General features: G+C 63.0%; 114 protein-coding genes, 1 tRNA gene and 1 pseudogene (1 of these 116 only partly in view). 52 read left to right on the plus strand and 64 right to left on the minus strand.

The window, feature by feature from the left end; all coding sequences use genetic code 11:
* The 6 genes from B5M41_RS17610 to B5M41_RS17635 all read right to left on the minus strand — a co-directional run.
* Window positions 1–594: carbohydrate ABC transporter permease (locus tag B5M41_RS17610; protein WP_230640208.1), on the minus strand; the 594-nt coding region annotated here is incomplete at its 3' end.
* 11 nt (window positions 595–605) lie between these two features.
* Entirely contained in the window at window positions 606–1,472 is an 867-nt protein-coding gene (locus tag B5M41_RS17615) for a carbohydrate ABC transporter permease (RefSeq protein WP_134651423.1), read from the minus strand.
* Window positions 1,473–1,474: 2 nt separating this feature from the next.
* A complete protein-coding gene (locus B5M41_RS17620; protein WP_134651421.1) occupies window positions 1,475–2,545 on the minus strand; it encodes an ABC transporter ATP-binding protein in 1,071 nt (356 codons plus the stop codon).
* Between the two features lie 10 nt (window positions 2,546–2,555).
* A complete protein-coding gene (locus B5M41_RS17625) occupies window positions 2,556–3,638 on the minus strand; it encodes an ABC transporter ATP-binding protein (RefSeq protein ID WP_134651419.1) in 1,083 nt (360 codons plus the stop codon).
* Between the two features lie 52 nt (window positions 3,639–3,690).
* On the minus strand, window positions 3,691–5,193 hold the full coding sequence (gene glpD / locus B5M41_RS17630; RefSeq protein WP_134651417.1) for a glycerol-3-phosphate dehydrogenase: 1,503 nt from the start codon (window positions 5,191–5,193) through the stop codon (window positions 3,691–3,693).
* Window positions 5,194–5,305: 112 nt separating this feature from the next.
* Window positions 5,306–6,076, minus strand: coding sequence for a DeoR/GlpR family DNA-binding transcription regulator (locus B5M41_RS17635; RefSeq protein WP_134651415.1), 771 nt, complete (start codon window positions 6,074–6,076; stop codon window positions 5,306–5,308).
* A 137-nt stretch (window positions 6,077–6,213) separates the two neighbouring features.
* On the opposite strand from B5M41_RS17635, the gene B5M41_RS17640 reads away from it, so the two are divergent.
* Window positions 6,214–6,984, plus strand: coding sequence for an SDR family NAD(P)-dependent oxidoreductase (locus B5M41_RS17640; protein ID WP_134651413.1), 771 nt, complete (start codon window positions 6,214–6,216; stop codon window positions 6,982–6,984).
* A 12-nt stretch (window positions 6,985–6,996) separates the two neighbouring features.
* Here the strand turns inward: B5M41_RS17640 and acuI are convergent, their stop codons facing one another.
* Complete coding sequence (gene acuI / locus B5M41_RS17645) at window positions 6,997–7,992, minus strand: acrylyl-CoA reductase (NADPH) (RefSeq protein WP_134651411.1); 996 nt, start codon at window positions 7,990–7,992, stop codon at window positions 6,997–6,999.
* A gap of 101 nt (window positions 7,993–8,093) precedes the next feature.
* On the opposite strand from acuI, the gene B5M41_RS17650 reads away from it, so the two are divergent.
* The 6 genes from B5M41_RS17650 (at window position 8,094) to B5M41_RS17675 (ending at window position 15,205) form a co-directional block, all read left to right on the plus strand.
* A complete protein-coding gene (locus tag B5M41_RS17650; protein WP_134651409.1) occupies window positions 8,094–8,987 on the plus strand; it encodes a LysR family transcriptional regulator in 894 nt (297 codons plus the stop codon).
* 183 nt (window positions 8,988–9,170) lie between these two features.
* On the plus strand, window positions 9,171–9,650 hold the full coding sequence (locus B5M41_RS17655; protein WP_134651407.1) for a formate dehydrogenase subunit gamma: 480 nt from the start codon (window positions 9,171–9,173) through the stop codon (window positions 9,648–9,650).
* Window positions 9,647–11,203: a formate dehydrogenase beta subunit gene (locus tag B5M41_RS17660; RefSeq protein WP_134651405.1), complete on the plus strand. Its 1,557-nt coding sequence runs from the start codon at window positions 9,647–9,649 to the stop codon at window positions 11,201–11,203. Before B5M41_RS17655 ends, B5M41_RS17660 begins: the two co-directional genes overlap by 4 nt.
* Window positions 11,204–11,207: 4 nt before the next feature.
* The gene (gene fdhF, locus B5M41_RS17665; RefSeq protein WP_134651403.1) at window positions 11,208–14,087 is read left to right on the plus strand and encodes a formate dehydrogenase subunit alpha; all 2,880 of its coding nucleotides are present in this window, start codon (window positions 11,208–11,210) and stop codon (window positions 14,085–14,087) included.
* Window positions 14,088–14,095: 8 nt separating this feature from the next.
* Window positions 14,096–14,929, plus strand: a complete 834-nt coding sequence (gene fdhD / locus B5M41_RS17670) for a formate dehydrogenase accessory sulfurtransferase FdhD (protein WP_167719371.1) — start codon at window positions 14,096–14,098, stop codon at window positions 14,927–14,929.
* A 9-nt stretch (window positions 14,930–14,938) separates the two neighbouring features.
* Entirely contained in the window at window positions 14,939–15,205 is a 267-nt protein-coding gene (locus B5M41_RS17675; protein WP_134651399.1) for a formate dehydrogenase subunit delta, read from the plus strand.
* A gap of 49 nt (window positions 15,206–15,254) precedes the next feature.
* On the opposite strand, the gene B5M41_RS17680 is transcribed toward B5M41_RS17675, so the two are convergent.
* From B5M41_RS17680 to rocF, 4 genes are all read right to left on the minus strand, one after another.
* Window positions 15,255–17,021: a methyl-accepting chemotaxis protein gene (locus B5M41_RS17680; RefSeq protein WP_134651397.1), complete on the minus strand. Its 1,767-nt coding sequence runs from the start codon at window positions 17,019–17,021 to the stop codon at window positions 15,255–15,257.
* Window positions 17,022–17,401: 380 nt separating this feature from the next.
* Entirely contained in the window at window positions 17,402–17,878 is a 477-nt protein-coding gene (locus B5M41_RS17685) for a chemotaxis protein CheW (RefSeq protein ID WP_134651395.1), read from the minus strand.
* 134 nt (window positions 17,879–18,012) lie between these two features.
* Window positions 18,013–19,218, minus strand: coding sequence for an ornithine--oxo-acid transaminase (gene rocD / locus B5M41_RS17690; RefSeq protein ID WP_134651393.1), 1,206 nt, complete (start codon window positions 19,216–19,218; stop codon window positions 18,013–18,015).
* 15 nt (window positions 19,219–19,233) lie between these two features.
* Window positions 19,234–20,169 carry an arginase gene (gene rocF / locus B5M41_RS17695; RefSeq protein ID WP_134651391.1) on the minus strand — a complete coding sequence of 312 codons (936 nt, stop codon included), beginning with the start codon at window positions 20,167–20,169 and terminating at the stop codon, window positions 19,234–19,236.
* Window positions 20,170–20,304: 135 nt separating this feature from the next.
* Here rocF and B5M41_RS17700 point away from each other — a divergent pair, with 135 nt between their 5' ends.
* The gene (locus B5M41_RS17700; protein WP_134651389.1) at window positions 20,305–20,745 is read left to right on the plus strand and encodes an Lrp/AsnC family transcriptional regulator; all 441 of its coding nucleotides are present in this window, start codon (window positions 20,305–20,307) and stop codon (window positions 20,743–20,745) included.
* Window positions 20,746–20,754: 9 nt separating this feature from the next.
* Here the strand turns inward: B5M41_RS17700 and B5M41_RS17705 are convergent, their stop codons facing one another.
* The 3 genes from B5M41_RS17705 to B5M41_RS17715 all read right to left on the minus strand — a co-directional run bounded on the left by B5M41_RS17705 (window position 20,755) and on the right by B5M41_RS17715 (window position 27,470).
* Window positions 20,755–24,924, minus strand: a complete 4,170-nt coding sequence (locus B5M41_RS17705) for a translocation/assembly module TamB domain-containing protein (protein ID WP_134651387.1) — start codon at window positions 24,922–24,924, stop codon at window positions 20,755–20,757.
* Between the two features lie 103 nt (window positions 24,925–25,027).
* Window positions 25,028–26,950 carry an autotransporter assembly complex protein TamA gene (locus B5M41_RS17710; protein ID WP_134651385.1) on the minus strand — a complete coding sequence of 641 codons (1,923 nt, stop codon included), beginning with the start codon at window positions 26,948–26,950 and terminating at the stop codon, window positions 25,028–25,030.
* A gap of 256 nt (window positions 26,951–27,206) precedes the next feature.
* Window positions 27,207–27,470 carry a YMGG-like glycine zipper-containing protein gene (locus B5M41_RS17715; protein WP_064331830.1) on the minus strand — a complete coding sequence of 88 codons (264 nt, stop codon included), beginning with the start codon at window positions 27,468–27,470 and terminating at the stop codon, window positions 27,207–27,209.
* A gap of 466 nt (window positions 27,471–27,936) precedes the next feature.
* Between B5M41_RS17715 and hemA the strand changes: the two genes are divergently transcribed.
* On the plus strand, window positions 27,937–29,151 hold the full coding sequence (gene hemA / locus B5M41_RS17720; protein ID WP_134651383.1) for a 5-aminolevulinate synthase: 1,215 nt from the start codon (window positions 27,937–27,939) through the stop codon (window positions 29,149–29,151).
* Window positions 29,152–29,167: 16 nt separating this feature from the next.
* Here hemA and dxr read toward each other — a convergent pair whose 3' ends face one another.
* Entirely contained in the window at window positions 29,168–30,343 is a 1,176-nt protein-coding gene (dxr, locus tag B5M41_RS17725; RefSeq protein ID WP_134651381.1) for a 1-deoxy-D-xylulose-5-phosphate reductoisomerase, read from the minus strand.
* A gap of 190 nt (window positions 30,344–30,533) precedes the next feature.
* Between dxr and B5M41_RS17730 the strand changes: the two genes are divergently transcribed.
* Window positions 30,534–31,250 (plus strand): META domain-containing protein, encoded by a 717-nt coding sequence (locus B5M41_RS17730; RefSeq protein ID WP_134651379.1) that lies wholly within the window; start codon window positions 30,534–30,536, stop codon window positions 31,248–31,250.
* 20 nt (window positions 31,251–31,270) lie between these two features.
* Complete coding sequence (locus B5M41_RS17735) at window positions 31,271–31,654, plus strand: CAP-Gly domain protein (RefSeq protein WP_134651377.1); 384 nt, start codon at window positions 31,271–31,273, stop codon at window positions 31,652–31,654.
* 117 nt (window positions 31,655–31,771) lie between these two features.
* On the opposite strand, the gene B5M41_RS17740 is transcribed toward B5M41_RS17735, so the two are convergent.
* Complete coding sequence (locus B5M41_RS17740; protein ID WP_134651375.1) at window positions 31,772–33,007, minus strand: tyrosine-type recombinase/integrase; 1,236 nt, start codon at window positions 33,005–33,007, stop codon at window positions 31,772–31,774.
* Window positions 33,007–33,330 carry an Arc family DNA-binding protein gene (locus B5M41_RS17745; protein ID WP_134651373.1) on the minus strand — a complete coding sequence of 108 codons (324 nt, stop codon included), beginning with the start codon at window positions 33,328–33,330 and terminating at the stop codon, window positions 33,007–33,009. The genes B5M41_RS17740 and B5M41_RS17745 overlap by 1 nt, the downstream gene beginning before the upstream one ends.
* A 99-nt stretch (window positions 33,331–33,429) precedes the next feature.
* Here B5M41_RS17745 and B5M41_RS17750 point away from each other — a divergent pair, with 99 nt between their 5' ends.
* From B5M41_RS17750 to B5M41_RS17785, 8 genes are all read left to right on the plus strand, one after another.
* Window positions 33,430–33,624 (plus strand): hypothetical protein, encoded by a 195-nt coding sequence (locus tag B5M41_RS17750; protein ID WP_134651371.1) that lies wholly within the window; start codon window positions 33,430–33,432, stop codon window positions 33,622–33,624.
* Window positions 33,625–33,773: 149 nt separating this feature from the next.
* Window positions 33,774–34,022 carry a helix-turn-helix domain-containing protein gene (locus B5M41_RS17755; protein ID WP_134651369.1) on the plus strand — a complete coding sequence of 83 codons (249 nt, stop codon included), beginning with the start codon at window positions 33,774–33,776 and terminating at the stop codon, window positions 34,020–34,022.
* Window positions 34,019–34,645, plus strand: coding sequence for a hypothetical protein (locus B5M41_RS17760; RefSeq protein WP_134651367.1), 627 nt, complete (start codon window positions 34,019–34,021; stop codon window positions 34,643–34,645). The genes B5M41_RS17755 and B5M41_RS17760 overlap by 4 nt, the downstream gene beginning before the upstream one ends.
* A gap of 11 nt (window positions 34,646–34,656) precedes the next feature.
* Window positions 34,657–34,929 (plus strand): hypothetical protein, encoded by a 273-nt coding sequence (locus B5M41_RS17765; RefSeq protein WP_134651365.1) that lies wholly within the window; start codon window positions 34,657–34,659, stop codon window positions 34,927–34,929.
* 59 nt (window positions 34,930–34,988) lie between these two features.
* On the plus strand, window positions 34,989–37,631 hold the full coding sequence (locus B5M41_RS27040; protein WP_134651363.1) for an AAA family ATPase: 2,643 nt from the start codon (window positions 34,989–34,991) through the stop codon (window positions 37,629–37,631).
* 375 nt (window positions 37,632–38,006) lie between these two features.
* Complete coding sequence (locus B5M41_RS17775) at window positions 38,007–38,606, plus strand: HGGxSTG domain-containing protein (RefSeq protein ID WP_134651361.1); 600 nt, start codon at window positions 38,007–38,009, stop codon at window positions 38,604–38,606.
* Window positions 38,603–38,923, plus strand: a complete 321-nt coding sequence (locus B5M41_RS17780; protein ID WP_167719366.1) for a hypothetical protein — start codon at window positions 38,603–38,605, stop codon at window positions 38,921–38,923. Before B5M41_RS17775 ends, B5M41_RS17780 begins: the two co-directional genes overlap by 4 nt.
* A gap of 146 nt (window positions 38,924–39,069) precedes the next feature.
* Entirely contained in the window at window positions 39,070–39,426 is a 357-nt protein-coding gene (locus B5M41_RS17785) for a hypothetical protein (RefSeq protein ID WP_134651359.1), read from the plus strand.
* Window positions 39,427–39,503: 77 nt separating this feature from the next.
* On the opposite strand, the gene B5M41_RS17790 is transcribed toward B5M41_RS17785, so the two are convergent.
* The gene (locus B5M41_RS17790; protein WP_134651357.1) at window positions 39,504–40,178 is read right to left on the minus strand and encodes a recombinase family protein; all 675 of its coding nucleotides are present in this window, start codon (window positions 40,176–40,178) and stop codon (window positions 39,504–39,506) included.
* A gap of 586 nt (window positions 40,179–40,764) precedes the next feature.
* Between B5M41_RS17790 and B5M41_RS17795 the strand changes: the two genes are divergently transcribed.
* The 8 genes from B5M41_RS17795 (at window position 40,765) to B5M41_RS27155 (ending at window position 49,792) form a co-directional block, all read left to right on the plus strand.
* On the plus strand, window positions 40,765–41,208 hold the full coding sequence (locus B5M41_RS17795) for a hypothetical protein (RefSeq protein WP_134651355.1): 444 nt from the start codon (window positions 40,765–40,767) through the stop codon (window positions 41,206–41,208).
* Window positions 41,209–41,215: 7 nt separating this feature from the next.
* A complete protein-coding gene (locus tag B5M41_RS17800; protein WP_134651353.1) occupies window positions 41,216–41,653 on the plus strand; it encodes a hypothetical protein in 438 nt (145 codons plus the stop codon).
* Window positions 41,654–41,662: 9 nt separating this feature from the next.
* Window positions 41,663–43,000 carry a hypothetical protein gene (locus tag B5M41_RS17805; RefSeq protein WP_134651351.1) on the plus strand — a complete coding sequence of 446 codons (1,338 nt, stop codon included), beginning with the start codon at window positions 41,663–41,665 and terminating at the stop codon, window positions 42,998–43,000.
* Window positions 42,997–44,514, plus strand: a complete 1,518-nt coding sequence (locus B5M41_RS17810; protein ID WP_134651349.1) for a hypothetical protein — start codon at window positions 42,997–42,999, stop codon at window positions 44,512–44,514. Before B5M41_RS17805 ends, B5M41_RS17810 begins: the two co-directional genes overlap by 4 nt.
* Before the next feature lie 83 nt (window positions 44,515–44,597).
* Window positions 44,598–45,074, plus strand: a complete 477-nt coding sequence (locus tag B5M41_RS17815; protein ID WP_134651347.1) for a hypothetical protein — start codon at window positions 44,598–44,600, stop codon at window positions 45,072–45,074.
* A gap of 373 nt (window positions 45,075–45,447) precedes the next feature.
* On the plus strand, window positions 45,448–47,172 hold the full coding sequence (locus tag B5M41_RS17820) for a restriction endonuclease (RefSeq protein ID WP_134651345.1): 1,725 nt from the start codon (window positions 45,448–45,450) through the stop codon (window positions 47,170–47,172).
* A 644-nt stretch (window positions 47,173–47,816) separates the two neighbouring features.
* The gene (locus B5M41_RS17825) at window positions 47,817–49,133 is read left to right on the plus strand and encodes a phage tail protein (protein ID WP_134651343.1); all 1,317 of its coding nucleotides are present in this window, start codon (window positions 47,817–47,819) and stop codon (window positions 49,131–49,133) included.
* An 8-nt stretch (window positions 49,134–49,141) separates the two neighbouring features.
* On the plus strand, window positions 49,142–49,792 hold the full coding sequence (locus B5M41_RS27155) for a hypothetical protein (protein ID WP_230640210.1): 651 nt from the start codon (window positions 49,142–49,144) through the stop codon (window positions 49,790–49,792).
* Between the two features lie 81 nt (window positions 49,793–49,873).
* Here B5M41_RS27155 and tnpC read toward each other — a convergent pair whose 3' ends face one another.
* The 3 genes from tnpC to tnpA are packed head-to-tail and all read right to left on the minus strand — an operon-like array spanning window position 49,874 to window position 52,322.
* Window positions 49,874–51,508, minus strand: coding sequence for an IS66 family transposase (tnpC, locus tag B5M41_RS17835; RefSeq protein ID WP_134649424.1), 1,635 nt, complete (start codon window positions 51,506–51,508; stop codon window positions 49,874–49,876).
* A gap of 59 nt (window positions 51,509–51,567) precedes the next feature.
* Window positions 51,568–51,918 carry an IS66 family insertion sequence element accessory protein TnpB gene (tnpB, locus tag B5M41_RS17840; protein ID WP_018240900.1) on the minus strand — a complete coding sequence of 117 codons (351 nt, stop codon included), beginning with the start codon at window positions 51,916–51,918 and terminating at the stop codon, window positions 51,568–51,570.
* A complete protein-coding gene (tnpA, locus tag B5M41_RS17845) occupies window positions 51,915–52,322 on the minus strand; it encodes an IS66-like element accessory protein TnpA (protein WP_081870589.1) in 408 nt (135 codons plus the stop codon). The genes tnpB and tnpA overlap by 4 nt, the downstream gene beginning before the upstream one ends.
* Before the next feature lie 5 nt (window positions 52,323–52,327).
* On the opposite strand from tnpA, the gene B5M41_RS17850 reads away from it, so the two are divergent.
* Window positions 52,328–52,483 carry a hypothetical protein gene (locus B5M41_RS17850; protein ID WP_230640211.1) on the plus strand — a complete coding sequence of 52 codons (156 nt, stop codon included), beginning with the start codon at window positions 52,328–52,330 and terminating at the stop codon, window positions 52,481–52,483.
* Window positions 52,484–52,532: 49 nt separating this feature from the next.
* On the opposite strand, the gene B5M41_RS17855 is transcribed toward B5M41_RS17850, so the two are convergent.
* The 8 genes from B5M41_RS17855 to B5M41_RS17890 all read right to left on the minus strand — a co-directional run bounded on the left by B5M41_RS17855 (window position 52,533) and on the right by B5M41_RS17890 (window position 58,499).
* The gene (locus B5M41_RS17855; protein WP_134649423.1) at window positions 52,533–53,048 is read right to left on the minus strand and encodes a hypothetical protein; all 516 of its coding nucleotides are present in this window, start codon (window positions 53,046–53,048) and stop codon (window positions 52,533–52,535) included.
* Window positions 53,049–53,050: 2 nt separating this feature from the next.
* Window positions 53,051–53,380, minus strand: coding sequence for a tubulin polymerization-promoting family protein (locus B5M41_RS17860; RefSeq protein ID WP_134649422.1), 330 nt, complete (start codon window positions 53,378–53,380; stop codon window positions 53,051–53,053).
* The gene (locus B5M41_RS17865) at window positions 53,373–54,791 is read right to left on the minus strand and encodes a hypothetical protein (protein ID WP_134649421.1); all 1,419 of its coding nucleotides are present in this window, start codon (window positions 54,789–54,791) and stop codon (window positions 53,373–53,375) included. The genes B5M41_RS17860 and B5M41_RS17865 overlap by 8 nt, the downstream gene beginning before the upstream one ends.
* Before the next feature lie 213 nt (window positions 54,792–55,004).
* Entirely contained in the window at window positions 55,005–55,280 is a 276-nt protein-coding gene (locus B5M41_RS17870) for a DUF5334 family protein (RefSeq protein ID WP_134649420.1), read from the minus strand.
* A gap of 12 nt (window positions 55,281–55,292) precedes the next feature.
* On the minus strand, window positions 55,293–55,715 hold the full coding sequence (locus B5M41_RS17875) for a hypothetical protein (RefSeq protein WP_134649419.1): 423 nt from the start codon (window positions 55,713–55,715) through the stop codon (window positions 55,293–55,295).
* A 394-nt stretch (window positions 55,716–56,109) separates the two neighbouring features.
* Window positions 56,110–56,937 carry a DUF3800 domain-containing protein gene (locus tag B5M41_RS17880; protein WP_167719089.1) on the minus strand — a complete coding sequence of 276 codons (828 nt, stop codon included), beginning with the start codon at window positions 56,935–56,937 and terminating at the stop codon, window positions 56,110–56,112.
* Between the two features lie 237 nt (window positions 56,938–57,174).
* Window positions 57,175–57,251, minus strand: a tRNA-Arg gene (locus tag B5M41_RS17885).
* Between the two features lie 75 nt (window positions 57,252–57,326).
* Window positions 57,327–58,499, minus strand: coding sequence for a M20 aminoacylase family protein (locus B5M41_RS17890; protein WP_134649417.1), 1,173 nt, complete (start codon window positions 58,497–58,499; stop codon window positions 57,327–57,329).
* A 131-nt stretch (window positions 58,500–58,630) separates the two neighbouring features.
* Between B5M41_RS17890 and B5M41_RS17895 the strand changes: the two genes are divergently transcribed.
* Entirely contained in the window at window positions 58,631–59,746 is a 1,116-nt protein-coding gene (locus B5M41_RS17895; protein ID WP_134649416.1) for a D-alanyl-D-alanine carboxypeptidase family protein, read from the plus strand.
* A 30-nt stretch (window positions 59,747–59,776) separates the two neighbouring features.
* On the plus strand, window positions 59,777–60,949 hold the full coding sequence (locus tag B5M41_RS17900) for a CobW family GTP-binding protein (protein WP_134649415.1): 1,173 nt from the start codon (window positions 59,777–59,779) through the stop codon (window positions 60,947–60,949).
* Between the two features lie 127 nt (window positions 60,950–61,076).
* Here the strand turns inward: B5M41_RS17900 and B5M41_RS17905 are convergent, their stop codons facing one another.
* The 5 genes from B5M41_RS17905 to B5M41_RS17925 form a co-directional block, all read right to left on the minus strand.
* On the minus strand, window positions 61,077–61,325 hold the full coding sequence (locus B5M41_RS17905; protein WP_134649414.1) for a sulfurtransferase TusA family protein: 249 nt from the start codon (window positions 61,323–61,325) through the stop codon (window positions 61,077–61,079).
* Complete coding sequence (locus tag B5M41_RS17910; RefSeq protein ID WP_134649413.1) at window positions 61,322–62,797, minus strand: L,D-transpeptidase family protein; 1,476 nt, start codon at window positions 62,795–62,797, stop codon at window positions 61,322–61,324. The genes B5M41_RS17905 and B5M41_RS17910 overlap by 4 nt, the downstream gene beginning before the upstream one ends.
* Window positions 62,798–62,989: 192 nt before the next feature.
* Window positions 62,990–63,943, minus strand: coding sequence for an acetyl-CoA carboxylase carboxyltransferase subunit alpha (locus tag B5M41_RS17915; RefSeq protein WP_134649412.1), 954 nt, complete (start codon window positions 63,941–63,943; stop codon window positions 62,990–62,992).
* 78 nt (window positions 63,944–64,021) lie between these two features.
* A complete protein-coding gene (gene xerD / locus B5M41_RS17920) occupies window positions 64,022–64,969 on the minus strand; it encodes a site-specific tyrosine recombinase XerD (protein ID WP_134649411.1) in 948 nt (315 codons plus the stop codon).
* Entirely contained in the window at window positions 64,966–65,115 is a 150-nt protein-coding gene (locus B5M41_RS17925) for a hypothetical protein (protein WP_134649410.1), read from the minus strand. Before B5M41_RS17925 ends, xerD begins: the two co-directional genes overlap by 4 nt.
* Before the next feature lie 129 nt (window positions 65,116–65,244).
* On the opposite strand from B5M41_RS17925, the gene B5M41_RS17930 reads away from it, so the two are divergent.
* The 3 genes and pseudogenes from B5M41_RS17930 to B5M41_RS17940 all read left to right on the plus strand — a co-directional run.
* Window positions 65,245–65,823: a shikimate kinase gene (locus B5M41_RS17930; RefSeq protein ID WP_134649409.1), complete on the plus strand. Its 579-nt coding sequence runs from the start codon at window positions 65,245–65,247 to the stop codon at window positions 65,821–65,823.
* Window positions 65,824–65,833: 10 nt separating this feature from the next.
* A complete protein-coding gene (gene aroB / locus B5M41_RS17935) occupies window positions 65,834–66,961 on the plus strand; it encodes a 3-dehydroquinate synthase (RefSeq protein WP_134649408.1) in 1,128 nt (375 codons plus the stop codon).
* Between the two features lie 164 nt (window positions 66,962–67,125).
* A pseudogene (locus B5M41_RS17940) lies at window positions 67,126–67,842 on the plus strand (transporter associated domain-containing protein); the annotation flags it as partial.
* 1 nt (window position 67,843) lies between these two features.
* Here the strand turns inward: B5M41_RS17940 and B5M41_RS17945 are convergent.
* Window positions 67,844–68,122 (minus strand): BolA family protein, encoded by a 279-nt coding sequence (locus tag B5M41_RS17945; RefSeq protein WP_134649406.1) that lies wholly within the window; start codon window positions 68,120–68,122, stop codon window positions 67,844–67,846.
* Between the two features lie 113 nt (window positions 68,123–68,235).
* Here B5M41_RS17945 and B5M41_RS17950 point away from each other — a divergent pair, with 113 nt between their 5' ends.
* From B5M41_RS17950 to B5M41_RS17965, 4 genes are all read left to right on the plus strand, one after another.
* Window positions 68,236–68,868 carry a J domain-containing protein gene (locus B5M41_RS17950; protein WP_134649405.1) on the plus strand — a complete coding sequence of 211 codons (633 nt, stop codon included), beginning with the start codon at window positions 68,236–68,238 and terminating at the stop codon, window positions 68,866–68,868.
* A 116-nt stretch (window positions 68,869–68,984) separates the two neighbouring features.
* On the plus strand, window positions 68,985–69,983 hold the full coding sequence (gene cobS / locus B5M41_RS17955; RefSeq protein WP_134649404.1) for a cobaltochelatase subunit CobS: 999 nt from the start codon (window positions 68,985–68,987) through the stop codon (window positions 69,981–69,983).
* 16 nt (window positions 69,984–69,999) lie between these two features.
* Entirely contained in the window at window positions 70,000–71,898 is a 1,899-nt protein-coding gene (cobT, locus tag B5M41_RS17960; RefSeq protein ID WP_134649403.1) for a cobaltochelatase subunit CobT, read from the plus strand.
* Window positions 71,888–72,922, plus strand: a complete 1,035-nt coding sequence (locus B5M41_RS17965) for an esterase-like activity of phytase family protein (RefSeq protein ID WP_413713179.1) — start codon at window positions 71,888–71,890, stop codon at window positions 72,920–72,922. The genes cobT and B5M41_RS17965 overlap by 11 nt, the downstream gene beginning before the upstream one ends.
* Window positions 72,923–72,975: 53 nt before the next feature.
* Here the strand turns inward: B5M41_RS17965 and B5M41_RS17970 are convergent, their stop codons facing one another.
* Together B5M41_RS17970 and rpmB are read right to left on the minus strand one after the other, a co-directional pair.
* Window positions 72,976–73,614: a VUT family protein gene (locus B5M41_RS17970; protein WP_134649402.1), complete on the minus strand. Its 639-nt coding sequence runs from the start codon at window positions 73,612–73,614 to the stop codon at window positions 72,976–72,978.
* A 115-nt stretch (window positions 73,615–73,729) separates the two neighbouring features.
* The gene (rpmB, locus tag B5M41_RS17975; RefSeq protein WP_064331573.1) at window positions 73,730–74,020 is read right to left on the minus strand and encodes a 50S ribosomal protein L28; all 291 of its coding nucleotides are present in this window, start codon (window positions 74,018–74,020) and stop codon (window positions 73,730–73,732) included.
* A gap of 253 nt (window positions 74,021–74,273) precedes the next feature.
* Here rpmB and B5M41_RS17980 point away from each other — a divergent pair, with 253 nt between their 5' ends.
* Both B5M41_RS17980 and yddG read left to right on the plus strand, forming a co-directional pair.
* A complete protein-coding gene (locus tag B5M41_RS17980; RefSeq protein ID WP_134649401.1) occupies window positions 74,274–75,050 on the plus strand; it encodes a DUF3108 domain-containing protein in 777 nt (258 codons plus the stop codon).
* A gap of 46 nt (window positions 75,051–75,096) precedes the next feature.
* On the plus strand, window positions 75,097–75,978 hold the full coding sequence (gene yddG, locus B5M41_RS17985) for an aromatic amino acid exporter YddG (protein WP_134649400.1): 882 nt from the start codon (window positions 75,097–75,099) through the stop codon (window positions 75,976–75,978).
* A gap of 2 nt (window positions 75,979–75,980) precedes the next feature.
* Here yddG and gloB read toward each other — a convergent pair whose 3' ends face one another.
* Window positions 75,981–76,745 carry a hydroxyacylglutathione hydrolase gene (gloB, locus tag B5M41_RS17990; protein WP_134649399.1) on the minus strand — a complete coding sequence of 255 codons (765 nt, stop codon included), beginning with the start codon at window positions 76,743–76,745 and terminating at the stop codon, window positions 75,981–75,983.
* A gap of 104 nt (window positions 76,746–76,849) precedes the next feature.
* Here gloB and B5M41_RS17995 point away from each other — a divergent pair, with 104 nt between their 5' ends.
* Both B5M41_RS17995 and B5M41_RS18000 read left to right on the plus strand, forming a co-directional pair.
* Window positions 76,850–77,599 carry a class I SAM-dependent methyltransferase gene (locus B5M41_RS17995; RefSeq protein ID WP_134649398.1) on the plus strand — a complete coding sequence of 250 codons (750 nt, stop codon included), beginning with the start codon at window positions 76,850–76,852 and terminating at the stop codon, window positions 77,597–77,599.
* 64 nt (window positions 77,600–77,663) lie between these two features.
* Complete coding sequence (locus tag B5M41_RS18000; RefSeq protein WP_134649397.1) at window positions 77,664–78,593, plus strand: prephenate/arogenate dehydrogenase family protein; 930 nt, start codon at window positions 77,664–77,666, stop codon at window positions 78,591–78,593.
* On the opposite strand, the gene B5M41_RS18005 is transcribed toward B5M41_RS18000, so the two are convergent.
* Window positions 78,594–79,601, minus strand: a complete 1,008-nt coding sequence (locus B5M41_RS18005; RefSeq protein ID WP_134649396.1) for a DUF2125 domain-containing protein — start codon at window positions 79,599–79,601, stop codon at window positions 78,594–78,596.
* A gap of 85 nt (window positions 79,602–79,686) precedes the next feature.
* Here B5M41_RS18005 and B5M41_RS18010 point away from each other — a divergent pair, with 85 nt between their 5' ends.
* Window positions 79,687–80,238: a gamma-glutamylcyclotransferase gene (locus B5M41_RS18010; RefSeq protein ID WP_134649395.1), complete on the plus strand. Its 552-nt coding sequence runs from the start codon at window positions 79,687–79,689 to the stop codon at window positions 80,236–80,238.
* On the opposite strand, the gene B5M41_RS18015 is transcribed toward B5M41_RS18010, so the two are convergent.
* From B5M41_RS18015 to ftsE, 4 genes are all read right to left on the minus strand, one after another.
* Window positions 80,217–81,026 (minus strand): lysophospholipid acyltransferase family protein, encoded by an 810-nt coding sequence (locus tag B5M41_RS18015; RefSeq protein ID WP_134649394.1) that lies wholly within the window; start codon window positions 81,024–81,026, stop codon window positions 80,217–80,219. The genes B5M41_RS18010 and B5M41_RS18015 overlap by 22 nt on opposite strands.
* Before the next feature lie 74 nt (window positions 81,027–81,100).
* Window positions 81,101–81,802, minus strand: a complete 702-nt coding sequence (locus tag B5M41_RS18020) for a YdcF family protein (protein ID WP_370359055.1) — start codon at window positions 81,800–81,802, stop codon at window positions 81,101–81,103.
* Between the two features lie 70 nt (window positions 81,803–81,872).
* The gene (locus B5M41_RS18025) at window positions 81,873–82,868 is read right to left on the minus strand and encodes a cell division protein FtsX (RefSeq protein ID WP_370340536.1); all 996 of its coding nucleotides are present in this window, start codon (window positions 82,866–82,868) and stop codon (window positions 81,873–81,875) included.
* A gap of 13 nt (window positions 82,869–82,881) precedes the next feature.
* On the minus strand, window positions 82,882–83,541 hold the full coding sequence (gene ftsE, locus B5M41_RS18030; protein WP_134649392.1) for a cell division ATP-binding protein FtsE: 660 nt from the start codon (window positions 83,539–83,541) through the stop codon (window positions 82,882–82,884).
* A 183-nt stretch (window positions 83,542–83,724) separates the two neighbouring features.
* On the opposite strand from ftsE, the gene B5M41_RS18035 reads away from it, so the two are divergent.
* From B5M41_RS18035 to B5M41_RS18045, 3 genes are all read left to right on the plus strand, one after another.
* Entirely contained in the window at window positions 83,725–84,390 is a 666-nt protein-coding gene (locus tag B5M41_RS18035; RefSeq protein WP_134649391.1) for a hypothetical protein, read from the plus strand.
* A gap of 46 nt (window positions 84,391–84,436) precedes the next feature.
* Complete coding sequence (gene hpt / locus B5M41_RS18040; RefSeq protein WP_134649390.1) at window positions 84,437–84,991, plus strand: hypoxanthine phosphoribosyltransferase; 555 nt, start codon at window positions 84,437–84,439, stop codon at window positions 84,989–84,991.
* 94 nt (window positions 84,992–85,085) lie between these two features.
* Window positions 85,086–85,445: a response regulator gene (locus B5M41_RS18045; RefSeq protein ID WP_134649389.1), complete on the plus strand. Its 360-nt coding sequence runs from the start codon at window positions 85,086–85,088 to the stop codon at window positions 85,443–85,445.
* A 10-nt stretch (window positions 85,446–85,455) separates the two neighbouring features.
* Here the strand turns inward: B5M41_RS18045 and B5M41_RS18050 are convergent, their stop codons facing one another.
* From B5M41_RS18050 to argH, 4 genes are all read right to left on the minus strand, one after another.
* A complete protein-coding gene (locus tag B5M41_RS18050; protein ID WP_134649388.1) occupies window positions 85,456–88,068 on the minus strand; it encodes a TIGR02302 family protein in 2,613 nt (870 codons plus the stop codon).
* A 106-nt stretch (window positions 88,069–88,174) separates the two neighbouring features.
* Window positions 88,175–89,443 (minus strand): diaminopimelate decarboxylase, encoded by a 1,269-nt coding sequence (lysA, locus tag B5M41_RS18055; RefSeq protein WP_134649387.1) that lies wholly within the window; start codon window positions 89,441–89,443, stop codon window positions 88,175–88,177.
* Window positions 89,444–89,493: 50 nt separating this feature from the next.
* The gene (gene lptM, locus B5M41_RS18060) at window positions 89,494–89,676 is read right to left on the minus strand and encodes an LPS translocon maturation chaperone LptM (protein ID WP_134649386.1); all 183 of its coding nucleotides are present in this window, start codon (window positions 89,674–89,676) and stop codon (window positions 89,494–89,496) included.
* 102 nt (window positions 89,677–89,778) lie between these two features.
* Window positions 89,779–91,182: an argininosuccinate lyase gene (gene argH, locus B5M41_RS18065; protein ID WP_134649385.1), complete on the minus strand. Its 1,404-nt coding sequence runs from the start codon at window positions 91,180–91,182 to the stop codon at window positions 89,779–89,781.
* A 35-nt stretch (window positions 91,183–91,217) separates the two neighbouring features.
* Here argH and tlpA point away from each other — a divergent pair, with 35 nt between their 5' ends.
* A complete protein-coding gene (tlpA, locus tag B5M41_RS18070) occupies window positions 91,218–91,898 on the plus strand; it encodes a thiol:disulfide interchange protein TlpA (RefSeq protein ID WP_134649384.1) in 681 nt (226 codons plus the stop codon).
* 2 nt (window positions 91,899–91,900) lie between these two features.
* Here tlpA and B5M41_RS18075 read toward each other — a convergent pair whose 3' ends face one another.
* From B5M41_RS18075 to B5M41_RS18130, 12 genes are all read right to left on the minus strand, one after another.
* On the minus strand, window positions 91,901–92,923 hold the full coding sequence (locus tag B5M41_RS18075) for a sulfate/molybdate ABC transporter ATP-binding protein (RefSeq protein WP_134649383.1): 1,023 nt from the start codon (window positions 92,921–92,923) through the stop codon (window positions 91,901–91,903).
* Window positions 92,920–93,816 carry a sulfate ABC transporter permease subunit CysW gene (gene cysW, locus B5M41_RS18080; protein ID WP_134649382.1) on the minus strand — a complete coding sequence of 299 codons (897 nt, stop codon included), beginning with the start codon at window positions 93,814–93,816 and terminating at the stop codon, window positions 92,920–92,922. Before cysW ends, B5M41_RS18075 begins: the two co-directional genes overlap by 4 nt.
* Window positions 93,817–93,818: 2 nt before the next feature.
* Entirely contained in the window at window positions 93,819–94,646 is an 828-nt protein-coding gene (gene cysT, locus B5M41_RS18085) for a sulfate ABC transporter permease subunit CysT (RefSeq protein WP_134649381.1), read from the minus strand.
* Window positions 94,647–94,717: 71 nt separating this feature from the next.
* Complete coding sequence (locus tag B5M41_RS18090) at window positions 94,718–95,701, minus strand: sulfate ABC transporter substrate-binding protein (RefSeq protein WP_134649380.1); 984 nt, start codon at window positions 95,699–95,701, stop codon at window positions 94,718–94,720.
* Between the two features lie 158 nt (window positions 95,702–95,859).
* The gene (locus B5M41_RS18095; RefSeq protein WP_134649379.1) at window positions 95,860–97,200 is read right to left on the minus strand and encodes a sulfatase-like hydrolase/transferase; all 1,341 of its coding nucleotides are present in this window, start codon (window positions 97,198–97,200) and stop codon (window positions 95,860–95,862) included.
* A gap of 86 nt (window positions 97,201–97,286) precedes the next feature.
* On the minus strand, window positions 97,287–98,159 hold the full coding sequence (locus tag B5M41_RS18100) for a 3-hydroxybutyryl-CoA dehydrogenase (protein WP_134649378.1): 873 nt from the start codon (window positions 98,157–98,159) through the stop codon (window positions 97,287–97,289).
* 147 nt (window positions 98,160–98,306) lie between these two features.
* Complete coding sequence (locus tag B5M41_RS18105) at window positions 98,307–99,236, minus strand: electron transfer flavoprotein subunit alpha/FixB family protein (protein WP_134649377.1); 930 nt, start codon at window positions 99,234–99,236, stop codon at window positions 98,307–98,309.
* A 22-nt stretch (window positions 99,237–99,258) separates the two neighbouring features.
* Complete coding sequence (locus B5M41_RS18110; RefSeq protein WP_134649376.1) at window positions 99,259–100,005, minus strand: electron transfer flavoprotein subunit beta/FixA family protein; 747 nt, start codon at window positions 100,003–100,005, stop codon at window positions 99,259–99,261.
* 186 nt (window positions 100,006–100,191) lie between these two features.
* The gene (locus B5M41_RS18115) at window positions 100,192–100,977 is read right to left on the minus strand and encodes a rhomboid family intramembrane serine protease (protein ID WP_134649375.1); all 786 of its coding nucleotides are present in this window, start codon (window positions 100,975–100,977) and stop codon (window positions 100,192–100,194) included.
* Window positions 100,978–101,010: 33 nt separating this feature from the next.
* Complete coding sequence (locus B5M41_RS18120) at window positions 101,011–101,589, minus strand: cob(I)yrinic acid a,c-diamide adenosyltransferase (protein ID WP_134649374.1); 579 nt, start codon at window positions 101,587–101,589, stop codon at window positions 101,011–101,013.
* Complete coding sequence (locus tag B5M41_RS18125; RefSeq protein ID WP_134649373.1) at window positions 101,589–101,789, minus strand: twin transmembrane helix small protein; 201 nt, start codon at window positions 101,787–101,789, stop codon at window positions 101,589–101,591. Before B5M41_RS18125 ends, B5M41_RS18120 begins: the two co-directional genes overlap by 1 nt.
* A 99-nt stretch (window positions 101,790–101,888) precedes the next feature.
* Complete coding sequence (locus tag B5M41_RS18130) at window positions 101,889–102,737, minus strand: SDR family oxidoreductase (RefSeq protein WP_134649372.1); 849 nt, start codon at window positions 102,735–102,737, stop codon at window positions 101,889–101,891.
* Between the two features lie 192 nt (window positions 102,738–102,929).
* Here B5M41_RS18130 and B5M41_RS18135 point away from each other — a divergent pair, with 192 nt between their 5' ends.
* Window positions 102,930–103,874 (plus strand): YihY/virulence factor BrkB family protein, encoded by a 945-nt coding sequence (locus tag B5M41_RS18135; protein ID WP_134649371.1) that lies wholly within the window; start codon window positions 102,930–102,932, stop codon window positions 103,872–103,874.
* On the opposite strand, the gene gluQRS is transcribed toward B5M41_RS18135, so the two are convergent.
* Window positions 103,821–104,720: a tRNA glutamyl-Q(34) synthetase GluQRS gene (gene gluQRS, locus B5M41_RS18140; RefSeq protein ID WP_134649434.1), complete on the minus strand. Its 900-nt coding sequence runs from the start codon at window positions 104,718–104,720 to the stop codon at window positions 103,821–103,823. The genes B5M41_RS18135 and gluQRS overlap by 54 nt on opposite strands.
* A gap of 107 nt (window positions 104,721–104,827) precedes the next feature.
* Here gluQRS and B5M41_RS18145 point away from each other — a divergent pair, with 107 nt between their 5' ends.
* Window positions 104,828–105,478: a DNA-3-methyladenine glycosylase family protein gene (locus tag B5M41_RS18145; RefSeq protein WP_134649435.1), complete on the plus strand. Its 651-nt coding sequence runs from the start codon at window positions 104,828–104,830 to the stop codon at window positions 105,476–105,478.
* A gap of 104 nt (window positions 105,479–105,582) precedes the next feature.
* On the plus strand, window positions 105,583–106,140 hold the full coding sequence (locus tag B5M41_RS18150; RefSeq protein WP_134649370.1) for an HNH endonuclease: 558 nt from the start codon (window positions 105,583–105,585) through the stop codon (window positions 106,138–106,140).
* 13 nt (window positions 106,141–106,153) lie between these two features.
* Here the strand turns inward: B5M41_RS18150 and B5M41_RS18155 are convergent, their stop codons facing one another.
* The 3 genes from B5M41_RS18155 to B5M41_RS18165 all read right to left on the minus strand — a co-directional run bounded on the left by B5M41_RS18155 (window position 106,154) and on the right by B5M41_RS18165 (window position 108,386).
* Window positions 106,154–106,663, minus strand: coding sequence for a disulfide bond formation protein B (locus tag B5M41_RS18155; RefSeq protein ID WP_134649369.1), 510 nt, complete (start codon window positions 106,661–106,663; stop codon window positions 106,154–106,156).
* A 197-nt stretch (window positions 106,664–106,860) separates the two neighbouring features.
* On the minus strand, window positions 106,861–107,229 hold the full coding sequence (locus B5M41_RS18160; RefSeq protein ID WP_134649368.1) for a DUF1330 domain-containing protein: 369 nt from the start codon (window positions 107,227–107,229) through the stop codon (window positions 106,861–106,863).
* A 233-nt stretch (window positions 107,230–107,462) separates the two neighbouring features.
* Window positions 107,463–108,386, minus strand: coding sequence for an AraC family transcriptional regulator (locus tag B5M41_RS18165; protein ID WP_413713180.1), 924 nt, complete (start codon window positions 108,384–108,386; stop codon window positions 107,463–107,465).
* Window positions 108,387–108,966: 580 nt separating this feature from the next.
* Between B5M41_RS18165 and B5M41_RS18170 the strand changes: the two genes are divergently transcribed.
* Window positions 108,967–109,803, plus strand: coding sequence for an SDR family oxidoreductase (locus tag B5M41_RS18170; RefSeq protein ID WP_134649367.1), 837 nt, complete (start codon window positions 108,967–108,969; stop codon window positions 109,801–109,803).
* Window positions 109,804–109,945: 142 nt separating this feature from the next.
* Entirely contained in the window at window positions 109,946–110,671 is a 726-nt protein-coding gene (locus B5M41_RS18175) for an SDR family NAD(P)-dependent oxidoreductase (protein ID WP_134649366.1), read from the plus strand.
* Window positions 110,672–110,721: 50 nt separating this feature from the next.
* Here B5M41_RS18175 and B5M41_RS18180 read toward each other — a convergent pair whose 3' ends face one another.
* On the minus strand, window positions 110,722–111,297 hold the full coding sequence (locus B5M41_RS18180) for a TetR/AcrR family transcriptional regulator (RefSeq protein WP_134649365.1): 576 nt from the start codon (window positions 111,295–111,297) through the stop codon (window positions 110,722–110,724).
* A gap of 108 nt (window positions 111,298–111,405) precedes the next feature.
* On the opposite strand from B5M41_RS18180, the gene B5M41_RS18185 reads away from it, so the two are divergent.
* On the plus strand, window positions 111,406–111,792 hold the 5' portion of the coding sequence (locus B5M41_RS18185) for an NAD(P)H-dependent oxidoreductase (protein WP_134649364.1). It continues 204 nt past the right edge of the window; 387 of the gene's 591 nt are visible here — the first part of the coding sequence; it begins with the start codon at window positions 111,406–111,408; its stop codon lies beyond the right edge, outside the window.

The raw sequence follows: 111,792 nt of genomic DNA on the forward strand, positions 1-111,792 counted from the left end.
GAACGAATAGCCGTCGATATAGGCGGTCTCGTCGATCTCCTTGGGCACGCCCGACATGAAGCCTTCCAGGATCCACACCGCCAGCGGCACGTTGAACAGGCAATGCGCGATCGCCACCGCGATATGGGTGTCGATCAGGCCGAAGGCGGAATAGAGCTGGAAGAACGGCAGCGCAAACACCGCCGGCGGCGCCATGCGGTTGGTGAGCAGCCAGAAGAACAGGTGCTTGTCGCCCAAAAACCGGTAGCGAGAGAAGGCATAGGCCGCCGGCAGCGCCACCGAAACGGAGATCACCGTGTTGAGCACAACGTAGATGATCGAGTTGATATAACCCGAATACCACGCCGGATCGGTGAAGATCACCGCATAGTTCCTGAGCGTCGGGTTCGCCGGCCACAACGATACCGACGTCATGATCTCCGTGTTCGTCTTGAAGCTCATGTTCACCAGCCAGTAGATCGGCAAAAGCAGGAACACGATGTAAAGGGTGGGGACAAGCCAGGAGAGGCTGCGCCGGGTGCGCACGCCCGCCCTGACATGCGTATCGCTGGAGGTTGCCTGAAGGGCGGTTGCGGTGGTTGCCTGTGAGGTCATGGTTTCCTCCCTCACGCCTGTTCATCGCTGCTGGTCATGACCGTGTAGAAGATCCACGACAGAAGCAGGATGATCAGGAAGTAGATGATGGACATGGCCGCAGCCGGGCCGAGGTCGAACTGGCCGATCGCCATCTTCACGAGGTCGATCGACAGGAACGTGGTGGAGTTGCCCGGACCGCCGCCCGTCACGACAAAGGGCTCGGTGTAGATCATGAAGCTGTCCATGAAGCGCAGCAGGAATGCGATCAGCAGCACGCGCTTCATCTTCGGCAGCTGGATGTAGCGGAACACGGCCCAGCGCGATGCGCCGTCGATCTTGGCGGCCTGGTAATAGGCCTCGGGAATGGAGACGAGGCCCGCATAGCACAAGAGAACGACAAGGCTCGTCCAATGCCAGACGTCCATGATGATGAGCGTCATCCAGGCGTCGAAGATGTTGTTGACGTAATTGTAGCTGATACCGAGCGACACCAACGCATGGCCGAGCAGGCCGATATCGACGCGGCCGAAGACCTGCCAGATCGTGCCGACGACATTCCACGGAATGAGCAGCGGCAACGCCATCAGGACGAGGCAGACGGGCACGCCCAGGCCCTTCTTCGGCATGTTGAGCGCAATCAGGATGCCGAGCGGGATTTCGATCGACAGAATGATGATGGAGAACAGCAGGTTGCGCCCAAGCGCCTGCCAGAAGCGATCCGATGCCATCACATCGGAAAACCAGCCCACGCCGTTCCAGAAGAACTGGTTGTTGCCGAACGTATCCTGCACCGAATAGTTCACGACCGTCATCAGCGGGATGACCGCCGAAAACGCGACCAGCAGCAGCACCGGCAGCACCATGAACCAGGCCTTGTTGTTCCAGGTCTTGTTCATGGTCAGCCCTCCCTGCCGACACGCCAGCTATCGGCGTAGATGTTGATGGCGGCGGGATCGAAGGTCACGCGCGGCTCGGCGGGGATCTCGCCATCCTCCGGCACGACGATGGCAATAGGCTTGCCGGCGAATTCCGCCCGCACGATCTTCTGGCGGCCGATATCCTCGACCTTGCTGATCGACACCGGCATGCCGTCACGCGAAAGCGAAATGAATTCCGGGCGGATGCCGAGTTCGGTTCTCGCGCCCGCGGCGACCGCCGGCCTGTAGTCCAGCGTCAGCACTTGCCCGCCGACAGTCACGCTGCTTCCGTCAATGGCGGCCGGCAGCACGTTCATGCCGGGCGAACCGATGAAATAGCCGACGAAGGTATGTTTCGGCCTCTCGAACAGTTCCGCCGGCGTGCCGATCTGCACGATCTGGCCGTCATACATGACGACGACCTTGTCGGCGAAGGTCAGTGCTTCCGTCTGGTCATGCGTGACATAGACCATGGTGAAGCCGAACTGACGATGCAGCTTCTTGAGCTGCGAACGCAACTGCCACTTCATGTGCGGGTCGATGACCGTCAGCGGCTCGTCGAAGAGGATGGCATTGACGTCGTTGCGCACGAGGCCGCGGCCAAGCGAGATCTTCTGCTTCTGGTCGGCCGTCAGGCCGCGCGCCTTCTTCTTCGCCCAGCTGGCGAGATCGATCATCTCGAGGATCTCACGCACCCGGCGGTCGACTTCCGGCTCGGCCACGCCACGGTTGCGCAGCGGGAAGGCCAGATTGTCGTAGACCGTCATGGTGTCGTAGATGACCGGGAACTGGAAGACCTGCGCGATGTTGCGCTGCTGCGTCGACAGATGCGTGACATCCTTCCCATCGAACAGGATGCGGCCTTCGGAAGGCTGCAACAGGCCCGAGATGATGTTGAGCAGCGTGGTCTTGCCGCAGCCGGAGGGACCAAGCAGCGCATAGGCGCCGCCGTCGTTCCACTCGTGATGCACTTCCTTCAGCGAATAGTCCGCCTCCGACTTCGGCTTTTCGCCGTAGGCGTGGCGGATATGATCGAGCGTGATACGTGCCATCGTGTCCTCCTCAGGCCGCCGCGGCCACGGGCTCGGCGATCGCCCCGCCGTCCGCGCCGAAGGCCATCAGATGGCGCGTATCGACATGGACGGTGATCAGCGTATCCGGCTCGATATCGTGGATGCCCGGTGAGAGCATGACCCAATGGCTGCCCTCGAACTGGACGTAGATGAAGCTCTCCGAACCGGCGATCTCGGAGATCGCCGTGCGCGCCTGCAGGCTGGCCGACGCCGGGTTCTGGCTGGTGAGCGACAGGTGGTGCGGATGGAACGCGATGGTGCAGGGACCATCGGGCAGCGCGGACAGATGCGCCGGCACCGGCAGCACCGGCTTGCCGCCGACCTCGAACTGCCCGGCCTTCTTTGTGACCTGCATCGTGTTGAGCGGCGGGTCGGCGAAGGTGCGGGCCGTCAGGAGATCGTTCGGCCGGCGATAGACGTCGATGGTGCGGCCGAACTGCGTGATGCGGCCTTCGGATAGCGTCGCGGTGTTACCACCCAAGAGCAGCGCTTCCGAAGGCTCGGTCGTCGCATAGACGAAGATCGCACCCGACGCGGCGAAGATCTTCGGCAGTTCCAGGCGCAGTTCCTCGCGCAGCTTGTAGTCGAGATTGGCGAGCGGCTCGTCGAGCAGAACGAGGCTGGCATTCTTGACGATGGCGCGAGCGAGCGCCGTGCGCTGCTGCTGGCCGCCCGACAGGTTGAGCGGCGTGCGGTCGAGATAGGGTGTGAGCTTCAGGAGTTCGGCGGCCTTGCGCACCTCGCGGTCGATGGTCGCCTTGTCGGCGCCCTTGATGCGCATTGGTGAGGCGATGTTCTCGTAGACGGTCAAGGCCGGATAGTTGATGAACTGCTGGTAGACCATGGCGACGCCGCGATCCTGCACGCGCACGCCCGTGACATCCCTGCCGTCGAACCACACGGAACCCGCCGTCGGCGTGTCGAGCCCCGCCATCAGCCGCATCAGAGACGTCTTGCCCGACAAGGTCGGGCCCAGCAGCACGTTCAAAGAGCCGCGTTCGAGCACGAGATCGGTCGGGTGGATGTGCGTCTCCCCTCCCACAATCTTCGTGATGTTTTTCAGTTCAAGCATTCCTGTCTCCGTAGCTCTTCCCAGACACCGGATTAGGCGCTATCGCCGGGCGTTACCGCCCTTGCATATAGTCCTCCAGCACGGCCGCCTCGGCGGCCGAAATATGCAATCCTCTCTTCGTTCGACGCCACAGCACGTCCTCGGCGTGGCGCGCCCATTCCTCCCGCATCAACCAGCGCACTTCGGCCTCGTAGAGATCGCTGCCGAAATGCCGCCCCATGTCCTCCGTCGTCCGCGCATCGCCAAGCAGAGCCGATGCGCGCGTACCATACAACCGCACCAGCCGGCGCGCATGGGCGGGTTGCAGGAACGGAAAGCGCGCGGAAAGCGTCTTCACCTCGGCCTCGAAACCATCGACGTTAAAGTCGCCGCCGGGCAGGCGCGAATGCGCGGTCCAGCGTGCACCCTTGACGCCGATAGCCTCTCCGATCTTGTCCAGCGCGGCCTCCGCGAGCCGGCGGTATGTGGTAAGCTTTCCGCCGAAGATATTGAGTAGCGGCGCCTGTCCGTCCGCGCCCTCCACCTTCAGCACATAGTCGCGGGTTGCCTCCTGCGCCTTGTTCGCGCCGTCGTCGAAGAGAGGGCGCACACCCGAATAGGTCCAGACGATATCGTCGCGCACCACGGGCTCCGCGAAATACTCGCTTGCCGAGGCGCAGAGGTAATCGATCTCCTCGTCCGCGATGCGCACATCGCGCGGGTCGCCCTGGTAATCCCGGTCCGTCGTCCCGATCAGGGTGAACTCTTCCTGATAGGGAATGGCGAACATGATACGCCCATCCGGGTTCTGGAAGAAGTAGGCGCGAGGATCGGAGAATTTCTTCTTCACGACGATGTGGCTGCCCTGGACGAGGCGGACATTGTGCACGTCGTTGCGGCCGACGGCAGAAGACAGGACCCTGTCCACCCAGGGGCCGGCGGCATTGACCAGCATGCGCGCCTGCATCGTCTCGCGCGCGCCCGTCTCGGCATTCTCCGTCTCGACGACCCAGTGCCCGTTTTCCCGCCGCGCATTGACCACCGCGGTGGCCGTGCGGATATCGGCGCCGCGATCGGCGGCGTCGCGTGCGTTCAGCACGACGAGCCGGGCATCGTCCACCCAGCCGTCGGAATATTCGAAAGCCTTGCGGAAAAGCGTCTTCAGTGGCCGGCCGGCCGGATCCTTGGCGAGATCGAGCGTGCGCGTGGCCGGCAGCAGCTTGCGGCCGCCGATATAGTCATAGAGGAAAAGCCCGAGGCGGATGAGCCAGGCCGGACGCAGGCCGCCCTTCTGGAACGGCAGCACGAAGCGCATGGGCCAGATGACGTGCGGCGCCATGGCCCACAACACCTCGCGCTCCATGAGCGCCTCGCGCACCAGGCGGAATTCGTAGTGCTCGAGATACCGCAGCCCGCCATGAATGAGCTTGGTGGAGGCCGAAGACGTGCCCGACGCAAAATCCTTCATCTCCGCGAGCACGACCGAGTAGCCGCGGCCGGCAGCGTCGCGCGCGATGCCGCAGCCGTTGATACCGCCGCCGATAACGAAAATATCGTGGATCACGTCGCCCTGCAAAACACCCTCCCATTTCGCATTGCACAAATTTGCGCATCTGCGAAAGCATAGAGAGTAGAAACGAAAATATTTCGAATGTCAAACGAATGCGGACTGAAATCGCCGGCCGCCGTCACTCCACGGTGGATGTCTCGATGAGACGCACGTCGTTTTCCTGGCAGATCGCCCTGATATCCTCGAAGGGACAGCTGTCGGTGATAAAGGTGTTGACCTGCGAAAGATGGCCGATCCTCACCGGCGCCGTTCGTTCGAACTTCGTCGCGTCCGAAACGAGGATGACATGGCGGGCATTGGCGATGATCGCCTGCGCGACCTTCACCTCGCGGTAGTCGAAGTCCAGCAGCGCCCCGTCCTGGTCGATTGCCGAGGCGCCGATGACGGCATAATCCACCTTGAACTGGCGGATGAAGTCGACCGCCGCCTCCCCGACGATGCCGCCATCCGCGCCGCGCACGACGCCGCCGGCAATCACCACCTCGATCGAGGGATAGACGCGCAAGCGGTTGGCGACATTGATGTTGTTGGTGATGACCATCAGCTCCTTGTGGTCGAGCAAGGCCTCGCCAACGGCTTCCGTCGTGGTGCCGATATTGATGAACAGCGAGGAATTGTCCGGGATCATCGCCGCGGCCGCACGACCGATCGCCTGCTTTTCCGGCGCGGCGATGGAACGGCGCGCCTCGTATTTCACATTCTCGTTGCCGCTGGGAAACAGCGCGCCGCCATGAATGCGCGTCAGCACCTTGTCGTCGCACAGATCGTTGAGGTCCTTGCGGATCGTCTGCGGCGTCACCGAAAAGCGCGCGGCCAGGTCCTCCACGAGCACACGTCCCTCGGCCTTGGCGAGATCCACGATCTCCGCCTGTCGCCCTGTCAGAAACATGATGCTCCTCCCGATGCTTTCGTTTTCTTTCATCATATGCAAAAACGAACCCACATCAATTGACCCGCAATGCCTTCTTGGTCCGCGCGTCGCTTTTTGTGATACTGCCGGCACGCGTGATATCGGGAGGAAAGCGCATGTTTCATCCAGCCTTGTTCAAGGGAGCCAATGTCGTCGTCACCGGCGCGGGCCGTGGCATCGGGCTGGAGATCGCCCGGCAGTTCCTCGACTGCGGCGCGCGCGTGCTGCTGCATGGCGGCCGGGCCGCCGCCGGTCCGCTGCCCGATTTCCTGGAGAACGCCGTTGCGGAAGCACGCGCCCATATCGTCTATGCGGATTTCCTGGAGGAAGGCGGCATCGGTGCCCTTCTGGAGCGAACCGACAGCCTGTTTCCTCACATCGATGTGCTGATCAACAATGCCGGCACGATGGTGGGCCGCTTCCCCGCCGCCGACCTCACCGATGAGCAATACGAAACCGTCGTGCGCCTCAACCAGACGTCCGTCGTGGAAGTGACCCGCGCACTCCTGCGCTCGCTGCGCCGCGCGCAGCATGCCGCAATCGTCAACACGGTGTCCATTTCAGCGCTGACCGGCGGCAGCCCGGGGTCGGCGATCTATTCCGCCACCAAGGCTTTCGTCTCCACTTACTCCAAGGCCCTGGCCCGCGAGCTTGCGCCCGATGGCATCCGCGTCAATTGCGTCTCGCCGGGCACCATCACCACCGACTTCCATTCGCGCTATTCGTCCACCGAGAAGCTGGAGGCGACGCGCAAGACGATCCCCTTGCAGCGGCTCGGCACGCCGGAAGATTGCGCGCCCGCCTACCTCTTCCTGGCGTCCAACGCCCTTTCGGGCTACGTCACCGGCCAGGTGCTGGAGGTGAACGGCGGCCAGCTCATCTGCTGACCGCAACGGCGATCACGCGTTGACGTCGATGACAACGCGGCCCTTCACCTTGCCGTCGAGTATCTGGTTTGCCAGTTCCGGCAGGTCGGAGAGCCTTCGCTCGACGACCATCGCTTCCAGCATCTCCATCGGCAGGTCGGTGGCGATACGGTTCCAGGCCTCGACCCGCTGGTCATAGGGGCGCATGACGGAATCGATGCCGAGCAGGCTGACCCCGCGCAGCAGGAACGGAATGACGGTGAAGGAGGGCACGCCGGCACCGGCCGCCAGGCCGACCGCGGCAACCGCACCGTCATATTTCATCTGCTTGAGGACGCGCGCCAGCATGTCCCCGCCCACGGCGTCGATGGCGCCCGCCCAGCGCTCCGATTCGAGCGGCTTGCTGTTTGCCTCTGCAAGCTCCGCCCGCTCGACGATGGTTTCCGCGCCGAGCGATTTCAGATAACCCGCCGTTTCGGGCCGGCCGGTGACGGCGGCGACCGAATAACCGAGCCTCGCCAGCAGCGCGACGCCGACCGAGCCGACCCCGCCGGCAGCGCCGGTGACGAGCACTTCGCCCTTCAGCGGCGAGACGCCCGCCTTTTCCAGCGCGATGACGGACAGCATGGAGGTCAGCCCCGCCGTGCCGATCGCCATGGCCTGCCGTGTCGAAAGCGCGTCCGGCAGCGGCACCAGCCAATCGGCCTTCACACGCGCCCGTGTCGCATAGCCGCCCCACCAGACCTCACCGACCCGCCAGCCGGTCAGCACGACCCGGTCGCCCGGCCGGTAACGCGGATCGTCGGACGTCTCGACCGTCCCGGCAAAATCCACGCCCGGCACATGCGGGAAGGTGCGCACAAGCCCGCCCTTGCCGTTGATGCACAGGCCATCCTTGTAATTGAGCGTCGAATATTCCACCGCAACGGTCACGTCGCCGTCGGGAAGCCGCGAATCGTCGAGCTCCTGGACCGAGGCGGTGACCGCGCCGTCACCGGCCTTCTCTACCAACAGTGCCTGAAACGTCATCGCATGCTCCTCCTGTTCGGTGCGTCATCGAGATATAGGACGCAGGGCATTGGTGCCGCCACTGTTCTTTTGTATCAAGGGGCGGGAGGCGCCGTTCGGACATGATCGACAAGCTCGAATATTTCATAGCGCTGGCACGCGAACGACACTTCGCCCGGGCTGCGGAAGAAATCGGCATTTCGCAGCCGACGCTTTCGGCCGCGATCCGCCAGCTGGAGGATCAGCTGGGCGTGATGCTCGTCGTGCGCGGCTCGCGTTTCCAGGGCCTGACGCCCGAGGGGCAGCGGGTGCTGGAATGGGCGCGCCGCATCGTCGGCGACACGCGGACCATGCGCGAGGAAATGCGCGCGGCGCGAAAGGGCCTCTCCGGCCATATCCGCCTTGCCGCCATTCCCACGACGCTGTCGATGGTGCCGCGCATCACGGCGCCCTTTCAGGAGAAACATCCCGACGTCACCTTCTCCATCGTCTCGACCACCTCGATCAAGATCCTCGGGCTCCTGGAAAACCTCGAGATCGACGCCGGTCTGACCTATCTGGAGAACGAGCCGCTGGGTCGCGTGACGAGCGTGCCGCTGCTGCACGAGCACTATTGCCTCATCACGGCCAAGGGCAATCCGTTCTCGGATCGCGAAACTGTGACCTGGCAGGAGGCCGGCAGCGTTAGGCTTTGCCTATTGACCGCGGACATGCAGAACCGCCGCATTATCAACCGTCACTTCGCCGAAGCGGGGGTCACGGTCGAACCTTCGCTTGAGGCGAATTCGATGATCGTGCTGTTCTCCCATGTGCGCACCGGCCGATGGTCGAGCATCATGCCGCGAAATGTCGCGAAATCGTTTGGATTTCCTGACGAAATCAGTATAGTTTCCCTTACAGACCCTGATCCGCACCACACGATCGGCCTGGTGGCCACGCATCGCGAGCCGTTCACACCGCTCGTTTCCGCCTTGCTCCACGAAGCGCGCACGCTGGCCGAGAACGGCATGGATTGATAGAAATTTCCTATCGCTCAACGGCTTTGCTTTATTGACCACTCGCGTCACGGCTGAGAAGCTGTCAAAATAGTCCGCGGGGATCGACAGGGTTCCGGTTCTCGTCGAGCAGTTTCATGAGCATCGGCGCGCAGGAACCCCATATCTCCCGTGGTTCATTCGTGTCGGTTGGGAGGCCTGACCATGAATGTACATGTCCTCGGCAGCGATGTCGAAACAAGAACGCTGGCTATTGTCGGCGACCTGAAGGGGCTTGAGGGGCCGCTTCTCCCCATCCTGCATGAGATCCAGGCGGAGTTCGGCTACGTCCCGCAGGAAAGCCTGCCGGTCATCGCGCGGGAGCTGAACCTTTCGCGCGCCGAGGTGCATGGCGTCGTCACCTTCTATCACGATTATCGCGACCACCCCACCGGCAGGCACGTGCTGAAGCTCTGTCGCGCCGAAGCCTGTCAGTCGATGGGCGGCGACGCGCTCGCCGAGCGCGTCAAGGCGCTGCTCGGCATCGATTTCCACCAGACGACGCTGGATGGCGCGGTGACGCTCGAACCGGTCTACTGTCTCGGGCTCTGTTCCTGCGCACCCGCCGCCATGCTCGACGGCGAGGTGCACGGAAGGGTCGACGCCGAGCTTGCCAGGGAACTCGTCGCGGAGGCACGCCGATGACCATCACCATCTTCGTACCGCGGGACGCCGCCGCCCTGGCGCTGGGCGCAGACCGTGTCGCCACGGCAATCGCGCGCGAAATCGAAACCCGCGGCCTCGACGCCCGCATCGTGCGCAACGGCTCGCGCGGCATGCACTGGCTGGAGCCGCTGGTCGAGGTGCGCACGGAGAAAGGGCGCATCGCCTACGGACCGGTCAAACCTTCGGACGTGCCATCGCTTTTCGAGGCGGGCTTCCTGCAAGGGGCCGATCATCCGCTCTGTCGCGGGCGGACGAAGGAGATACCGTTCCTCGCCCGCCAGACAAGGTTGACCTTCGCCCGCTGCGGCGTCACCGATCCGCTCTCGCTGGAGGAATACCGGCACTATCAGGGCATGAAGGGCCTGGAGAAGGCCGTGACCCTGCAGCCGGCCGACATCGTCCAGCAGGTCACTGACTCGGGCCTGCGCGGGCGCGGCGGCGCGGGCTTCCCGACCGGCATCAAATGGAAGACGGTTCTCGAGGCGCCGGGCGCGCAGAAATACATCGTCTGCAACGCCGACGAGGGCGATAGCGGCACCTTCGCCGACCGCATGATCATGGAAGGCGACCCCTTCGTTCTGATCGAGGGTATGGCGATCGCCGGCCTGGCGACCGGCGCGACGAAGGGCTTCATCTACACCCGTTCGGAATATCCGCACGCCATCGAGACCATGACCGCTGCCGTGGAGATCGCCCGCAAGGCCGGCATCCTCGGCCCGTCCGTGCTGGGCTCCGGCAAGGCCTTCGACATGGAAGTGCGCGTCGGCGCGGGTGCCTATGTCTGCGGCGAGGAAACCGCGCTGCTCAACAGCCTCGAAGGCAAGCGCGGCATCGTGCGCGCCAAGCCGCCGCTGCCCGCCTTGCAGGGCTTCCTCGGCCGTCCCACCGTCGTCAACAACGTCATCTCGCTCGCCTCCGTGCCTGTGATCATGGATCGCGGCGCCGCGTTCTATCGTGATTTCGGCATGGGCCGCTCGCGCGGCACGATCCCGATCCAGATCGCGGGCAACATCAGGTATGGCGGCCTCTTCGAGACGGCCTTCGGCCTGACGCTCGGCGAGATCGTCGACGATATCGGCGGCGGCACCGCCTCCGGCCGGCCGGTTCGCGCCGTGCAGGTGGGCGGCCCGCTCGGCGCCTATTTCCCGCGCGCGCTGTTCGATACGCCCTTCGACTACGAAGCCTTCGCGGCCAGGGACGGCCTCATCGGCCATGCCGGCATCACCGTCTTCGACGACACCGTCGACATGCTGAAGCAGGCACGCTTCGCCATGGAGTTCTGCGCCGTTGAAAGCTGCGGCAAGTGCACGCCCTGTCGCATCGGCTCGACGCGTGGCGTCGAGACGGCCGACAAGATCGCGCAGGGCATCGAGCCCCAGAAGAACCGCGAACTGCTGGCCGATCTCTGCAACACGATGAAGTTCGGTTCGCTCTGCGCGCTCGGCGGGTTCACGCCCTACCCCGTGCTCAGCGCGATGAACCATTTCCCGGAAGACTTTTCGCCGGCGCCGATCGCCGAAGCAGCGGAGTAAGCCCATGCCTCTCGTTCCCGAAATCGATTACGGCACCCCCGCCTCCCGCTCGGAAAAGATGGTGACGCTCACCATCGACGGCAACGAAATCACCGTCCCCGAGGGCACGTCCATCATGCGCGCCTCGATGGAGGCAGGCATCCAGGTACCCAAGCTCTGCGCCACCGACATGGTGGATGCCTTCGGCTCCTGCCGCCTCTGTCTTGTCGAAATCGAAGGCCGCAACGGCACGCCAGCCTCCTGCACGACGCCGGTCGCACCCGGCCTCGTCGTCCACACCCAGACCGGTCGCCTGAAGGACATCCGCAAGGGCGTGATGGAACTCTATATCTCCGATCACCCGCTCGACTGTCTCACCTGTGCGGCGAACGGCGACTGCGAGTTGCAGGACATGGCCGGCGCCGTTGGCCTGCGCGACGTTCGCTACGGCTACGAGGGCGACAACCACGTCAAGGCGCGCAACAATGGCGAAGCAAACGCCCGCTGGATGCCGAAGGACGAATCCAACCCCTATTTCACCTACGACCCATCCAAGTGCATCGTCTGCTCGCGCTGCGTGCGCGCCTGCGAGGAGGTCCAGGGCACCTTTGCGCTGACCATCGAAGGCCGCGGTTTCGACAGCCGCGTTTCGCCCGGCATGCACGAGCATTTCCTCGAATCCGAATGCGTTTCCTGCGGCGCCTGCGTGCAGGCCTGCCCGACGGCGACGCTGACCGAGAAGTCGGTGATCGAGATCGGCCAGCCGGAACATTCCGTCGTGACGACCTGCGCCTATTGCGGCGTTGGCTGCTCCTTCAAGGCGGAAATGCGCGGCGAAGAGCTGGTGCGCATGGTGCCGTGGAAGGACGGACAGGCCAATCGCGGCCATTCCTGCGTCAAGGGCCGCTTCGCCTATGGCTACTCGTCCCACCGCGAGCGCATCCTCAACCCGATGATCCGCGAGAAGATCTCCGATCCCTGGCGCGAAGTGACCTGGGAAGAGGCCTACGCGCATGTCGCTTCCGAGTTCCGCCGCATCCAGTACCAGTACGGTCGTGATTCCATCGGCGGCATCACCTCGTCGCGCTGCACGAACGAGGAGACCTATCTCATCCAGAAGCTGATCCGCGCCGGCTTCGGCAACAACAATGTCGATACCTGCGCCCGCGTCTGCCATTCGCCGACCGGCTACGGTCTCGGGCAGGCCTTCGGCACCTCGGCCGGCACCCAGAATTTCGATTCGGTTGAGCACACGGATGTCGTCATCGTCATCGGCGCAAACCCCACCGATGCCCATCCGGTCTTCGGCTCGCGCCTCAAAAAGCGCCTGCGCAAGGGCGCCAAGCTCATCGTCATCGATCCGCGGCGCACGGAACTCGTGTCGTCGCCGCATATCAAGGCATCCTACCACCTGCCGCTGAAGCCCGGCACGAACGTTGCCGTCGTCACCGCGCTCGCCCATGTCATCGTGACGGAAGGCCTCTGCGACGAGGCGTTCATCCGCGAGCGGTGCGACTGGTCGGAATTCGAGGACTGGGCGTCCTTCGTCGCCGAACCGCGCCACAGCCCCGAGGAGACGGAAGCCTTCACCGGCGTTCCGGCCGAAGCGCTGCGCGGCGCCGCCCGCCTCTTCGCCACCGGCGGCAACGGCTCGATCTATTACGGTCTCGGCGTCACCGAACACAGCCAGGGCTCGACCACGGTCATGGCCATCGCCAACCTCGCCATGGCGACCGGCAATATCGGCCGTCCCGGCGTGGGCGTGAATCCGCTGCGCGGCCAGAACAACGTGCAGGGCTCGTGCGACATGGGCTCGTTCCCGCACGAACTGCCCGGCTATCGCCACATCTCCGACGACGCGACGCGTGATATCTTCGAAAAGCTGTGGGGCGTGAAGCTCAACAACGAACCGGGCCTGCGCATTCCCAACATGCTGGATGCCGCCGTCGAGGGCACGTTCAAGGGCATCTACATTCAGGGCGAGGATATCCTCCAGTCCGACCCGGACACCAAGCACGTCTCTGCCGGACTGGCTGCGATGGAATGCGTCGTCGTGCAGGACCTGTTCCTCAACGAGACCGCCAACTACGCCCATGTCTTCCTGCCGGGCTCGACCTTCCTGGAAAAGGACGGCACCTTCACCAATGCGGAGCGCCGCATCAACCGCGTGCGCCGCGTCATGACGCCGAAGAACGGCTATGCCGACTGGGAGGTCACGCAGAACCTCGCCAAGGCGATGGGCCTCGACTGGACCTACACGCATCCTTCCGAGATCATGGACGAGATCGCCGCAACGACACCGAGCTTCGCGCTGGTGTCCTATGACTATCTCGACAAGGTCGGCTCCGTGCAGTGGCCCTGCAACGAAAAGAACCCGTTCGGCTCGCCGATCATGCATACCAACGGCTTCGTCCGCGGCAAGGGTAAGTTCATCCGCACGGAATATGTCGCCACCGATGAAAAGACCGGTCCGCGCTTCCCGCTGCTGCTCACCACCGGCCGCATTCTCAGCCAGTACAATGTCGGCGCCCAGACACGGCGCACCGACAACGTCATCTGGCATGAGGAGGACCGGCTGGAAATCCATCCGCACGATGCCGAGAACCGCGGCATCCGCGAAGGTGACTGGGTGCGGCTCTCCAGCCGCGCCGGCGACACGACGCTTCGCGCACTCATCACCGATCGCGTCGCACCGGGCGTCGTCTACACGACCTTCCACCACCCGACGACGCAGGCAAACGTCATCACCACCGATTTCTCGGACTGGGCGACGAACTGTCCCGAGTATAAGGTGACGGCCGTGCAGATCTCGCCGTCGAACGGACCGTCCGACTGGCAGGTCGAATATGACGAGCTCGCCCGCCGGTCGCGCCGCATCAAGGGCAAGCTGGAGGCAGCGGAATAGGATCGAGCGTGCCCGACTTCCCAACCACCGCGAAGGTCCGCGAGACCGCCCGGCGCAACGGGCGGCTCTCTGACGGCGAGCGTTTCGTTCCCGAGGAGACGCCGATCGCCTTCTCCTATGCCGGCTCGACCCACGCCGTCATGATGGCGACCCCGGCGGACCTTGAGGATTTTGCCGTCGGCTTCAGCCTGACCGAAGGCATCATCACCGACCCGGCGGAGATCGAAACGATCGACGTGGAGGCCGAAGACAAGGGCATCGACCTGCAGATCCGTCTTGCGGACGAACAGAACGACGCGCTCGTCGCCCGCCGCCGGCACATGGCAGGCCCTGTGGGTTGTGGCCTCTGCGGCATCGAATCGATCGAACAGGCCGTTCGCACGACGCCGTCCGTGCGTGCGTCTACACTTACGCTTTCGGAAGACGGCGTGGTGGAGGCCGTGCGGCTGCTCAACGGCCAGCAACCGCTGCACATGGCGACGCGCGCCGTTCACGGCGCAGGCTTTTATGTGCCCGGCCAGGGGCTCATCGCCGTCAGGGAGGATGTCGGCCGCCACAATGCGCTCGACAAGCTGGTCGGCGCGGCGCGACGGGCGGGCCATGCCGGCCATGCGGGCGCGGTCGTCGTGACGAGCCGCGTGTCCGTGGAGATGGTGCAGAAGACGGCGATCATCGGCAGCCCCTTCATCATCGCCATCTCCGCCCCGACGGCGCTCGCCATCCGCACGGCGGAGGACGCGGGCATGACGCTGATCGCATTGGTGCGCGGCGGCGAATTCGAGATTTTCACCGGTGCGGACCGCATCGGAACCGGCGCCGAGCGGCGCCTGGGCAATGGCTAGGAGACGGACATGTCGGAAGGCAACAAGATCGTGCGCATGGCGAACCAGATCGCCACCTTCTTCCACTCCCAGCCGGCAAGCGAAGGCCCGAACGGCGTGGCGACCCACATCAACAAGTTCTGGGAACCGCGCATGCGCCGGCAGCTCTTCGATCTCATCGACAACCATGGCGGTGGAGGCCTCGACAGCCTCGTGCTGGAGGCCGCGCCACTGATCCGTCGTCCGCCGCCGGCCGAAGTGCCGCCCGCGCAGGCCGCGGCAACGGCAACGCCCTGATATCAAGCGCAACGCCCGGCGCTTCGGCCGGGCGTCCCCTGCATAGCGATCAGAACTCTTCCCAATCGGCGGCCGCCTGAGCCGCCGAGCTTTGTGGTGCGCGCATCGTCCGCGCGACCGCATGGAGCTGGGCGACAGGCGTCGGCGATGCCGTGCGTTGCGTCTGGCTTACGGTTTCCGCCAGGCGGAAGCGGCGGATGAGGCCATGAAGCGCATCCGCCTCGCGCGCCATGGCGTGGCTGGCGGCCGTGCTTTCCTCCACCATCGCGGCGTTCTGCTGCGTCGCCTGGTCCATCGCGTTGACGGCCTGGTTGATCTCGCGAAGCCCCGTCGACTGCTCGCGCGATGCTTCCACGATGGCGACGACGTTCGTGTGGACCTCGAGCACCTGTGTCAGGATCTCGCGCAGGGTCCGCCCCGTCTCGTCGACAAGCGACACACCGCTCTTTACCTGCTCGCCCGATGTCGTGATCAGTGCCTTGATGTCCTTTGCGGCACTCGCCGAACGCTGCGCGAGTTCACGCACTTCCTGTGCGACGACCGCAAAGCCCTTGCCGGCCTCGCCTGCCCGCGCCGCCTCCACCCCGGCGTTGAGCGCCAGCAGGTTCGTCTGGAAGGCGATATCGTCAATGACTCCGATGATGCTGGAAATCTCACGCGAGGACTGCTCGATCTGGCCCATGGCGTCGATCGCGCGCTTGACGACCTCGCCGGATTTTTCGGCGCCCGCCCGGGTCTGTCCCACCAGGCTGCCGGCTTCATCGGCCCGCTTGCTCGAATCGCTCACCGTCGTCGTGATCTGGTCGAGCGCGGCCGCGGTTTCCTCGACGGAAGCCGCCTGTCGTTCCGTGCGCTTGGCCAGGTCGTCCGCTGCCGAACGGATCTGCTGCGCGCCCGAGGCGATGGCGTTCGCATTGGTTTCGACCGTCCGCATTGCGGCGTGGAGACCGGCGACGGCCGAATTGAAGTCGCTGCGCACCTTTTCCATCGAGGGAACGAAGGGCATCGCGAGATGTTGCGTGAGGTCGCCTTCCGCAAGCGCCTTGAGCGCGCCGCCAAGCGCGTTGATCGCCGACATGCGTTCCGTGACGTCGGTTGCGAACTTGACGACCTTGTAGACCCGGCCGTTCAGGTCCCGGATCGGGTTATAGGCCGCCTGGATCCAGATCTCCTTGCCGCCCTTGCCGTAACGCACGAACTCGCTGGAGATGAAATTTCCCGCCGCGAGGCTCTTCCAGAAATCGGCATAGGCGGGCGTCTGCGCATAAGCGGGATCGCAGAACATGCGGTGATGTTTCCCGACGATCTCCGCCAGGTCATAGCCGAGCCCGGCACAAAAGTTTTCGTTGGCATGCAGGATTTCGCCGGTCGGCGTGAATTCGATGACCGCCTGTGAGCGCGAGATCGCATCGAGCTTGCTCGCGTCCTCCGCAGCACGGATTTTTGCAAGCGTGATGTCCGTCGCGAACTTGACCACCTTGTAGGGCTTTCCGCCCCGAAAGACCGGATTGTACGACGCCTGGATCCAGATTTCGCTGCCATCCTTGCGCAGACGCTTGTAGCTGCCGGAATCATACTCACCACGCCCAAGCCGCATCCAGAACTGCCGGTAGTCGTCGCTGGCCGTATGCGCGGCGTCGCAGAACATCCGGTGATGCTGACCGACGATCTCTGCCAGATCGTAGCCGAGCGCCGTGCAGAAGTTTTCGTTGGCAGTCAGAACATTGCCGGTGAGATCGAACTGTATCACCGCCTGCGAACGTGACAGGGCGTCGATGATATGGCCCGAATCCGTAAACCTTGCGAAAGAAATCATGACCTGTCCCCATATGTGACGGCCACGGCCTTTGGTGATTGCCGCGTGGCGATCGTCGGTTGCGGGAGTGGTGGCATGATCTCCGCCATGCATTGGCCTCCCTGAACGCAATCCTCGCAGAGAACCCTCATCGCAAGCAAAGACTGCACAATCAAAGATAGAGTTGCTTCATTAAAAATTGATAAAAATGGAAATGACTGTTTTTTGGGGCCATATATTACAGTGACTTAATCAAGCAATCATAAGCGCTGACTGACGTTACGTGAGTAGACGTCGCCGAAAATGATGCGATACTATCTCATAGGTTGCATTGCCGGAGCATAAAAAAGACCGTCACACCAAGTGTGACGGCCTTCACGATTGTGGGGATGTGCCGCCGGTCAGGCTGCCATATCGTCCATGTCGCGTTCCTTGAACATGCGCGCAAGGTTCAGGAAGCAGATCATGCCGTTCTCATGGGCGATGATGCCTTCCGCATAGACCTTGTCGAAGGAGGTCGTCACTTCCGGCACCGGCTGGATCTGCTCGCTGCGAATGGTGAGGATATCGGAGACACGGTCGACGACGAGGCCGACGACCATATTGTGCACTTCGGCAACGACGATCGCGCTGCGCTCATTGGCTTCCGTGCTCTTCATGCCGAGCTTGTGGGCGAGATCGATGATCGGGATCACCGTGCCGCGCAGGTTCATCACGCCGATGACATCCGGCGGCGAATGCGGGATCGGCGTGGACGGCGCCCAGCCGCGGATTTCGCGGATCGTGGTCGTCTTCACGCAGAATTCCTGATCATGCAGACGGAATGCGATGATTTCGAGCGTATCGCCGGTAAAGCCGGTCGTCTTGATGGAGGTCATCGGGATCTTCCCAGTTGGAGCGACGAATTGACCGATCCTATGCACACCCTGGTTAAAATCTTTCCAACATCCGTCGTGACCAGCAAAAAGGCCCCGCGTCGCAGGGCCTTTCTTTCGTCTATCGAGTTGGGTGCTCAGGTGCGCAGCACGGCCTCGAACTGCTCCAGCGCCCAATCGACCTGATCGCCGGTGATGACGAGCGGCGGCGCAATGCGGATCGTGTCGCCATGCGTATCCTTGGCAAGAATGCCGCGCTCCTTCAGCGCCTCGCAATATTTGCGCGCGCCGCCGGCCGCGGGATCGAGCTCGACCGCCAGCATCAGGCCGCGGCCGCGCACGTCCTTGATGATATTGGAGCGGATGCCCTTGAGCCCGGCCTGGAAGCGTTCGCCCATGCGCGCGGAATTGCCGATCATGTCTTCCTCGACAAGCACCTTCAAAGCCGCGCGTGCGATGGCGCATGCGAGTGGATTGCCGCCGAAGGTCGAGCCGTGCTGCCCGGGCTTGAGCACACCCAGCACCTCGCTGTTCGAGAGCACCGCCGAGACCGGATAGAAACCGCCGGACAGCGCCTTGCCGACCAGCGTGACATCCGCCTCGATGCCCTCATGCTCTTCCGCCAGCAGCTTGCCGGTGCGACCAAGCCCCGTCTGGATCTCATCCAGGATGAGCGTGATGCCATGCTGCGTGCAAAGCTCACGAACCGACGTGAAATAGCCGACCGGCGGAATGAGCACACCCGCCTCGCCCTGTATGGGCTCGATGAGGAAGGCCACCGTGTTTTCGGTGATCACGTTGCGGAAGGCATCGATATCGCCGAAGGGCACATGGCGGAAGCCTGGCGCGAAGGGGCCGAAGCCGACGCGCGCATCCGGATCCGTGGAGAAGCCGACAATGCCCATGGTCCGGCCATGGAAGTTGTTGGCGCAGACGATGATCTCGGCCTGGCCCTCCGGCACGCCCTTTACCTCATAGCCCCATTTGCGCACTGCCTTGACGGCGGTCTCGACCGCTTCCGCACCCGAATTCATCGGCAGCACCTTGTGCGAACCGGTGAGTGCGGCGATCTCTTCGTAGAAATGCGCAAGCTGGTCGTTGCGGAAGGCGCGGGAGGTCAAGGTGAGCTTCTGCGCCTGCTCCACCATCGCCGCCAGGATCTTCGGGTGGCAATGTCCCTGGTTGACCGCCGAATAGGCCGAGAGGCAATCCAGATACCGGTTGCCGTCGACATCCCAGACATGCACGCCCTCGCCCCGCGACAACACCACGTCGAGCGGCTTGTAGTTATGGGCGCCGAGGCGATGCTCGGTTTCGATCAGGCTGGCGGTCGACGGTGACATTGTATCCCTCCGGTTTCAGGCGCTGCGGGTCGGCCGGTCGAGAATCCGGCGGCCGAAAAGACTTGCGGTCAGCTCGACGAGAATGCGGGCGCTCTTGCCGCGGTCGTCGAGGAAGGGGTTGAGCTCGACGAGATCGAGCGAGGAGACGAGCCCGCTGTCGCAGAGCATCTCCATGATCAGATGGGCCTCGCGGAAGGTCGCGCCACCGGGCACCGTCGTGCCGACGCCGGGCGCGAGATCGGGATCGAGAAAATCGACGTCGAGGCTCACATGCAAGAGGCCGTTTGCCGCGCGGATGCGGGCGATGATGTCGTGCATGATATGCGCCATGCCGATCTCGTCGACCGCCCGCATGTCGAAGACATTGACGCCATGCTCGGAGATTTCCTCGCGCTCGCGCGCATCGACGGAGCGGATACCGACCTGGAAGACATTCTTCGGATCGACCAGCGGGCGTCCAGCCTCAAGGATGGGCGCAAACTCCGCCTCACCGCAGAAGAAGGCAACCGGCATGCCGTGCATGTTGCCGGAGGGCGAGCTCGCCGGAGAATTGAAGTCGGCATGCGCATCCAGCCAGAGCACGAACAGCGGACGGCCGAGATCGGCGGCGTGACGGGCCATGCCGGAGACGGACCCCATGGACAGCGCATGATCGCCGCCGAGGATCAGCGGAAACCGGCCGCTATGCGCGGCATCGTAGACGGCGGTATCGAGCGCACGCGCGAAAGCAGCGACGACCTGCAGGTTGTTGGCCTTCGGATGGTTCGCGAGGTCGCGCGCCGGAACGGGCCGCAGGTCGCCCTCGTCTGTGACCGTATGTCCGAGGTCGCGCAGGGTCGAATCGACGCCTGCGATGCGCAGGGCCGTCGGGCCCATGGAAGCGCCGCGCCGGCCGGAACCTTCTTCAAGAGGCGCGCCGATCAGCGCGATATGCGTGTTGTTGTCAGCCATGATTTCCCCGCGAATGCGTGAAGCCGGTTTGCCCCGGTTTTGGGTGATTATTACCGGTCACGCTGTTGGCAAAAAGGGGGAAAACTGACAAATAGAATCGCTGGATCAGCATTTTGCCAAGCATGGATCGACATAATGATAAGTCTCGATGATCTCGACCACGCCCTGATCAGCGCCTTGCGCCACAATGCGCGCACACCGGTCTCCTCGCTCGCCGCGATGACCGGCGCCTCGCGTGCAACGGTTGCCGCGCGGATCGAACGGCTCGTCTCCTCCGGCACGATCGCCGCCTTCACCATCAAGACCGGTGCGGAGCTGACGGGCAGCGGCGTGCGCGCCATCGTGATGATCGAGGTCCACGGCAAGATGGCCGACCGCGTGGCGGCGCAGCTGCGCGGCCTGCCTCAGGTCCGCGCGCTTCACTCGACCAATGGCCGCTGGGATTTCATCGCCGAACTCGAAGATCGCGACCTCGGCACCTTCGACGAAACGCTGCACCGCATCCGTCTGATCGACGGCATCAACGGGACCGAAACCAACATTCTCCTCAAGACGACGAAGAATGCCTTTGCCTGAGCGGCGGGCTCAGTATTCCTTTTCGTAGAAGATACCGGCGCCCGCACTGCCGCCGCTGCCGGCTTCCCCGCGCAGCTTGACGCCACGGCCGACATCCAGATTGATGACGGCCTTGGCGCCGTTCGTCTCCGGATCCTGCTTCAGCTCGATATAGGTGCGGTCGTTGAGATACTTGCCGGCCGAAACCGCCGCGCGGCCCTCCGCATCCGTCGTGATATCGAGGTCGTCGACGCCGAGCTTGCTGCGCAGGCTGTCGAGCAGGCCGGTGGAACTGCCGCCTGCCAGCTGGCTTGCCGCAGCGGCAAGCTGCGCGATCTGCACCGCCGACAGGTTGGACATGGAGCGGTTGAAGATGAGCTGCGCCAGGATTTCATCCTGCGGCAGCGCAGGCGAGGAGGCGAAGGTCACCGTCGGGTTGCTGGCGACGCCGGCCACGGTCACGGTGATTTCCGTCGTGCCGGCCGTGCTTCCCGCAACGAGGTTGACGGTCGGCACCAGGCCTCCTGTAAAGCCGATATGCGCGCTGGAGAAATCGAGCCGGCGCGCCAGGATTTCCATGCGGCCGCGCTCAAGCTCGAAACCGCCCGACACGACCGGCGACGACGACGTCCCCGTCACGGTGAGGCTGCCGCCCAGCTCTGCATTGATGCCGCGGCCACGCACGAAAAGCTGGCCCGGTGCCTCGATGGTCAGGTTGAGGCCGATGCCGCGTGAGGCGCCGCTCGCCCCCTGGTCACGTTGCACGTCGGCGTTCATGCGCTTCACGTCCGCCGGCGCGTTGCGATGCTTGATATCGATCTCCGACAGCGAAGCCGGCAGTTTTTGCGGAATGGTGATGTTCGCCTTGTTGATGCGCACCCGGCCGGCCAGCACGATATCGGCCAACGGTCCCTTGACGGTGAGGTCGCCGGTCACATTGGCGGTGACCAGCGTACCGTCGACATAGGTGACATCGCCCAGCTTGATCGCCACATCGACCGGGAAGCCGCTGGCCGGATCGATGCCGATACGGCCGGTGGCCGAAAGCTGCCCGCCGCTCGCCAGCCTGCCGGACAGCGTCTCGATAACGGCCTGCCGGCCGTCCATGGTGATGCGCACCGTCAGGTCGTCCACGGCGAGATTGCGCCGGACATCGACCAGACGCGCACCGCCGGCCGTTATGCTGCCGGTCACCGAAGGCGCTGCCGCCGTGCCGCCGATCGAGACATCGGCATTGGCATTGCCGGTCAACACGAAACCCTGCGACGAAAGCTGGCCCTGCAGCAATCCGAACGGCACCGTACCATTGAACTTCAGGCCAAGCGGCGTCGCGCCGCCGATCCCGACCGTGCCACCACCCCGGAAAGACAGCCCGCCTGCGCCCGAAAGCACCGTGTCGAGCCGGACCTGGTTGTTGGCGAATTCGCCCTTCGCGTTGATATCGATGGCCCCGATGCCCGCGCCACGGGTCTGGCTGGTAACGGCGCCCTTCCAGTCGAGGGCGTAATTGACGACAGGCGCGGCCGCCCTGCCCTTGACCGTCACAGTGCCGCCGATCGCGCCTTCCGCACCGAGGCCTGGAGAGAAATTATTGATGAGCGCCGCCGGCACGGCATTGAGAGCGAGCGACAGGTCCAGCGTCTCGCCGGCCCGACCCGATACAGCAACCGAGCCGGTTCCGGCCTGGATGGTGAGCTTGTCGAGAACCGCAACGCCGTTGTCGACAGCAATCGTGGACGGACTTGCGAGCTTCAGGGCAATGCCGCGCGGTGCGCCTTCGAACGTCTGCAAGGCGACGTCCAAACCCCCGGCACGTTGGACGACCTGCCCCTTCGCGACCAGCGGCGCATTGTCGAGACGACCGCCGAGATCGAACCGGGTCGCCTGCCCTTCCCGCGAGAAATCAAGGCTGAGGGCATCGACGCGGTTCCCGCCCGAAACGATGCGCTCGGCGCGAACCGTGCCGTTGATCGCAAATGTGGCGAGATCGGTAATGGTGAGGTCCACGGTCGGCTTGGCAATGCTGATCGCATCACGGCTTATGCCGGAACCGCTCGCCTGAACGGTTGCCGAGGTTCTGCCGTTGGTCGTCGCGATCTCCAGCTGACCGGAAAGATCGCCGGCCGCCTTTTGGCCGGCCATGGCCGCAAGCAGGCCGAGATCGGGAAAGTTGAAGCGGACCGTGCCGTCGGGCATGAAGGACGGCGTCAGCGCCAGCGAACCTTTCAGCGTGTTCACCCCGATCTCCGCTTCCAGCACCGGCACCGAGATGCGCCCGCCTTCCGAGGTGATGCTGGAACGCACATTGATCGCCTGTCCATCCAGCGCGCCCGTCGCCGTCAGTTCCCCGGAGGGCCTGTCCGCAACGGCCTTCCCGTTGAGCGTGACAACGAGATCGCTCAGCGTGCGCCCCGAAAGCGTCGCGCCACTGGATGTGACCTTGGCCGCAACGTCGAGCCCGTCGACCGGACCCTTGGCCGAGAGGTCGAAGGCCGCCTCGCCGGAGGCATCGCCCAGCAGCTTGCCGAGGTTCAGGACCTTGCCGGCAAGCGTCGCATCGAGATTGCCCTCGGCGAGCGCGACATCACCGGCCGCCTCGGCCGTCCCCGACTTGAGCTGCAGACCGGTGACCTGGAGCGCACCGTTGCCGGCCAGCTGAAGACGCCCTTCCATCGCAATCGTCGTATCGAACTTGCCGGACAAGGCCGGCGGCAGAACAGCGGGCAGCGCGAAAAGACGGAAATTGACGTCGGCCTCGCGGCTTTCGAGCCCGTAGCGGCCCGAAAGCGTTCCGCCGATGCTGGCGCTTTCCAGTGTTGCGGGATCGAAGGCGATCTCTGTCGGCGACACGTTCAGGGTTGCGATGACCTTGGCCGGCCCCTTCACCGTGCGGTCGATATCCGCATTGGCGAAAGCCATGTCGCCGGTCTCGACCGTCACATCGACCCGGCCGGACTGGCTGGACACGTTGAACGCATCGCTACGGACGGAAAGGCGGATGTTCTCGATCCGGCCCGCCGGCAGCGCCGCGGATACCACGGCGACATCTGCCCGCAAGGCGGCGGCGCTTGCCTCGCCGGTCAGGGAAATGTCGGCGCCGTCGATCAGGATACGGGCATCGCCATCGGCGAGCGGCCAGCGGAAATCGATCGGGCCATCGCGCCCGTCGAGCTTCACATTGAAATCGTTGGACCCCGTCGCGCTCACGGCGCCGGAGGCGGCAAGCGCCACCGCACCGGTCGCGATGTTGCCCTTCTCGACGCGCACCATGTCGGAACCGTCGAAGGCGGCGACGAGATCGATGTTCGTCTCGCCGGCGAAAAGCGGCCGTAACTGCGGCGGCATCAACGCATCGAACGTGCCGCCGCCCTTGACCGACAGGGTATGCAGCCCATTGGCCGAAAGATCGTGGCGGCCATCGACACGCAGCATCTCCGTGCCATCGAGCGCGGCGGACAGACGGCCCTTCCACTGCGACAGCGGCCCGTCACCCGTCAGGCGGATGGAGACGGCGGGCTCGTTCGGCAGTTTGAGCAGATTGGCGAGCAGGCCGCCCTTCGGTTCGGCGACATCGGTTTCAAGACGCAGAACGTTCTCGGCCGGATTGAAGACGATATCGGCAGCCAGTCGTGCGTCCGGGCGCTCCACTTCATTGGCGGAAAGCTTGATGGCCACACTCTCAGCGGTCGCATCGCCACGGCCGGAGACGACGATGCGCTGATCACGACCGGCCACGGCGCCCGAGACGAAGAGTTCCGGGATCGCCAGCGAATCGACATGAACTTCGACGGGCAGCTTGAACGGCGTGTCGGAGGGTTGTGCATCCGCCTTGGATTCCGGCAGGCGCAGCAGCGAGATCGAGGATGCCGAGACACGAGATGCATCGAAGCTGAAGAACAAGAGTTCCAGCGGCGACCAATCGACGGCGAGGTCGTGGATTTCCGCATAGGTGCCCTTGTCGTCGCCAAGGGTGACGGAACCTGCGCGCAGCCGGCCCGTCAGGAGCCCGGACGGCTCGCTGATGGAAATGACCTGCCCGCTTGCGGCGGCAAGCTTCTCCACATAGGAAACGGCCATGCGGGCGCCCGCATCCGTGAAGCCGACGAAGCCGAGAACCGCGACCAGAATGACAAGCAGCACCGCAAGGCCGTAGCCGGCATAGCGGAGAATGGCGCGGAGAATTCGAGACAACCTCGTCATGCTTCATCCATTTCACGTGCGCGGGAGCGCGGAATCGCTCCCTACCGTCTAGAATCTCAATCGCACGCGGGATCAAGAGCCTAGCGGAAAATTGCGGCGCCAGTCAGAACGACTGGCCGATGCCGGCGTAGACCCCGAAGGACGTTCCGCCCTCATATTTCTTGAGCGGCACCGCGACATCGAGCCGGAGCGGCCCGAACGGCGTCGCGTAGCGCAGGCCGATACCGGCACCGGCGCGGATATCCTTGAAATCGGGAACCTCGTCCGTCGAGACGGTGCCGACATCGATGAACGGCACGACGCCGATGGTTTCGGTAACGCCGATGCGCACCTCCGCCGAGCCCGCCACATAGGAGCGCCCGCCGAGCAGCTTGTTGTCGGCATTGCGCGGCGAAATCTCCTGATAGCCGTAGCCGCGCACCGTGCCGCCGCCGCCCAGGAAGAAGCGGCGCGTCGCCGGGATATCCGCAAGCTCGTTGCCGCCGATGATCGTGCCCGCGGAAAGCTTGCCGGCCAGCACGAAGCGCTCCTCCGCGCCCAGCGCCTGATAACCGGTGATGGCGCCTTCGAAACTGGAGAAGAACGTTTTGTTATAGGTCTCGTAGCTCGGCTTCGCATTGATCAGGAAGCGGTAGCCTTCCGTCGGGTTCAGCTTGTCGTTGCGGGTATCGCGCACATACTCGATCGGCAGGCTCACCGTCAGATACTTGTTCTTGCCGAACACGTCCTCGATATTGCTCCACGCCACCTCGCCGCCGGCGCTCACCGTATCCCGGTCGGAAAGCTCGACGCTCACCCCCGCCGCCGCCGTCGTGGTGAAGGCCTTGTAGGCGTCGGGATCGACGATCGACGCCTTGAGGCTGGCGTTGAAGGTCGTTGCCGGGCCGAAGGCCCCGGGCTTGGAAAAGAGGATGGCCGTCGAGTAGTCGAGATCGCCGATGTCGGACTCGCCGATGCGATTGACCGACCCCTCAATACGCAGCGATTCCGCCTGGCCGAACAGGTTGCGATGCCCCCAGTACCCCTGCAGGCCGAAACCGTCCGTATTCGAATATTGCGCACCGACGCCGAAATAGCGGTGCTTGCCTTCGGAGACCTCGATGGTCATTGGCAGCGAACCATCCGGCGCGAGCTGGCTGGCCTCGCGGATCGTCACGCTGGAGAAAACACCGAGCGTGCGCAGCCGCTCTGCAGCCTTGTTGAGCGCCTCGGGCGAATAGGGCTGGCCGGCATTGATGCGCGAATAGCGCTGCACGAAGCCCGCATCGACCGTCTTCGTGCCCGTTACGCCCACCTCGCCGACCGGTGCGACCGGACCGCCTTCGGCCGCAATAACAACATCCACCGTGCGGGTCTTGTGATCGGCGGTCGCATTGCGCTCGACAAGCTTGGCCAGCGGCCGGCCCTCGGCCTTGAGATCGACGACGACCTTCTCGCCGGCCTTCAGGATGACGGTGGAATCCGCACGCGCACCGGCCACGAGGCCGTAATCCGCCGGATTGAACCTGTCGGCATCGCCGGAAAAGGCGACATCGCCGAATGTGAAGACGGGCCCCGGATCGACACGGATCGTCACCGGAATGGCGGCGCGGTCATTGAACTCAGGGTTGGGCGGCAGCGAATCGAGATCCTGCCCGTTGACGGTGACATTCACCACGCCGCCATAGCGGGCGTTCTCGTAGAGGGCGGCGAGGATGCGGTCACGGTCGTCGCGCGCCTTGATGACGAGGCCAAGGTCGCCGGACACCGGCTGGCCCTCGTCCTGCTTGAGCCGCGTCGTGTTCTCGATGGCTTCCTTGAGATCGCTGTCATCCGTGCCCGGATCGAGCGTCAGCGTATAATTGACGGGATCGATGACGGCCGCAGTCTCTTCGTCACTTTCGAAGAACTTCATCCCGAAAAGCTTGAACGCCATGGCAGGACGGACGGAAACGGGCGCGCAGGCCAGCGCCGCAGCGACCGCGAGTGCGGTGCCAGCCTTCAGAAACGCAAAACTCTTTTCCGGCCGGTTCACTTTATCCCGCATCCGCAGCTATCCGTCGCCTTTTCCTCGAAGTGCGGCATGCGCATCAGCTTCCGACACAGACCAGGCGCGCTCCGATTCATTCGGAGCATTTAGGCAAGAAAAGACCCTAACGCGTTAGGTTTTCCGTAATGTTAACGCCGGTTCTACACGCAGGCACCGCGGATTTGAAGCGCAGAACGTGATTTTGTGCCTTTTCCGGACAAGCAAAAGCCCCGGGGGATGCCCGGGGCTTCGCAAAAGTTGCATCGGTCTGATATCAGTAACCGGACGGGCAACGGTCGATGTAACGGCGGCCGTAACGGTCACGGTAGTAGCACTGACCGGGCTGCTCGGACACGCTGCCGATGACAGCGCCGGAAACGCCACCGATGGCCGCGCCGACGGCAGCACCGCGGACGTTACCGGTTACGGCGCCACCGATGATCGCGCCGGAGACGGCGCCGATACCCGCCCCCTTTTCCGTCTGCGTGCAGCTGGCGACAGCAAGGCCGACCAGGACGAGCGCAATGACTTTCTTCATGAAGGTGTTCTCCAAAGTTGAGTTGCGTCCCGGTTTTCCAGGTCCGAACTATCCCCTTCTGTTGAGCCAACATACGCGCCCGCCTCACGACGGGCATGTCTGTTCAGAGACGAAAATATACCGCGAAACGGGGAAGTCTATGGTGGCGAACTATTTTTTTAGACTCCGAATAAATATGCCTGCGATTCCGTTTATTACGCCCTCGTTCGGCCACCGCCGCATTGCGATGAAAAAGCTGAAACTGGTTCGATGAAACAAAGGGTTCAGCCCGTTCCTTTTTTCGTGCAGACTTGACATGCATCAACAGGAAGTGGCCTTTGGGGACCTAACATACATTGGAATGGTTCAAAGGTGGCGCCGATTTGCCGCAGCGGAATGCGCTGCAGCGCAACGGCGCCTGGTATAGCCGGATGAACGACCGTCAATGACGATAATGCCCGGGACGATGCCGGGCTGGAGACTCTGGATGGACTTCGAGACTTTCTTCAAGAACGAGCTGGACAGCCTGCATCAGGAAGGCCGCTACCGCGTCTTCGCCGACCTCGAGCGCCAGAAGGGCAGCTTTCCGAAGGCCACCCGCTATACGGCCGAAGGCCCGACGGATGTCACCGTCTGGTGTTCCAACGATTATCTCGGCATGGGCCAGCACCCGAAGGTGACCGAGGCGATGAAGCTCGCCATCGACCAGTGTGGCGCCGGTGCCGGCGGCACCCGCAACATCTCCGGCACCAACCACTATCATGTGCTGCTCGAACATGAACTCGCCGACCTGCATGGCAAGGAAGCGGCCCTGCTCTTCACCTCGGGTTACGTGTCCAACTGGGCCGCCCTCGGAACGCTCTGTTCCAAGATCCCCGGCCTCATCTGTTTCTCCGATGCCGGGAACCACGCGTCGATGATCGAGGGCATTCGCCACTCCAAGTGCGAGCGCGTGATCTGGAAGCACAATGACCTGAAGGACCTCGAAGCCAAGCTTGCGGCGGCCGACCCGAAGGCGCCGAAGCTGATCGCCTTCGAATCCGTCTACTCGATGGATGGCGACATCGCGCCGATCAAGGAAATCTGCGACCTCGCCGATAAGTACGGCGCGATGACCTATCTCGACGAAGTGCATGCCGTCGGCATGTACGGCCCGCGCGGCGGCGGCATTGCCGAACGCGACGGCCTGATGGATCGCCTCACCGTCATCGAGGGTACGCTTGCCAAGGCCTTCGGCGTGATGGGCGGCTATATCGCCGCCTCGACCGCACTGTGCGATTTCGTACGCTCCTTCGCGTCCGGCTTCATCTTCACCACGTCGCTGCCGCCGTCGCTCGCCGCCGGTGCGCTCGCCTCGATCCGCCACCTCAAGGAAAGCCAGATCGAACGTTTCGGCCATCAGGACCGCGTTCGCAAGCTGCGCGCCGCGCTCGATCGCGCCGGCATTCCGCACATGCCCAATCCGAGCCATATCGTGCCCGTGATGGTGGGCGATGCGTCCAAGTGCAAATGGATTTCGGACCTGCTGCTCGACAATTTCGGCATCTATGTCCAGCCGATCAACTACCCGACCGTGCCGCGCAAGACGGAACGCCTACGCATCACGCCGACGCCGCTGCACACGGATGCCGATATCGAGCACCTCGTCGGCGCGCTGCATTCGCTGTGGTCGCGTTGCGCGCTGGCCCGCGCCGTCGCCTGATAAAGGCGACCCAGATTTATCGGATGAGCCCGGCAGCCACCTGCCGGGCTTCTTCGTCTGCGGCAAAGACATCGTCCATGGACGACGCCGGCGGAAGATGCGCCAGCTTGTCCATCACCTGCTCGGCGATGTCGGCCATCGACAGGAAGCCGATGCGACCGCCGACGAAGGCGTGGAACGCCACCTCCTCCGCCGCATTCATGATCGCGCCCTGAAGCCCGCCACGCGTGAGCGCCGTGCGCGCCAGCCTAAGCGCCGGAAACCGCGTCTCGTCAGGCGCTTCGAAATCGAGGCGGGACAGCCTGGCAAAATCCAGCCGCTCGACATCGAGCGGTGAGCGCTGCGGATAGGTCAGCGCATAGCCGATTGCCGTGCGCATGTCGGGCGCACCGAGCTGCGCCAGCACCGATCCGTCGACATAACCCACCATCGAATGAATGATCGATTGCGGATGCACCACCACCTCGATCTGCTCCGGCCGCACATCGAAGAGATGTTTCGCCTCGATCATCTCCAGCGCCTTGTTGAACATGGACGCGCTGCCGATGGAAATCTTGAGACCCATGGACCAGTTGGGATGCGCGCGCGCGATATCGGCCGTGACACCCGCCATCTGCTCGCGGCTCCAGGTGCGGAACGGGCCGCCGGAGGCCGTCAGCACGATGCGCTCCACCGCATGGCGCTGGTCGTCCTCCAGCGCCTGGAAGATCGCGCTGTGTTCGCTGTCGACGGGGATGAGCCGCCCGCCGCCCGCCGAGACGGCCTGAACGAAGAGGTCGCCCGCCGAAACGAGGCACTCCTTGTTGGCGAGCGCGATATCGGCGCCGCGCTTTGCCGCAGCCAGTGTCGGCGCAAGGCCCGCCGTGCCGACGATCGCCGCCATCACCCAGTCCGCATCGCCCGACGCCGCCTCCAGAAGCGCCGTGCGCCCGGCCGCAACCGCAATCCCGCTGCCGGCAAGCGCATCCTTGAGCGCGCCGTAGCGGTTCTCGTCGGCCGTCACGGCCAGCCGCGCCCCGCATTCCCTGGCCTGCGCGGCAAGCAGGTCGACATTGCCGTTGCCGGTGACGGCCAGAACGTCGAAACGGTCGCGGCCGCCGAGCTGCCGCAGCACGTCCAGCGTGCTGGTGCCAATCGAGCCGGTAGAGCCGAGAATGGTGATGCGTCGCTTTTGCCGCGCGTCGAGAGCCATGAGGGGGATCCGCAGTTTTCTTCTTGTCAGAAGAGGCTCTACAGGCGAAAGACGCCTGCAACAAGTCATGGAAATGCTGTAAAGCAAAGGCTTGGGCGGACTTATGACACCCGCCGCTTGACCTTTTCGCCCGGACGGCCATAACGTCCCCGCAAACGGTCTGCCGCCCTGGACGCGATTGGAGAAACCTGTGCACCGACGCCTGAGAGTATGGACCCTCGCTTGCCTTGCCATTCTGGCGGCAGCTCCGGCCTGTGCCGACGAGCCGGTCCCCGGTGGTCTCGGTGGAACGTGGCTCGCCGAGGACATCGCCGGCAACGGCGTGATCGACAATCTCCAGACGACGCTGGAGATCAAGCCGGACGGCTCCTATGGCGGCAATGGCGGCTGTAACACCTATCGCGGCAAGCTGAAGGTGCAGAACGGCAACATCGCCTTCGCGCCGGCCGCAGCCACCCGCAAGATGTGCGCGCCCGCCATCATGGATCAGGAGCAGAAATTCTTCGACGCGCTTGGCACCGTCACGTCGTGGAAGCTCGAAAACGGCATCCTGCACCTCACCGCCAAGGAAGGCGCGCCGGCGATTCGCCTCGCTGCGATGAAGAACAACACCGACATCGTCATCCGCCTGCCCGGACCGGAGCAGAGCGTGGCGCGCGAGACCATCAGCTACCAGTGTGACGACGACCTGCGGATCGTCGTGGAATATATCAATGTCGGCGACAATTCACTGGCCGTGATCCGCCGCGGCGAGGAAACGTTCATCGCATCCAACGTGATGGCGGCGTCGGGCGCGAAATATGCCGGCGGCCAGTTCGAATGGTGGACGAAGGGCGACGAAGCGACGCTCTACGACCTGACGAAGGGCGAAAACGCCCCCGGCGTCATCTGCCGCAAGACCGGCTGACGGACGGAAGGAAGAGCGCCATGCCCACGTTCCAGGTCGGACAGAAAGTCGTCTGCATCAACGACCGCTTCAAGAACGTCTCGATCGATCAGGGCATCCGCAAGGGGCAGGTCTATACGGTGCGCTGGGCCGGCCACTACAGGCACTATGTCGATGGCGACTTCTACGGCATCAAGCTGATGGAACTGTACCGCGGCAAGGATGATGGCCCGGAGGGCTACGGCGCCGTCGACATGCCCTTCCGCGCCAGCCGGTTCCGTCCGCTGGTCTCCGACCGCATCCGCAACATGCTCGGCATGAAGGCCCCGCAGCCGAAGACGGTCGTCGCCAAACCCTCCATCGTGCCCGCCATACGCCCCAAGCCACGCGTCGTCACGCCGGAGCGTGAAAAGGAAGACGTCTGATCTTTCGGGAAATGGTGATCCCGCCGCGATTCGAACGCGGGACCCCCAGATTAGGAAACCGCTCCAATCCCCGTATTCTCAGGCGACTGAGCGCTCCATGTCGCGCTCATGTCGCAGTCAGGCGAGAAACGCGCGCTCCGCCGCGGCCATTTCATCGGCGTCGTCGGCCTTGGGGAACAGGTGGCTATAGCGGTCCATCGTCAGCGCAATTGTCGAATGGCCCATGCGCTCCTGAACGATCTTCGGGGGCAAACCGAGGCCACCGTCCTCTTTGCGGTTGATGCACCAGGAGGCGTAGAAGTGCCGCAGGGCATGCATACCGCCGTACTTTGCCGCCAGCACAGGCTTGCCTCGCTTATCGACCTCACCGGTATCAACCGTCACGCCAGCTGAAATCCACGCTGGCTGAAGACCGCGACGCAGGATGTTATTCAGCTGCTCAACCTTCCCGAGGCCGTTCGGAAACACGAGGTCGAGCACGGCGATCGCCTCCCCGTTTCCGTCCTTCTTGCCAGTTGGGCGCTTTGGGCACGCGAGCTTCCATTCGCGTAAGGAGTTGATGACCATCGGCGGCGCCGGCACCGTGCGCTCCCCTGAGAGGGATTTCGGCTTGCCGATATCATTGTATCGGTCAGCGCGCTGGTGAACCTTGATCTGCCCTTTATCTAGATCAACATCCTTCCACCGTAAGCCGCGCAATTCCGACGCGCGCAGACCACAGAAGATGGCGACAAGGAACAAGGGGCGCCAGCGGCCTTTAAGCACGGCCAGGAGCGCCTTAACCTCATCGCGTCTCGGGATATCCACCCCAACCTTCAAACGCCCCTTCTGACGCTTCTCCTGCCGCTTGTCGCCGGACCCGCGCTTGGCCTTCATGTCACGCACGACATTGCGCGCCACGAGGCCCCGTTCCTGCGCATCGGCAATCAAGGTCCCAAGGCTCACGAGAACCTTTTTGATCATGGCCGGCGAGCGATCGGCTTCCCGCAGCTGGTCCTCAAAGGCACGCACCTTCGCGATCGTCAGCGCCGGCAGCTTCATTGCACCAATGTGAGGATTGATGTGCAAACGGACGTGACGCTCGTAGTCTTCCACGGTGGCTCGCTCCAAGCCGTCAGAGCGCGCCGTAGAAAGCCACAGCTTGCCGGCCGCTTCGATCGTCACGCTTGCGCTGTCGGCAACATGGACGCCTTCTCTGACCTCTACAGAGGCTGTAGCAGCAAAGCTATCAGCTTCCTTTTTCAGTCGGAACGTTTTCAGACGACGCTTGCCGGCCGTGTCGAAGTAATCGACCACCCAGGCGGATTTTGCCTCGCCCTTTGGTGTGACCCATTCCCGCTTGCGGACTGACATCAGTCTGCACCGTTGCCGTTTTCTTCGGCAGCCTGCCGGTCATACCAAGCCAGTGGTGTAAGGATCTGTTGCGCCTTCTCTGCGTCACCTTTCGCGAGGGCGTTCAGGGCGTCCCTGAAGTGATCTTTCATCCGGGCTTCGTTGTCGAGCAACAGATCAATACGCCGGGCATAGTCCTGACGACTGCCCTCGTTGAAGCTCAATTCGAGCCGGTCGACCATCTCGGCCGTCATGCTGCGCGAGTTCCGAGCTGCGGCCTCTTCGACCTTGTTCTTCAGCTCCTCCGGTATCCTGAGCCGAAAATGGAGGTCTTCTCTTGCCATGCCACACCTTTGCCACACATAATGGTTGACAACTATGCCGCACTAATGACACACATGCAATAGACACACCGATGCCACACAAGCAAAGGAGCATGCGAGATGGTAGAGCAGAAAGAGAACCTCGACCTGATCTGGGGCGTCGGCCCCATCGGCCGCGAGATAGGGCGCACATATCAGCAGACCTACCACATGATCCAGGCCGGCCATCTGCCCCCGGTCCGTCAGGTCGGGCAGCGTTATGTTGCCAGCCGGAAAGCCCTGATCGAGTTTTTCACGAAAGAGGCCGCCGCCTGATCGATCCGACGCAATGGCGAGAATGCCAGAGCCGCCAATGACGGCGAACATACTGCCTAACTGAGACGACTAAGCTCAACACCCCGGAGATCGCTGGATGGACAACAACTGAATGCGAGTACCCTTCTCGCAAGAGCAAGGACATTGCTATGCAAACGGCAAGTGCACCCGTTCCGGGCTCGTTCCATTGGTCGGAACGCCCCTTTCTTCACGTCCGCGAAGTGGCAGAGCTTCTTTCGATCAGCCGCGCGACAGTCTACGTTCTAGCCAAGAACGGCCCCCTTCGTATCGTGAGCATCGGTCAACGCCGGCTTATCGATACCTCCACCCTCGTTCGCTACATCGACGCGCTCAAGAGCGAGGCGGCTGAACGTGAAGCGCTGACGGTGCTAGCATGAAGCCCGCCGACACCGTATTCCAGCGCGCGCAAAGGCGCTTCGACACTCTACCACCTCATGAGCAAGACGCATGGGACGACATGCAGGCAAAGGTTCTCCGCGCCGTCGCGACCGAGTACCTGAAGCATCAGGGCGTCATGCTGATCGGCGATCCGTCGCTGGTCGAGTATGCGATTGACCAAGCATGCGGAGAGATTGCGCCGGTTTGGGTGCCGTTGCTGGAGGGCGAGGGCAAACCGAAGCGCGGCAGACCACAAGTCGATCACAACACGCGCATCATCTATGCGGCCGCATTCTCCATATTCTTCACCGAGGGCTCGTCCACATCGGCAGCAGCCAAGCAGGCAGCTCAATTCCTTGGCGAGCCGGCGACGAAGGACCGCGTCGAGAAGAACCTTAAAGCCTGGCTGCACAAAGCCTCCGCAGCGGTGCGCGCGCGAGGCGGCTGCCCGAAGCTTCGCCGCTTCCTTTGGGACACGCTCTTTGTCGTTGCCGATGAGCTGCGGATTATCGCCACGGACCTGGAGCAAGAACGGGCTGCCGAGGCTGCTCGCCGGAAATCCTCGCGGCATATCTCGTTTATTGGCGAGGCCGCCCCGCGCAGTCTGCCTTCTCCGAAATAAGGAGAAAAGAGATGACCGAGTCAGCAGCCCAAACCTACGTGCCGTGGAAAGATAGAGCCTTTGTCAGCATCCGCGAGGTCGCTCAGATCATGGCGAGATCGCCAGATTGGGTGCGGAACCGTATCGGCGAAGGCCGGCTAGTCGGCCGGCAGCTTCAGGCGGGCGGCCCCGTCGTCGTCACCGTGGCGAGCCTTGTGAAGTTCATTGATGGGGTCGAGGCGATCGCCCCGCACGTGCGCGTGAAGACGAGCGCGATTTATCTGGCCTTCAGCAACGAACCCTAAACGAAGCGACCGGCCTTCGCGGGCATGCGAAGAACCGGTCTAAATGCTTGGATACAGTCGTGAACATAGCACCGAAACCCACCGAAAACAATTCGCTTTCATCCCTGACGGAGGCGGCCCCGGAGCTCCTTCCCGCATATCAGCGGGCGAGAGCGTTCAGCGCCCGCGGATATGGTAACCTGATGCTGCCACTAACCCCGTGCGGCGCTAACGTCAGCGGGCAGTTGCGCCCCGCGAACGGCAAGGTTCCGGGCGAGTGGAACGGCACGAACTGGCGCAACGCCTGGAATTGGACAAAGGCCCCGCCGATCGATCTGGGGACCTGGAAGACCTTGCCGGCCGGCACCGGGATTGGCATTCGCACGGGCTTTGGCCTTGTGGCCTTCGATAGCGATATCAAGGTGGACCCGTCGTCAACGGCGCCGCACGATGTGCAGGCCCGCCGTCTTGCCGCTGAGATCCGCAACGTCTTGGCCGAGTGCTTCGGGATGCCCCCGAGCGGTTTGCCGCGCCGTGAGCGATCCAACTCGACCAGTGCCGTCTATTTCGCCCGAACCGAGGACGAACTTTACAAGGACGATATGTTCTTTGAAGCCGACGGCCATCGGCATCAACTGGAATTCCTGGCAACGGGCCAACAAGTCGTTGTCAGCGGCATGCACCAGAGCGGCGTCCCGCAGATGAACACGCTCACCGAGCACAATCTGTCCGATCTCCCACTGATCGATGAACAGGGCGTTTCGGTGATCTTCGCCCGCATCAGGGAGAAGGCTGAAGCTCTCGGCTACACCGTCGACAAGAAACCCTCCCGCAAGCCTGGCGCGGTCTCGGCGAAGGTGCGCGACCCGATCACGCGCGCGGCCTTAGGGCGCAGAAGGGAGTGGCTCCCTGACGTTCTTGGGCTCGGCCTGAACGTCGGCAACGATGAAAGCGAACTTCGGATCGGCGCCGACCATCTGGACCGTGAGCTTGAGGAAGATATTACGATCTACCCTGATGGCATCTACGATTGGGGCACGCGCCGGGCGCATAACCCGGTCAGCCTCATTTGCGAGTTCGGCGCGATCGACGACGACGGCGAAATTCGCTTCGGCGGCTCGCCGGAGTACCGGCCTGGAGAGGGCGAGGTTTATGACATCGCCGAGGATAGCGCCCGGCGCCCAACTCCAGCGCAGGCCGTCACATGGCTTTGCCGTCGGCTTGGCTCTGACAATTTCCCCACCTATGCGGGCTCAACCGATTGGAAAAGCGCATCCCTCACTGTCGCTCAAGCCATGGGCTACAACGCGGCAGATCTGGAGATTGCCCATGTCTTTGAGTTTGTCGATTGGCAAGGCTTCGGCAAACGGGAGCCGGGATCGTGGGACGCTCACGATATCCGCGCGAATGGCGGGCTGCTGGCTTCCCTGCGGATCACCAATCCGGCCACGTTCAAGAGCCTGGTGGATCGATGGGCTGCTTTGAGCGGCAGCGCGTTGTCTGTCGCCAAGGTCGAAGAACTGATTGCCGAGGGCTTCCACGCCGAGCATCAACGGGTCGAACGCGCTCCGAAGGCCGCGTCTAATTTGCCGCCCTTGGGCTGGATTGACCCTAGCCGAGATTGGCAGGGTGTCGAGCCGCTCCCTCGCGAATGGGAGGTTGAGGGCTGGATACCGCGCGGCGAAGTGACATTGCTTTACGGGGATGGCGGCATCGGCAAAACGCTATTGGCGCACCAGTACGCGACGGCGGCGGCGACGGGCCGGAGTTGGATAGGCCAGATCACACGCCCGGCTCGCGTCATGTGCATCTTTTGCGAGGACAGCGCGGCCGAGCTTCACCGTCGCCAGATCGATATCAATCGATCACTCGGCGTCAGTCTCTCGGAACTTGGAAACTTGCGTCTGGTGTCGAGGAACTTTCAGGACAACTTCATCGCCACCTACGATCGCAAAAACCAGGTGCTCGCCAAGACGGCATTCTGGCACCAGATCCGCGAGGATGCGATTGCCTTCGATGCTGATGTGCTGATCCTCGACACGATCGCTGACATCTACGCGGGCTCCGAAATCGATCGCGTCCTGGTCAACGATTTCGTGAAGCGCTTCCTTGGCGGCTTGGGCCGATCGATTGGCGGCTCTGTCATCGCGCTCGGCCACCCGTCCGCTGCCGGCAAGAGTTCGGGCGACGGCACCTCCGGTTCAACGGGCTGGAATAACGCCTCCCGTTCTCGCCTGTATCTCCAGTATCCGGGCAATGCGAAGAGCGGCGATATTCGGCAACTCACCAACATGAAGCTGAACTATGGGGCGAAGGGCGCCGGGCTGAAGCTGCGCTGGAACCGTGGCGCGTTCGATGTCCTCGCCGGCGCAATGCCGGCTGCCCTGCGTGACGGCAAAGCGATCGTTCCGCCATCGATCAACGATGCTGTCGAGAGTGCGGTTGTCTCCGCGCTTATAGAATACAGCGCTGAGAAGCTTCCGATGTCTCGCGCGAGCAACAGCCAGTACAACGCGGTTAAGGTGCTCCGAACCCGATATGCCGATCGGTTCGCTGCGTTCAGCGTTGCCGAGGTATCAGATGCGCTCGACCGATTGGAAGGCCGCGGCGCCATTCGGTTAGACCAAGTCGACCGCAGAGGCGGTCGGGCAGTCATGGGCTACGTCGTCATTCCCGACAAGTTGTCCACGTCGGCGGATGAAAACGGGAGCGTATTCGGATGAGCTTCAGCAACAATCAAGGCGCAAAGTGCCAACCCATTCACGCAAAGTCCCTAGCGCCTCACGCAAAGCCCCGTGCTAACTATTTGATTTTATTGATGCAGAGTACTCTGCGTCCCGGTGCCGCGCGAAGTGACGCAAAGTTACGCAAAGTCCAGCATTCTCAGGGTTTGCAGCATACGCAAAGTACGTCACGCAAAGTCCACCCCTACGGGGGAGGCGACGCTTTGCGCGCGCCGCCCCGCCCCTTGTGGTCTTGGGGTCGCGAGGCCAGACAAAGTGTCCATCTAGGCTTCTCGACCTATCGGGGCGCCCTTGGTCGGATGCGTCCACGCCTCGATAATACAAGGACACACTTCCCGGACATGGGGGGAAGGCATGCCTAAGAAGCGCACCGAGCGACAACAAGCCTGGAGCCGTTTCGGCCTTCCACAAGCCGGCAGAGCGGCGCTTGCGGAGTTCAACGCGAATGTCCGACCGTTTCTCCAGCGGTGCGGGGCAAAACGTCGGACTGACGGTGAGCCATGCCAGGCCCCTGTAGTGCCCGGAAAGAACCGTTGCCGCTGGCATGGCGGCTTGGTCCCTTCAGGCGATCAGTGGCACAAATTGCAGTGGCCGAAGGGTGATGCGAAGGATTGGCAGAAGAAGCTCAATGCCAAATTGAAGCGGGACGAGCGCAATCGCCGGCGCAAGGAGCGGCGCCTGGCAGAAATGTCTCCCGAGGAACGGGCGAAGTATGATGAATGGGCAAAGTACCATCGCCCAGGATCGAAAATCGAAAGATCAAAGCCGCGCGCCGCTAAGAATGCGGCCGTGGCCTTTAAGGCGAGTGCCGAGGCGCCCGAGCGACCAGTCTCGCGAGAGATCGCAGAGTTACAGGCCCAAGCCGCCTATCTGGAGGCAGAGCGCGATCGATACCGCTCGCTGGCCCTCGCTGAACAGGAACAATCCAATGAAGACCGAGGAGTTTTTTCATGAGCCGCTTTAAGGATCGTAGGGAAACGATGGAACTAGCCAGGCATCGAGTTCAAACGGATGGCGTAGAGGCTGCTGTGGACGCGCTCATCTCGGTTTGTCGAGACCCCAAGGCGCCAGCCCCGGCCAAAAGCACAGCCGGCACCAGCTTGCTGAGGGCGGCAGGGTTTTTCGATCGAGACAGCAGCCAGCAAGACAAGGAGCCTCACGAAATGACTGCGGCGGAGCTGCGCGCGCAATCGGCAAAGTTAGAAAGGGCTCGGGACGCCATGCTTGCCCAAATGGAAGGAGGCGCGGACGACGGCAATGCGTTCGACTAGGTCGCGCTTTACGATTGATCGCGTGACTTCTGTATCGTTCGTCCCGGGACAAACACACATCAAAAAGACAAATAAAATCATTGACTTAGCGTGACCCTTTTTGTAGCTTGGTAGTCATCAGCAACGACCTAAGTGAGGAACTGAGCATGGCAGATGACTTCACCTCTATCGAATGCCTCGACGTGCCTGACAACCGCGCCGCGATATTTGAAATAATGAGCTGGGACGACCCGGTTATGGTAGGCACACCGCGAGGGCCAGACGGTCATTTCGTAATCGACGGTGTCGTTCCGGTGGAAGTTGCGGTTGAGATCAACGCGCTGTTTGCACGGCGCGCAGGGGTGAGCCTAGATGTCTTTGGCCTTGACGCTCTCGACCTTGCCGAGACGGGGTCAGCGACAGACCGCGTTCTGATCGAAGCCTTGGTGCCATTCGCCATTGCCGAGCAGGCACAAACCATCTGCGATGCACACAACGCCAGCCTGGCGCCTATCGGCACCTGATCTGTCTATCCAGACAAGCAAAGCGCCCCGGTTCATGACCGGGGCGTTGTCGTTTCAGGCTATCGACCTCTCAGGCGTCAGGCGGCGCGCTCGGCAACCCGCTTAACCTGCACTGCGCTCCACTCACCGCCGCGAGGCGTCGGGATGCCGCGAGCATTCAATTCAGCCGCGACGGTGCGCAGCGATGCGCCGGAGGCCTGTAGCTCTTGGATGATCGGCGCGACCAGTGCGGCGCGCTCATCCGCCTTCTTGGCGCGAACGGCAACGCTCACGGCAGGACCGCGCGCCCGAACGTCGGCGAAGTTGCCACGATCACCCCCTAGACACTTGCCTCGTGCCTTTGCGGCCTGGAGAGCAGCTTTCGTGCGTTGCGAGATCATTTCGCGCTCATGCTCTGCCACAGCGGCGAGGATGTGGACCGTGAGGCGGTTCGCCTTCGGGAAGTCCACAGCCGTAAAGTCCACACCGCTTTCCATCAGATTGCTGATAAAAGCCACGTTGCGCGCCAGACGGTCGAGCTTTGCTATGATCAACGTCGCGCCGTGCAACTTGCAGAGCCGGAGGGCTTCGGCGAGCTTGGGGCGATCGTTGCGCTTGCCGCTCTCGATTTCCGTCACCTCTGCGACCAGTTGCCAGTTGCCGCCGTTGAGGTAGGCGCGGACGGCTTCTTGCTGCGCTTCGAGACCGAGGCCGCTTGCGCCCTGGCGGACCGTGCTGACGCGATAGTAAGCGATGAACTTGCCGTTTGCCATTGCCGTTCCTGCCCGGTTTAGACGCTGTTACGTTTTCGTCTACGTTCGTTGCCATTAATGTAACACCTATTTTGGCGGCGTCAATGTCAGCCATCAGGTCAGCGTTATAAGATGAACAATAGACCGCGGCCGCGGCGGCCGCGCCGGCCCGAAAAGGGGCGGACCCCGCCCCCGCCCCCGGACCACCCCTCCGGCATAGTCGCCCAACGCCGCCGAAAATGGGCATCCACCCCCGCTAGGAATTTGCGCCGTGCTGGAACTTTTGGACTCGCCATTCGCTTCGACGAGCTGGCTTCGGCGGCCAATCCCTGCTATGTTCGATGCGCTGGTAAATTCTTGCGAGGCGAGCGCGCAGGGTCCGCGCCCGAAAAGGGCGAACGTCAATCAACCCGTCCATCGGCGAGCTTTTCGCCGCGATCGGCCTTGATCCAGCGACCCTATGACGATCTGCCCGCTACTGTCCCAATTTCTCGCCAAAAAGAGCGCGCCCCGGCCGTATATATCGGCTCGGCATTCCGGCCCACATTCAGACCATAACGAGATCTTCGCGATGGATACTGACGTGGACCCTACCGTAGCAAACCGAATGGCAAGAGAAGCCGCCGGGCATTTCAGGAACGCAGGCGACATCTTCGGCAACCCGTCGCATGAACTGCGGCAGGGTCTTGGCGGCCTCCTTCTGCTGGCGACGAAGCAAGCGCACTATCAACCCGACACCGGCCCGACGCATGATCTTCTCGCCGCCGTTTACGAAGGACTTGGCGGGGCGATCTCTGCGCTCAGAAACGACATGAGTATTGCGGACTTGGAAGCGGGCATGTTCGCAGCGGCCCGGCTGGTGCGGGACATCGACGCCGGAGCCCTTGAGGGCGATCGACAGTCCGATGACAGGTGCAAGGCGCGCATTCTGACCCTCCAGCTTCGCGCCGCAGAGTATCGGGAAGATATCGAAGCTCGTCGCAGGAAAAGGCAACCGCTGGCCCTTGAAATCAAGATGCCGGCCGCCACTCAACCGGTCTTCCGGGGGTGATCGCGATATGGCCGATGGAAACAGCCACCTCTCCGAAACGATCAAACACCTGGACGCCGCAATGACCGGGCCGGCGCTGATCTCGTGCGCTCAGGCGCTTCACCACCTGGTTCACGCCGTGGGTTACGGCTCCCTTGATCCCGCGTTGATCTCTGACGCATCTCAGCGGCTTTTCGCTGTGGCGCCGCGCGTTGCCGAGCTGGCGGCCGGGCGCATCACACCTGAAGAAATCTATTTCTGTCTCGGCTACGCGACCGCTGCCCTCACGACTACGGACGCAGTGCGCCGACCTTGGGTTCTCGCCGCGGTCGCCCTGCTGGAGGCAGATTTGCGCAGCGTCTATCTGCGCGACGCCATCTCTTCAGGTCCGCAAGCCGATCTCGCCTTTGTGATCGCCAAAATTTCTCACACAGCAGTCTTTCAAGACAGCCCGGCCATTCACTGAGGTTTCGCCATGTCCATCAGATCCAATGGTTTCTACAATAACGAGGCAATCGCGAATGCCGCCGCCAACCTCGCCGGCCTTTTCCAGCCGCCGAGCGGCGCCGAGGTCGCGAACTATGCTCTGGCTGATGAGCGCCGAGCCAAAATGAACCAGCTCGCTTGGCTCTTCGACAACCCCGACGACCCGACCGCCTCGAGGCGCTCGGCGCTGACCGGCGTTCAGGGATATGGCCAGACCCCGGACGGCTTCACCTACAACGTTGACCGAGGTTACCAGGCATCGACTGAAAACAACGTTCGCGACAATGCTCGCGCGCTTGCCGAGCGGGGAATGATCGAGGACGCGACGACGCAGCGTCTTGGCATTCCTGATGTGAACGCCCGCTACAAGGTGGACAGTGAGGCCTCGGTCAGCCGCGGAAACAATCTCCGCGACAATCAGACCAAGACCATCACGACGCTGCTCAATCCGCTTGATCCGGGTCAGACCCGGCCCGAGGTTTCGGAAGAATTCATGAAGCTGCTGGATATGCCGGCGGTTGGCACCGCGTCAGGTATTGCCAAGTTGCCATCCGAAACCGAGTGGCAGGCAGCGCAAAACCAACGGCTGGTCGATAGCGGCAAGCTCACCGACACAGATCTTGTCGACATCATCATGGGCGAGCGCCAGCCCGTTCAGGCGCTCGGCGCCGACGGAAAGCCGGTTTACCTGTCGCCTGGTGCCGCTGTCCGCGAACGTGCGCAGCCGCTTCAGAAAGAGCAAACGCCCGGCATGTCGGTTACGCTGCCGGACGGCACCGTTGTGCAGCAGGGCGGCAAGGCACTCACCGAGGGGCAATCGAAGGATAGCGTCTACTTTACGCGCGCATCCGGCGCGGTTCCGAAGCTCGACCAGTACGGCGACGCGCTCACCGAGATCACCGGAAAGATCGGAAGCGCAACGGAAAAGGCGGGCGGGAATTTCATCAAGTCGAAGGAATATCAGCTAGCCGAGCAGGCTGGGCTGGAGTTCCTTCAGGCCATCCTGCGCAAAGATACTGGCGCGGCGATTACGACGGCCGAGCAGACCGAATACGGTCGCGTATATCTCCCCCAGCCCGGCGACAGCCAGGAACTGCTCGCGCAGAAGAAAGCATCTCGCTCCCGAGCCCTGGCGGCCATTCGCCTTGGCTTGCCGCCGGATGCCATCATCAACGCAGAGCGCGCGGGCGTCGATCTCAGCGCGTCTGTATTACCGACGGAGCGGAACACGACCGCGGTTGATGCTGCCGAGCCTGTCTATGCTACGAACCCACAGACCGGGGAACGCCTAATTCTGCGCAATGGTGCATGGGAGCCCGTACAATGAGCGATCTGCCGCCCCTCCCGACCGGATTTCAGCTCGTAACAAAGCCGGACCTACCACCGCTCCCCGAAGGGTTTGTGTTGGGAAGCGTCCAGCCGCGTACCGAAAACGAGGTCCGCGCTGAATTCGACAACATGCCCTGGTATCAGAAAGCGGCAGTTGCCGCCGACGATGTGGCCCGATCGACCGCTAATGGCGCGACCTTCGGCTATGCCGACAAGCTTGCGGGATGGGCGAACGGCACCGGCACCGAGGCCGAGCGGCAGAAGAGCGACGAGGCTTCGATGCGCGGCGGCTCCGCGACCACTACGGCAGAAATCGGCGGCGCAATCGCGACGCCCGTTCTTGCGGCAAGCGCCGGCCTTTCCTTGCCGCGCGTCGCCGGGTCGGTCTCCGGCGTCACCGGCGCGGCTACGCGCTCCGGGCTCGCTGCCATCGAGGGGGCCGGCTACGGCGCGCTCACTGCCACCGGACACGATCAGGATATCGGCCAAGGCGCATTGATGGGCGCAATCTTCGGCGGCGCGGGCAATGCTGCTGGCGAAGCGGTCGCTGGCGGCGCGCGCAAACTTGCTGGCGTGTTCAATCGCCGTCCGCAGATCCCGACGCTCGATGAGCTTTCGACAGCCGCGCGCCAGGCGTATGACGCTGCCGATAATGCAGGCGTGATTTTTACACCCCAAGCGACGAATAGGCTTCAATCTGAGATTATGCAGTCGCTTACGGACTTTGGCTTTGAGCCCGCATTGCAGCCCGGAGCCGCCGCCGTCCTGCGACGGCTAGAAGACCTCCGAGGCCAGAACATCACACTGAAGGGGCTCGACACGCTCCGCAAAGTCGCCGGCGGAGGCTTCATCCCCGGCAATAAGAGCAATAACGCCGCCGTATCGGCGATCGTGAACCGCATCGATGAGCTTGTCGGCAACACGCAAGCGGGCGAAGTCCTGAGTGGAAACGCAACAGCCGGTGCTGAAGCCCTGGCAACAGCGCGGAATTATTGGTCGCGGATGGCGAAGGCCAACTCGGTCACAGAAGCCGCGGCCCGTGGCGAACTGAACGCCGCTGCCGCTGGATCAGGGGCGAACCGCGAAAACGCTTCGCGCCAGGCCATGAAGGCGCTGCGGAACAACAGAAGCGCGACAAGGGGTTTCACTACCGACGAGCACGAGGCCTTGATGCGGGCGATTGTCGGCACGCCCGACCAGAACGCCCTCCGGCTCGTCGGCAAGCTCGCCCCGACTGGCATCGTGAGCGGGGCTCTTTCCAGCGGCGCGGGCTATCAGATGGGCGGGCCGCTCGGGGCGGTCGCGATCCCGGCAACCGGCTATGTGGCCCGCAAAGGCGCCGAGCGCATGCAAGACGGCTTCGTTCAGGATCTGGTCGATATCATTATGGCCGGCGGCAACAAAGCGGCCACCCAAGTCTCGCCGAACGCGCTTCAAGCTGCGATCGACGCGAACCGCAACACCTTCGTGAAGTCGGCGGCCGCTGCGGCTCAGTACGAAGGAAGCCGCTGAAGCTCTCAGCGGCGCAAAGGCCCGCCCTATTGCAAGTTGATCAGACTGCCAGCATCATGGCAATGGCAGGTTGAGGGGCTTTCATGAAATTACGACTTTCAGGTATATTCACGATTGCCGGCGCGCTTGCGCTGGCGGGCTGTCAGAGCTACCCGGCGACACCGGCCGAAAGCGTAACCGGAGCAGTTGCCGCGGCCGAGAATGCGCAGCGGCCCAAACGGCAACGCACCGTGCAGGAGTTCATGGATATGAACCCTGCTTTATCGCTGGTCGATGGGAAAGTGGTGTCCGCTGATCGGCGCGTGTTCATATTTGAGAGCGCGCCGCAGATCGTCACCACGACCCTGCCCGCGTACACGCCAGCACCGGGCTACTACAATAACTCATCCTTTGCAGCTGCGGCCTACAATTTGAACTCAGCGGTTGGAACCGTACCTGCCGTGTCGCGCTCGACTGTCATGGTCTGCCGCGTTACTGTCCACGGGAAGGCTACCGGCAAGGGCTCAACGCCGTCTGACTGGACAGTCGAGGCGATGTCGATGCGCGGAAACTGCGCGTGATATGATTTGAGGCGCGGCAGGGGCCGAGATTTCGAAGGGACAGGCCCGGCTCGAAAGCTGTTCACGCACCAACTCCTTGATGAGAAGGTACACCAGCGCAAAGGCTGCAAGGAACAGCAGCAGGTCTTCAAGCGCGGGAAAGCGATAGTAGACCCCGAGGCCTAGCGTTACGATCAGTGCCAGTTTGAACACTCAGCTACCCTCCTGCTGATATCTATGCGGTTTTTTATGGACGCACTGAGATTGTGCGTCCTTAGAATTTTGTGTCGCTAATTAACACAAAATCTGCGCTTGATCGAAGCCCTGATTGCTATCGACTATGGACGCGCAACCTAGGATTTGCTTTTGTCGCAGGTCTGTGGAGGGCGGAATAATGGTGAAGGTTACCTGTAAGTCGCGGCACTTGAAAGCGATAAAGATTGGCGAGATCGAAGCGAAGTGGAGCGCGAACGGTCAACGCATACTACGATATTCGATGGATTTCTGGCACACGGAACTGGGCCTTCACAAGCAAGTCAGCGCCCCGGAAATCTATCTTCTGGAAATTAAAGTCGGCGAACTCCTTGAGCGTTGGGACAAGCTGACAGACGAGCACCACCGAAAGTCACGGCTGGCCGCAAGCAAAGAAGCATGCGAAGCCATGACGATTGAAGCCGGCTCACGGTTAGCCGCTATCAGCAAAATTTTGGAATGGACATTGAGCCGGAACGATCGTGTTGATTGGGAGAAGCTCAAGGATAGGTCTAGCTACCAGGGGCAAATGGCCTACCAGGTGCCGAAACCTAGCCGGAAACCGATACCGGAACCTATTCTGTTCGAACCCACCATGTCCTTCTGGGATACAATTTTCGGCCGCCGAAGCAGAAAGCGAGAGCAAGCTCTCGCTCTCCATTTGGAGGATATGGAGCGTTGGCGCAAACAGACCAATGAATCAGTGATCGCCCACAACACCCGCGTTGATGAGTGGCGGCAGGCGAAAGAGAAATTTGAGGCAGAGTGCAGGGCAAAGAGGGATGAGTTCCTGGCGGCGCAAGCTGCTGCGAATACACAGATTGATCAGTTGGCGCAGGACGTAAGGTCTGGCGACCCGCGGGCGGTAATTGAACACGCCAACTTAGTTCTTGATGCTTCAGATTACGGAGGCATGTTCGAAAAATCTTACGAACTCGATTACCAGCCGACACCAGCCAAAATCTTGCAAATCGAATACGAACTCCCATCGATCGAGGCGATGCCCACGGTGAAGACGGTTCGTTTCAGCCCTTCCACCGGCGAGATGAAGGAAACGCATCTGTCGGAAAAGGAGCAGAAGGCAAACTTTGATTCTGCTTGCTACCAAATTTGCCTTCGGACCTTGCACGAGCTGTTTGAAGCCGACGAGCATGGCAACCTCGAAGCCATCCTGTTCAATGGCTTCTCCACCAGCGTCAACCGGGCCACTGGAAAAGACACTCGTAGCTGCATTATGTCAGTTCTCGTCCGCCGCGCCGATTTCGAGGCTATAGATCTCTCGCGCGTAGATCCGAAAGCGTGTTTCAAGAGTCTGAGAGGCGTATCCGCTTCGTCGCTCGCGGCGCTGGCGCCCATCGCTCCCGTTATGGAGATGAACAAGCAGGACAAACGGTTCATTGACGCGAAAGAAGTGATTGCGAACATCGATACGGCAACAAACCTGGCGGCAATGGATTGGAGCGATTTCGAACACTTGATTCGTGAACTCTTCGAAAGGGAGTTCGCGTCACGGGGCGGTGAGGTCAAAATCACCCAGTCCAGCAGCGATGGAGGCGTGGATGCTGTTGCGTTCGACCCCGACCCCATCACGGGCGGTAAGATCGTCATCCAGGCAAAAAGGTACACGCGGACGGTCGGCGTCTCAGCGGTTCGCGATCTTTTCGGAACGATGCAACATGAGGGGGCGTCGCGCGGGATCCTCATCTCGACCGCGGATTATGGTCCCGATGCACATCAGTTCGCCTCGGGAAAACCGATAAGCCTTTTCAGCGGCCCACACCTACTACATCTGCTCCAGAAGCACGGATATAACGCAAAAATCGATCTCCAAGCAGCAAGGAAGGAACTCAGTCTGCGTACGAACTAGGCTAAGCCTTGATAATTGCAGCGGGCCAAGGTGGTATTGTACCGCAAGATCGCCGCCGTCGAGAGCGGCCGTCGTGAACCGCTTCTGACGCCGCGCCGACGGCGGTTTGGTCCCGGTGTGCCGTACATCAACGAGACCAATCAGGCGGGCACGTTCTTTGGAGGGCGCAAAATGCAGAACGGAGACCGAGGGCGTGATGCGGGAGGTTGAGGTGAAGCCGTTAGAGTGGCAACACGTAGAGCACGGAGACGCGACCGCTCAGTCGATTGTGGGCACGTATTTCGCCGATGCCCATGGCTGCTGGTCTCTTTGAGGCGGACACCCGCTTACTGCGGCGGGAGCGCTTAAGGGCGCCAAGGCGGCGGCTCAAGCCGACTACGAGCAGTGCATCCGCTCCGCCCTTGTCGATGTGCCGGCTCTGAAATCTGCACGGCCTCCAGCCGCTGGCTAGCCGGCGACGGACGAACTCAATGTGGCATCTCGTGCTTGTCTGATGCGCGTCGATGAAGTAATATCTATCTGCTGGTAAATGGCAGAAATCGAGCAGCTGCACCACCGCTTCGTCAGAAGCAAAAGAACAACTCCTTCGCCTCATACCTCGACACCTGATCGAGCTGCGCGAAGCTGTTTCTGTGGTGCAATTCATGCCTCCGCTGATACCGTACAATCGCTCCTACTCCTTCACCAGTTTCCAGGCAGACAATCCGTCCTCGCCCTTGCCCGGTATCCAGGTCGACAACGAGCTGGAGAACGTCAAGCAGTCGATCGTCGGTATCGTGAACGCAATCAATGACGTGCGCCGGTCGGACGGCAAGCTGAAGAACGAGATCGTTACGATCGACAGCTTGACCCCACAAGTGCGCGCCGGGATTGGTGCCGGTGCGCTAGCGGCGGCAGAGAACGCAGCTGCATCCGCCGCTGAAGCGGCCGATAGCGAAAGCACCGCCGCAGAGGCTGCCGAGGCGGCGGCAACGTCGGCCGAACAAGCCAATGGCGCACGAGAAGACGCCCGATTTGCCCAAGAGCAGGCTGAAGCCGCGCGAACTGTTGCGCAGACAGCCCGCGATTTCGCGGCGCAGTGGGCCAGCGCGCCGGAGAACCAGAATGTCAATGACGGTGTGAACCCGGTCGGAAAGTCCGCCTACCATTGGGCGCAGGTAGCGCTGGCGGCGGCTGCCGGTTCGATCGCGGACGGGTCGGTGACGACGGCCAAAATAGCTGACGGCGCGGTTACCCGAGCGAAATTGGCTTCTGCGGTCAAGGACGAGCTTGATGGAAAGGCCGATGGCTCGGCCACCACTGACGCGTTGGCCGTGAAAGTTACCTTCATCGGTCAGGGTGCACCGCTTCCGACGTCGGACGTAGGTCCGATCTGGCACGCCGACTATGCTTCGGTCATGACTTGGCAGGTCTTCAACGCGAACGGTGCCGCCTATACCGGTTATGCCTCATCCGGGATCGGCATGCCCTTCATGGACGGACGTTCCACCGCCCGAACCGGTTACCTAAAGCGCAACGGTGCATCGTTGTCGAAGACGACTTATGCGGCGCTGTGGGCCTGGGCGCAACACAACGGCCGTGTCGTGGCAATCGGTGATTGGGCGGCCGGGGCCTATGTCTTCGCCGACAACGGCAACGGAACATTCAAGCTTCCAGACAATCGCGGGGAGTTCGAACGTCTGTGGGACGATGGGCGCGGCGTCGATACCGGCCGAACCTTTGGCTCTTCACAGCTGGACGCGGTGCAGAATGCAACGGGTACTCTGACGAATGCACTCTTCAATAATACGGCGACGACCGACGGTGTTCTCGCGTTCGGCAACTCTGCCGACGCAAACCTGACCGCAGGCGGCGGCCAGCGCCGGCAGGGGCAGCTTTCCATTGACCTGTCGCGTCAACTCCGGACTGCCGCGGAAACGCGCGGTCGAAACGTCGCCCTTCTCGCCTGCATCAAATTCTGAGGTAAGCCATGAACGTCTACCATTTCCACCATTCGACGGGCGAATATCTCGGATCGTCGGAACCGGATGCCGACCCGCTCGACCCGGGCAATGTTCTGGTGCCTGCGTTCGCAACATTGGCCGAGCCGCTGGAGCCCGCCGCAGGGTTTGCTATAGTTTTCGTGGATGATGAATGGTCTCATATCGCCGACCACCGCAATGAATTCTGGTGGGAAGCGGGCGGCAGGAGGGTCAAGATTGATTTCCTCGGCGATCCCGCCGAGCGCGGTTTGCTCGACGAAGAGCCGAAGATCGAGCCGGACCCGCCGACCCTTGCCGACTATGAAGACGCTATCCAAGGCATGGTCGACGCAACCGCGAAGGAGAAGCTCTTCCGCGACGGCGTGACCCTGGCCTCCTACACCGCGTCAACGAACCCACAGTGGGCGGCTGAAGCCGTCGCCTTCGTTGCTTGGCGGTATCCATCCGGCGAAGGCCGCGGGGCTTATGATTTCGGCTCGTCTGCCATGATGCGTTTGATGACTTCCGGGTCACATTGCTCGTCGACGAGGAATTGCCGGACGCCGCACTCCCAGGTGCGGACGTCGGCGAGGAACTCCTTCAAGCTCTCGACACCGCGTTCCGTGAAGGTGGTGACGCCTTCCTCGGTCCCGTCATAGGCATGGATCATCTCGCCGTAGTCGATGTTGTCGGAGTTTCTGGCGACTATTCGATCGTGTAGACATGCGTCGGGCGCGCCATCAGGCCGCCACCTGCCGGGCGCTTCCGGCGGACCAGTTCCACGGCAATAGTTCCGGCAGCCTTGATACTGGAAGGCTGGGCATGCGGGCGAGCACGTCCGCCAGCCAGGCCTGCGGATCGATATCGTTCATCTTTGCCGAGACGATCAGGGAATACATGAAGGCAGCACGTTCGCCTCCGCGCTGTGAACCGGCGAATAGCCATGCCTTTCTTCCCAGAGCAATGCCGCGCAGGGCGCGTTCGGCGGCATTGTTCGAAAGGCAAAGGCTGCCGTCGTCGAGGAAGCGGGTGAAGGCGTCCCAGCGGCCCTCCTTGTCGAACATGTAGTTGATCGCCTTGGCGACGGGATTGTGCTTGGACATCTGGGAACGCTGGGCCATGAGCCATTGATGCAATTCCTCGACGCGCGGGCGAGCATGCTGCTGCCGCGCCGCGAGACGTTCCTCGACGGACATGCCGTTTATGCCGCGCTCGATCTCGAAGAGCGCGTCAATGCGGGCGACGGCCTCAAGTGCGACGGGCGATATCTCGTGGGCAGGCTTGCCCTTGCGCACGTTGCCGGCGATGTCGGCCAGTTCGAAGAACTTGCGCCTGGCATGGCTCCAGCAGAGTGCGCTTTTGACCGGCGCAGGGCCGCGGTCCGCACGGTAGAGGTCGTTGTAGCCACCATAGGCATCGGCTTGGAGAGTGCCATGCCACCCCACGAGGTGCCTGTTGGGATGGGTCTTCTCGCGATCGGGTGAGAAGTGGAAGAGCGCCGCGGGAGGCGCGCCGCCCGCGAAGGGGCGGTCGTCGCGGACGTAAGTCCATAATCTTGCCTGCCGCGTTGCACCCCGCGCCAGAAGCGGCACGGTGGTATCGTCGCCATGCAGGCGAACGGCTCCCAGAACATGGGCACGGATCAGATCATGGATCGGCTGCAGCGCCGTCGCGCAAGCCCCTACCTGATCGGCCAAAGTGGAGAGGCTGAGATCGACGCCTTCCCTGGCATAGCGCTCGGCCTGGCGGTTCAAGGGCTGATGCTGGCCAAACTTCTCGAACAGGATCGTCGCCAGCAGGTTCGGCCCCGCCCATCCGCGCGGCGTGGCATGGAAAGGTGCCGGTGACTGGCTGATCTTCTCGCAATCCCGGCAGGTGAACTTCTCGCGAACCGTCTGGATCACCTTCCACTGGCGCGGGATCGCCTCCAGCGTCTCGGTGACGTCTTCGCCCATCTTCACGATCCGGTCCGAGCCGCAGCAGGTGCAGGTCGACGGAGCTTCGATGATCAAGCGCTCGCGCGGCAGGTGCGCGGGAAACGGCTTGCGGGCCGGCCGGCGGCGTTCGAAGGCGGAGACATTCGTGATCTTCGCTGCCACGCGTTCCGCCGCGATCTCGTCCTCGGTGGCGTCGGCCTCAAGTTCTTCGAGCTGCAATTCCATCTGGTCGATCAGCCGGGCGCGGCGTTCGGAGCTCTGGCCATACTGCTCGCGGCGCATTTTGGCGATCTCGAGCTTGAGGTGTCGGATCATCGCCTCGGACGTCGTCACGACGGCGCGCACCTGCGCGAGATCGGCCTCGGCGGAGGCAGCACGCGCTTCCGATGCCGCTAGCGCGGCACGCAGTCTGGATATCTCCGAAGCAGCATCATCCATGGCCGAAAGCTACCATGCACCATGCTGAAAGCCCAACAAAAACAGAGGAATGCAGTCGATTAGCCTGCCTTAGAAGGCCGCTGCGTCCAGCGTGGATTGCGCCAGTCGATCCCTTCCAGGAGATAGCCGAGTTGCGCCGCCGACACTGGCACGGTGGAGCCATTTTGACTGACCGGCCAGATGAACTTTCCGGCTTCAAGCCGCTTCAGGTAAAGCGACATGCCGATCCCATCGTGCCACAGAACCTTGATGAGGTCACCCTTGCGACCCCGGAAGCAGAAGACTTCGCCGCCATGAGGATCGCGGCCAAGACCCTGTTGCACCTTCAGCGCCAGGCTGTTCATGCCGCAGCGCATGTCCGTCACACCGCCCGCAATCCACACCTTCACACCAGCCGGAAAGGCGATCATGACGCATCCAGAACCGGCAACAGCCGGGCGAGAATGATCGGATCAAGCGACGCCGGGATCATCAACCGTCGACCGTTCGGCAGGCCGATCTCGATCCTTTTGTCATCTTCCGGCCGGGGCGGCGAGACCTTCTCGCAAGATGCCGCCGCCGGTGACGAAATCGAAAGCGGCACGAAGCCCGTTGAAGCCGAACCGCTCAGAAGGCCACTACGGAACTCCCGACGCCAACGGGTCAACAATGACCGCGACAAACCATATCGCCGCGCCGTCGCGGACCCCTGCCGAAAGCCTTGCAGGCTCTCCTCGACGATCCGAACCTTCTCTTCGTCCGACCAATCCCGCCGGCGACCAAGATCATCGCAGGACAGGACCTCAATGGGGGAAATGATTGTAGCGCATGACATAAGGCATGGACTTAAAGCCAATCAGCAAATCAGGGCAGACGGCCTTCGGCGGAGGGATACCCGAGCTGGCGAAGGTACAGTCCGGCCAGCGCCAGCAGCCGTCGGTCGAGGAATTTCTTGCTGAGATCGAACCTATCGAATGGCCGGCCTTGGCGGCGTAGTTTTAATGTCTTTTACCGCTGCGCAAAGTGCTCGTGCGTCTTCAACGCCTCACAGCGCGGAACGCAGATGCTGCATTTCTCCGCGCGCCGTTTTTAGAAACCGATTTCCCCATGCGCCTGCACGCCGGCGAATGCCAGCTGCGCGCGCCGCGTCAGGTTCTGCACTAAGATCATTTATGAAATCAGACATCTGGTCCCAGTAGGTGTGGAGCTCACTCTGAAGTATGTCCACCACATTGGGGTCATGTGCGTCTAGAAATGTGACGCACGACATGAACCATGGGCCATGCTCTTGGCTCTGCAAGTCGCTAAGCCGCTCTGCGCGCTCTTGGGCATTGCTCGCGGCCGCTCCGATAGCCTCGATACGAAGCAGTATTGGTTCCAAAAGATCAAGCCGGGCCGAATAAGGAGCCATCAACGTGGCGTCGAACTCGGCACGCGTATCCGACTGCTTTCGAATGCGTTTCTCAATCCGCCCGGTATTGAGCCAAGCAAGGAACGATGCTGTTAAAGCGATGGCGGCGATTATGTCCGCCGCCGTTACCTCAACGTCGAATATCTTCATCGCTAAATAAGCTTACCGCGGTCAGATGTGGCGTTACGGATGCCTATATTCACCCACTGCATTAGCTGCTCCGATGCTCTAAACTGGTACTTCCTCAGAAAGCCCTCGCGACCTTGGAGTTTAGCAATGCTCTGTGAGAACAGTCCCTGAAAAAAGGACGGAGATATAGTGTCAAGATATTCGGGGATTATTACCTCGACCTGCCCGTCGGTCAGGTCTAATTGATCAAGTTTTAGATCCTCGCGGGCCGCCATGCCTCGCTCTTTACCAGAGAGGTTTCTGACCTTTCGGTCGCCCGTGAACTTCGACAAGTCAATCATGAACTCAACCATCTTCCTCCCCCAGCTGTTCGCCTAACGCGAACCTGAGAGTGATTAGGGTGCCTGGAAACGTATATGGAAGATCCATCACGTGACCCGGGTGCGGCGGATACTTAACATCATTTGCAACATTGAACCATTGCAATCGCCGCTCCGAACCCTGAGGCATAATACCACGGTTGAAATCACCGGAGAAGCGTATGTAGGCCTTCCCGGAAATGATCGCTACCTTTGGTCCTAGTTCGCTCGTTGGCGCCTTCCCAACCTCATTGGCGAACTCCACAACATCCATCATGCCCGTTCCGCCCGATGGCATCCCTTCACCTTGTAGAACGCGCGATATGCCATCTTGCAATGCGAACACGGTGGCTAAGGTTTCTTCACTCACTCCAGATTTTCGATGAAGCGCCTGATATTTTGCTACTTGCTCGACAATTTCGGAGGGGGCTTCCTTTATAGTTTCTGAGATGGGGCGCCCCGGATTGAGCAGGCTAAGATGGCAGATATGCAGTGTGCGCGGATTATCGCCTATCTTTACGAGCCTCCGCGCCATGAAGCCAGCAGTAATCCATTCACCGTCGCCTCCAATACGGCTGTGCCGCTCAGCGTTGTTCAGAACTTCGCCAATCATAGACTTGATCTTTCCTGCGCCAAATTGGGTGAGTCCTTGAGGCGGGTCTAGCGTGCCTAGCCAATCGTGGACCTTTGCGACAATTTGATCAGCTGCAATTTCGTAAGTAGCAGGCTGAAGATGGCTCTTGTTCTTCGATGAACCTGCGCGCCTCCTTTGACGTATCGGGAGGGGCCACACATCGTGCTTCGGGACCTTTTTCCCGATGGATGCCATACTTAGAAAATGGTTGAGCCCAGCCGCTTCCAGTACCTTTGCTGTAGATGCTGATAGCCGCCCTCCGGAAGTCAACGGCGCCATCTTCTCCCTCATTACTCCAAGAAGAAGAAATGGACCTACATCGCTAACGTAGCGGTCGTCAAAATTTATCCGATAGGCCACTGCCTCGCATTCCGCTAAAGCGATCTTTTGGAGGATCTCACTCGTTTCCTTCGGATAATCGATGAACGAAAAGTTCTTACAGCAGATTTCTCCGCCTTTCTTTCTCTGTAGAAGCTTCCGCCACCTAGACTTCCTATCTGGCACGAAACTTTCCAGTATCTCGCACGGCTGAAACCGCGCTCTCAACGCTTCCTTTGAAAAACGCACACGCGGTTGAAATCTGCGTTTGAGATTGAGTTTGCGGCTGATCTTTTTTGCACGGCTCGTATTTTTCGTCCGGCGAACCTCACGCTGAAACGTAAGCCGTCGTAGCTCTCGAAACTCTTCATCATCAAGATCCTGAAGCTCACTTCGTCCGATCTTGGAATGGCTGGTAGGCCAGAGCTCTTCCCACGTGCGCTTCTTTGTCATGCTCTCTCATCTTTTAATGAATTCGAAGCCTACCACTTGCCTTACGCTGCACGCCAGCGGCCCCACTGCCTGCTGTAACGCCGCGATGAACTCACGCTCACTGCTTCCATTAAGTTTCACACCTTGCGGCAGACTGCCGTATCTCCGGGTGGATCTGCGTGTCCTATGGAAACGTCCAATATCCCTTTCAGATGCCGTTGCGGGGTATCGCGCTCAATCGTCTTCCATTTCAAACGTGCGATACTCGCCGCTTTCGCTGTCGTAGACCTCGACTTCCACCGAGTTGCCGTAACGCTGGATAGACTCGACGTCGACGTCTCGATAGCTCCCCGAACTGGAGTCGTAGATTTCGATGGTCTCGCCACGACGGACGAGGTTGCCTTTCTCGATTTCAACAGCGCCGCCGGTGGAGCTGTCAACTCCGTCCCACGCCAGAGCATTCGAGCCGACAAACGCGACTGCAAACGCCGCAACAGCAAACATTCTCATGGCAGTCCCCCTTTAGTATCCGCCCGGCCGAGACCAGGCGCTGCGGCGTCCACAGCGGTTGCCGGCGGCATCATATTGCCAGTCGTACTGACAGTTTCCGCGATACGGACGATAGCCACCGCCGCCACCGCAATCGTGGTTCGCACAGTAGGCTACGGCGCCGCCCACAACCGCTACTGCAACAAGTGCCGCCGCGGCCTGGTTCTGCTGTTGAACCATCTGAAAGCAAGACGCTGGATCAACTGCACGTCGGGCAAGCTCCACATGGATTTTGTACCGCAGCCCTTCGTCCTGGCTTTGAACATAGGATCGGCAAAGCGCCGCCTTGCCCACTTTCTGCGGCTGTGTGTCCATTTCTTTGGTGGTCGTCGAGCAAGCAGCCAACGACAATGATACGGCCGCGACAGCAAAGCCGCGGGTGACAGTCTTCCCCATTTCCCTCTCCCTCTTATCGGGAAATGAAGCACTAATTCACGCATGAGTCGAGGTGAGATTGCGATTTCTGTCCCGGTATCATTCGCGCGAGTTAGCATAGGGAATTGACATCCCCATCGACAGTTTGCGCTCGGCTGGCGCGATCGAGGCTGTAAGCATGAATTATCAGAATTAACGACAAGGTCGCAGTTCGGGGCTAGCATTGCCTTGAGGGTTACACGTCGGAGCGGTTGCCTCCCTCGCAAACAGATTCTTTCGGAGCTACGCGAGGAGCAAAAAGTCGGAAAAATATTTCTTGGCGTTAACTTGACAGTAAGATTCGAATGACTATTTTTCCATTCGAGGCGCAAGCCTTTCAGGTTCACCGTATGGGGGCCGCGTTAAGAGCCGGGTTTCAGCCCGGCTTTTTCGTTTTTGGATCAAAACAGTAATATTTGACCCCCATATGCGGGAGATGTTCAGCGTCGAGCGCAAAGTCGGCGATGCGCTTCGCATCTCGCAATGAGCGATAAAGCCAGAACTTCCCGTCGTATGCTTTCCGGGCCATGGCATAAATGTAGCTGTCCGCGATCTGCAACAACGGGGTAAACTTGGGCTTATGCTGAATTCGGCCTAAAGTATCGTTAAAATCCTCGACCGTCAGGGGGGCGTACTTCGAGCTGTTGCCGGCGTCGAAGCCAAGCCCGTTGGACTTAAGGTTCTTGAAGTACCCGGCAATGGTGTCATTAATTCCAGGATCCTGCTCAAAGACGATGTGCAGTTTCCTCCCTTCGAGCTTCGCGATCTTCACGGCCCGTTCAACCGTAATGTCGAATGCGCTTCGGCACAAAAGCCAGCGGTTTTCAACGTGCTTTTCGAGGTAGCCGCGAGCCACATAGCCGGGACGATCGACGATGCAGCCCAAGCCAATAACAGGCGCTCGACAAAGCACACGCCTCCAGTCATCCCAAAAACTTTCTCGCTCTTCTTGATCGACGCGTCCCAACCAGGAAAAGTTTTTCCGCTCCGCCATCATATCGGTGATGTGTGCCGGCTTAGTCTCTCCCAAGTTCCATTTCGTGAGGAAATCGGCGACGAGACCGCGCGCCTGATCGTTGTCCTCCCCGCGAACGAGAATTCCACCAAATCCGAACCAGTCGCGCCCAAACCGCGAAGCGTCCGATTTTTTGTCGGGGTGACGGTTGCCCGTCTCGTCCATATAGAGCGTAATTGGCCGCGTCATGCACATATAATCCTGCAACTCAGCATTACATGGCAGGTATCACGTTGCGTGCCAACCCCTCACGCATTTTCAGGGAAAGCCACACAAATCAGCTGGAACAGAGACGCGCCATGTTGCATGGCGTGTTGCGTCGAGTAGCCGCACGTCAGCGCAAACGGCTGAAAATCAACGAAAGCCAGTTGCAACACGATGCAACACGGAATCGAGCAAAAGGACAGCCTAAGCGATTGATTTCAATGGTGATCCCGCCGCGATTCGAACGCGGGACCCCCAGATTAGGAATCTGGTGCTCTATCCTGCTGAGCTACGGGACCACTGACTGCACCCATACAAAAGCCTTGGCGTGAAGCCAAGCGATTTTCGGTGGATCGAAGACGCGTTCGCTTTCGTCAGGCGGCGAGACGGCTTTCCGCGAGCTTGACCCAGTAGGTCACGCCATGGGGAATGGCGTCGTCGTTGAAGTCGTAGGCGGGATGGTGCAATCCGGCCGTATCGCCGTTGCCGACGAAGATGAAGGCGCCGGGGCGGGACAGCAGCATGTAGGAGAAATCCTCGCCGCCCATCATCGGCGCGATCGCGGGTTCGACCGACGCGTCGCCGGCGATCTCGCGCGCCACGGCCACCGCATGGCCGGCCTCCTCCGCATGATTGACCGTAACCGGATAGTTACGGTGGTAATTCACGACGATCTCCGCACCGTGGGCAGCGGCAAGGCCGGCGCAGATCTGCCGGATGCAGGCTTCGGCCCCCTCGCGCATATCGGGGCTCAGCGTACGCACGGTGCCCGCGAGCTGCGCGGTTTCAGGGATCACGTTGTGGGCAAAGCCCGCATTGAACTTCGTCACGGACACGACGAGCGAATCGACGGGATCGGCGACGCGCGACACGATGGTCTGCAGCGCCGTCACGACCTGCGCGCCGATGACGATGGGATCGACGGTCTTGTGCGGCAGCGCCGCATGGCCGCCGCGTCCCTTCACCGCGATGGTGAACTCGTCGGTCGCCGCCATGATGGGGCCCGGGCGCGTCCCGAAGGCGCCAACCGGCATGCCGGGCAGGTTGTGCATGCCGTAGACCTCGGCGATGCCGAAGCGCTCCATCATGCCGTCCTTGACCATTTCGTTGCCGCCGCCGCCGCCCTCTTCCGCCGGCTGGAAGATCACCGCGACGCTGCCGGTGAAGTTTCGGGTTTCGGCGAGATATTTGGCCGCCCCCAGCAGCATGGCGGTGTGGCCGTCATGGCCGCAGGCATGCATCTTGCCCCTGACGGTCGAGGCCCAGGGCTTGCCGGTCGCCTCCTCGATGGGCAGCGCGTCCATATCGGCGCGAAGGCCGATGGTGCGCCCCGCGCCGACAGGCGCGCCCTTACCGCGGATGATGCCGACGACGCCCGTCCGGCCGATGCCGGTCACGACCTCGTCGACCCCGAATTCGCGCAGTTTTTCGGCCACGAAGGCCGCCGTCTTCTCCACCGCGAAGAGCAGTTCCGGTTCCCGGTGCAGGTGCCGGCGCCATCCGGCGATTTCATCCTGCATTTCTGCGGCACGGTTCAGAATCGGCATGCAACACGTCCTGTCATTTCGGCCTGAAATTCGGCCATCGGCTCTCGATGGCTTTGCCATCACGGTGCCATATAGGTTAAATAGGGCGACGGTTCGAGACAACTCCCGATTTCGAGGACAGATCTTTGCAGATGAACGGACGTACGACGCGCATGGGCGCGCGCCTTCTGGGTTCCGCCCTGTTGCTTGCAGCCACCTTCTCCGCAACGGCGACCATGGCCGGCCCGCGCATGCTGGTGGATGTCAACACGCTCCAGGTCATCGAACACGAGGATGCCTTCCAGCGCTGGTATCCGGCCTCGCTCACCAAGCTGATGACCGCCTATACCGTTTTCCGCGCCGTCAAGGCGGGCGAGATCACGCTGGACAGCCCGGTCACGATGAGCAAGCACGCCGCCGCCGAACCGCCGAGCAAGATGTATTTCAAGCCGGGCCAACGGATGACGCTGGACAGCGCGCTGAAGATCATCCTCGTCAAGTCCGCCAATGATGTGTCCGTCGCCATCGCCGAATCGATTTCCGGGTCCGAACCGGCCTTCGTCGAGCGCATGAACGCCGAGGCCAGGCGCATCGGCATGAGTTCCTCGCGCTTCATCAATCCGAACGGCCTGCCCGGCAAGGGCCAGTATACGACCGCCCGTGACCTCGCGGTGCTCGCCGTCACGCTGAAGCGGGAATTCCCGCAATACGCTTCCTACTTCGCGCTGGAAGGCTTCACGACGGGCAAGAAGCAATATCCCAATTTCAACATGCTGATTGGCCGCTTCGATGGCGCGGATGGCATGAAGACCGGCTTCATCTGCGCCTCGGGCTTCAATCAGGTTTCGTCCGCCACGCGCAATGGCCGCAGCGTCGTTTCCGTCGTGCTCGGCTCCGAAAGTCTTGGCGCGCGCGCCGACATTTCCGCGGGCATGCTGCAGAAGGGCCTGACGGGGCGTCCCGGCAACGTTCCCACGCTCGGCCAGCTGAGACCCTACGGTGAAACGCGCGACGTCGTCGCCGACATCTCGCAGGAAATCTGCTCCAAGCATGCCGCCAAGGTTCGCAGCGAAGGCCGCGACGAGGCCGGACGCCAGAAACTGGCTTCGCCCTACATTCACGAGCTGGACCGCCCCTTGCGGTTCGTTTTCGCCGGCCTCCTGGGTGGCGGCGATACGGCCAAGCCCGACGGTGTCGAGACGGTCGCGTCCAATGGCGTGGGCGATATCGCCAACGTTCCCGTTCCCATTCCGCGCCCCACTTTCTGATTGGCCCATAATTTCTGAACTGGAGCGACCATGACCATCGCTGAACGGCGTGTGCCGGTTTCCGTGCTGACCGGCTTCCTGGGCGCCGGCAAGACGACCCTGCTCAACCGCCTGCTGAAGGATCCCGCGCTCACCGATACGGCCGTCATCATCAACGAATTCGGCGAGGTCGGCATCGACCATCTGCTGGTCGAGCAATCGGGCGACGGCATTATCGAGCTTTCGGACGGATGCCTGTGCTGCACCATCCGCGGCGAGCTGGTCGATACGCTGGCCGATCTGATGGATCGCATGCAGACGGGCAAGATCCAGCCGCTGAAACGGGTCGTGATCGAGACGACGGGCCTCGCCGATCCCGCACCGGTGCTGCAGGCCGTGATGGGCAATCCTGTCCTCTCGCAGTCCTTCAGCCTCGATGGCGTGATCACCGTCGTCGATGCCGTCAATGGCCTTTCGACGCTTGCCAACCATCCGGAAGCCGTCAAGCAGGTGGCCGTGGCCGACCGTGTGCTGATCAGCAAGGCCTCGCTTGCCGACACGGCGACGCTCGACGCCGTGCGCCGGGAAATCGCCGCGCTCAATCCGCGCGCAGCCGTATCCGACGTCGATGCTCCCGGCCTGGCCAGCCCCGACCTGCTGGCCAATGGCCTCTACGACCCCGGCAGCAAGATCCCGGACGTCCGCCGCTGGCTGCATGACGAGGCGCACGACCACCATCATCATCATGCGCATGATCATCACCACCATGAGCATTGCGACCACGGTTGCGATCATGGGCACCACCACGACCACGGCCACCAGCACGCCCATGACGTCACGCGCCATGACGCGACGATCCGCTCGTTCAGCATCGTGCACGACCGCCCGATCGATCCGATGGCGCTGGAAATGTTCATCGATCTCCTGCGCTCCGCCCATGGCGAAAAGCTGCTGCGCATGAAGGGCATCGTGCTGATGGAAAACAGCCCGGAACGGCCCCTGGTGCTGCATGGCGTGCAGAGCGTGTTCCACCCGCCCGAGCGGCTGCCCGCCTGGCCGGAGGGCGCCGAGCGCCGCACGCGCCTGGTGCTGATCACGAAGGATCTGCCGGAGGCTTTCGTACGCGACCTCTTCGACGCCTTCACCGGCACGCCGAAGATCGACCGCCCGGACCGCGCCGCCCTTGCCGACAACCCGCTCGCCATTCCCGGCCTGAAGCTTTAGCGGCGGTCTCGAAGGCCGGAGCAGGGCGGCCAAGCCGCCCTGCCGATGCCCTAGGCTTTCAAGCGCATCATGGCATTCTCCAAAGGCAGCCCTTCCGGACGGACGGATAATCCAAGCGCGCCAGGGCTCAGGTCTTCTTGCGGATCAGGAAGCGGTGGCCGTTCTCGACGCGCTCGCTTGCCTCAAGCGCATGGCCGTCCTCGTTGCAGAAATGCGGAATGTCGATGACGGCGAGCGGATCCGTCGTCTCGACCCAGAGGGCTGCGCCGCCGCGCATGGTCGACAGCCGCTTGCGGGCTTTCATGACCGGAAGCGGGCATTTCAGGCCACGCAGGTCATAGACCTCGGCGTCGTCCTGCGCCGCGATGTCGGTCATTTCTGCCAGAACTTCCAGAACGGCTTTTTCTGCGTCTGCTCGACCACCTGCTGGCCCGCTTCGCCGCCGGCGACAGGAAGGGTGGCCACGGCGTCCGTCTCTTGCGCGACAGCCGCAGTCCTTGCGGTCTTGCCGGCCTCTCCAGAGCCCTGATCGGCCTGAAGAGCAGCGCTTTCGTTGACGACCGGCTGGACCTGCTGGGCTTCGCGCGGCTCGCTATCCTGGCTGAAGAGCTTCCAGAAGGGCTTCTTTTCCTTCTTCTCGACGGCAGAGGCGATCCCCGGATTGTGTTCCGGAACCGGCAGGGAGCCTACGCCCCTCGCCTGCTTTTCCGCCTTGGTGGCGGCGACGTCGGCGGCGAAATCGGCGGCCGCCTTGTTCTTGGCTTCCTCGGCTTCGCGCACCGCACGTTCGGCAGCCTCGACCTTGCGCCGCTCGGCCTCTTCGGCCTTGCGCTTCTGTTCGGCGATCTCGCGCTCGGTCATCAGCTTGCCGGCATCGAGAGAATTGCCCGTCGGCGCATAAGCCAGCTCGCGGCCCTTGCGCTGATCGGCCACGATGGCCTTCCGCTGGGCCTCCGACGGCTCGATCCAGACGGTGCCGGCATATTTGCTCATCGCCTTGGCATAGGCGGTCGCATAGGTCTTGTTGTAGCTCGCAAGCGCCGTTTGGAGCGCACCGGGCGTGCTCATCGCTGGGCAGGAACCGGTCGGCGAAAAGGGCTTTTCGGCCTGCTGGTTGAAGACATATTTGCCTTCGCAGACATTCACTTCGGGCGGACGCTTCGTCACTTCGAAATGGTCGTAGCCGACCTTCAGCATCTTCCAGAATTCGATATTGGGATTGTCGCGATGACGCGCCATGTTCTCGGCCGTCATGCGAAAGGGAAACGCCTGGAGCTGAACGGACTTCTGTCCGCCGTCGAAGGCATCGCGCGCGAAGGCGAAAATCTCCAGCATCTGCTCGTCGGTCATCGAGTAGCAGCCCGACGAAGAGCATGCGCCATGGATCATGAGGTTGGTGCCGCTCGCCTTGTTGGCGCGGTCATAGGTATTGGGGAAGCCCGTGTTGATTGCCAGGAAATAGCTCGAATTCGGATTCATGTTCGCGCGTGAGAGCGGGTAGAATCCTTCCGGCGCCTGGCGGTCGCCTTCCTTCATCTTCGGGCCGAGCTTGCCGGACCAGGCGCAGATCTTGTAGTTGCGCACCAGCTGGAAACGGTTGGTGCGGTCGGCCTTCCAAAGTTCGAGCCGGCCCTCTTCCTTGAAGATGCGCAGCATGATGGGCGAGGAACGGTCGATCTTCATCGACGCGAGCTTGCTCACGATGGACGGCGACAGCTGATAGCTTGTCTTGGACGAGACCTTGGAGATGTCCACATCGACCTTGTCGAAGGAATCGAGGGTCTCGTTGGTGCATCCCGCGGCAGCCACGGCGAGAAATGAAACAGCGGCAAGAACAGACAGGCGCATGCAGGGGTCCGTGAGCTATCGTCAGATCGCGAGCCGTCGTGCCGGCAGAGCGGGACGGACTGTCGTTACCGGCTTATACTTCATAAATGCTTAACCGGGAATTCCTTCGCGCAGCCGAACGCCGGCTGCAACCGTTTCAGACACAAGGAATATGGCCGAGATGCGGCAAAGGCGGCGCGGGCGCCGCCCCGATCAGAGCTGCCGACCGATATTGAGGTAGCGCTGGCGGCGGTCCTTGCGCAGCTGGTCGCCCGTCTTTGCCGAGAGATCCTTCAGCGAGGAGGCGATCACATCGCCCGTGCGGGCGATGACAGCCTGCGGATCGCGGTGCGCGCCGCCCATCGGCTCGGGGATGATGCCGTCGATGATGCCGAAGGCCTTCAGGTCTTCGGCCGTGATCTTCATGTTGCTCGCCGCTTCCTTGGCGCGGGTCGAATCGCGCCACAGGATCGAGGCCGCACCTTCCGGCGAAATGACGCTGTAGATCGCATGCTCCAGCATGTAGACACGGTCGCCGGTGGCGATCGCGATGGCGCCGCCCGAACCGCCCTCGCCCAGCACGACCGAGACGATCGGCACGCGGACGTTGAGGCACATCTCCGTCGAGCGGGCGATGGCTTCCGCCTGACCGCGCTCTTCCGCGCCGATGCCCGGATAGGCGCCGGCGGTATCGATCAGCGTGATGACCGGCAGGCCGAAACGGTCGGCCATTTCCATGACGCGGATGGCCTTGCGGTAGCCTTCCGGGCGCGCGCTGCCGAAATTGTGCTTCAGGCGCGACTTGGTGTCGTTGCCCTTTTCCTGGCCGATGACAGCGACGGCCTCGCCGCGAAAACGGCCGAGGCCCGCCAGGATCGCCTCGTCTTCGGCGAACTTCCGGTCGCCGGCGAGCGGGGTGAACTCTTCGAACAGCTGGGCGGCATAATCGACGAAATGTGGACGCTGCGGGTGGCGCGCGACCTGCGTCTTCTGCCAGGGCGTCAGCTTGGCGTAGATATCGGCCATGGCCTCGCGGGCGCGGATTTCCAGCCGACCGATTTCGTCGCTCGTGTCGATGCTCTCATCTTCTTCGGCGAGCTTGCGCAGCTCGTGGATCTTGCCTTCGAGATCCGAGATGGGCTTTTCGAAATCGAGGTAATTGTGCATGAGATGCGTTTCCGATCGTTTGCTCAAACCGCGCCAGGCTGCCGTCGGCCAGAGGGCCAGTCGCCAGCGATGGGGGTCCTAATCCGTTTTTTTCGCCTGTTTGGCAAGAGGGTGATGGTTTTGAACGAGCGCGTGCAGCCGTTCTTCCAGCACATGCGTATAGATTTGTGTCGTCGAAATGTCCTGATGGCCCAGCAGTTCCTGCACGGCGCGCAGGTCCGCGCCGTTCTGAAGCAGATGGCTGGCAAAAGCATGGCGAAGCACATGCGGCGACAGCGTCGCGGCACGTATGCCCGCCCGTCCGGCCAGTGCCTTCAGATCGCGCGCGAAGACCTGCCGGGGCAGATGCCCCTCCTTGCTCTGCGCCGGAAACAGGAAATCGCCCGTCGCCGGATCGTCGCCGATCTCGGCCGCCAGCGCCTCGCCATAGGCCTCCATCGCGGTGACGGCGGCGCGCGACAGCGGCACCAGCCGCTCCTTGTTGCCCTTGCCCTTCACCACGAGGAACCGCCCGGTTTGCGCCAGCACGCTGCCCGGCAGGGAGACGAGCTCGCTGACACGCATGCCCGTGGCATAGAGCAGTTCGACGAGCAGATGCATGCGCCGTTTCAGGAGGAGATTGCCCCCCGGCTCGCCTGCTTCCGTCTCGGCCCGCGTGATGAGACGCGTGACATCGTCAACGGACAGCGTCTTGGGCAGCGAACGCGCCTTCTTCGGCGCATCGAGGATGGCGGTGGGATCGTCGCCGCGCAGCCCCTCGCCGTAGAGAAACTTGAAGAACTGCCGCAACGCCGAAAGCCGCCGCGCCTGCGATGACGCCGCAAAGCCCTGCTTGGCGAGATGGCCGAGATAGGCGCGCAGGTCGTCCGGCGCCGCCTCCGTCAGGCGCACGCCGCGCGCATTGAGGAACGATTTCACGTCTTCCAGATCGCGCTCGTAGGATTGCAGCGTGTTCGTCGCGGCCCCGCGCTCGGCGCTCATCATTTCGAGGAAGGATTCGACCTGAAGCGCTGACAGATCCCTCATTGCGGTGGATTGACCCGTTCGGACGGGATCCGGATCGTGACCTCGCGCTCACTGGGCTCGACGAAGGTCACCAGCGCCACCATGATCCCGTAGATCGATCCGGCGATCACGGCACAGATGAACAGGAATCGGAACAGGGTGGGCATGGCGGTCTCCGGGGCAACGCCCTCTATATCGCCCCGCCCTGCCGCCAGTGCAAGGGATGGATGGTCACGCAGGCTTGACGCTTCCGGCGCTTTGTCGATACGGAAAGGGACGAAAACCCGGAAAACGCAATGACCGAGCTGATCGAACAGCCCCCCCTTACGCTTGCCGCAGAGGCCCGTGCCGCCCTCGGCAAACGCAACCTCGTGCTGATCGGCCTTATGGGCGCCGGCAAGTCGGCGATCGGGCGCATGAGCGCGCAGGCGCTCGGTATTCCCTTCGTCGATTCCGACCATGAGATCGAGCGCGTCTCGCGCATGTCGATCCCCGACCTTTTCGCCACCTATGGCGAGGCCGAGTTCCGCGCGCTCGAGACCCGCGTCATCAAGCGGCTCCTGCGCTCGGGACCGCGCGTCGTCTCCACCGGCGGCGGGGCCTATATCAACGAGAACACGCGCCGGCACATCAAGCGCGGCGGGCTGACCGTTTGGTTGAAGGCCGATCTCGACGTGCTGTGGGAGCGGGTCAGCAAGCGCGACACCCGCCCGCTGCTGAAGACGGAAAATCCACGCCAGACGCTCGAAAACCTCATGAACGCCCGCTATCCGATCTATGCGGAAGCCGAGGTTACGGTCATTTCGCGGGATGTAAGAAAAGAAACCATGGTGGACGAGGTACTTGCCGCGATCGCCGCCACCCGCAAGATATGACGAGATAGCCATGACCGTTTCAGCCACCGCGCGCCGTACCGTGCGGGTCGACCTCGGCGACCGCTCCTACGATATCCTCATCGGCCCGGGATTGATCGCCGCCGCGGGACGCGAGATCGCGCTTCGCCTGAAGGGCCGCAAGATCGCCGTCATCACCGACGAACACGTCGCCCCGCTCTATCTCGACGGCTTCATGGCGGCCCTCAAGGCCGAAGGCATCGACGCCGTCTCGCTGGTGCTGCCCGCCGGCGAGAAGACCAAGAGCTTCGAACATCTCATCAGCGTCTGCGACAGCGTGCTGGCCGCGCGCATCGAGCGCAACGACGCGGTCGTGGCGCTCGGCGGCGGCGTGATCGGCGACCTCACCGGCTTTGCCGCCGGCATCGTGCGCCGCGGCTCGCGCTTCATCCAGGTCCCGACATCGCTTCTGGCACAGGTCGATTCCTCCGTCGGCGGCAAGACCGGCATCAACTCCCCGCACGGCAAGAACCTGATCGGCGTCTTCCATCAGCCCGACCTCGTGCTCGCCGATACCGACGTGCTCGATACGCTCTCACCGCGCGAATTCCGCGCCGGCTATGCCGAAGTCGCCAAATACGGCCTCATCGACAAGCCCGACTTCTTCGCCTGGCTCGAAGGTAATTGGCAGGCCGTCTTTGCCGGCGGCGAGGCCCGCATCGAAGCGATCGCCACGAGCTGCCAGGCGAAAGCCGACGTGGTCGCGGCCGACGAACGGGAAAACGGCCAGCGCGCGCTGCTCAATCTCGGCCACACCTTCGGCCACGCGCTGGAGGCGGCGACGCGCTACGACAGCGCCCGCCTCGTCCATGGTGAAGGCGTGTCCATCGGCATGGTGCTGGCGCACCAGTTTTCCGCCCGCATGAACCTGTGCAGCCCCGACGACGGCAAGCGCGTCGAGGCGCATCTGCGCGCGGTCGGCCTTCCCACCACCATGGGCGAAATTCCCGGTAGCCTGCCGCCGGCGGAGGTTCTCATGGACGCCATCGCGCAGGACAAGAAGGTCAAGGCCGGCAAGCTCACCTTCATCCTCACGCGCGGCGTCGGCCAGTCCTTCGTCGCCGATGACGTGCCGCAATCCGAAGTCATCGCCTTCCTCAAGGAAAAGCTGCCGACATGAACAGCGAAACGCCCGTCGCGCTCGCTCCCTTCTCCTGGCCGGTGATCGTCGTTGTCCTCGGCTTCATCCTTCTCGTCATCCTGCTGTTCCGGTGGCGCAACCATCAGGATGCGCGCGAGGCGGAGGGCGAACGCCGCCAGGGCGACGGCGCGCCGGCAAGGCCCGACCGGGAAAGGCTCCTGAGCGCGCTCGATCTCGATTCGCTCGAAGTGTCCGACATCATGATCCACCGCACGACCATGCGCGGGCTCGATGCCGGCGACCCTCCGGAAGAAGTCGTCAGGGCCGTGCTGGAAAGCCCGTATACGCGCATGCCGCTCTGGTCCGGTTCGGTCGACAACATCGTGGGCGTCGTGCACGCCAAGGACCTCCTGCGCGCGCTGGCCGAGCCGGGCATCGAGCCGAAGAACCTCGATATCACCAAGGTCGCGCAGAAACCGTGGTTCGTACCGGACACGACGACGCTGAAGGAACAGCTCACCGCCTTCCTGCGCCGCAAGGAGCATTTCGCCACCGTCGTGGACGAGTACGGCGAGGTGCAGGGCCTCGTCACGCTTCAGGATATTTTGAAGGTCATCGTCGGGGACCTCTCCGATGAAAAGGATGTCGACGTCCAGGGCGTGCGGCGCGAAGCCGATGGCTCGCTGGTCGTCGATGGCAGCGTCCCGATCCGCGACCTCAACCGTGCCTTCGGCTGGAACCTGCCGGATGAGGAAGCAACGACGATTGCCGGCCTCGTCATCCACGAATCGAAATCGATTCCGGAGGAACGGCAGGCCTTCACCTTCTACGGCAAGCGGTTCATCGTCATGAAGCGGGTGAAGAACCGCGTGACCCGCCTGCGCATCCGCCCGGTCGAGCCGGAACAGCCCGCGGCCTGACCTACCAGCGCGTCGGCTCTCCCGGCGCCGCGGCCTCCACGGCCAGGGCATGTAAACCAGCCTCGAACTCCGCCGTCACGAGATCGTTGATCGCCCTGTGGCGTGCCACGCGGCCCATGCCGGCAAACGCGGCCGAGACGATTCGCACGCGCATATGCGTCTCGCCCTCGCCGTCATGGCCATGGTGGCCGGCATGCAGATGGCTCTCGTTGATGACCTCGAGGCGTTCGGGCGAAAAGGCCGCTTCGAGCTTCCCGGCGATACTGGATTTTACGGACATTGGAGAACCTTGGCGTTGGAAAAGGCGCTTGTCGCAACGCAACAAAATAGTTTCACAAAGCCAGCAACAATCCGCTTTGTCAATTCTTGTTGCGGGCCCACTGCAACCCCATAATGAGCGCCATGAAACTCGATTCCAAATACTTCGACCGCATTCGCACGAAGCGGCGCGTGGAGCGTCCGGAACGCTCCGCGCCGATCTGTCAGTGGGACGGCTGCGAAGAGAATGCCGTGCATCGCGCGCCCGTGGGCCGCAATGCCGAAGGCCAGTATTTCATGTTCTGCTTCGAGCATGTGAAGGAATACAACAAGGGCTACAACTACTTCTCCGGCCTCTCGGACGGCGAGATCGCGCGCTACCAGAAGGAAGCCATCACCGGCCACCGTCCGACCTGGACCATCGGCGTCAACAAGGCGTCCAAGAACGGGCCGGCGCAGGGCAATGTGCGCTCGGGCTCGGCCGGGGCAAATCAGCGCATTCGCGATCCCTTCGGCTTCTTCAACGAGAACAAGGGCCGCCGCCCGCAGATGGAGCCGCGCGCCAGGAAGCTGAAGACGCTGGAGGCCAAGGCTTTCGATACGCTGGGCCTTTCCGCGAATGCGACGAGCGAGGACATCAAGTCGGCCTACAAATCGCTTGTCAAAAAGCATCACCCGGATGCAAATGGCGGTGATAGGGGCTCGGAAGAGCGTTTTCGGGCGGTCATCCAAGCATATCAATTGTTAAAGCAGGCCGGCTTCTGCTAGAGCATTTGGCGGCCGGGCGGATTGACGCCCGGCATCGCATGAATGCGGTCGAAACAGACGAGCATCGCCGGCAACAGACATTGGGTGGAGGAAAGCCCGCCGCCCGCGGAGACGTGATGAGCAAGATGGATCTCGATATTTCCAACCTCCCGGACACCACGGTTTCCGTAAGGGAGGTTTTCGGCATTGATACGGACCTGCGGGTTCCGGCCTACTCCAAGGCGGACGCCTATGTGCCGGACCTCGATCCGGACTACCTGTTCGACCGCGAAACCACGCTGGCGATCCTCGCGGGCTTTGCCCATAACCGCCGCGTCATGGTGTCCGGCTACCACGGCACCGGCAAGTCGACCCATATCGAGCAGGTCGCCGCCCGCCTCAACTGGCCGTGCGTGCGCGTCAACCTCGACAGCCATGTCAGCCGTATCGACCTCGTCGGCAAGGACGCCATCGTCGTCAAGGACGGGCTTCAGGTCACCGAATTCAAGGATGGCATCCTGCCCTGGGCCTACCAGCACAATGTCGCGCTCGTCTTCGACGAATACGATGCCGGCCGCCCGGACGTGATGTTCGTCATCCAGCGCGTCCTGGAGTCTTCGGGTCGCCTGACCCTGCTCGACCAGAGCCGCGTCATCCGCCCGCATCCCGCCTTCCGCCTGTTCGCCACCGCCAACACGGTGGGCCTCGGCGACACGACGGGCCTCTACCACGGCACGCAGCAGATCAACCAGGCGCAGATGGACCGCTGGTCGATTGTCACCACGCTGAACTACCTGCCGCACGACAACGAAGTGAACATCGTCGCCGCCAAGGTGAAGCGCCTTGCCGCCGGCAAGGACGGTCGCGAGACGATCTCGCGCATGGTGCGCGTCGCCGATCTCACCCGTGCGGCCTTCATCAATGGCGACCTGTCGACGGTCATGAGCCCGCGTACGGTCATCACTTGGGCAGAGAATGCCGAAATCTTCGGTGATATCGCCTTCGCCTTCCGCGTCACCTTCCTCAACAAGTGCGACGAACTCGAACGCACGCTGGTTGCCGAACTCTACCAGCGCGCCTTCGGCATCGAGCTGAAGGAGAGTGCGGCAAATATCGTGCTGGAGGCCACGGCCTGAGGCCCGGTAGAAGCGCATGGCAGCTCGCGGAGACAATTCGAAGCCGAGGCCCGGCGGCGTGGTCGACATGGAACCGTTCCGCCGCGCGGTGACGGGCTGTGTGCGCGCCGTCTCCGGCGATGCGGAGGTGGAGGTCACCTTCGCCAACGAACGCCCCGGCATGACGGGCGAGCGCATCCGCCTGCCGGAACTCAGCAAGCGTCCCTCGCCGGCCGAAGTCGCGCTCACCCGCGGCCTCGGCGATTCCATGGCGCTGCGCAAGGCCTGCCATGACGCCCGCGTCCACGCCACCATGTCGCCGCAGGGTGCCGATGCCCGCGCCATCTTCGATGCCGTCGAGCAGGCGCGCGTCGAGGCCATCGGCTCCAATCGCATGCAGGGCATGGCGCAGAACCTGAACGTCGTGCTGTCGGAAAAATACGCCAAGGCCAATTTCGGCGCGATCACCCGTCAGGCCGATGCGCCGCTCGAGGAGGCCGTGGCGCTTCTGGTGCGCGAGAAGCTGACGGGGCAGGCCCCGCCCGCATCCGCCGGCCAGGTGGTCGACCTCTGGCGCGATTTCATCACCGACAAGGCCGGCAAGGACATGGAGGGCCTGTCGGCCGCCATCAACGACCAGCAGGCCTTCTCCCGCGTCGTGCGCAACATGCTCGCATCGATGAACGTCGCCGAGCAGTACGGCGACGACGAGACCGAGCCCGACGACAGCCAGACGCCCGAGGACGAGAACCAGCCGCGCAGCGACGAGCAGGAGGACAGCGAGAGCCAGGAAGACGCCGGCGACGACAGCGCCCCTGCTGACGAGAACGAGACGTCCGACGAGCAGATGGAAGAAGGCGAGATGGACGGCGCGGAAATCTCCGACGACGATCTCGCTGACGACGACGGCGACGAGACGGACAAGCCCGGCGAAGTCCGCCGCCCCAACCAGCCCTTCTCCGATTTCAACGAGAAGGTGGACTACACGGTCTTCACGCAGGAATTCGACGAGACCATCACCGCGGAGGAGCTGTGCGACGAGGCGGAGCTCGACCGCCTGCGCGCCTTCCTCGACAAGCAGCTCGCCCATCTCCAGGGCGCCGTCGGCCGCCTCGCCAACCGCCTGCAACGCCGCCTGATGGCGCAGCAGAACCGTGCCTGGGAATTCGACCTTGAGGAAGGCTATCTCGACAGCGCCCGCCTGCAGCGCATCATCATCGATCCGATGCAGCCGCTCTCCTTCAAGCGCGAGAAGGACACGACCTTCCGCGATACGGTCGTGACGCTGCTCATCGACAATTCCGGCTCCATGCGCGGCCGGCCGATCACCGTTGCCGCCACCTGCGCCGATATCCTCGCACGCACGCTGGAGCGCTGCGGCGTGAAGGTCGAGATCCTCGGCTTCACCACCAAGGCCTGGAAGGGCGGCCAGTCGCGCGAGAAGTGGCTCGGCAGCGGCAAGCCGCAATCGCCCGGCCGCCTCAACGACCTGCGCCACATCGTCTACAAGGCTGCCGACGCGCCGTGGCGGCGCGCCCGCCGCAACCTCGGCCTGATGATGCGCGAAGGCCTGCTCAAGGAAAACATCGACGGCGAAGCGCTGATCTGGGCCCATGATCGCCTTCTGGCGCGGCCCGAGCAGCGCCGCATCCTGATGATGATTTCCGACGGCGCGCCGGTCGATGATTCCACGCTTTCGGTGAACCCCGGCAATTATCTCGAACGGCACCTGCGCGCCGTCATCGAGCAGATCGAAACCCGCTCGCCGGTCGAGCTTCTGGCCATCGGCATCGGCCATGACGTCACGCGCTACTACCGCCGCGCCGTCACGATCGTCGATGCCGACGAACTGGCCGGCGCGATGACGGAGCAGCTTGCCTCCCTCTTCGCCGACGAGACGACGAGCAGCCGCCCGGCCCGCCGCCGTGCGGGCTAGTCCGGCGCCCGCCCGGCAATCCCTGCTGCAACGGCTTGCAGGAGCGGCGCTCTGCGCCGCCCTTTGCCTGCCTGCCGCGCGTCCGGCCGCAGCCGACGTCATCGATGTCCCCGTTGTCAACCGCGCCTTCTCACAGTTCATGCTCGGATCGGACCGGCGCGTCTTCGGCAAGCTCGAATTCCTCGGCGGCATCAGTTACACCTCGAGCACCAACCTGCTCGGCTCCATCTCGGCGATCCGTTTCCGCGGGGATCGCGAACATTTTGTCACCGTGCTCGATACCGGTCACTGGCTGACCGGCCGCATCGAACGGGATGCCGAGGGACGGTTGAGCGGCATCATCGACGTGAAAACGCGCTCCATGTTCGACCGCAACGGCCAGGACGAGCGCGTCAAGAACAGGATGGATGCCGAAGGACTCGCACTCGTCGATGGGGAGGCGTTGGTTTCCTTCGAGGTCTATCACCGGATCGACGCCTATCCCGATCCCGGCTTCATGAAGGCACGGCCGAAGCGCCGCATCCCCTTCCTGATCGACCCGAAGGAGTTGCGCTTCAACCGCGGCATGGAGACGCTTGCCCTGTCGCCTGCGGCCGGGCCGCTGGGTGGCGCGCTCGTCACAGTCACCGAACGCAGCCTCGATCCCGACGGCAATGTCTTCGCCGCCGTGCTTTCCGGACCGCGCGCCGGCATCTTCTTCGTCAAGCGCAACGATCCCTGGGACATCACCGACGGCGCTTTCCTGCCGAACGGCGACCTGATCCTCCTGGAGCGGCGGTTCCGCCTGGCGGACGGCATGGGCATGCGCATCCGCCGCATCGACGGCAATACGATCCGGCCCGGCGCGGTCGTCGATGGCGAAGTGCTGATCGACGCCGATCTCAGCCAGCAGATCGACAATATGGAAGGGCTGGACGTGGTGGTGATGGGGCCGGACGATATCCGGATCATTGTCGTGTCCGACGACAACCACTCCATTCTCCAGCGCAACCTGATGCTGGAATTCCGGCTGCTTGCCGATTGAAAAAGCCGCCCGCTTTCGGGCGGGCGGCTATCATCCGGTAGCTAAAGATGTTCTCAGGCGACTTTTTCGACGCTGGGCATCGGCTTCAGCTTGGTCATCAGCGCGCCATAGGGCAGCAGCATGACCACGCCGACGAGCACCTTCACCGAGAAGTCGCCCATGGCCCATGAAATCCAGCGCGGCGCCTCGGCCTGGAAGATGCCGAGGATCGGCGCCCAGGCGATGGCGAAATCGTCGTTTGGCCCGAAGATCGAGAAGACCGGCGCGAAAGCGAAGGAAAAGAAGATCACCGTGTCCAGAACCGAGCCGATCAGCGAGGCGATCAGCGGCGCGCGCCACCAGCTCTGCCGGCGCAACCGGTTGAAGACCGCGATATCGAGCAGTTGGCCGGCGAGGAACGCCGAGCCGGAGGCAATCGCGATGCGCGGCATCGACACGGCAAACGAGAAGGCCACCGCCACCACAAAACCCGCCGCGACGACCCGGCGCGCAACGCGCGGGCCGAACTGCCGGTTGGTCAGGTCCGTGATGAGAAAGGCGACGGGATAGGTGAACGCGCCGTAGGTCAGAAGATCGCCAAGCGCGATGCCGAAGAGCTCTCCCGACAGCGGGTATTGCACCAGCACGTTGGAGGCGACGACCACGGCGGTCATCAGGAGGACATAGATAAGGGTAATGCGGTTCGCTAGCATTTTTTTATCCTGGGTGATGCCACCAGTTGGATTGATAATGATTTGCTCAACGCATTGAGGCCTGCCCGATGACCGGTCAAGCCTCAATGAGAATGCGTTGGCTCAGTGCCCGAAATCAGGCAGCAGCAGCGGTCTTCTTGGCGATCTGGCGGCGCAGCAGACGAGCGCGCATCGACAGTTCGTTCTCTTCAGCCTTCAGAAGGAAGGCATCGAGGCCACCGCGGTGCTCGACGGAGCGCAGGGCAGCAGCCGAAACGCGAAGACGGAAACGCTGGCCGAGGGCGTCGGAAATCAGCGTGACATTGCACAGGTTCGGCAGGAACTTGCGCTTCGTCTTGTTGTTTGCGTGGCTCACATTGTTGCCCGACTGGACGCCCTTGCCGGTCAATTCGCAACTACGGGACATGGTACACCTATTTGTTCTTGTTCAGGACAACACGTTTCCGGCAGCGAAACCGGCCGCAGTCCGTCTGGCCTTTTTGGAAAGTTGCGGTTCTATAGTCACACTGGCCGGCGACGTCAAGCCAAACCTGCGCGCAGGCTGGAAATCAGTTGCCAAGCCGCCCGATTCGCGGGAATAGCAGAACACGCTGAAATTCTCCACGGCCTATAATCGCCGCAATGGCAGGCTAGGCGAAGCGTTTGAACGGGAGCGCCAGATGAACAAGCAGGGTTGGATTGCCGGTGCGGTCGCGTCGCTTGCCTTGATGGTGGGTGCTGCACCCGTTTCGGCGGAAGAAATCCTGCATCGCACGGAGTACAGCATCCGCCTTTCCGGCCTTCCGGTGGCGACGGCGAGCTTCCGTTCCGCCTTCGACGGACGGCGCTATTCCATTTCCGGCAGCATGAGCTCCGCCGGTCTGGCGGATATCTTTGCCAGGACGAAGGGCACGACCACGGTCTCGGGCATCGTCAGCCGCGACCGGCTGCGCGCCACGTCCTATTCGGTGAACTACCAGAGCGGAAAGCGCGGCCGGGCCATCGACGTCACCTTCCGCAACGGCAATGTCGTCAATGCCAGCATGGTGCCGCCGCGCAAGAAGCCGGAAAACTGGGTGCCGGTCTCCACGGCCGACATGCGTTCCGTGCTCGATCCGATCTCGGGGCTCATCATTCCCGCAGGCAACCGCATCTGCCCGAAGACCCTGCCGATCTTCGACGGCGAATCGCGTCTCGACCTGCGCCTGACCTCCAAGGGCACCCGGTCCTATACCACCAAGGGCTTCGCGGGCGAGGTCACGGTCTGCGGTATTCGCTTCATCCCGAAATCCGGCTACAAGAAAGGCCGCGAGGACGTGGAGTACCTGCGTCGGCTGAGCACGATGGAAATCTGGTTTGCCAAGGCCGAGGCGGCGAATGTATATGCTCCCGTTTATGTGAAGATCCCGACAAAGCTCGGTCCCGTCACCGTATCGGCCACGCGTTTCGGCGATTGAGCCTTCGGTCGGCCGGGCCCCGCTCGGCAGACCGGAGACATCGGCCTTGAAGACGCGCGCAACCCTGATCGGCTTCACCGCGATCCTGATGTGGGCGCTGCTGGCGCTGTTCACCGCCGCATCCGGCACGATGCCGCCTTTCCAGCTGTCGGCGATCTGCTTCCTGATCGGCAGCCTGCCCGGCATCGTCGTCCTGCTGGCCCGGCCGGAACGCTTGCGCCTGCTCCGGCAGCCGGCGAAGGTGTGGATCACCGGCATCCTCGGCCTGTTCGGCTATCATTTTCTCTACTTCACCGCCCTGCGCAACGCGCCGGCCGTCGAGGCAAGCCTGATCGCCTATCTCTGGCCGCTCCTCATCGTCACCGGCTCCGCGCTGCTGCCGGGTGAGCGGCTGAAGTGGAACCATATCCTCGGTACCCTGCTGGGACTGGGCGGCACGGCGCTCATCGTCGGACGCAACGGCGTTTCCTTCGACAGCGCCTATCTCGTCGGCTACGGCGCCGCCTTCCTCTGCGCCTTCACCTGGGCGGGCTATTCGCTCGCCACCCGCCGCTTCGAGGCGGTCTCGACCGATGTGGTGACCGGCTTCTGCATCGCGACCTCCATCCTGTCCCTGTTGTGCCATCTTGCACTCGAAACGACGGTCTGGCCGCAGAGCGGGTCCGAATGGCTGGCCGTCGCCGGCCTCGGCCTGCTGCCCGTAGGCGCGGCCTTCTATGCCTGGGATTTCGGCGTGAAGAACGGTGATATCCAGATCCTCGGCGCGGCCAGCTACAGCGCGCCGCTTCTCTCCACGCTGGTGCTCATCCTGTCCGGCTTTGCCGAACTATCGCTTAGCATCGGCATCGCCTGCCTGCTGGTGACAGGCGGCGCGATGCTCGCCGCCAAGGACATGATCTTCCGCAAGGCAGCCTCCAGCCCGGCCTGATCTCAGAACCGGTCCTTGCGCGCGCGGATTTCAGCGAAGACCTCCGCGTCGCTCGCCGTCTTCATGCCGAGATGCTGCCGGATCGCGGGATCGGAAGCGCGCAGGAAGGGGTTCGTCGCCTTTTCCAGACCAATCGTCGTCGGCGCCGTGAAGGCCCCCCTCGCCCGCAAAGCCTCGATCTCTTCGGCTCTGGCCCGCAAAGCGGCATTGTCAGGATCGATTGTCAGGGCGAAACGCGCATTGGACAGCGTGTATTCGTGACCGAAATAGACCACCGTTTCATCCGGCAGCGCGGCGAGCTTGGAAAGCGAATCCCACATCTGCGCCGGCGTTCCCTCGAAGAGCCGGCCGCAGCCGAGCGCAAAGAGCGTATCGGCAGCAAACAGCAGCTTGTCCTGCGGCAGGTGGAAGCAGATGTGGCCGAGCGTGTGGCCGGGCGTCAGGATGACGTCGACCGGCCGGCCGGCGAAGGTGAAGCTGTCGCCGCCATCCACCTTGCGGTCGAGACCCGGTATGGCTTCGTGCGCCGGCCCGATGATCGTCACGCCGAAACGCGCCTTGAGCGCGGCGTTCGCCTCCACATGATCCTGGTGATGATGGGTCGTGAAGATGTGGCTCAGCGTCCAGCCGCGCCGGGCCAGCGCGTCGAGGATCGCCTGCTCCTCCGGCGCATCGATGCTTGCCGTTTCCCCCGTCGCCGGATCGTGCAGGAGAACGCCGAAATTGTCGCTGCGGCAGGCGAAGAGTTCGATTTCGAGCGGGGTCATGGCGCAGTCCTTTTCATTCACCGGGTCATTCGCGGGGCGTCGGTCGGGGCGAATGTAAGGCAATCGCCCTTGAAGTCTACCGGGCCATCGCTAACATCCTTGCCATGCATGCAGATATCGTCGACCTCCGTGAGTTCTACCATTCGTCGCTTGGCCGCCTCGCCGACCATTCCATCTCCATGGCGCTCGCCTCGCTCTGGGCGCGCCTGCCGGACGAGCGGCTGGTCGGCCTCGGCTACGCCGTGCCCTATCTCGACCGGTTCCGTGCCGATACCGAACGCACCTTCGCCTTCATGCCTGCCGGCCAGGGCGCCGTGAACTGGCCTGCCGGAGAGATGTCGGCCACCGCGCTGGTCTTCGACGAGGAGCTGCCCCTGCCGGATTCCTCCGTCGACCGGATCTTGATGGTGCATTCGCTGGAATTCGCCGAAAACCCCCGCGAGACCATGAAGGAGCTGTGGCGCGTCCTGTCGCCCGGCGGACGCCTCGTCATCGTGGTGCCCAACCGGCGCGGCGTGTGGGCCCGCATGGAGCACACGCCTTTCGGCTCCGGGCGCCCCTATTCGCGCGGCCAGCTGACGGCGCTTCTGCGCGAAACCAATTTCACCCCCGGCGCATCCGCGGAAGCGCTGTTCTTCCCGCCGTCCAAGCTGCGCAGCGTGCAGAAGCTGCGCGGCGCCTTCGAGCGGGTGGGCCGCATGCTATGGCCGATGTTCTCCGGCGTCATCGTGGTGGAGGCCCAGAAGCGGCTTTACCAGGGCCTGCCGGTCGCCGCCCGCGCATCGCGCCGCGTCTTCGTTCCCGTCCTCGCCCCCCAGGGCGTGCCGACGACACGCGATCGCCTGCCGCGCTGATCCTCTCGACAAAAGCGGGCCTGCCCGTTAGAGCGGGCGGGAAAAAGCTAAAGGGCGAGACACCATGACGGACGGACATTTCGACAAGATCGCACTGATCGGCATCGGCCTCATCGGCTCGTCCATCGCACGCGCCGTCAAGCTCAAGGGCCTTGCCAAATCCGTCATCATTTCGAGCCGCAGCCAGGAGACGCTGGACCGCGCCCGGGCGCTTGACCTCGGCACCGACTACGTGCTCGACGCCGGCGAGGCCGTCGAGGATGCCGATCTCGTCATCGTCTCGGTGCCCGTCGGCGCATCCGGCAAGGTCGCCGAGGCGATCGCACCGCACCTGAAGCCGGGCGCCATCGTCACCGATGTCGGCTCCACCAAGGGCTCCGTCGTGGCGCAGATGCTGCCGCATATCCCCAAGGGCGTGCATTTCATTCCCGGCCACCCGCTGGCAGGCACGGAGCATTCCGGTCCCGATGCCGGCTTTGCCGAGCTGTTCCAGGGCCGCTGGTGCATCCTCACCCCCGTGCATGGCACCGACAAGGAGGCCAAGCGCCGGCTCGCCGCCTTCTGGGAGGCGCTCGGCTCGAAGGTGGACGAGATGGACATGGAGCACCACGACAAGGTGCTCGCCATCGTCTCGCACCTGCCGCATATCATCGCCTACAATATCGTCGGCACCGCCGACGACCTGGAGACGGTCACGGAATCGGAAGTCATCAAATATTCCGCATCCGGCTTTCGCGATTTCACGCGCCTTGCCGCTTCCGACCCCACCATGTGGCGCGACGTGTGCCTGCACAACAAGGATGCGATCCTCGAAATGCTCGCCCGCTTCTCGGAGGACCTGGCCTACTTGCAGCGCGCCATCCGCTGGGGCGACGGGGAAAAACTCTTCGATCTCTTCACCCGCACCCGCGCCATCCGCCGGTCGATCATCGACGCGGGTCAGGATACGTCTGCACCGAACTTCGGACGCCCGGTTCCCGACGAAAAGGCCTGATCAGAGCGGCGGAATTTCCGCGACGGCGAACGGCCCGAGATAGACGGTGCCCTGCTGCACGTTGAGCTTGACCACGGCCCGGTCCTGCCCGCCCGAAAGGGCACGCAGCCCGCTCGCCACACGCTGCACCGTCTTTGCCGCATCGGGAAACGTCTCGGAGATCCGGTCGCGCCACAGATCGATGCCCTCGATCGTGAGATCGACCGTACCGGAGACGTAACCGTCATTCCCGATGGAAACCGGCCCCGAAAGCGTCATCGTGCGGCCCTCGCCGAGATCGAATGTCAGGGCACGCAGTTCCGCGTTCGTCCCGAGCGGCACGCCGGCCGGCGGACCTTCCTTCGAAAGCCAACTCGCCGCATTGGCGATGGTCATGTCGACGGCCATGTTGAACGGCGGAAGCGTCTTGTTGCCGAGATCGAGCGAAAGCCCGTCCAGCGACGCCGCGACATCGAGCGCATCGCCCGACTGCCGCACATGTTTTTCGCCATGCGCCACCGAAATGCCTACGGATACGCCCTGCGACGGCGCGTTCAGCCGGCCCTTCAGGCCGTCATAGGCGATGGAGGCCCGGTCGAGGCCGGTCGTCCAGGCGACGACGCTCGCGCGCATCAGGTCCCAATTGGCGTCGAAGGCGAGATCCGGCGTCACACGGACCTGCGCGGGCCCGTCGAGTTCGATGATCCCATGCCCCGGCCGGTAGACCTGGGCGGCGGAACGCAGCGCGCCGAAACTGGCCGAAAGCCCCGCCGGACGATCATCGAGGCCGACCGAATCACAGAAGACGCCGATACGGAACGGATAGCCCCGCACCGACAGGTCCGTGCAGGACGCCGCATGCATGCCCTGTTGCGACGCGGCAAGCTCCTGTGCCACACGCTCTTTCAATTGGCTTGCGGCATAAAACCATCCGCCCGTATAGAGCGCGACGGCGACGACGATGGCAACGGCGAGCAGGATCAGCTTGCGCGTAACCCCGGATGTGTCGGCGCGGCTTGACGATGCCATACTGTTCTCCAATGGTAGCGGACGCGACGTGTCCGAATGCGCGTCAAAGCCGGCAATTGCGGCGGCTTTTAGAGAGATGGTCCCGGTGACAGTGGATATGAACGAATTCTGGGTGTTTGGCTACGGATCGCTGATGTGGAATCCGGGTTTCGAGTATGAGGAGCGGCAACCGGCCCATCTTTTCGGCTTCCGCCGTTCGCTGTGCGTGCGCTCCTGGGTCCATCGCGGCACCGAGGAAAAACCCGGCCTGGTGCTCGGCCTCGACCGGGGCGGGTCCTGCCGCGGCGTGGCGTTCCGCGTGGCGCCCCAGGCCCGGGATGCCGTCGTCGATTATCTGCGCGAGCGCGAACTCGTGACCCATGTCTACAAGGAGCGCACGCTGCCTGCCACGCTCGGCGACGGGCGTCGCGTTTCCACGCTCACCTATATCTGCGACCGCGCCCATCACCAGTTTGCCGGATCGCTCTCCGTCGATGAGGCGGCGCGGACCATCAGCACCGCGGTCGGCAAGTCAGGGCACAACATGGATTACGTGCGCAACACGCTGTCGCATCTGCGCGAAATGGGCATCCGCGACCATTGGTTGGAGGATGTTGGCCGGACGGCCGAAGGCCTTTACGCCCGCATCTCCGCCTGACCGGGCGTTCCCGCCTTCAGTTCCGCCAGCCGCTTGACGGCTGTCGGCGGCAGTATGAGATGCGGATTGGCCTCGACGGTCTCGACGAGCAGCTTGTCGCTGGCCGTCTCCATGGCGTCGACGAGATGGGCAAGGAACGCATCGGGATCCATGCCCGGCGCGATGGCCGGCAGGATCTGTACCTTGAAATGGCCCGGCTGGCGTATGAACTTGCGGCGCGGCCAGAACAGGCCCGGATGCATCACCACGGGCACGACCGGCACCTGCAGATCACGATAGAGCCGCGCGATGCCGTACTTGTATTCCGGCGGCGCACCCGGCGGGCGGCGCGTGCCTTCCGGATAGATGATCAGCTGGCGCCCGGCATTCATTTCCGCCTTGGTGCGCTCCATGACGGCCGTCATCACCTTGCCGCGCGCGCCGCGGTTCACCGGCACCATGCGCTGCTTCTTGATGTACCAGCCGAACAGCGGGATCCAGGTCAGCTCGCGCTTGAGAATGTAGAACGGGTCGCTGAGCCAGGGCAGCAGAGCATAGGCATCCCAGAAGGACTGGTGCTTCGGCGCGAAGATGTAGCCGCCCGCCGGAATGTTCTCCAGCCCTTCGATCTCGAATGTCGCGCCGACGATGACCTTGAAAAGCCAATGGTTGCTGCGTGCCCAGAACTTGGGGACGAAGTAGGCCTTCTTGCGCGGCAGCAGGAAGTAGATCGGCGTGAAGATGATCATCTGCACGATGAGATTGAGATAGAAGACGGCGTTGAAAAGCACGGAGCGGAAAGCGATCATCGGGCGGCCTGTGAACGGAACATGCTCCGCCCTACACGATATTGCCGGACGGGGAAACTCCCGCCCGATCGATGTCAGCCGCCTTCGATATCGCCCCGAAGCCCCGACCAGCTGCGCGCACCCGCAAATGCCCTTATCTGCGCGAGGCTGTACTTCACATATTCGGAAAGCATCGCCTTCAGCACGCCCGGCTGGCGCAGCCAGTTGCCGTTCTTGAGATCCGTGTTGACGACGGGATAGGCGATGAACTCGGTCTGCGGATCGCTGGCCTTCAGCTCGAGCAGGCTGCGCGGCATATGATAGTTGTTGGTGACGACGAGAACGCGCCGGAACCGGTGATCGTTGATCCAGCGCGCCGCCTCGTTGGCATTGCCCACCGTGTCGATGGCATCATAGCCCATGTCGACGCAGCATTCGAACAGTGTCGAGGAGCTCTGGGTCAGCTTGCGCAGCTGGTTGCCGCTTGTCGACGGGTTGGCCCCGGAGATCAGCAGGCGCCCGCCGGCGCCTTTCTTCAGAAGGTCGATGGCGTGGTCGATGCGCTGATAACCGCCCGTCAGCACGACGATGGCATCGGCCTTGGGATCATCGGGCGTTTCGAGCCCTGCCACCGTTTCGGCGAAATACAGGAAACCCGCGCTTCCCAGGATGGCGACCAGCAGGATAACCGCAAGAATGGCGCGCACAAGAAGCCGCACGGGGCCCTTGCGCCTCCGTCGCCCGTCCTGCAGCAGCCCGTTGGGCATGCCGGCCTTTGCCTGATCCAGCATGTTCATGATTCTGTCCATAGAACCGGATTAAGGCAAGCCCTAGTCCGTTTCACGACGGTGATAGACTGCGCCCATATCATGAGTCGGGCAGTTGATCGGTACGGGATGGATCCGAGCGGATCTGGTCGATTTCATGGATCGTGCGCATCACCGTGAAGCGGGCCGTCAGCGTGGTCAGGAGCGCGATAACAGCGATGGTTCCGGCAATGCCGAGATAGCCCGTGAGCCCCATGGAGAAGCTGCCGAACAGTGCGGTCGCCTGGTCGCTCTGGGGTGTGGCGATCGCCCGTCCCTGCCAGAAACCCGCAACGGCGAAGAACAGCGCGGCCAGCAAGCCGCCGGCAAGCGAACCCTTGAGGCTGATCTTCAGGAAGTGCTTCTGGAATTCGGATGCGACGAAGCCCGCTTCCGCGCCCACGAAATGCAGCACTTCCACGATATGCCTGTTGCCGGACAGCGCACCGCGCGTCGCAAACACCACCGTCAGCACCATGGCCGAGAAGACCAGCACGAGAACGCCGGTGCCGATGAAGGCGGTCGTGCGCGCCATGGCCACCAGGCGATCGACCCAGGTGCGGTGATCGTCAAGGAAGGCCTGGGGGATCTTCTGCGACAGCGCCGCCCGCATCGCGGTGAAATCCGGCGGGCTCTGCTCGTCGATGGTGACGATGACGAGGCGCGGCACCGGCAGCTCGTCGATGTCAAGTCCGTCTCCGAGCCAGGGTTGCAGAAGGCGCGCGGTCGCTGCCTTGTCGACGATCGTGCCGTCCCGCGTCCCGGTGAAGGTCAGCGCGAGGTCGCGCGCATCCTTCAGCGCCTGTTCCATGTCGAGATTGTCGTCCGGCTTGATCTGGATGGTGATCTCGCGGGAAATCTCGCTCTGCCAGCTCGCCGCCGTCGCCCGCACCATGCTGACGGCGCCGAAGGTGAGGCAGGCGAGAAAGGCCATGATGGCGATGACGAGCATCAGCGCGTTGCCGGACACGTTCGACGGCGGCACGATGGGTGCGGTGGGCCGCACGCGCATTTCCGGCCGGCGGGCCGGCTGCTCGGTCTCGGCGGTGTCGCGCATATCTCTCTGCAAGTCACTCATAGATGTCGAGCCGTCCCTGCGAGAGGATCATGCGCCGCGCCTCGACCTGATCCATCAAGGAGAGGTCGTGCGTGGCGATCACCACGGCGGTCCCCAGCCGGTTGAGTTCGAGGAAGAGGCTGAGTAGCCGGCGCGCCATCGGCGGATCGACGTTACCGGTCGGCTCGTCGGCCAGAAGCAATTCCGGCCGGTCGATGAGCGCGCGCGCGATAGCCGCGCGCTGCTTTTCCCCGCCCGACAGGACAGGCGGCAGAACGTTGATTCGCTCACCGAGCCCGACCCATTTCAAGAGTTCCAGCACGTCGGCGCGGTAGCTGATCTCTTCCTTGCCGCGCACGCGCAGCGGCAGCGCGACGTTCTCGTAGGTCGTCAGGTGATCAAGCAGGCGGAAATCCTGGAAGACGATACCGATTCGCCGGCGCAGCATGGGCAGTTCGTCACGCGGGATGGTCGAGATTTCCCGGTCGAAGCTGCGGATGATGCCGCGGGTCGGCTGAAGCGACAGGAAAAGCAGACGCAGAAGCGTCGTCTTGCCGGCACCTGACGGCCCGGTGAGGAACTGGAAGGACCGGCGCGGAATATCGAAGGTCAGGTCACGGAGGATCTCCGGTCCCATTCCATAGCGCAGCCCGACATTCTCGAAATGAATCAATGGTCAATCCGGTTCTAGAGACGATCACCCAGCGGTACCGCGGTCGACGTCGCACAGGAAAGCGGCTCTTTCACGGTCAGGTTTCCGAAGCATTAACCAGTATGGTTTACGTTTCGTAAGGATTTCATTCAATGCCCGACTTTTCGCCTGGACTATGCGGGAAGGCGGCGACGGGAGGTGGCGATGAACGCCTTCAAAATCAAGCGTGAAGCGAAAAGCCGGGTCGATCTCCTGCCGCCCGAACCCGGGGCAAAGGGGGCAAGCCGCGCCGAGCGGTTTTCCAAAAGAACAGACGTCGTGGACGCCGATTTCGTGGTGATTCGCAGCGCCGCCAGCCGGACGTCGAACGACAATCACCGCAGGCGGCCCGCAACGCCCGCCCGCCCGATGTCGGACCATCCGCTGTTCCGGCTGGGTGCGGCCTGTGCCCGCCTTTGCGAAGCCGCACTCCAGCGTCTTCCGGGCCGCGCCTTTGCCGGGCTCGTCACACTTGCCTTCCTCTTCGTCTTCGCTTTTGCCGGTGGGCTGACGGCGCTCAAGGCGGCCATCCTGCCGACCGCGCAGGCGGATGTGCTGAACCTGACCGATATCGCCGCGATGGTGGACGACCGCAACGGCATGAAAGTGCTCACCGTCTATGGCCGCCTGGCGAACACGGGCAACAGCGTGAAGGCCGTGCCGCCGCTCGACGTCGTGCTGGAAGGCAGCGGCACGCGCCGGATCGTGCTCGATGCCGAAACGATCGCGCCCGGTGGCGCCGAGCACTTCGCGCTGCGCATCCCGCACAGCGGCGGAAAAGTACCGAAAGTCTCGGTTTCCCTCGCGCGCGAGGGTGCACCGGCCACCTGACTGTGCTAATCGGCTCCTTCATATCCATCCAGGGAGCCGCCACGCGATGCAGATTGTCCGCGGAAAGAAGATCGAAACGCTCTATGATGCTGGGCAGATCGCCAAGCGCAACGAAGAGCTTGCCGCACAGATCGCCGCCGGCCCGACGCAGGATCTCCTCGTCATCGCCGTTCTGAAGGGCTCCTTCATCTTCGCGGCCGACCTCACCCGCGCGCTGCATGCTGCCGGCCTCGCGCCCGAAGTCGAGTTCATCACGCTGTCGAGCTACGGCACGGGCACCGTCTCGCAAGGCGTGAAGGTCATCAAGGACATCGACAGCGACGTGCATGGCCGCGATATCCTGCTCATCGACGACATCCTGGAATCCGGCCGCACGCTGAGCTTCGCCAAGGAGCTGATGTACGAGCGCGGCGCGCGCAACGTCACCATCGCCGTGCTGCTCGACAAGCGCGAGAAGCGCAAGACCGACCTGGAAGCGGACTATGTCGGCTTCGAATGCCCGGACCATTTCGTCGTCGGATACGGCATGGACGTCGCCTACGCTTTCCGCGAATTGCCCTTCGTCGGCGTCGTCACCGGCGACGCCGACCAGGAGAGCTGAAAACACGCCGCACGCTAATTCCCCCCGTCGTTCGTTTACCGATCGACAAGGAAAGTCTGGTCTTGTCGTGCCGGACTGACTGAAAGGGAATATGATGGCGAAGATCCTGATCACGGAAGACGAGGATTCGCTGCGTCTCTTCGTGGCGCGCGCATTGCGGCTGGACGGCCATGAGACCGTGGAGGCGCCCGATGGCGCCGCAGGGCTCGATGCCCTCACGGAAGGCGGCTTCGACCTCCTGCTGTCCGATATCCGCATGCCTGTCATGGACGGTATCGAACTGGCGCACAAGGCGTCCGCGGCGCATCCTGCCCTCAAGATCCTGCTGATGACCGGTTATGCCGAACAGCGCGAACGCGCCGACGACCTCGCCTCGAAGATCGTCGATGTCGTGAGCAAGCCGTTCAGCCTGCCGGATATCCGGCGCGCCGTGGCGCAGGCGCTGGCCGCCTGATCATCCGCGTTCAACGGATACCGAGCAGCCGCTCCAGATAATCCCGCTCGAAGCCCGGCGCGGCACCCGTGCCGAGACGGCGGCGGATTTCATCGAGAATTTCGCGCGCCCGCTGGATGTCGATCTCTTCCGGGATCTTCGTCTGTCCGCCGGTGTCCGGACCGCGACCATTGACGTTGCGGTCACGGCCAAGGGGATCGCGCCCGTTGCGCCCGGCCTGCGGAACGCCCATGCCCTGCCCCTGGCCCTCACCCATCGCCTGCATCTGGCTCATCATGCTCTGCGCACCCTGACGCAGCGCCTCCAGCGCGCGGCCCTGGCTGCCCACCGCTGATTCGCCCTGGCTTTGGCCCAGCGCTTCGGAGGCGCCCTTCATCTCGCGGCCGGCCTGGCCGAAACCTTCGCCGGGATCGAGGCCCATGCCCTTCAGGGCCTGCTCGACCTCACCGAGTTGCTTGCCGAGCGCGTCCTGCTGCTCCCTCAGCTTCTTCAGCGCATCGCGCAGCTGTTCGGCCGTCATCCGGTCCGTCTCCTGCTGCCCGGCGCCGTTGTCGCCCTGCTGCTGCTGTTGTTCACCGTCCTCGCCCGGCATCGGGTCGCCCATCTGCTGGCGGTCCCGCAGCGCCTGGTCGAGCTTGAAGGTCTCTTCCATCAGCTGCTGCTGTTTGCGCATGAGTTCGCCGAGCTTGTCCATCTCCTGGCGCATGGCGTCGTTCTGCTGACCCTGCTGGCCTTGCTGCGGCCGGCCGGCCTGCAGGTTGTTCATCATGCGCTGGAGGTCGGAGAGCATCTGCTGCGCCTGGTCGCGAGCGCCGGAGCGCGCCAGGTTCTCGATCTGGTCCATCATGCGCTGGAGATCCTGCTGACGCAGGATCTGGCCCTGCTGCTGCGCATTCTCACGCATCTGTCCGTTCTTCGCAGCCTGCCGGGCGAGCTCCTGCATATAGGCCTGCATCGCCTCGCGCAGCTCCTGCATGAGCTTTGCGACCTCCTCGTCCGGCGCATTGCGCTCCAGCGCCTCCGAAAGCGCCTTTTGAGCGTCGCGCAGCCGGCGGTCGGCGAGCGACAGGTTGCCGTCCTCGATGCCGAGCGCGATTTCCCAGAGATAATCTGCCACTTCGCGCAGCTGGTCGTCCGTACGGGCGAGCTTCATGCGGGCATTGGCCGATTGCAGAAGCAGATAATGCGTCGGGTTCGGAATGGTCTCTTCCGGCCGGATCATCAGCGCCTCGTTGAGCGCGATGGCATGGGGCAGCTGGTTGGCGTCGAGCGCGAAGACCTGCCGCTGCTCGGCGACGGCGGCGGCGAGCGGCTCGAAGAAGGCCTTCGCCGGCAGCACCATTTCCACGGGTTGGCTGCGGCCCTCCTGTCCCGCCGCATCCGTGGCGACGAGCGTGATCTTCACGCGCTTGCCGGCCAGCGGATGTTCGGAAAGGTTACGGCTTGTCGTGCCCTTGGCTTCGCGCGCCGCGCGGCGCGGCAGGTCGAGTCTGTATTCGGGCAGCGGATAGAGCGGCCGCGCCTCCTTGGGCTGGTCGACCGGCACGATCTCGGCATGAGCCTCCTGGAGCCCGTAGTCGTCCTTGGCGATGAAGCTGATGTCCAGCGCCGCCGTGACGGTGGCCTTCGGGATGCCGTCGAAGGCGATCTCCGGCACCCTGTCGGGAATGACGGTAAACGACCACGAGCGGCCGTCGACGGTCAGCGTCCCATCCTTCTGGATGCTGTAATGCATGGTCCTGGCGGCATCGGCGACCGCAACCGGTGGCGTGTCTTCGTTTTTCTCGGCCTCCGCCGTCTCATCCTTCGGCTTGGCCTCCTCGGGACGGATGGCCGTCGCGGCGGTCTCGCCCGCCGCCTGGTAGGTTGCCTGCTCGTTGCCGCTGCCGCCCGTCACGCGAACCGTCAGTTCGCTGAACTGCGGAATGCGGACTTCGCCCGTCACCGCCTCGCCCTGCCCGTTGCCGGTCAGAAAGACGGGCGCGCGCGACGTGTGCGCCGGCGGCGTCACCCAGGCATCGATGCGCACATCCGGCGCCGCCTCGACGGGCGCGCGAACGGAAACGACATCGGCCAGAAGGCCGCCGCGGTTGGAATAGGAGAAGGCAAAGGCGATGGCGACGAGCAGCACCGGCAGCGCGCGCAGCGCATGGCGGTCGTGGCGTGCGATGTCCGGCTCCGGGGCGCCGGTGCGCAGGGCGCCGACCATGCGGGCCATGCGCGCCTGGTGCTCGCGCCACAAGGCGTCCGCGAAGGCATCGCCCCCCGCCGGCCGGTCGTCCTGCACGCGGATAGCCTGGTGAGCAAGCGCATTGCGCGCTTCCAGCATGCGGTCGGCGGCATCGGCCGAGGGCCAGACAAGGCCGCGCAGCCGCAGAAGCAGGAGGGTTGCACCGAGCGCGAAGGCAGTGAGCGTCGCGATGTGCAGCCAAGCCGGCACGTGGCGGAAATAGCCGAACCAGGTCAGCGCCAGGAAACCCGCCGCGAGCATGAGGACCGGCAAAAGCCGCGGCGCCAGCGCCTCGAGATAGAGCACGATCTTGGCGGCGAGGCGCTTGCCCGCAAGCCGGCGCCCCAGCGAATTGCCGGTCGCCTCCCTCTTGCGCTGCTCTTCAATTGCCATCGTTCACCGCTCGCCGTCGCCTGTTGTCAGGTCTTCGAGGATAACATGCTTTGTGGCGAAGACGAGGGCGCGCGCAAAATCGTGAACGGCATCTTGAGCCGGACGGTCAGGCAAGCCATGCCGGAAGCGAGTCGAGACCGATCAGCTCGTCATAGCTGGGACGCGGTCGGATGACGTGAAATTCCGAACCGTTGACCAGCACTTCGGGAACGAGCAGGCGGCTGTTGTAGGTGCCTGCCTGTACCGCGCCATAGGCGCCGGCCGAACCGACGGCGATGAGATCACCCGGCTTCGGCACCGCCATTTCACGGTCGAGCGCCAGATAATCGCCCGTCTCGCAGACCGGGCCGACGACATCCGCGCGGATGCGCGGCGCGTTGGCTGCCGAGATGACGACCGGCTCGATTTCGTGCCACGCCTCGTAAAGCGTCGGACGGATGAGGTCGTTCATCGCCGCATCGACCACGACGAAGGTCTTCTCCCCGCCATCCTTCACATAGAGCACTTCGGTCACCAAGATACCGGCATTGCCGACGATCAGGCGGCCGGGCTCCGTGACGATCCGGCAGCCGAGGCCCTTGAGCTGGTTCTTGACGATGTCCGCATAGGCATCCGGCAGCGGCGGCGGCGCATTGTCCGTCTTGTAGGGAATGCCAAGACCACCGCCGACATCCACGTGATCGATCGTATGGCCATCGGCGCGCAGCGTCTCGACGAGTTCGCGCAGCAGCCGGAAGGCATCGTCGAAGGGTTGCAGCTCGGTGATCTGGCTGCCGATATGCATGTCGATGCCGGTCACCTTGATACCGGGCAGCGTCGCGGCACGGGCATAGACCGCGCGTGCGCGCTCCCAGGAAATGCCGAACTTGTTTTCCTTCTTGCCCGTCGAGATCTTCGCATGGGTGCGGGCATCCACATCGGGATTGATACGGAAGGAAACATGCGCGACCTTGCCGGCCTTCACGGCGCGGGCATTGAGCACCTCGAGTTCCGGCTCGGATTCGACGTTGAAGCAGTAGATGCCGGCCTCGAGCGCGAGATCCATTTCACGCGGCGTCTTGCCGACGCCGGAGAACATGATGCGCGAGGCGGGCACGCCGGCGGCGAGCGCGCGGCGCAGCTCCCCCTCGGAGACCACATCGATACCGGCACCGAGCCGGGCGAGCGTCTTGAGAACCGCCTGGTTGGAATTCGCCTTCATGGCGTAGCAGACCAGCGCATCGACGCCTTCGAACGCCTTGGAGAACACCTTGAAGTGCCGCTCCAGCGTTGCCGTCGAATAGACGTAGAAGGGTGTGCCGACCGCCCTGGCGATTTCCGGAACCGGCACATCCTCCGCATGGAGGACGCCGTCACGATGCTCGAAATGGTTCACGCTTGCAGTCCGTTCAGGGCAATTCCGGCTCGGAATCGCGTTGGGAAAAACTAGAGAAGAGGGTCGAGAAGGAAGCGTTTGTCTTCGACCTGCTCGACCTTCTTGCCGTCGACGGTCGTCACGGCCGGCTGCGCGCCGGGCCGCTCGAGGTCGCCCTTGCGGCCGCACGCCGTCAGAACCGCTGCAGAAAGGCAGAGCACGAGCGCCAGCTTGCCGATGTCGATGCGTGTCATGAACGTTCCCTGGAATTGCCGGGTGGAGTGGGCAACATCCTTAGCGAATTCGCCCGCCCTTGTGCACCCTTAATCTGATGATGGGTCCTGCAAGCACCTTGATCAGTTGCGCTGCCGCCACCACGCGATCTGCCGGCGCACCTCTGATGGCGCCGTGCCGCCGTAGCTCTTGCGGCTGGCGACCGACGCCTCGACCGTCAGAACGTTGAAGATATCGGCGGTGATCGCCTCATGGATCGCCTGCAACTCCTCCAGCGAAAGTTCGGCAAGATCGCAACCCTTACCCTCCGCCAGCGCCACGGCGCGTCCGGTCACATGATGCGCGTCACGGAACGGCAGGCCCGCCTCGCGCACCAGCCAGTCGGCGAGGTCGGTTGCGGTCGAGTAACCGGAACCGGCCGCGGCCTTCATCCTGTCGGTGCGAATGGTCATGTCGCGCACCATGCCGGTCATCGCGGCGATGGCGAGCTCCAGGCTTTCGGCGGCGTCGAAGACCTGCTCCTTGTCTTCCTGCATGTCCTTGGAATAGGCGAGCGGCAGACCCTTCATGACGGTGAGAAGCGCGATCAGCGAACCGTTGATGCGGCCGGTCTTGGCGCGCACCAGCTCGGCGGCATCGGGGTTCTTCTTCTGCGGCATGATGGAGGATCCCGTCGAGAAGGCATCCGACAGGCGGATGAAGCCGAACTGCGGCGTCGACCAGATGACGATTTCCTCGGCCAGGCGCGACAGGTGCACCGAGGCGATGGCGGCGATCGACAGGAATTCCAGCGCGAAGTCGCGGTCGGAAACCGTATCGATGGAATTGCGCGTCGGCTCGCGGAAGCCCAGCGCCCTGGCCGTCATGTGGCGATCGATATTGTAGCCGGTGCCGGCGAGCGCTGCCGCACCGATCGGGCTCTCGTCGAGATGTTCGATGGCGTGGCGCACGCGCTGGCGGTCGCGGCCGAACATTTCGACATAGGCCATGCAATGGTGACCGAAGGTCACCGGCTGGGCGGTCTGGAGATGGGTGAAGCCGGGCATGACAGTCTCGGCATGCTCTTCCGCCCGGTCGAGGAAGGCGGCGATGAGGCCGGTCAGCGCCTTCTCGGTCTTCTGCAGCTCTTCCTTCACCCAGAGGCGGAAATCGAGCGCCACCTGGTCGTTGCGCGAACGGGCGGTGTGCAGGCGGCCGGCTGCCGGGCCGATCAGCGTGGCGAGCCGCGCTTCGACATTCATATGGATGTCTTCGAGCTTGCGGGAGAATTCGAAAGCGCCGCTTTCGATCTCTGACAGGATCGTGTCGAGACCGTGAACGATCTTTTCCTTATCGTCCGCCGAAATAATGCCCTGATGGGCGAGCATTTCCGCATGCGCCTTTGAGCCGCGGATGTCCTGGGCATAAAGCTTCTTGTCGAAGCCGATGGAGGCATTTATCTCCTCCATGATCGCATCCGGTCCCGAGGCGAAGCGGCCGCCCCACATCTGGTTCGAGGATTTCGTCTCGGAAGTGCCGTCTGCCATGGGTGCCTGCCTGGAAAAGTGTCCTGGAGAATGAAATGTCAGTGAAGAAGACCCTCGGCCTGCCGGCAGGAAAGCTCATCGCCATTGCCGGGCTCGCCGGACTTCTCGCCGGTGGTGCTGCGATATACGTGAAGGAGAGCCTGTCTGGCAATGCCACGGGCGCCGTCGCGTCGGCCGATCCTGCCGCCTGCCCGCTCGCCGCTGCCCGGGCCGAGGCCATCACGCCCTTCTCGAAGGGCCAGGTCGCCGCCATGCGCACGGTCGACGAGCACCGTCCGCTGCCGGAACTCGTCTTCGACGGTCCCGACGGCAAGAAGAAGACCATCGCCGATTTCGCGGGCAAGACCCTGCTCGTCAACCTCTGGGCCACCTGGTGCGTGCCCTGCCGCGAGGAGATGCCGGCACTCAACGCGCTGGAGAAGGATCTCGGCAGCGACAAGTTCGAGGTGGTCGCGATCAACATCGACACCGGCGACGACGAGAAGCCGAAGACCTTCCTCGACGAGACGAAGGTCCATGAGCTCGCCTATTACCGCGATGCCTCGATGGGCGTCTTCAACACGCTGAAGAAGGAAGGCCTCGCCTTCGGCCTGCCCGTCACGCTGCTGATGGACGACAAGGGCTGCCTGATCTCCGCCATGAACGGCCCCGCCGCCTGGGACAGCGAGGATGCCAAGGCACTGATCAACGCAGCGCTGGCCGGCCCGAAGAGCTGACGTCAGGCAGCCGCGTAGACGCGCGGCCGGCGGATATCGAGGAAGCCCGCGTCGCCCCGGCGGTGCGTGAATTCCGGCGCGGTGTCGAACTCCACCGCCTGGCCGCTCTCCGTCATCGCCAGCACGCGGCGTGAATCCGGCCGGTCGATGACCCGGACGATGCGGGCGGCGATGCCCTGCCCGTCCTCGCGCCAGCTCACATCGGCCGGGCGGAACAGGATCTGCCCGCTGCCGTCGGCAACGCCATCAGCCTCGAAGGCGACGCCATCGACATGGGCCTTGCCGCCGCGGATTTCAGCCTCCAGCCGGTTGGCATCCCCCAGGAAATTCATCACGAAGGCATCGGCGGGATTGCGGCACACCGCCTCGGGCGTGCCCTCCTGCACGATCTTGCCCTTGTTGAGGATGACGACGCGATCGGCGAGGTCGAGCGCCTCTTCCTGGTCATGCGTCACGAAAAGCGTGGTGATGCCGAGTTCATCATGGATCTTGCGCAGCCAGCGGCGAAGATCGCGCCTGACATTCGCATCCAGCGCGCCGAAAGGCTCGTCGAGCAGCAGCACGCGCGGATCGACGGCAAGCGCGCGCGCCAGCGCCACGCGCTGCCGCTGGCCGCCGGAGATCTGGCCCGGGAAACGGTCCTTGAGGCCGCTCAGCTGCACGAGGTCGAGCAATTCCTTGACACGCGCGGCGATGGCCTGCGGCGAACGCTTTATCTTCGAGACTTTCATGCCGAAGGCGATGTTCTCGCCGACGGTCATGTGCGGGAAGAGCGCATAGTGCTGGAAGACGAAACCGACGCCGCGATCGCGCACCGGGATCTCCGTGGCATTCTCGTCGCCGAAATAGATCGCGCCGGCATCGGCATATTCGAGGCCGGCGACCATGCGCAGGATCGTCGTCTTGCCGGAGCCGGACGGGCCGAGCAGCGCGACCAGCTCGCCGCTGTCGATATCGAGCGAGACGCCATGCACGGCGCGAAAGGTCTCGAACTCTTTGACCACATTGTCGAGGCGGATCTTCACGGCTTGACCTCCGGAGTGACGGTATCGGCGCCCGCAAGAGCGGAAGGACGCTGGATGCGGCCCGCGCCCTGCCGCTCGAGCGCCACCTTGACGACGAGCGTGACGATGGCGAGGCCGGCGAGGATGGATGCGGCGGCAAACGAGCCGGCCGCGTTGTAATCGTGATAGAGCAGCTCGATATGCAGCGGCAGCGTGTTCGTCTGGCCGCGGATATTGCCCGAGACGACCGAGACCGCGCCGAATTCCCCCATCACGCGCGAATTGCACAGCACGACGCCATAGAGCAGTGCCCATTTGATATTGGGCAGCGTGACGGAGAAGAAGGTGCGCCAGCCGCTGGCGCCAAGCGACGTCGCGGCCTCTTCGAGATCGCGGCCCTGCGCCTGCATGAGCGGGATCAGTTCACGCGCCACGAACGGTGCCGTTACGAACATGCTGGCCAGCACGATGCCGGGCAGCGCAAACAGGATCTTGATCTCCATCGTCTGCAGCGCATGGCCGAACAGGCCCTGGAGCCCGAACACGAAGAGATAGGCGACGCCCGCAACGATCGGCGAGACCGAGAACGGGATCTCGATGATAACGATCAGCAAGCGCTTGCCGGGAAAATCGTGCTTGGTGATCGCCCAGGCCGCGGCCACGCCGAAAGCGGTGTTGATGGGCACGGCGATCAGCGCCGTGATGACCGTCAGCATGATGGCGTGGCGGGTATCGGGATGGGCGATGGCGGCCCCGAAATAGGCGACCCCCTTCGAGAACGCCTCGACGCCGATGACGACGAGCGGCGCGACGATCATCAGCCCGACCAGAACGAGGACGAATGTGAGGAGAACGCGCCGGAAGACCGGATTGTCGCCCACGCGCGGCGGCTTGCCTTTTCCAGGATGCGCCATGGTCAGCCCCTTACCGTGTAGCGCAGGGCACGGGCCTGCATGAGATTGGTGATCGCCAGCATGACGAAGGCGGTCAGCAACATGACGGAGGCAATCGCGGCAGAGGCCGGATAGTCGTATTCCTCAAGCCGGATGAAGGCGAGAAGTGCGGTGATCTCCGTCGAGAACGGCTGGTTGCCGGCGATGAAGATGATCGCGCCGAATTCGCCCAGGCTGCGCGCGAAGGACAGCGATACGCCGGCCAGAAGCGCCGGCGTCAGCAGCGGCAGGATCACGGTCACGAAGATCGAGAGATCGCTTGCCCCGAGCGTCTGACCCGCCTCTTCCAGTGCCGGGTCGAGCTCTTCCAGAACCGGCTGCACCGTGCGCACGATGAAGGGGATGCTCGTGAAGCTCATGGCGACCATGATGCCGAGCGGCGTATAGGCGACCTTGATGCCGACGAGCGACAGCGGTTCGCCGAACCAGCCGTTGGCGGCAAAGAGCGTCGTCAGCGCAATGCCGGCAACGGCGGTCGGCAGCGCGAAGGGCAGGTCCACCAGCGCGTCGACGAGCCGACGCCCGGGAAAGCGGTAGCGCACGAGAACCCAGGCGAGCGCCAGGCCGAAGACGAGATTGAACGCCGTTGCCGCAAGCGCACAGGTGACCGTCACGCGATAGCTCGCGACCGCACGGTCTGAAGAGATGATCCGCCAGTAGTCCTCAGGGCCCAGGCTCGCCGCCTTGAAGACGAGCGCGGCCAGCGGCAGCACAACGATGATGGCCACATAGACGAGGGTGATGCCGAGCGCGAGCGGCAATCCTGGCAATACACGCCGTCTCAAGCGCATGGTCCTTTCTCATGACAACAACCGGCGGGCTTCTAGCCCGCCGGTTGCCCTACAAACAATAATCGAAGGGATCAACGGCTACCGTAGATCTTGTCCAGCGTGCCGCCCTCGGCGAAGTGCTCCTCGGAGATCTTCTTCCAGCCGCCGAACACGTCGTCGACATTCACGAGGCGGATTTCCGGGAACTGGTCCTTGAATTCGGCGGCGACCTTCTCGTCATGAACGCGATGGCCGAATTCGGCCGCGATCTTCTGGCCCTCGGGCGCATAGAGGAAATCCAAATAGGACTTGGCAAGGTCACGGCTGCCCCTGGCATCCGCCACCTTATCGACGATGGCGACCGGGAACTCGGCGAGCAGCGAAACGGACGGCACGACGCTTTCGAACTTGTCTTCGCCGTATTGCTTGGCGATCGACTTGGTCTCGGCTTCGAAGGTGATGATCACGTCGCCGATCTCGCGCTCGACAAAGGTCGTCGTCGCCGCGCGACCGCCCGTGTCGAAGACCGGGACGTTGTCGAAGATCTTGGTGATGAATTCCTCGACCTTGGCCGGATCGTTGTTGAAGGCTTCCTTGGCATAGGCGGTGGCGGCCAGATAGGTGTAGCGCGCATTGCCCGACGTCTTCGGATTGGGGAAGACGACCTTCACGTCGTCGCGAGCGAGATCCGACCAGTCCTTGATGTTCTTCGGGTTGCCGGCGCGGACGAGGAAGGACGGGAAGGAGTAGAAGGGCGACGCATTGTTCGGGAATTTCTGCTGCCAGCCTTCGGCAACGAAGCCGTTCTTCACGAGGAAGTCGATATCCGTCACCTGGTTGAAGGTCACGACGTCGGCCTCGAGGCCTTCCACGATGGCGCGGGCCTGCTTGGACGTGCCGCCGTGCGACTGGTCGATGGTGACGCCCGGATGCTGCTTCACGAAGGCTTCGTTTTCCGCGGCAAACAGCTCGCGCGCAACGTCATAGGAGGCGTTCAAAAGCTTGTCGGCGGCGTGCGCGGAGATCGGAGCAGCAAGACCGAGAAGGGCCGCGCCGAGAAGGAGAATGCGTTTCATATGAACACCCCAATGCAATAAGAATTGAGGCAGACAATACCGGCAGGCCAGCGACCATCCGAGACACTGCCCTGTCGCGGCCCTCACAGCAGGCGAAACAATTTTCCCCGAAACCAGGCTTTGGCGGATTCTTCCGCCGTCAGCGCGTCGAGAAGACGTCAGGATGTCTTTCGCAACAGGTACCAATCCACCAGACCGAGAGTAAAGCGGTCCTTCGCGGCGCGCTCCCATAGGGGAGTATGGTGATCTCCAACGACGAGAATATCCGTAGGAGGAAGGCGAGTATCAGTCGCGATCGCCGCTACAGAATCGAAGACATCACCCCACAATTCCGCCAATTCGCATGCCGTTGCATTTGCAATCGGCGCCGCCGCGGTTCGGCAAGCCATGGTTCCCACAGTCTTCGCGACAAACGGCACGTGCGAGTTCAAGGTGAGCCAATAGACAAACTTCGGTTTATCGCCTGCCTCAAGCAAACGGGAATGAACGAGAGCAGCCACATCGCTGTCGCACAACCCGAGAAAGACGCTGCCGCAGCGACGCGCGACCTGCATTGGTGCGTCCCGCACCATCGTTTCCATAAAATGAAGTTCCGAAAAGCCGATATTGGGATACCAGACATGCCGCTCAAACATGTCGGACGTGTAACCGTGATAGGCAACCGTCTCGAAACCGCGCGCATGCAGAAGCTTTGGCAGGCAATTTTCCGTGTGCACACCAGAGATATAATCGCGATGATCACCCCAGCGCCCACACAGTTCGCGGGAGGCTGCGCCCGTCGTGGAGCCCGAATAAGGCGTGGTCCCACTGGTGAAAGTATAACCAGCGCTGGAAGCGGCGTTTTCCAGTTTCTCGCTCAGAATTCTCTTCTCTGCTGGATCGGCAAAGGCGCCAAGCCCCTCCACCATCACGATGAGCAGGTTTCCACCACCCGCGGCAATCGCATCGGCACTTAGCCCGTTCTGGGAAACCGCACTGTTGAAAGGCGACATAGACTTGGTGAAGTAACGAAAGTTGAAATGAAAATCCGCAGCCATGAGCGACAACGCGACGAGAAGCACTGGTAGCGGCGATGCCGACCGTATCTCGGCGCGGTTGCGGTCGAACAACCATGCGGAAACCAGCGCGAGCGCCAGATTAATGCTTATGACGGCGACATAAAAACCCGAAGCCGAGACGTCGATCGTCGCCATGTACCGTACAGAGTCGATCGCCAAGGCGAGCGGCAGATGAAAAGCCACCATGACGATAAGGCAGAGATCAACAACGGCTACCGCCAAGAAAAGAGCATAGACCGCAAAACGTGGCAGGAAGAGTGCAGCAATCGCGGCAATGACATAGAGAAGGGGCGTGATCAACCGTTCGGCAATGAAGAACGGCATGACGGCCAGAAAGAAGAGATTGGGCAACAACCCGACGATCAACACGAACAGAAGCGCGCCACGCCCGATGAAACGCTGCGCGCCCAACTTTTCCGGCGAAATAGATATGTCCGTCATCGTACCGTCGCGAGACTGATTAAACTAGTCCTCGCGACATACCATCAAATTCTTTCAAAAGAACTGAAGCCGAAGCTTAACACGCGCTAGCGCGTGGGAACCGGCACTTCGCCGCGGTAGTCGTAGAAGCCGCGGCCGGATTTGCGGCCGAGCCAGCCGGCCTCGACATACTTCACCAGCAGCGGACACGGGCGGTACTTGGAATCGGCGAGACCATCATGCAGGACCTGCATGATGGAGAGGCAGGTGTCCAGGCCGATGAAATCGGCAAGCTGAAGCGGGCCCATGGGATGGTTGGCGCCGAGCTTCATGGCGGTGTCGATGGCCTCCACCGAGCCGACGCCTTCATAGAGCGTATAGATCGCCTCGTTGATCATCGGCAGCAGGATGCGGTTGACGATGAAGGCGGGGAAATCTTCCGCCACCGTAATGGTCTTGTCCAGCGTGGCGACGAATTCCTTCGCGGCGGAGAAGGTGCTTTCCTCCGTGGCGATGCCGCGCACGAGCTCCACCAGCTTCATGACCGGAACGGGGTTCATGAAGTGGATGCCCATGAAGCGCTCGGGCCGATCGGTGGCGGAGGCAAGGCGTGTGATCGAGAGCGAGGAGGTATTGGTGGCGAGGATCGCCTCGGGCTTCAGCACCGAACAGACCTGACCGTAGATCTTGCGCTTGACGGTCTCGTCTTCGGTCGCGGCCTCGATGACCAGGTCCGCATCCGAGAGGTCGTTGACGTCGGTGGAGCCCTTGATGAGCGCCAGCGCCTTCTTCCGGTCTTCGTCGGACATCTTGCCGGAAGAGACCTGCCGGGCGAGATTGCCGTGGATCGTGGCGAGGCCGGCTTCGATCCGCTCGGCGGACAGGTCGTAGATATGGACCTTGTATCCGGCAAGGGCAGCAACATGCGCGATGCCGCATCCCATCTGGCCCGCACCCACAATACCGACGTTCTTGATCATCGCGCCAATCGCCTCGTCATTTCAGCCCGAACCCAGTGCGCAGGCAAAAAAACACCGGGCCGGTCAAGCCGGCCCGGTGAAATTGATAAAGGCACGCGACGGATATTTCCAGTGAAAACATCGTCGCAAAGACGGCGCGATGCCGGCTCAAAGCGCCTTTTCGAGCTGTGGGAGGACTTCGAAGAGGTCACCGACGAGGCCGTAGTCTGCGACCTGGAAGATGGGGGCTTCCTCGTCCTTGTTGATCGCGACGATGACCTTCGAGTCCTTCATGCCGGCAAGGTGCTGGATGGCGCCGGAGATGCCGCAGGCGATGTAGAGCTGCGGGGCGACGACCTTGCCCGTCTGGCCGACCTGCCAGTCGTTGGGGGCGTAGCCCGCATCCACCGCAGCGCGCGAGGCACCGACGGCCGCACCGAGCTTGTCGGCGACGGGCAGGATCACTTCCTGGAACTTCTCCGACGAGCCGAGCGCACGACCGCCCGAGATGATGATCTTCGCCGAGGTCAGCTCCGGACGATCCGACGAGGACAGCGCGTCCTTGACATGGGTGGAAAGGCCCGGGTTTGCCGCGGCGGCGACGGCCTCGACCGGCGCATTGCCACCCTCGCCCGCTGCGGCGAAGGACGCCGTGCGCACGGTGATCACCTTTTTAGCGTCGGTCGACTGCACCGTCTGGATGGCGTTGCCCGCATAGATCGGACGCTTGAACGTGTCGGGGCTCACCACCTCGATGATCTCCGAAACCTGCGCGACATCGAGCAGGGCGGCAACGCGCGGCGCCACGTTCTTGCCGACCGAGGTGGCCGCCGCGACGATGGCGTCGTAGCTGCCGGCCAGCGACACGATGAGGGCGGCCAGCGGCTCGGCCAGGTTGTTGGCAAGGCTCGCATCGTCGGCGACGAGAACCTTCGTCACGCCCGCAAGCTTTGCAGCCTGCTCGGCGGCCGCCTTTGCATTGCTGCCGGCGACGAGCACATGCACGTCGGAGCCGATCTGCGAAGCGGCCGTCAGCGCCTTGGCGGTCTGGTCGGAAAGGGTGGCGTTGTCGTGGTCTGCCAGAAGAAGAATGGCCATATCGTGATCTCCTCGATCTTCCTTACAGAACGCCTGCGGTCTTCAGGCTCGCCACCAGTTCGGCGACATCCTTGACCTTGACGCCGGCCTTGCGGCCCGAGGGTTCCTCGGTCTTCAGCACCTTCAGGCGCGGGCTCGTATCGACGCCGAAGTCGCCGGGCGTCTTCTTGTCGAGCGGCTTCTTCTTCGCCTTCATGATGTTGGGCAGCGAGGCATAGCGCGGCTCGTTCAAACGCAGGTCCGTCGTCACGACGGCCGGAAGCTTGACCTCGATGGTCTGCAGGCCGCCGTCGACTTCGCGGGTGACCTGGGCCGAACCGGAGCCGATCTCGACCTTGGAGGCGAATGTCGCCTGCGCCCAGCCGAGCAGCGCCGACAGCATCTGGCCGGTCTGGTTGGAATCGTCGTCGATCGCCTGCTTGCCGACGATGACGAGGCCGGGCTGTTCGGCCTCGACGACGCCCTTCAGGATCTTGGCGACCGCCAGCGGCTCGACGGCATCCTCCGTCTCGACCAGCACCGCCCGGTCCGCCCCCATGGCGAGCGCCGTGCGCAGCGTCTCCTCGGCCTTTGCCGGGCCGATCGACACCACCACCACTTCCTCAGCCTTGCCGGCCTCCTTCAGGCGAAGCGCCTCTTCGACCGATATCTCGTCGAACGGGTTCATCGACATCTTCACATTCGCAAGCTCGACACCCGAGCCATCCGCCTTCACGCGAATCTTAACGTTGTAGTCAACGACCCGCTTGACTGGCACAAGGATCTTCATGGCTTCCTTCCTTACATATGTCCGCGAGGGGAAAATGCGCCTTTCGAGGGCGCCCTGATTGTCGGTTGGCGACATCGATACGCGTTTTTTCCCCAATTACAATGCGGCATGGCTCCTCTCCGCACGAAAACGCGGCCGGTTATAAGTAACGTTTACGTCAAGGTCAAATTTCTGGCGTTGCCAGCTTTACCGACCCCAATGCGTCGGGGGAACGGAGGGGCGCTCGGCCGCGTCGTCAGCGGGAACCGGGCTCTGCTCCACATGGCGAACGGCCTTCGGCGTGACGATGGTGCGGTCGAAGAGCGGAACGCCCCGACGGCGCAGCACCAGCACGAGAAACGCGCCGGCAAGGATGCCGCCGACATGCGCACCCCACGACACGCTGCCGTCGCCATCCACCGCCAGCATGTAGAACTGCTGGGCGATCCAGAAGGCGAGCGGGATGACCGCCGGCAGCGGCAGCGGAATGCGGAAGAACACCAGGACCCAGACGCGCACCTTGGGATGCAGCAGGAAATAGGCCGCCACCACGCCGGAAACGGCCCCCGACGCGCCGATCAGGGGCGCTTCGGAGGACGGCTGCACAAGCCCGTGCACGAGCGCGCCCGCCGCCGCACAGGCGAGATAGAACACCAGGAAACGGAAATGCCCGAGCGCATCCTCGACGTTGTCACCGAACACCCAGAGGAACAGCATATTGGAGGCGAGGTGCATGAAATCGCCGTGCAGGAACGCGTAGGTGATGTAGGTGGCGTTCTCCGGAACGAGCACCAGGCCCGGCTCGAGGTCCGCGAAATCGAAGACGACGGCGGGGATATAACCGAGCCCGACGACCGCCGCATCGGAAAAGGCCTGCGTCGAGGCAAGGCCCGTTACCAGCCAGACCACGACATTGATGGCGATCAGGCTGATCGTGACATACTGGACCTTGATGTATTTCAGGGAATTCGCGTCATGCAGCGGTATGAACATGGGTCCCCTTCCGGCCTCGCCTCGCCGGGGACCTTACCTGTTCTGCCCCGGCACCCACAATATGTCCGTACGGCCCTTTTCGTTCACCCAGCGTGCGGCGACGAAGAGGAAATCCGACAACCGGTTGATATAGGCGACCGCAGCCGCCGAGACCGTTTCACCCTCGCAGTCCTGCAGGGCGACGATGCGGCGCTCCGCCCGCCGCGCCACGGTGCGCGCCACATGCAGGGCCGCAGCCGCGGGCGTGCCGCCCGGCAGGACGAAGGAGCGCAGCGGTTCCAGATCGGCGTTCAGCGCATCGATTTCCTTTTCCAGCCGGTCGACCTGCGACTGGGCGATGCGCAATGGCTCGTATTCGGGCTTCTTGCCCGTATCCGGTGTCGCGAGATCCGCGCCGAGATCGAACAGGTCGTTCTGGATACGCATGAGGGTGCGGTCGAGCGAAGGATGATCGGCAAGGTGCTGGCGCGCCAGGCCGATGCAGGAATTGGCCTCGTCGACCTCGCCGTAGGATTCCACGCGCAGGTCGTGCTTCTTGCGGCGCGGGCCGGCGACGAGGCCGGTCGTCCCGTCATCGCCCGTGCGGGTATAGATCTTGTTGAGCTTGACCATCAGCCGCGGCCGCCTCCCGTCACCCACAGCGTCAGCATGATGAGGACGATAGCGATCGCCTGCAGCAGCACGCGGGCCTGCATCAGCTTGTTCGACGTGTTGCCGCTGCCGCCCTTGGCCATGTTGACGAGGCCGCGCACCAGCACGATGGCGACAAGACCCATGACGAGCAGCGTCAGGAAGGTGAGGAAGGAAGACATGCCAGCGTTCCGGTTTGATTTCTGTCAGCCCATTCACATAGGGCATTTCGCGCAAAGTGCACGCATTTTGCGTTGCTGTGCCTGCGACGCCGCGCCGCGTCAGCCAAGCCGGCCGATGATACGGTAAAACAGCGACGCCGGCAGCAGCTTCTTGAGCAACGCACCCTGTCGGGCCGGCGTGGTCACGATGTAATGCGGGCGCGGCGAGCGCGCCGTCAGCGCATGGCGCAGCACGGCATGCACCGCCTCGGGCCCCAGCTTGCCGCGCGCCGGCTTCGATTCGCCGCGCAAGCGCTGGAGTTGCCGGCGATACTCGTCCGCATGCACGGAGCTCTCGAGGTCGATGTTCTTTTCGATCTGCGTGAGCGCATTGGCGGTGAAGCGGGAGGCGATCGGCCCGGGCTCGATGAGGCTGACATGGATGCCGGAGCCCGTAAGCTCCATGCGCAGGGTCAGCGACAGGCCCTCCAGCGCGAATTTCGAGGCGTTGTAGGCGCCCCGCCAGCGATAGGGCACGATGCCGAGGATGGACGAGCACTGCACGATGCGGCCGTGGCCCTGCCGGCGCATGACCGGAATCACCCGCCGCGTCAGGTCGTGCCAGCCGAAGACATTGGTCTCGAACTGCGCCCGCAGCACCTCGACGGACAGGTCCTCGACAGCGCCGGCCTGCCCATAGGCGCCATTGTTGAACAGGGCATCGAGCCGCCCGCCGGTGCGCGTCAGAACCTCTTCGGTGAGCGCGGCGATGGTGTCCGGCTTCGTATAGTCCATCAGCAGCGCCTCGATGCCGTCGGCCACAAGGCCAACGCGATCCTCCTCGCGCCGGACCGTGGCGAAGACGCGCCAGCCTTCCGCCTTCAGCGCACGCGCGCAATAGGCCCCGATCCCCGACGAGCAGCCGGTGACGATGATGCTGGGCCGGTCGGCGGCACTTGGAGAAGACATGACGGTTTCCTGTACAAATTCGCCACCCTTTCCCATATTCACTGGCCAGGGTCCCGCGCGGCGACGCGCACGTTGGCCGGAGAATCTGAAATAGGACATAACCCCTTAAACCAAATCCGGTTTAAGGGGTTATGTCCTGACAGACAATGAGACAGGCAGCCGCAAACGGCCGCGAACGAACTGGAATTGCCGATGCCAAGCCCCATCCGCGTTGCCTACAGGGTCATTTTCGACGCGATCTGGCATTTCTCCGAAGATGATGGCTGGGCCATGGCAAGCCATGTCGCCCTGTCCACACTGCTCGCCATCTTCCCGTTCCTGATCTTCGGAACCGCGCTCGGCTCGTTCCTCGGCGCGGACCAGTTCGCCGAGACCGCCGTCCACCTCATCTTCGACACCTGGCCGGAATCGATCGCGGCCCCCATCTCGCGCGAGGTCGTGGCCGTGCTGACGATCCCGCGCGGCGGCCTGCTGACGGTGTCGGTGCTCGCCGCCGCCTATTTCGCGTCGAACGGCGTGGAGGCGCTGCGGGTTTCGCTCAACCGCGCCTATCGCGTGGCGGAGACCCGCTACTGGTACATCACCCGCCTGGCCAGCCTGGGCTTCGTGATCGCCGGCGTGGTGGCGCTTGCCGTCCTCAGCATCGTGCTTGTGGCGGCACCGCTTGCCGTGCGGGCAACCGGCGACTGGCTGCCCTGGCTGACCTACGTCTATTCCTGGGTGGAGAGCTGGGGGCTCTTCGGCACGGTCCTGGTCCTGCTCGTCGGCCTGCTGATCGCCCATCTCTGGCTGCCTGCGGGGCGGCGAAAGATCGCCGACGTGCTGCCCGGCATCCTCTTCACGCTTGTCGCCTGGAGCATCGGCGCCTATGCCTTCGCCTCCTATCTCGCGACATTCTCCAGCTATGTCTCGACCTATGCGGGCCTCGCCTCGATCATGGTCGCGCTGGTCTTCCTCTACATCATCGGCGCGATCTTCATCATCGGCGCGGAAATCAACGCCGCATTGCTGAAATATCGCGTCAAGCACCTCGTTCTCGACCGCATTCGCGGCGTGAAGAAGCAGCCGCAGGCCGAGCAGGAATCAATCGAAGACGAAGCCATAGCCCGCGAGCAGGGCGCGAATGCCGGCCGGTGAGACGCCCCTCTCCCGATAGGCCGCGATGCCGGTATCCTGGTTGCTCTTCGAAAGCTTTCGCCCGTCCGCACCCAAAACCAGTCCATGATGCCGGTAGGCCGGCGCCGGCAAACCCAGCAGAGTTTGCAACAGCCGATGCACCGCGGTTGCGTGGAAGAGGTCCTGCCCCCGCACCACATCGGTCACGCCCTGCGCCGCGTCGTCCAGCACCACGGCGAGATGGTAGCTCGCCGGTGCATCCGGTCGCGACAGAATGACATCGCCCCAGCGTTCCGGGCGGGCCGGTACGGACCCGGTCTCGCCGTCCGGCCCCGCCCCGGTTTCCTGCCATTCCAGCAGCGCCGGGGCCAAGGCTCGCGCCTTGTCCATATCGAGACGCCAGGCGTGCTGGCGTCCCGCCGCAATCCAGTCGAGCGCCTGTCCACGGTCGAGCGAGCGCTCGTCCGTCGGGTAGAGGGGCGCACCGTCGGGATCGCGTGGCCAGTCGCCACCCGCCGCCTCCACCCGGGCCTTCACCTCACCACGGCTCAGGAAGCCCGGATAGAGCACACCCATTTCCTTCAGCCGCTCCAGCGCCGCGCCGTAGAACGCGACATGCTCGGACTGGCGGCGTACCGGCTGTTCCCATTCAAGGCCGAGCCAGGCGAGGTCGCGGTAGATCGCCTCTTCGAATTCGGGTCGCGAGCGAGCGGGATCTATGTCTTCCATGCGCAGCAGGAAGCGGCCGCCGCTCGCGGCAGCGAGATCGTGGTTCAGGATCGCCGACACCGCGTGGCCGAGATGCAGCAACCCGTTCGGGCTCGGCGCAAAGCGAAAGACACGATTTTTTGACAAAGCACTTGGCATGGGGTCTTCTGCCATGAACGCCCCCTGTCCGCCACTACGGACGTCTGGCGAGACCGGCCCGGAGAGGCCCCGCCGGACAAAGATCGAGGCCGCTTGGAAAAATGCAACTGCACATGATCAGGACGGATGCGGATGTCGCAGCGGGTCTCGTCGACCTCGCCCTGCTCGACGCCCGTCTTTTCAGCGTCATCGACAAGGCGGGGCCCGTGCCTTTGCGGCGGCTGGAACCCGGTTATCGCGGCCTTGCCGGCATCATCGTCTCGCAGATGGTGTCGCGCGCGAGCGCCGATGCGATCTGGCGCCGGCTGGAAACGGCGGCCGGCGACATCACGCCCCACCACGTGCTCGAGCTGTCGGACGAGGATTGCCGGGCCATCGGCCTGTCGCGCGCCAAGACGGATACGCTGCGCCGCGCGGCAGAGGCCGTCGACCGCGGCGATCTCGACCTCGATGCCGTCTGCCATCTCGACGCACCGGCCGCCACCCGCACGCTCACCGCCATCAAGGGCATCGGCCGCTGGACGGCGGACGTCTATCTGCTGTTTTGCGGCGGCCATCCCGATATCTTTCCGTCGGGCGATATCGCGCTGCAGAGCGCCGTCGCCCATGCGCTCGGTCTCGCCGTGCGGCCGAGCCCGCAGGAACTGGATGGGATCGCCGAGCGATGGGCGCCCTGGCGCGGCGTTTCGGCCCGGCTTTTCTGGGCATATTATGCGCGGGAGATGCGCCGGGAGGTCGCTCCGGTGCTCGAAGGCTGAAAAACGCGAAATAGCTTGTTTTCGCTTTTCATTCCCCGCTTCACAATGCTGTAACAACGCGCCTAATATAGAAGGGCAGATGCCGAATCGCTCAGGAGAAGCCCTTGACGATTTCAGTTTCACCACAGGCCCTGCCAGCTCTTGTATTGAATGCTGACTACAGGCCGCTGAGTTATTACCCCTTGTCGCTCTGGTCATGGCAGGACGCGATCAAGGCCGTATTTCTTGACCGCGTAAACATCATTGCCGAATACGAACACTCGGTGTCCTCGCCGAGCTTCTCGATGCGCCTGCCAAGCGTCGTGTGCCTGAAAACCTACGTGCAGCCGTCACGCCACCCGGCCTTTACCCGGTTCAACGTGTTCCTGCGCGACAAGTTCGAATGCCAGTACTGCGGGTCGCCGCACGATCTGACCTTCGACCATGTCATCCCGCGCGCCCATGGCGGCGAGACGACCTGGCAGAATGTGGTCGCTGCCTGCTCCCCGTGCAATTTGAGAAAAGGCAGCAAGCTGCCGAAGCAGGCGGGCATGCACCCGCATCAGAAGCCCTACCAGCCGACGGTTCAGGATCTGCACAACAACGGGCGACTGTTTCCACCCAACTATCTCCACGAAAGCTGGATGGACTATCTCTACTGGGACGTCGAGCTGCAGCCCTGACCGGCTGCGGGAATCATGCCTTGGCCGACCGCACGCCGGAGAAGGCGATCGCGGCGAGGATCAGGCTTGCAATCACGTTCCAGCCGGCAAAGGACAGGCCGAGGAAGCGGAAGGATGCTTCCGTGCACGACGGTCCATGCTTGCTGTTGAGATCGGCGAGCAGGTCGCCCGCATTCTGCGTGACCCCCTGGGCCGTCGTTGCGCAGGTTGCCGGTCCCTCCCAGAAACCCCATTCGACGCCCGCATGATAGACACCCATGCCGGCGCCCACGAGCATCATGATGCCGGCGATCGCAAGCAGCGTGCGGGTAAGCCAGGCGGGGCCGCCGAAGAGCGCCGAGGCCAGGGCCGCAAGGGCGACCGGGATGCCGTAATAATAGGGATCGCGCTGCAACAGGCAGAGCGCGCAGGGGATGTAGCCGCCGATATGCTCGAAGCCCAGGGCGCCGCCCACCGTCGCCACCATGCCGAGGGTGAGCAGCGCGGAGGAGACCACGGGCGAGGAAACACGTTGGAAAGACATGGATGCTCCAGTTCAAGACAGGTCCCGGGCGGGTAAACCGGCGAGGGAAACGCGATGACGGCGGCAGAAGCGGCCGCATCCCGTATTCGCGGACATTTACCACCTGCCGTCGCCAAGTAAATCACCGCACGAACATGTGATGCATTCTTGCCGTCCTGAAACGTTCATTCTCGCATCCGGAAACCCGTTCGCCGCCTTCAGGAGGAAGCTGTCCGGAGGGGCTGCAACACGGCTTCGGCCAGCGCCGCCTCGCGCATCGGTGCCGCCTTGTCCCGGTAGTCGGCATCCATCGCCATATCGGCAAATGCCTGGCGGTTTGGGTAGCGGACGAGCGCGACAGCGTCCCAGGCCTGTCCGGGCTCCGCAGAAAGCGCCGGGAGGCCATTGCCGACATAGACGATCTCCGCCCCGAACCGGGCGACGATCGGCGTGGCGACGGCGAGGTACTCCGCATATCGCTCCCTGCCACCGTCTTCCCGGAACCGCAGGAGATTCAACATGACGACAGGTTGTCCGTCGTCGTCATTCAGGAAGCTTTCGAAAGCATCTTCAATGAGGGTAAGCATTGCGACCTCGAATCTTGGATAATCGCCGGGTTCGGCCTGACGTTGCCCCGCAACGCGCCGGTTACGGCCAGCAATCCAGGCTAAAGGGGGCGCCCAAGGATCAGAATACCGGAAGCCTCAAAAAATCTGCCCAATCCTGCGGATCGGCGCTTTCGCCGGGCGGGCGAAGCGCCGATCCGCATCATGACGCCCGGCCGGACGAGACTGAACGTCACCGACGCGCGGCGAGGCAGCTACGCGGACTGCATCCTGCGACCCACAAACTCGCTGTACAGGCGCTGCTGGTTGATGGCATCGCGCTTTGGAGCACCGCCAAACGTCCGGGAATATTCGCGGCTGAACTGCGACACGCTTTCGTAGCCGACCCGGTAGGCAGCGTCGGCCACGTTTGCATCTTCCATCACCATCAGGCGCCGCGCCTCGAGAAGGCGCAACTGCTTCTGGAACTGCAGCGGCGTCATCGATGTCATCGCCTTGAAATGCTGATGAAACGACGAAAGGCTCATGCCCGCCGCTTCCGCCAGATCCTCCACACGAAGCGTCCGGGCGATGTCCTCGTGCATGAGGTGGAGGGTTTTCGCGATCCGGGCGGCGTTCGACTCAGGCTCGACCAGCTTGCAGAGTTCGCCGCCGTTCGGGCCACTCAAGAGCCAGTAGCAGATCTCGCGCATGACGGACGGAAAAAGGATCGGGATCGCCTTGGGCGTGTCGCACATCCGCAGGAGGCGCAGAGCACACTCGGCCAGGGGTTCATCGACCTGCCGCACGAACAGGCAGGGACCGGAATCGGCGGGAGGCGCCGGCGGCGCTTCGAGCTGTTCCAGCACGTCGCGGATCATCGCCACGTCCAGCGCAAGCATCAGTCCGGTATAGGGCGCATCGGGGCTTGCCTCGACGATGTGCCCCGTCGCCGGCAGCGCCATGCCGACCGCCAGACACTCCATCGCACCGTAGCGAAGGGTGTCCTCCCCGACGACGATTTCCTTTGCCCCCTGGAGCACGATGCAGATCGACGGCTTGTAAACCTGCTGCATCCGCATCCTCTCCTTGAAGGAACGGACGATATAGAAGCTGTCGATCGGCGTCGGGAATGCGCCCTGCCCGCCGCCCTGGGCCTCGATATAGGCGTCGGCGGCTCCGAACAGCGATGGCGGCACACGCACCTCCGGAGGTTTGCGAGGCCAGCGCAACACCCGGCCCTCGGCAGTCAGCCTATCGTCGCCTGCAGGATCGGGCAAGTTTTTTGAGGCTTCCGGCATTCTGATCATCAGACACTCCATCTAGCTTGAGGATGCGAACCAAGCGAGGAGTGCGTCGAACATGACAGAAGCCGCCGCACGGTCAATAGGAATGAAGCAAAAGATATTGCCCCGCGGCCGGCGAAGGCAGGCAGGCGCAGGCGTCCAGCCTCGTGATGGTCGTCCCCGGCCTTCTTGGGCCGGCGTCGGGGCCTGCCATCGTCGGCTCGGTCAGCGACGCGGTGACGGCTGCACCGGCACCCAATAGCCTCGGCCCGGGGCTGCCAGCCGGTCCCGATCGCAAACGTCCAGACCGGCCCGGACCGGCCCAGACCAGCCTTGCCCTGCTGATCGCAAACCGGCGGATCGCCGCTTTGCTGGAGGTGGGGTGACCTTCGCCGCCTCCCGGTCGGCCGCAAATCCGCGCTGTCCCGAAAGCCGCCCGGCGAGGCCGCACCTATCGCAACAAAGTACCCGCATCGAGAAAGGAACCATCAAGATGTCCAATGCCGATACCTCACGCCGCACCTTCATGACCCTCGCGGCAGCGACGCCCGCCGTTCTCGCCATGGGGGGCGCGGCATCAGCCCAGACAACCGCTCTTCCCGGCGCCGGCAGGGCGGCCGTCGTCACCGGCTCGTCGCGGGGCATCGGCGCGGCGACCGCAAGACGCCTGGCGCGCGATGGCTTTGCCGTCACCGTGAACTACCTCACGAACCGTGATCTCGCCGCCCGCGTCGTGGCCGACATCGAGGCGGCTGGCGGGCGCGCGATCCTCCAGCAGGCGGACGTCGCCGACCCCGCAGCGGTCAAGGCCCTTTTCGACGCCAATGATCAGGCATTCGGGGGCGTCGATGTGGTGGTCAACAACGCTGGCATCATGAATGTCGGCCCCTTCGCCCAGATGACGGACGAAGCCTTCGACCGTATGATGGCCACCAATGTCAAGGGCAGCTTCAATGTGCTGCGCGAGGCGGCGCAACGGACGCGTGACGGCGGCCGGATCATCAGCCTCGCCTCGAGCATCATCAAGACGCCACCCCCGGCGACCGGCGCCTATGCTGCCACGAAAAGCGCCCAGGTGCTCTTTTCCAGCGTGCTTGCGAAGGAACTGGCCGGTCGCAACATCTCGGTCAACGCAGTGGCGCCCGGAGCCGTCGACACGCAGCTCCTCCGTCAGCACGGCGAAGAGGCGCTCCGCGGCATTCCCGAACAGACCCCCCTCGGCCGCCTGGGCCTGCCGGACGACATCGCCGGCGTCATCGCGCTTCTCTGCTCGCAGGACGGCGCCTGGGTCGACGCTCAGACCGTATTCGCGAACGGTGGGCTGGGTTGACGGAGAAACGCCCGTTGATGGCAAACGGGCGTATCCCGGCCAGTTTCGCGGATCCAAAGCCGAGATCGAGGCGGCGCGACATTGCGAGGCTTTCCGAGCCTCGCTAACGTTGATTGAACCCGGTCAATGAGGTTGAGTGATCATGCAAAACCCGAAAAACCCTTCGGCGAAGGTCATCCTGATCACGGGCGCCGGCCGCGGCATCGGCGCTGCGCTGGCCGTCACGGCCGCTGCGGAGGGTCACTACGTGGCTGCGAATTATCGTTCGGAGAGCGCCGAGGTCGATCAACTGGTGTCTCGCCTGAAGGACGGCATCGGTATACGGGCAGATGTCGGCATCGCGGAGGATGTTCAGCGCCTGATCGAGGAAACGCTCGCGCATTTCGGCCGCATCGACTGCGTGATCAACAATGCCGGTATCGGCGAAGTCTGCCCGATCGACCGTCTCGATCTCGCGCTTTTCCAAAAGACGCTTCATGCCAACCTGACGAGTGCGTTTCTGGTCTCGCAGGCGGCATGGCCCCACATGACCCGGAACGGCGGCCGGCTCATCTTCATGTCGTCGACCGCCGCCCGCATCGGCGGCGGGCTTTCCGCCGCCTATGCTGCTTCGAAAGGCGGCGTCGAGAGCCTGATGCACGCCTATGCCACCGCGCTCCGCCCGCACCGGATCACGGCGAATGCCATAGCGCCCGCGTTGATCGAGAGCAGGATGGCCAGCGCGATCGATGCAGGGCCCACCGAAAATCTGCCTCTCGGACGCATGGGACGTCCCGAAGAACTTTGGCCGGCAACACGGATGATCATGGAGACCGAATATCTCACGGGCCAAACCATTCATGTCGACGCCGGCAGATACATGGCCTGAATGCGTGGCGAACGGGCTGCCTCAGCCCGCTTTCGTTTCGGTATAAAGTCTCAGCCTCCGATCAGCCATTTCCGGATCAAGGCTACGAGGTCGTCGACAGCCACGTCCAAGGGCATGCCGCCTTCCATGACCTCGGCCGATAGCGCCTCCATCGTCCCGATCAGGCCGACGCACCGTCGCTGCACGACCTTTGAATCGAGTTTCGAAAGCGGCTGGATGGCTGCCGCATAGAAGGCCGCATGGTCTTGCCGGGTCCGACGCTGGTGGGCCTCCATGGTCGCATCACCGCGCAGTGCCGCATCGATCGCATGCCATTCCGGCCCGATCGTCAGCGCGCATTCCAGGTAGGCGCTCGAGAGGATCCGCGCGACCTGCTCCGGCTCTTGTGGAGCATTCTCCAAGGCGGCAGCCAGAGCCGCGACCTGCCGATCCATTGCCGCCTTTGAAAGAGCGATCATCAGCCCCGAGCGGGTCTCGAAGTGGCTGTAAGCGATCGGCTTGCTCACGCCCGCACGTTCGGCCAGCGAGCCGAGCGTCAAGGCGTCCGTACCCTCTTCGCGCACGATGGCGGAGGCAACGTCGAGGAGTTGGGCACGGCGTTCAAGCCTCGGCAGTTTCTTCGACATCACACATCCCTCTTGACCCGAACCAAAGCTACCAATAGTAACTTACTTATTGTAGCATTGGGCAGGACTCATTCAAAGAGCCTGCGGCATACCTTTCCGGAGACATTGATGCACGTCCTCATCGTAACGGCCCATCCCGATCCCGCTTCCTACACCCACGCTGCGGTAGCCCGGCTTGTCGATGGGCTGAAGAGCGTGCCCGGCACCACGCACGAAATCCTGGATCTGGCATCGAGCGGCTTCGATCCGCTTTTCGGCGTTGCCGACAACGACCTGTTCCATGTCGGCGGGCAGACGCCGGCCGACGTCATCGATCAACAGGCACGCGTCGACAGGGCCGACGTCCTGGTGCTGGCATTCCCGGTCTATTGGTGGTCCATGCCTGCGGTTATGAAGGGGTGGATCGATCGCGTCTTTATCCGCAACTGGGCATTCGATGATGACCCCGCCAGGAAGACGACCGGCCTTCTGGGACGCCTGAAAGGACAGGTCGTC

It is taken from the genome of Shinella sumterensis (genome assembly GCF_004514425.2).
Taxonomy (GTDB): domain Bacteria; phylum Pseudomonadota; class Alphaproteobacteria; order Rhizobiales; family Rhizobiaceae; genus Shinella; species Shinella sumterensis.

Excerpts from the sequence above, each read along its gene's own strand:
- B5M41_RS17995 (WP_134649398.1), top strand. The coding sequence starts at position 76,850 with ATGCATGCAGATATCGTCGACCTCCGTGAGTTCTACCATTCGTCGCTT.
- B5M41_RS17795 (WP_134651355.1), top strand. The coding sequence starts at position 40,765 with ATGGCAAGAGAAGCCGCCGGGCATTTCAGGAACGCAGGCGACATCTTC.
- B5M41_RS17825 (WP_134651343.1), top strand. The coding sequence starts at position 47,817 with ATGCCTCCGCTGATACCGTACAATCGCTCCTACTCCTTCACCAGTTTC.
- B5M41_RS17760 (WP_134651367.1), top strand. The coding sequence starts at position 34,019 with ATGAAGCCCGCCGACACCGTATTCCAGCGCGCGCAAAGGCGCTTCGAC.
- B5M41_RS18155 (WP_134649369.1), bottom strand. The coding sequence starts at position 106,663 with ATGTCTTTCCAACGTGTTTCCTCGCCCGTGGTCTCCTCCGCGCTGCTC.
- B5M41_RS18095 (WP_134649379.1), bottom strand. The coding sequence starts at position 97,200 with ATGACGGACATATCTATTTCGCCGGAAAAGTTGGGCGCGCAGCGTTTC.
- B5M41_RS17675 (WP_134651399.1), top strand. The coding sequence starts at position 14,939 with ATGTCGGAAGGCAACAAGATCGTGCGCATGGCGAACCAGATCGCCACC.
- B5M41_RS17910 (WP_134649413.1), bottom strand. The coding sequence starts at position 62,797 with ATGCGCCTGTCTGTTCTTGCCGCTGTTTCATTTCTCGCCGTGGCTGCC.
- B5M41_RS17860 (WP_134649422.1), bottom strand. The coding sequence starts at position 53,380 with ATGGTTGAGTTCATGATTGACTTGTCGAAGTTCACGGGCGACCGAAAG.
- B5M41_RS18105 (WP_134649377.1), bottom strand. The coding sequence starts at position 99,236 with ATGGCCATTCTTCTTCTGGCAGACCACGACAACGCCACCCTTTCCGAC.
- B5M41_RS17865 (WP_134649421.1), bottom strand. The coding sequence starts at position 54,791 with ATGACAAAGAAGCGCACGTGGGAAGAGCTCTGGCCTACCAGCCATTCC.
- hpt (WP_134649390.1), top strand. The coding sequence starts at position 84,437 with ATGCAGATTGTCCGCGGAAAGAAGATCGAAACGCTCTATGATGCTGGG.
- B5M41_RS17895 (WP_134649416.1), top strand. The coding sequence starts at position 58,631 with ATGAACGGACGTACGACGCGCATGGGCGCGCGCCTTCTGGGTTCCGCC.
- xerD (WP_134649411.1), bottom strand. The coding sequence starts at position 64,969 with ATGAGGGATCTGTCAGCGCTTCAGGTCGAATCCTTCCTCGAAATGATG.
- tlpA (WP_134649384.1), top strand. The coding sequence starts at position 91,218 with ATGTCAGTGAAGAAGACCCTCGGCCTGCCGGCAGGAAAGCTCATCGCC.
- B5M41_RS17735 (WP_134651377.1), top strand. The coding sequence starts at position 31,271 with ATGCCCACGTTCCAGGTCGGACAGAAAGTCGTCTGCATCAACGACCGC.
- B5M41_RS17870 (WP_134649420.1), bottom strand. The coding sequence starts at position 55,280 with ATGAGAATGTTTGCTGTTGCGGCGTTTGCAGTCGCGTTTGTCGGCTCG.
- rpmB (WP_064331573.1), bottom strand. The coding sequence starts at position 74,020 with ATGTCCCGTAGTTGCGAATTGACCGGCAAGGGCGTCCAGTCGGGCAAC.
- B5M41_RS17780 (WP_167719366.1), top strand. The coding sequence starts at position 38,603 with ATGAGCCGCTTTAAGGATCGTAGGGAAACGATGGAACTAGCCAGGCAT.
- B5M41_RS17615 (WP_134651423.1), bottom strand. The coding sequence starts at position 1,472 with ATGAACAAGACCTGGAACAACAAGGCCTGGTTCATGGTGCTGCCGGTG.
- B5M41_RS18170 (WP_134649367.1), top strand. The coding sequence starts at position 108,967 with ATGTCCAATGCCGATACCTCACGCCGCACCTTCATGACCCTCGCGGCA.
- B5M41_RS17715 (WP_064331830.1), bottom strand. The coding sequence starts at position 27,470 with ATGAAGAAAGTCATTGCGCTCGTCCTGGTCGGCCTTGCTGTCGCCAGC.
- B5M41_RS18125 (WP_134649373.1), bottom strand. The coding sequence starts at position 101,789 with ATGTCTTCCTTCCTCACCTTCCTGACGCTGCTCGTCATGGGTCTTGTC.
- fdhF (WP_134651403.1), top strand. The coding sequence starts at position 11,208 with ATGCCTCTCGTTCCCGAAATCGATTACGGCACCCCCGCCTCCCGCTCG.
- tnpC (WP_134649424.1), bottom strand. The coding sequence starts at position 51,508 with ATGGATGATGCTGCTTCGGAGATATCCAGACTGCGTGCCGCGCTAGCG.
- B5M41_RS18115 (WP_134649375.1), bottom strand. The coding sequence starts at position 100,977 with ATGTTCATACCGCTGCATGACGCGAATTCCCTGAAATACATCAAGGTC.
- B5M41_RS17640 (WP_134651413.1), top strand. The coding sequence starts at position 6,214 with ATGTTTCATCCAGCCTTGTTCAAGGGAGCCAATGTCGTCGTCACCGGC.
- B5M41_RS17890 (WP_134649417.1), bottom strand. The coding sequence starts at position 58,499 with ATGCCGATTCTGAACCGTGCCGCAGAAATGCAGGATGAAATCGCCGGA.
- B5M41_RS17700 (WP_134651389.1), top strand. The coding sequence starts at position 20,305 with ATGATAAGTCTCGATGATCTCGACCACGCCCTGATCAGCGCCTTGCGC.
- rocF (WP_134651391.1), bottom strand. The coding sequence starts at position 20,169 with ATGGCTGACAACAACACGCATATCGCGCTGATCGGCGCGCCTCTTGAA.
- B5M41_RS18100 (WP_134649378.1), bottom strand. The coding sequence starts at position 98,159 with ATGATCAAGAACGTCGGTATTGTGGGTGCGGGCCAGATGGGATGCGGC.
- B5M41_RS17880 (WP_167719089.1), bottom strand. The coding sequence starts at position 56,937 with ATGACGCGGCCAATTACGCTCTATATGGACGAGACGGGCAACCGTCAC.
- B5M41_RS17930 (WP_134649409.1), top strand. The coding sequence starts at position 65,245 with ATGACCGAGCTGATCGAACAGCCCCCCCTTACGCTTGCCGCAGAGGCC.
- B5M41_RS17750 (WP_134651371.1), top strand. The coding sequence starts at position 33,430 with ATGGTAGAGCAGAAAGAGAACCTCGACCTGATCTGGGGCGTCGGCCCC.
- B5M41_RS17850 (WP_230640211.1), top strand. The coding sequence starts at position 52,328 with ATGGACTTAAAGCCAATCAGCAAATCAGGGCAGACGGCCTTCGGCGGA.
- B5M41_RS17745 (WP_134651373.1), bottom strand. The coding sequence starts at position 33,330 with ATGGCAAGAGAAGACCTCCATTTTCGGCTCAGGATACCGGAGGAGCTG.
- B5M41_RS18000 (WP_134649397.1), top strand. The coding sequence starts at position 77,664 with ATGACGGACGGACATTTCGACAAGATCGCACTGATCGGCATCGGCCTC.
- B5M41_RS17820 (WP_134651345.1), top strand. The coding sequence starts at position 45,448 with ATGGTGAAGGTTACCTGTAAGTCGCGGCACTTGAAAGCGATAAAGATT.
- B5M41_RS17810 (WP_134651349.1), top strand. The coding sequence starts at position 42,997 with ATGAGCGATCTGCCGCCCCTCCCGACCGGATTTCAGCTCGTAACAAAG.
- acuI (WP_134651411.1), bottom strand. The coding sequence starts at position 7,992 with ATGACGTTTCAGGCACTGTTGGTAGAGAAGGCCGGTGACGGCGCGGTC.
- B5M41_RS18005 (WP_134649396.1), bottom strand. The coding sequence starts at position 79,601 with ATGGCATCGTCAAGCCGCGCCGACACATCCGGGGTTACGCGCAAGCTG.
- B5M41_RS17755 (WP_134651369.1), top strand. The coding sequence starts at position 33,774 with ATGCAAACGGCAAGTGCACCCGTTCCGGGCTCGTTCCATTGGTCGGAA.
- B5M41_RS17790 (WP_134651357.1), bottom strand. The coding sequence starts at position 40,178 with ATGGCAAACGGCAAGTTCATCGCTTACTATCGCGTCAGCACGGTCCGC.
- B5M41_RS27155 (WP_230640210.1), top strand. The coding sequence starts at position 49,142 with ATGAACGTCTACCATTTCCACCATTCGACGGGCGAATATCTCGGATCG.
- cysW (WP_134649382.1), bottom strand. The coding sequence starts at position 93,816 with ATGGCGCATCCTGGAAAAGGCAAGCCGCCGCGCGTGGGCGACAATCCG.
- B5M41_RS17655 (WP_134651407.1), top strand. The coding sequence starts at position 9,171 with ATGAATGTACATGTCCTCGGCAGCGATGTCGAAACAAGAACGCTGGCT.
- gloB (WP_134649399.1), bottom strand. The coding sequence starts at position 76,745 with ATGACCCCGCTCGAAATCGAACTCTTCGCCTGCCGCAGCGACAATTTC.
- B5M41_RS17800 (WP_134651353.1), top strand. The coding sequence starts at position 41,216 with ATGGCCGATGGAAACAGCCACCTCTCCGAAACGATCAAACACCTGGAC.
- B5M41_RS18135 (WP_134649371.1), top strand. The coding sequence starts at position 102,930 with ATGCCAAGCCCCATCCGCGTTGCCTACAGGGTCATTTTCGACGCGATC.
- rocD (WP_134651393.1), bottom strand. The coding sequence starts at position 19,218 with ATGTCACCGTCGACCGCCAGCCTGATCGAAACCGAGCATCGCCTCGGC.
- B5M41_RS18120 (WP_134649374.1), bottom strand. The coding sequence starts at position 101,589 with ATGGTCAAGCTCAACAAGATCTATACCCGCACGGGCGATGACGGGACG.
- tnpA (WP_081870589.1), bottom strand. The coding sequence starts at position 52,322 with ATGTCATGCGCTACAATCATTTCCCCCATTGAGGTCCTGTCCTGCGAT.
- B5M41_RS17925 (WP_134649410.1), bottom strand. The coding sequence starts at position 65,115 with ATGCCCACCCTGTTCCGATTCCTGTTCATCTGTGCCGTGATCGCCGGA.
- B5M41_RS18045 (WP_134649389.1), top strand. The coding sequence starts at position 85,086 with ATGGCGAAGATCCTGATCACGGAAGACGAGGATTCGCTGCGTCTCTTC.
- B5M41_RS17945 (WP_134649406.1), bottom strand. The coding sequence starts at position 68,122 with ATGTCCGTAAAATCCAGTATCGCCGGGAAGCTCGAAGCGGCCTTTTCG.
- B5M41_RS17915 (WP_134649412.1), bottom strand. The coding sequence starts at position 63,943 with ATGCACAATTACCTCGATTTCGAAAAGCCCATCTCGGATCTCGAAGGC.
- B5M41_RS17685 (WP_134651395.1), bottom strand. The coding sequence starts at position 17,878 with ATGACCTCCATCAAGACGACCGGCTTTACCGGCGATACGCTCGAAATC.
- B5M41_RS18015 (WP_134649394.1), bottom strand. The coding sequence starts at position 81,026 with ATGATCGCTTTCCGCTCCGTGCTTTTCAACGCCGTCTTCTATCTCAAT.
- cobT (WP_134649403.1), top strand. The coding sequence starts at position 70,000 with ATGGCAGCTCGCGGAGACAATTCGAAGCCGAGGCCCGGCGGCGTGGTC.
- aroB (WP_134649408.1), top strand. The coding sequence starts at position 65,834 with ATGACCGTTTCAGCCACCGCGCGCCGTACCGTGCGGGTCGACCTCGGC.
- B5M41_RS17970 (WP_134649402.1), bottom strand. The coding sequence starts at position 73,614 with ATGCTAGCGAACCGCATTACCCTTATCTATGTCCTCCTGATGACCGCC.
- B5M41_RS17625 (WP_134651419.1), bottom strand. The coding sequence starts at position 3,638 with ATGCTTGAACTGAAAAACATCACGAAGATTGTGGGAGGGGAGACGCAC.
- B5M41_RS18180 (WP_134649365.1), bottom strand. The coding sequence starts at position 111,297 with ATGTCGAAGAAACTGCCGAGGCTTGAACGCCGTGCCCAACTCCTCGAC.
- B5M41_RS17905 (WP_134649414.1), bottom strand. The coding sequence starts at position 61,325 with ATGACCGACATCGCGGCGCAGGACGACGCCGAGGTCTATGACCTGCGT.
- argH (WP_134649385.1), bottom strand. The coding sequence starts at position 91,182 with ATGGCAGACGGCACTTCCGAGACGAAATCCTCGAACCAGATGTGGGGC.
- B5M41_RS17775 (WP_134651361.1), top strand. The coding sequence starts at position 38,007 with ATGCCTAAGAAGCGCACCGAGCGACAACAAGCCTGGAGCCGTTTCGGC.
- B5M41_RS18130 (WP_134649372.1), bottom strand. The coding sequence starts at position 102,737 with ATGTCTTCTCCAAGTGCCGCCGACCGGCCCAGCATCATCGTCACCGGC.
- B5M41_RS17875 (WP_134649419.1), bottom strand. The coding sequence starts at position 55,715 with ATGGGGAAGACTGTCACCCGCGGCTTTGCTGTCGCGGCCGTATCATTG.
- B5M41_RS17855 (WP_134649423.1), bottom strand. The coding sequence starts at position 53,048 with ATGAAGATATTCGACGTTGAGGTAACGGCGGCGGACATAATCGCCGCC.
- B5M41_RS17635 (WP_134651415.1), bottom strand. The coding sequence starts at position 6,076 with ATGTTTCTGACAGGGCGACAGGCGGAGATCGTGGATCTCGCCAAGGCC.
- gluQRS (WP_134649434.1), bottom strand. The coding sequence starts at position 104,720 with ATGCCAAGTGCTTTGTCAAAAAATCGTGTCTTTCGCTTTGCGCCGAGC.
- B5M41_RS17900 (WP_134649415.1), top strand. The coding sequence starts at position 59,777 with ATGACCATCGCTGAACGGCGTGTGCCGGTTTCCGTGCTGACCGGCTTC.
- B5M41_RS17660 (WP_134651405.1), top strand. The coding sequence starts at position 9,647 with ATGACCATCACCATCTTCGTACCGCGGGACGCCGCCGCCCTGGCGCTG.
- lptM (WP_134649386.1), bottom strand. The coding sequence starts at position 89,676 with ATGACACGCATCGACATCGGCAAGCTGGCGCTCGTGCTCTGCCTTTCT.
- dxr (WP_134651381.1), bottom strand. The coding sequence starts at position 30,343 with ATGGCTCTCGACGCGCGGCAAAAGCGACGCATCACCATTCTCGGCTCT.
- cysT (WP_134649381.1), bottom strand. The coding sequence starts at position 94,646 with ATGCGCTTGAGACGGCGTGTATTGCCAGGATTGCCGCTCGCGCTCGGC.
- B5M41_RS18110 (WP_134649376.1), bottom strand. The coding sequence starts at position 100,005 with ATGAAGATCCTTGTGCCAGTCAAGCGGGTCGTTGACTACAACGTTAAG.
- B5M41_RS18160 (WP_134649368.1), bottom strand. The coding sequence starts at position 107,229 with ATGCTTACCCTCATTGAAGATGCTTTCGAAAGCTTCCTGAATGACGAC.
- B5M41_RS17785 (WP_134651359.1), top strand. The coding sequence starts at position 39,070 with ATGGCAGATGACTTCACCTCTATCGAATGCCTCGACGTGCCTGACAAC.
- B5M41_RS17980 (WP_134649401.1), top strand. The coding sequence starts at position 74,274 with ATGAACAAGCAGGGTTGGATTGCCGGTGCGGTCGCGTCGCTTGCCTTG.
- tnpB (WP_018240900.1), bottom strand. The coding sequence starts at position 51,918 with ATGATCGCCTTTCCGGCTGGTGTGAAGGTGTGGATTGCGGGCGGTGTG.
- B5M41_RS17740 (WP_134651375.1), bottom strand. The coding sequence starts at position 33,007 with ATGTCAGTCCGCAAGCGGGAATGGGTCACACCAAAGGGCGAGGCAAAA.
- B5M41_RS18025 (WP_370340536.1), bottom strand. The coding sequence starts at position 82,868 with ATGCGCGACACCGCCGAGACCGAGCAGCCGGCCCGCCGGCCGGAAATG.
- hemA (WP_134651383.1), top strand. The coding sequence starts at position 27,937 with ATGGACTTCGAGACTTTCTTCAAGAACGAGCTGGACAGCCTGCATCAG.
- B5M41_RS18020 (WP_370359055.1), bottom strand. The coding sequence starts at position 81,802 with ATGAACATGCTGGATCAGGCAAAGGCCGGCATGCCCAACGGGCTGCTG.
- B5M41_RS17620 (WP_134651421.1), bottom strand. The coding sequence starts at position 2,545 with ATGGCACGTATCACGCTCGATCATATCCGCCACGCCTACGGCGAAAAG.
- B5M41_RS18035 (WP_134649391.1), top strand. The coding sequence starts at position 83,725 with ATGAACGCCTTCAAAATCAAGCGTGAAGCGAAAAGCCGGGTCGATCTC.
- B5M41_RS17805 (WP_134651351.1), top strand. The coding sequence starts at position 41,663 with ATGTCCATCAGATCCAATGGTTTCTACAATAACGAGGCAATCGCGAAT.
- cobS (WP_134649404.1), top strand. The coding sequence starts at position 68,985 with ATGAGCAAGATGGATCTCGATATTTCCAACCTCCCGGACACCACGGTT.
- B5M41_RS18090 (WP_134649380.1), bottom strand. The coding sequence starts at position 95,701 with ATGAAACGCATTCTCCTTCTCGGCGCGGCCCTTCTCGGTCTTGCTGCT.
- B5M41_RS17705 (WP_134651387.1), bottom strand. The coding sequence starts at position 24,924 with ATGACGAGGTTGTCTCGAATTCTCCGCGCCATTCTCCGCTATGCCGGC.
- B5M41_RS17765 (WP_134651365.1), top strand. The coding sequence starts at position 34,657 with ATGACCGAGTCAGCAGCCCAAACCTACGTGCCGTGGAAAGATAGAGCC.
- B5M41_RS17680 (WP_134651397.1), bottom strand. The coding sequence starts at position 17,021 with ATGATTTCTTTCGCAAGGTTTACGGATTCGGGCCATATCATCGACGCC.
- B5M41_RS17710 (WP_134651385.1), bottom strand. The coding sequence starts at position 26,950 with ATGCGGGATAAAGTGAACCGGCCGGAAAAGAGTTTTGCGTTTCTGAAG.
- B5M41_RS17950 (WP_134649405.1), top strand. The coding sequence starts at position 68,236 with ATGAGCGCCATGAAACTCGATTCCAAATACTTCGACCGCATTCGCACG.
- B5M41_RS17650 (WP_134651409.1), top strand. The coding sequence starts at position 8,094 with ATGATCGACAAGCTCGAATATTTCATAGCGCTGGCACGCGAACGACAC.
- B5M41_RS18175 (WP_134649366.1), top strand. The coding sequence starts at position 109,946 with ATGCAAAACCCGAAAAACCCTTCGGCGAAGGTCATCCTGATCACGGGC.
- B5M41_RS17815 (WP_134651347.1), top strand. The coding sequence starts at position 44,598 with ATGAAATTACGACTTTCAGGTATATTCACGATTGCCGGCGCGCTTGCG.
- B5M41_RS18050 (WP_134649388.1), bottom strand. The coding sequence starts at position 88,068 with ATGGCAATTGAAGAGCAGCGCAAGAGGGAGGCGACCGGCAATTCGCTG.